Below are 114,092 nucleotides of genomic sequence, written 5' to 3'. Positions count from 1 at the left end.
GTCGGGCATGCGCGGCGAATCGCGGCTGCTGGAGCCGGGCGTGGCGCAGGCGCGGCGGCCGTCGCTGATCGGCTACCTCAACATCATCTACCCGAACAAGATCCAGATCATCGGCTCGGAGGAGCTCAACTACCTCGACGGGCTCGACTCGCGCCAGCGCTGGGAAGTGATGCACAAGATCGCCGCCTACCAGCCGGTGGCGCTGATCGTGACCAAGGATCAATCCGTTCCCGCCGACCTGCGCGAGGTCGCCGAGGAAACCGACATGCCGCTGTGGATCAGCCCCAAGCGCGGCCACGAGTTGCTGACCTACCTGCAATATCACCTGGCGCGCATGCTGGCGGCCAAGACCACGCTGCACGGCGTCTTTCTGGAAGTGTTCTCGATCGGCGTGCTGATCACCGGCGAGGCCGGCTCGGGCAAGAGCGAGCTGGCGCTGGAACTGATCAGCCGCGGCCATCGGCTGGTGGCCGACGACGCCACCGAGTTCACCCTGATCGCGCCGGACGTGATCGACGGCACCTGCCCCGAGCTGCTGCAGGACCTGCTCGAAGTGCGCGGCCTGGGCGTCCTCAACGTGCGCGAGATGTTCGGTCACATGTCGGTGAAGACTTCCAAGTACCTGCGCCTGGTGGTGCACCTGAAGCCGCTGCGCGACGGCGAGGAGGCCGATGCGCTCACCCGCCTCACCGGCGACATCGGCCATCGCCCGATCCTCGACGTGCAGGTGCCGATGATCACCATCCCGGTGGCGTCCGGCCGCAACATCGCGGTGCTGGTCGAAGCCGCGGTGCGCAGCCACGCGCTGAAGAGCAAGGGCATCGATCCGGCGCAGACCTTCATCGACCGCCAGGCGCACCAGCTGCGCCGACTGCCCCCGTGGTGAACGCATGAACGAGAACGAGCCGCCGCTGACCCCCTTCAACGCCCGCGAGGGAATCCACCTGATCGTGCTCACCGGCCTGTCCGGCGGCGGCAAGACGGTGGCGCTGCGCGCGCTGGAGGATCTGGAGTTCTACTGCGTCGACAACCTGCCCGGCAGCCTGCTGCCGCACCTGGTGCAGGCCGTGCTGCAGGATCGCAGCAGCCGGCGCCGGCGCATCGCGGTGGGCATGGACGTGCGCAATCGCGGCGAGGACTTCGCCCACCTGCCCCATGTGTTGTCCGAGCTGGCCGCCTCCGGGGTGGAGCCGCACCTGATCTTCCTCGACTGCCGCGACGAGGTGCTGATCAAGCGCTACTCGGAAACCCGCCGGCGCCACCCGCTGGCCTTGCGCGGCGTGTCGCTCGCCGATGCGATCGTCGAGGAGCGCCGCCTGCTGCGCCCGCTGATGGCGATCGCCGAGAAGGTGATCGATTCCAGCGACCTCAACGTGCACCAGCTGCGCCGGCTGGTCGCCACCGGCTACGCGCAGGCCACCGAGGGATTGACCCTGATGTTCCAGTCGTTCGCGTTCAAGCGCGGACTGCCACTGGATGCGGATTTCGTGTTCGATGCGCGCTGCCTGCCCAACCCGCACTGGCAACCGCATCTGCGGCCGTTGTCGGGCAAGGACGCGCCGGTGCGCGAATACCTCGACGCCGAGCCCATGGTGGGCGAGTACTTCGCCGACACCGCGAGCTGGCTCGACCGCTGGATTCCGCGCTTCGAACAGGACGACCGCAGCTACCTGACCGTCTCCATCGGCTGCACCGGCGGACGCCACCGCTCGGTCTATCTGGTGGAGAAGCTCGCCGCGCACTACCGCAGCCAGCGCGAAGGCGTGCTCACCTTCCACCGCGAGCTCGAATGATGATGCGCGCGAGCCACCCGGCGAGGCCAACCCCATGAGCGTCGGCGTGCTGCTGATGACCCACGAGGCGGTCGGCCACGCGCTGATCTCCGCCGCGCGCCACGTGATGCCGCAGCTGCCGCTGCGGGTGGCCGCGGTGGAAGTGCCGCCGGAGGCCGACCCGGAGGTCATGCGCTCGCTCACCGCCCACCACGCGCGCGAGCTGGACCAGGGCGGCGGCGTGCTGATCCTGGCCGACCTGTACGGCGCCACCCCGTGCAACATCGGCCTGTCGCTGGGCGCGCTCGGCGTGCACCTGCGCTGCGTGTCGGGGCTCAACCTGCCGATGCTGCTGCGCGTCCTCAACTACGCGGAGAAGCCGCTCGACGAACTGGCCGAAATCGCCGCCAGCGGCGGCCGCGGCGGCATCTTCATCGACCACGCCTGACACTGCCCATGCTCGAACAAGAAATCGTCGTCTCCAACAAGCTCGGCCTGCACGCCCGCGCCTCGGCCAAGCTGGTGCAACTGGTGCAGGGCTTCAAATCCACCGTCTGGCTGGTCAGCAAGGGCCGCGAGGTCAACGCGCAAAGCATCATGGGCGTAATGATGCTCGCCGCCGGCATCGGCACGCCGTTGAACGTGCGCGCCGACGGCCCCGACGAGGAAGCCGCCCTGGCCGCCGTCGTCGAACTGTTCGAACGCAAGTTCGACGAGGGAGCGTGAGATGCAGGGGATCGGCGCCCAAGGGGGCCAATCGTGAGACACGTCCTCCCCGGCACGCTGGCGGCGCGCGGCATGGCGCTCGGACGGGCGCGGCTGGTGCAGCCGAGCCGCTACGCCGTCGACACCCGGCCACTGGACGAGGGCGAGGTCGAGGAGCAATTGCAGCTGCTGCACCGGGCGCTGGAGACCGCGCGGCAGGAACTGCGCGAGTTGCGCGGCAAGCTGCACGGCGCGCTGGCACGCGAGGTCAACGAGTTCATCGACGCGCACAGCCTGCTGCTGGACGATGCCGAACTGCTGCGCGGGCTGGACGACCTGGTGCGGGTCGGCCGCTACCGACCCGGCGCGGCGCTGAAAAAACAACGTGACCGCCTCGCCGCCGTGTTCGAGGCGATGGACGACCCCTACCTGCGCAGCCGCAAGGAGGACGTCGAGCAGGTGATCAACCGGGTGATCTCCGCGCTGCAGCGCCAGACCAGCCCGGAGGAACGCAAGCTGGCCGCCCGCGTCGGCGAGATCCTGATCGCCGACTCGATCGCCCCGGCCGACATGGCGCAACTGGCCGGCGCCGGGCTGCTCGGCGTCGTCGCCAGCTCCGGCAGCGCCTACTCGCACAGCGCGATCCTGGCGCGCAGCCTCGGCCTGCCGATGCTGGTGGGCACGCGCGACGCGCTGGCCGACATCCACGACGACGACCTGATCCTGCTCGACGCCGAGCGCGGCGAAACGGTGGTGCATCCCACCGCGCAGGACCTGTCGCGCTACCGCGCCTGGCAGCGCCAAGCCGCCGACGAAGGGCGCCGCCTGGCCAAGCTGGCCAACGCGCCCACGCGCACCCGCGACGGCGTCGAGATCGCCCTGCTGGCCAATGCCGAAACCCCCGCCGACGTGGCGACGGCGCGCGCCCGCGGCGCAGACGGCGTGGGCCTCTACCGCACCGAGTTCCTGTTCCTGCGCAAACGCGCACTGCCCTCCGAGGACGAGCAGTTCATCGCCTACCGCGACCTGGTGATGGGCATGGGCGGCCTGCCGGTGACGATCCGCACGCTGGATCTCGGCGCCGACAAGGCCGACGCCGCCGGACTGACGCTGCGCGGCGAGGACAACCCCGCGCTCGGCGTGCGCGGCGTGCGCCTGTCGTTGCGCTACCCGGCCGTGTTCACCACCCAGATCCGCGCGATCCTGCGCGCCGCGTGCTACGGCCCGGTGCGCGTGCTGGTGCCGATGGTGACCCAGCCGGACGAGCTGATCGCCGTACGCACCCTGTTCAAGCTGGCGCGGCAGGAGCTCAAGCGCGAGAACATCGACCTGCCGGAGAAACTGCCGCTGGGCGCCATGATCGAAGTGCCCGCCGCGGCGATCAACGTGCGCGCGCTGCTGGAACACAGCGACTTCCTCGCCATCGGCACCAACGACCTGGCCCAATACGTGCTCGCCGCCGACCGCGGCAACGATGCGCTGGACAACATCTACACCCCGCTGCAACCGGCCCTGCTGCGCCTGCTCTCGCACGTGATCGGCGCCGGCCGCCGCGCGAAGAAGCCAGTGAGCCTGTGCGGCGAGATCGCCGGCGACATCAGCTTCACCGCACTGCTGCTGATGCTCGGCCTCAACGAGTTCAGCATGCACCCAAGCCAGATCCTGCAGGTCCGCGACCGCCTCGCCGCGCTCGACCGCGCCCACCTGCGCCGCCACGCCGCGGCGTTGCTGCGCGCACATACCCACGAGCAGGTGGCGGCGACGTTGAACACGATCCTCGGGAACGCCGCGCCCTGATGTCGGCGAATAATGGGAATGGACGTGGCTAATTGAATTCGTGCGTCGCATGGCACGGCGAGCTGCCTGCAGGGCTTAATTAGCCATGTCCCCTTTATTGGCGGACAGGGCTTTCGTATCAGTTCCACAGGGCGGCTGAGCGGCAGGAGCCATCGTCGGACCAAGGCTTCACGTCCCAGTCGCATGACAGAGTACAGCCGCCGTTGCGATCGAAACGGTGTCAGCCATTGATCAACGCCGCTTACCTCGCACGCCATACCGACCAACCATGTGTCAAAGGTAGCCAGTGCGCTGAGCAGCAGCAGAACCTCGATACGGGAACCTCTGCGGGTGAGACTGCCTTCGAAGGCCTGTCCGTAGCGATGCGATTTGAGGTCACGAAACGACAGCTCAATCTGCACGCGCCGCGTATACAGTGCGACCAACTGGCGTGCTGTGAGCTCGAGGCATGGAGAGGCGATCAGCAGCCAAGGTTCGCGCTCGCGCTCGGCGTGGTTGCGGCTGTCTGAGTTACGTGCCGTGACTTGGCATGCAGCAAGACGCGTGCAGGCAACGGGTTGCTGCGAGCTATTTTCATTTGTCCAAAGTCCCGTGGTGTTTGTTTGGCCAGTTCATACATGGCCTTGCATGACACCCACCGTCGACAGGCCGCAGGTACGTGGTGTTGCGCAGGCGACCCAACCACTGCCAACCCATCGCTTCGACCACGCGGAATCATGTGTAATGACCCAGTGATTTTCTGCTCAGGTGCTACCTTTTACGGAGAGCACGATGAGCCAAGTGATGGAAGAAGAGATCAAGCGTTGGACGGCGCGACGGAAGTCGGCGCTGGTGCTGGAAATCATCCAGGGCAAGACGACGGTGGCCGAAGCCAGCCGGCAGTTCGACCTGACGCCGTCGGAGATCGAGAGCTGGGTCGAGGACAGCAAGCGGGGGATGGAGAACGCCCTGCGGGCGAAGCCCGAGGACGTCCGGGAGCAATACGAGCGCCAGCTTAAGGACCTGCAGGAGGCGTACGGCGAGGCCATGCTGGAGTTGCGCGCCCGAAAAAAATTGCAGTCCCTGTTGGGCAAGGACGAGACCTGATGGTCTCGATCCAGCAGGGGCTGCGGGACGATGGCTTCGAGGTCTCGATGGTGAAGCTGTGCCGCTGGTTCGGCGTGGCACGGCGGACCGTGTACTACCAGCCGACCAAGGCGTCGCCGAAAGTCCGGTCGGAGCTGGCGGAGCCGATCAAGGCGCTGATCGAGGAGGAACCGTCGTTCGGCTACCGGACGGTGGCGGGTCTGTTGGGCATGAACAAGAACACCGTGCAGCGCATCTTCCAGCTGAAAGGCTGGCAGGTACGCAAGAGATCCGTCGGCTGCCGCCCCCGAATCCAGGCACTGCCTTCGGTGGCGCAGGTGCCGGACGAACGCTGGGCGACCGATCTGTGCCGGATCTGGGGCGGACGCGACGGCTGGCTGACCCTGGCGCTGGTGATCGACTGCTATACCCGGCAGCTGCTGGGCTGGCAGCTCTCGCGCAGCGGCAAGGCCAGCACCGCTGCCGCGGCACTGGAGCAGGCCTTGATCGCCCGGTTCGGGACTCTGGGCCAGGTGCAGACGCCGTTTCTGCTGCGCTCCGACAATGGCCTGGTGTTCACCAGCCGCGATTACACCCGGCTGGTGCGCAGCTACGGGCTGCGGCAGGAGTTCATCACGCCGCACTGCCCGCAGCAGAACGGGATGGTCGAGCGGGTCATCCGCACCTTGAAGGAGCAGTGTGCGCATCGCCATCGGTTCGAAAGCCAGCAGCACGCCAGCCGCGTGATCGGCGACTGGATCCAGTTCTACAACCATCGGCGTCCGCATCAGGCGCTGGGCATGAAGACACCCGCTGAGGCTTATGCTTTAGCGGCCTGACCTGAGCAGAAACCGCTAGGTCATTACACATGGCCCGCGGAAGCCGACGTCAGTCACCAGGATCGGCCTGGCGTCCTCAGGAAGTATATGGGCAAGTCGTCGCAGAAATTGCTTCTCGGCCTTCTGCGAAACCCGCTTACCGGCCGGAAACACCATATCCAGAATCGGCAGTGTGCGTCCTCCCACCGGGATGGCTGCACCCAACAGATGCCAGCTGCGATCAGTATTCAGATCTGACCAGTCGACCACGATCACCGGTTGCTTGCTGCGCACCAGCCAGCGCGTCATCGCGCTATAGATATGCTCGCGATCAGCATGGAGGTGAGTGTTTCCCAGCAATGGATCCAATGCCTTCAGCGGCGCGCGGATTGCGCTCCGCGCCTGGCCATGCACGCGCCAGGTCGTTCAGGGTCAGGCGTCGGCCGCGAATCATGGCCTCTACAGCGCGTAGCAACACACGACTGAGCAACGCATGCATCGAATCGAGTGCGCTGCTTAGGCTATTTTGCAATAGTCCGGTCGCGCGCATGGCGTGGTCTCCTCTGGCTTCGTAACCCGTAAGGAATGACCGCATCATACACGCACTGTTCCTTCAATCGGTGCGCAAGCTATTGATTGAACGAGAAGATTCGCGGGAAAACCTCAGTTCCTGGGGTCCGTTGCTATGATGCCTCAGACGGGGAATAGATCAGAGTATCCCTAAGGCCTGGGTTGGTTTTGGTTGTGAGGTTCCGCCCACTTACAGTTAAGCTGCAGGCCTATAGTTTAGCCATTTCACATGAAGCACAGTTCAGGCACAGGGAAAATCACACTTGAGGGCATTGGCATGGACAGTCGAAACTTGGTAGCCACAATGCTTTTCTGCTTTACCACCTTTTTCGTCAGTCAGAGTATCGCTACAACTTATATTCCATGTGACGGTTGCTCACTTTCACAAATGAGTAATGTGGCTGTTTCACATGGAGTTGGCAGGGTCTTGGTGGGGAATGTTCCCGGCAATACGATGCAGGCCTTTCGCGTTTATCTTGCTCCTCAACCCAAAGTGATGAGCAGGGTGTCAAACAACAAGAGTACACTCTTTGCGGATCTTAGTTCAACGAGCGCGCAGGAAGCGGCTGCATTTTCTTCCTACGTCGAGTTTCATAACGCAGCTCCTGTTGGATACAACAAGCACTACGAACTTAGAATTGTCAATCCAGGTGAGCCAGTCGGGGTACCTAATAGTCTCGCCGTAAAGCGATTGGGCGATTTAATTCACTCTGATACTCAATCGTATGGCCCGATGTCAGTACCGTCACCTGGCGGTGGCACAGTGGATTACCCGACACCCGGCACCAACGTGTACAACGTCATAAATAGCGGTCCACAACAGAACGCCTTTTTGCAATGGCTTACTCATTTAACAATTTATGGGATATCCAATCAGACGGGCAAATTAGTTCAAGCAGCAGGCATTCTACACATTACTGATTCCAGCTACGCACCACAATTATCTTTTACGGTTACCTTTACCGATGGAAGCCATATTGGTGTGTACGCGGATACCAAGCAGGCGCCGATACAACTTGTGGTCAACGAGGATTCGGGAGTTGACTCGCATGGTAATAACGTTCCCGCGACGGAGGAGGCTGTCACTGGATCGGGTACACAAATGTATGATTTTACTAAGTCTGGCAATGAAACTGATCACGCGAATATGTATCAACAAATCACCAGGTTCGGCGTCAACTTATCGCCTAACCTGTGGCAGTACGCTTGTGTTAGTAGCGGTGCCGGAGTGGGTAGAAGGACGGATTGCAAGTGGGTTCAGTGATCTAACGTTTTTTTTGCGACAACGCGTTTTCGTTTTGACACTTTAAATTGTCCATGACCGCCGGGCGGGGCCCGGTAGTCATTTTTTTAGTCGACGGTTGCATTTCTCGCAAGCTCGTTTTCGGCGAGCGCCGAACTAAGGAAACTCTGAACAAGTCCCTGCCGCTTGGTTACAATTAGCCGTCCACGAGGTAATAAGAATAAATGGGACGTGGCTAATTAAATTCGTGCGTCGTATAGCACGGCAAGCCACCCGTCGGGCTTAATTAGCCACCACCCCTTTACCCTTATTCCACCGGGGTAACGTGAGAACGCCAGGAAACCACAGGGACATCATAAGTTCTCATGAATTCTTGCCATTTGCTGCACCACTCATGCAGCGACCGCTTCTCATCCGCCAGTTGATAGCGCCAATAAATATTATCTCCAAGCGATGAATGCTTCCGGATAAATCCGTTGTCCCCATCAGACAACGCCAAAAGAAGACAAGCTTCCGACCCAAGTGCCACGCGCTCGCGCTCTTCGCGTTGGGTCGGTTGCCGACCGGTCAGTTGCAGGGCGGCATGGGTCGATTCGTGAACGCCCACCATGGCAGCCAACCACAGTGCTTCGTCCGGACGGCCGCGCTCACAACGACTCAGGAAGTTGAGGGCAAATCGGCTGCCGCGCCTAAAGGAAACCACATAGCGCTTGACAACTGCATCCCCGGGAACGAGCGTTATCAAGGTAGAACCGCGCGCCGGCCATCCTCCAATGCCCTTTACCACTCCGTTCAGCGCGCGGCGGAGCGATAGCGTGGCCGCCTTTGACGCAGTGCACGTTTCGGGGGCGCGGATAACTAGCTGCCAGCCACTCTGTGATTCGTATTCAAAGATCGGAGAGCTCTCGGGGAACCGCTTGAACTTCCGAGTACCGGACAGGTAGCTTCCGGAAACGGAGAGAGTGAGCCCGACGCCATGCTTGATCGTGGTGTTGAAGGCGCTATCAATTTCAACGTTTTTACGTGCAGCCTGGGTCACCATGCTGAACGACCAGGTCGGAGTGCGCACGGGGATTGAGCACCCAGAAAGGAGTAGAGCTTGCAATCCGAGAGCGGCCAATGTTCTATTCAAGCTTCCCACGCTGACTCCTGGACGAAAGGTGGCTGCCGGTGCCAGCCGGCAGCCGTTCCAACCTCGTGCCTGCAAAGCGAGCGTGTGTGGTAGCGCGTAATGCACTCTGCGGGAAAGGTAACAGTTTGCGATGCCTGTTGGATGCCTCGATATACCACCGCGGTTGTCATCAAGTCGAAACAAACGAAACAAGGGTCAGCGAAACAGGGGGCAGTACGCACTTTCCGGAGCGGGTGCAGACTTCCTTGACCTGCCGATCTTGGCGGGACCGGCGCGACGCGATAGTTGCGCTTCGACGGCCTCGCGGAAGCGCTCCGTCCCGTAGGCATGCTGGCGCTGGATATGCAGCCGGATGCTGTTCAACCCGTCCCGCGTGATGGCCTGTTCGACGTGCGTTCGATAAGCCGAGCAGCGCTCGGCCACGTTGGTGCCGGGGCTCACGTACCTTCCCACAGCGTGCCAGTACGGCGATAGCGATCATTGATGTAGCGCACATAACGCCGCCCCAACGATTGCATCATCCGCGCCACTTGCCCGCAGGCTGCGGGTGTCACAAGCAGGTGCACGTGGCCGGTCTTCAGCACGTAAGCTTGCACCGCACAGCCCTCGCGCAAGCAGTCTCGCGTAGCTCAGCCAAATGGCGAAGATGGTAGATATCGTGGAAGAAGCAGGGCTGTCGGTCATTGCCTCGTTGCACGATATGCTGGGGTACCCCGGCAAGATCGAGTCTCGTCAGACGTGGCATCTGTCGTCCTTGGCGGAAAGTCCGACCAAGCTTGCTGCCAGTACCGGTTGGCGTCTGTCGGACCAAGCCGCGCACCCTCGTCGGAAAGTGCACACTGACCTCTGCCTTCCCGTTTTCCAATTAGCCATGCTCCCTTTATTGGAGCTCATCGCTGCCGACAATCAATCTCTCAGCGCACGCCTGCTTCGCGATGGTAAGAATTCCGATTGACGATGGTCGAATGCGTGTGATGTGCTTCGCGGACCGCTCGACCACGAGACCGATGGCAACCCGGGAATAGCCGTTGCCGGTCTGGCCGTGTTTTCATGGCACAGGAAGCCCATTCATGACAAAGACCATCGACCCCGCCAAGCTCAAGGCTGCAGCCGAGCACTTGGAGCGGGTGCTGGAACGGTACCCGGACAGCACAGAGGTGAGAGGCCTCTTGCGGGCCTTATCGCCACTCATCGAGCAGGCCAAGGCAGGCATGGTGAGGGTGCCCTTCGAAGAAGCACTCATCCCTTGCGGCCGAAGTTTTGCCGAAGGCATGTACACCCAGTATGGAAGCCCCAGCGTTGACGACGCCTACTACGCGTTTGCAGCCGAACTACGGGGAGGGCGCAGCCCGGAGGAAGAACAACTGATTGCCGACACCCAAGCCATCATTGATGCGCGGAACGCTCATGAGTGATGGCTTGGTATCGACAGACTTGAGGGCACGCAACGCCGCCGACATCTCCGAAGCGAAGACGTTTGAGACGCACGGGGTATCCAGAAAGGCGGCAATGGAGTTTCTCCGCTCTCCGGAAGGCACCATATTCAGGCAAAGGCTGATCGAAGCGGACCCCGGTGCCACGGCGTCCACAATCGTTGATCGCGCGATTCAACAAATCGGCTCCGGCATCGAGGTCCCTCGCATGGAACTCAGCGCAGAGCCGCTGCTCAAGATTGTTCCCGTCGGCCAGCAAGTCCCATCCTTCTCGCCGTTCTTTGTCCGGCAGTCGGTGTTCGAAGATGCCTTGGCCTCGGGCAAAAGTCTTTCCAACTACTTCGGATTGCCGATCAAGAGCGAGGCTCCGCGGTACGACATCATGGTGATGCGACCGCTGGCACCCACGGAAATATTCATTCACCGGGTGGCTCCAACCTCCGAGCTGCGTGGTCTGGTGAACAAGGCCGGTGGCGGCGAGCAGGTGCTGGTTCCCAACCGCAAGCTGTACGAACCACCAACCTATCTCAAGAGCATCGACGACAGTCTCGCGCTCCGAGCCGAGCGCAGGGTGGGTCTGGCGGTGAAAGGGCTAGGCACAGGCGCTGCCACGATCCTCATGGCCCTCGACGCCTACACCACCGCCAAGCAATACCAGACGCTAAGCGCACAGAGCAACCCGTTCGGCGCCGACGCGTTGCTTCGCCGCTATGAAGGGCGCACGGCGGGTGGCGCGACCGGAGGGATCGGAGCGGGTGCCGCCTATGGATTTGTGGCGGGCGCGGAAACTGGCCCCGGCGCGCTCGTCACTGGCGTGGTCGGCAGCGTGGTGGGGGCATTTGAAGGCGACCGGCTTGCCGTGACGATCACCGAGCACAAGGTCAATCATCAGACCGGCGCCGACGGCGTCACCTACATGTACGAAGGCGGTGTCTGGAAGCACACGCACTATCAGCTCGATCCCGATGGCTCTGCGGTGCCGAACCCTTACGGCGCCCCATCGATGCAGGCGGCGGTGACGACGGCACCGGCCGAGCAGGTGGCGCAACTGGACTACCAGCGCATGACCGCGATCACCTCGCTGGCGCTGGCCAATCCGGCCACGCAGGACACGCGGCTGATCGAGCTGGATGGCATCCGCTGGCACGCCACGCGCACCGGTTGGGCGCAGACGGTGGAACTCCCCGGCCTGCCCAACAACAGCTTCGGCATTCCTGCTTTCACGACGGTGGACCGGCCTGCCGATGCGCAGACCGCCAAGGCGCTGGACCAGCTCGCCGCCAACCGGGAATTCAACAACACGCACTACGCCGAGGCCGTGGCCAACGCCTACGTGATGGATTACTACGGCAAGGGCTGGAGCGAGACCGGTCCTCTGCCCGAGGTTGTTACCCAGGCTCTCGGGCTGGCCAGCGAGCAGCACATCACCGACCCGCAGACCGGGCACGCCTGGAACGCCGACGGCCACGGGCATTTCAGCAGGGAGGAAACGCGGCTGATCGGCAGGGTGGTGATCCACGAGACGCACGGGGCGAGCGGCGAGGAGCTGTCGCGACTCAGCCAGCTGCAACAGTCGGCCGTTCGCGCGCATGCGGACTACGGCAGACAGTTGATCGCGCAGAAGTACGAAGAGTGGCGGGCGACGCAGCTGCATGCGCCGATCGAGCGCGGCGCCATCGGACCCGATCATCATCCAGCTCCGCCCGAATCCGTGCCAACGTCTCCCGACCTGACATCCGCATCCACACGCACGGCGCCGCCGATCACGCCGGCAAGTTCCGATCGCGCCATGTTCGATGCGCTGGTCGCGGCCGCGCGCACGATGGACATCGACGCCATGCGTTCGATCGGCCAGCAATACCTGCAGTCGGAACAAGGGCAGGCGTGGCTGGCGGCGGGGCAACAACTCAACCAGCAACTTGCGCAGCAGGCGGGACGGGAGGTGCAGGCGCAGCAGGCAGTGGCCATGCAGCGATGAGGAGGGAACCCATGCACCCGCACTTCCTCACGCTCCCTTTTTCCGTCCCCTTTTTTCGCGGGCCGTGCCCGCCCTACAGCTTCGCCAGGAACGCATCCAGCAGCGCGCCGCGGTATTTCTGCCGATGCAGCAGCAGGGAGAGTTTGCGGCGCAGGTCGAGGAAAGGCGTGCGCAGGGCCTTGAGGTGGCCGGCGGCGACGGCGTCGGTGATGGCCACGGCGGGGAGGCAGGCGATGCCGAGGCCGGCGACCACGACCTGCTTGATCGCCTCGATCTGGTCGAGTTCCAGCACCGTTTCGCCGGGAGGAAGTTGCGAGAGCACGCGTTCGCTGGTGGCGCGGGTGGCCGAGCCGGGTTCGCGCAGCACCCAGCGCGCGCCAGCGAAGTCGGCAGGTTTCAGGCTGCGCTTGCGTGCCAGCGGATGTTCCGGCGGCGCGCAGACCACCAGCAGGTCGTCGCACCACGACCGCACTTCTAGTTGCGGGTGGGTCACCGGGCCTTCGACGCAACCGATGTCCAGGCCGTGGTCGAGCATGGCGGCGGCAATCGTCTCGGTGTTGGCCACGCGCAGGCGGATCGCCACCTGCGGGTTAGCGCGCACGAAGGCGCCCAGCAATTCGCCGACGCGATAGTTGCCCACCGTGTTGCTGGCGCCGATGCGCAGCTCGCCAGCCAGCGCGGCGCCCTCGACGCGCGCGCGGCGGCCGAACTCGGCGTGGCGCTCGAGCAGCTCCTGCGCCAGCGGCAGCAATTCGCGCCCGCGCGCGTTGAGATGCAACCGGCCACGCTGGCGGTCGAACACCGGTGTATCGAGTTGGCGCTCCATTTCGGCCAGCGCCATGCTGGCGGCGGGCTGGGTCAGGTGCAGGCGTTCGGCCGCCGCGCGCACGCTGCCGAGCACTGCGACCTGCACGAACACATCCAGTTGGCGCGGGCTGATGTTGGTCATCAAGGCATCTTATACACGTAATCAGAAGTTCAAAGTTCTATTGATGGCTGGCCCACCCGACAATGGCGGCTTCCTGCGGAGTCCCCATGAACGCCTCCCCGATCGCTGCCGCCCCCAAACCCTCCCTGCGCAACCGCGCACCCGGCCTAGCGCTGGCCGTGGCGATCGGCGTGCTGGCGCTGCTGCTGGGGCGCTGGGTGCCGCTCATCGGCGGGCCGGTGTTCGGCATCGTGCTGGGCATCATCGTGCGCAACGTGTTCGCGCCGGATGCGCGCTTCACGCCGGGCATCCAGTTCGGCGGCAAGCAGGTGCTGCAGTGGTCGATCATCGCGCTGGGCTTCGGACTGAGCCTGACCCAGGTGGCGAAGACCGGGCTGGAGTCGCTGTGGGTGACCCTGATCACGATGAGCGTGGCGTTTCTCAGCGCGTGGCTGCTGGGGCGCTGGCTGGGCGTGCACGACAAGCTGAAGATCCTGATCGGCGTGGGCACGGCGATCTGCGGCGGCTCGGCGATCGCCGCAGTGACGCCGATCATCAAGCCGGACGACCATGACACCGCGTTCGCGATCTCCACCATCTTCCTGTTCAACGTCATCGCGGTGCTGCTGTTTCCGCTGCTCGGCCACCTGCTGAACCTGTCGGATCTCGGTTTCGGCCTGTGGGCCGGCACCGCGATCAACGACACCTCGTCGGTGGTGGCCGCCGGCTACAGCTACAGCCATGCCGCCGGCGACTACGCCACCATCGTCAAGCTGACCCGCGCCACGCTGATCATCCCGATCTGCCTGGTGCTGGCCTTCGTGGTGGCGGCCCGCGAGAAGCGCCAGCACGCGCAGGCCGGCGACGCAGGCGGCTTCAGCCTCGCGCGCATCTTCCCGTGGTTCATCCTGTGGTTCGTGGTGGCTTCGGGCGTCCGCACGCTGGGCCTGGTGCCGGTCGCGATCCAGCCGGCGCTGCACATGCTGGCCGAGTTCATGATCATCGTGGCGCTCACCGCGATCGGGCTCTCCGCCAACCTGCGCAAGATGGTTTCCAGCGGCGCGCGGCCGATCCTGCTGGGGCTGGGCGTGTGGATCGCGGTGGCGGTCAGCAGTCTGCTGGTGCAGTTGCTGATCGGGCGGCTCTAGCGGTTTTTCGGGATTCGCTGAAAAGCATCACCCGCGGGCGGGCTCCTACGGTCCCGCGGGCGGCCGGCGGCGTTGCAGGTCGAGGCCACCCTTTAGCTTGAGGAACCGGGCTCAGCGCTTGTCCAGCGAGTACTTGCCCGGCCCGGTGATGCTCAGCAGGATCAGGCCGCCGACGATGCTGATGTTCTTGTAGAAGCTGATCATGCTCAGGTAGTGGGCCATGCCTTCCATGTTCCAGTAGCGGTGGCCGATCAGCGCCGCGGCAAGGGTGTAGAGGGCGAGCGCGAGTGCCAGCGGCCGGGTGTAGAAGCCGAGCACGATCAGGATGCCCACGACGAACTCCATCAGCACCGCGATCAGGGTCAGCAGCCCCGGTAACGGCATGCCGGTGGAGGTCATGTAGGTGACGGTGGCGGTGAAGCCGGTGAGCTTGTCCAGCCCGAACTTCACGAACAGCACCATGAGCAGGATGCGGGCCAGCAGGATCAGCTCGTCTTTGCGATTCGCGAACAGGTCGTAGCGCATGGTTTCCTCCCTCGCCGTCGGCGTCATCAGCGCAGCGCACCTTCGCGCTGCGGACCAGGCTCGCCGCCGCACCGTGGCGCATGCGTGGACGCCATCCACGCGATGCCCGGCGAGGCCCCTCGCGGTCATCCTACGCCATTCGATCGAGGTGTACAGGGTGCCGGGACGACCATGCGTGGCGCCGTGGCGCCCGGTCTTCCGGGCCGCTTCCCCCGCACGCGGGGGAAGCGGTCGCGGGCTTCATGCGGGCAATCAATGGGCGGGGGTGTAGGTCAGCTCCGCGTCGCGCCGGTCGATGTGCGACGCGTTCATCTCGGTCACCTCACTGAGCGTCTTGCGGAGGTCCGTTGTCGCATCCTTGCCGTAGACGCCTTCGACCATCTTCCACAGGCTGGGGTTGGCGTCGGCGCCAAATTCGGCCCAGCTGGGCGCATAGCTCACCACCATGAAGTCGGGCGCATCTGCGCCGCCGTCGATGACCCGCACGAAACGGTAGGGGTAGGCCCATTTCGATTTCGCCGCCGCCGCGGCGATCTTCTTCGCCATGTCGACGAATGTCTTGTCGTGCATGTAGCCGTGCTTGAGCTTGAAGTAGGTGATCTCCATGAGGTCGCCCGACATCCCTTTCGGTGTCGTGTGGCTCATCTCGGCCTCCTCCTGGATGAACGCACTGGACTCGCTCTTGAGGTGCGGGTTCACCTGCTGCTGGAACGTCGCGTCGCAGGCTTTGCCCTGCGTGCGCATCGCGTCGAAATCCGCCCAGCTGACGGGGTCGGAGACGTACGAATAGGCGTAGACATCGCCGGTTTCATGGGTCAGTGCCGTCCAGGCGTATTTGAAGCCATGCTCGCTCAGGCACTTGTTGTAGCTCTTGATGCCGGCGAGATAAGCCTGCTGGCTAGCCGGTGCCACGGTGTCGGTGTAGATGCGCGAGACCTTCGCGGGCGCGTCGGCCGCGGCTGCGCCGCCCATTGCCAACAGCAAACCCGCAGACAACACACTCAGTGCAATGCCTTTCATGAGTCCTCCCCGCAGGGTCGAAGACCCTGCCCGCATGGTGTCGGGTCACCGCCGCCACGCATGTGGCAGCGGCCCAACCGCGCGAGTATGCGCGCGCCATCCGGCCGCCGGCGGGCCCTCGGCAGAAAATAAATTCCGGGAAACGGGGGTCTCGCCGGGCGCTGCTGGCGCGGAACATGCTACGCGACGATGACCGCGCGACCGCGGGTGCTCGCCGCGGGAGCCTCAGGCCCGCCCCTGCTCCGCCAGGGTCAACGCCACCTTGTCGCGCAGGTACACCGGCAAGGCCTGCTCCGGCGCCAGCAGGTGACCGGCGCGGAACTCGCGCAGCGCCAGTTCGGCAACATGCGCGGCCTGCGGATAGCGCAGGCCATCGGCCGAATGCAGCGCACCGCTGAGGCGCTGGCTGATCGTCGGCGCATACGTGGCCCAACCGCTGCCGACCACCTGCCAGGCGGCGGCCACGGGCAGCTCCAGGGTCTCGGCGGTGCAGATGCGCTCCTCGTCCAGCGCCAGCAGGCCGCCGTTGTCGTCGCGGCGATAGCTGGCGGCGTAGATCTCGCCCATGCGCGCGTCGATCACGGCGAGGATCGCGGTGCCCGCTTCTTCCGGTGCCTCCAGCGCCAGCGCGGCCAGCGAGGAAATGGTGACTACCGGCAAGTCCAGCGCCAACGCCATGCCCTGCGCCAGCGACACGCCCAGGCGCACGCCGGTGAACGCGCCGGGGCCGCGGCCCACCGCGATCGCGTCGAGCGCGTGGCGGCCGATGCCGGCTTCGGCCAGCAGCGCGTCGGCCATCGGCAGCACCAGCTCGGTGTGCCGGCGCGGCGCGATTTCGCTGCGGGCGATCAGTTCTTCGCCGTGGATCAGGGCGACGGAGCAGGCTTCGGTGGCGGTTTCGATCGCAAGCAGGTTCATGATCGCTCCATGATAGCGGCTGGCGACTCGCCCGACGCGGGGCCGCAGGCATACCAGTCGATGCGCCGGGTCAGGAACATCATCAGGCCGACCACCGCCAGCAACACCAGCGCGCCGACCAGCAGCGCGTATTGCTCGGCGGCGATCAACCCGTACAGCATCGCGTAGATCAGGCCGAGCACGCCGCCGAGCAATGCGCCGGCACGCCGCGCGCGCAGCACCGCCATCGCATAGCCGCCCACCAGCAGCACCACCGCGGCGGCGGCCAGCGCATAGGCCGGACCGAACCCGACCTGTTCGGACAACGCCAGCAGCACCACGTAGAACGTGGCCAGCGCCGCGCCGACCAGCAGGTATTGCACCGGATGCACGCGCAGCCGCTTGAGCACCTCGAACAGGAAGAACGCCACGAAGGTCATCGCGATGAACAGCAGCCCGTATTTCCCCGCGCGCACGTTGCGCTGGTACACGTCGACCGGCTGGTACAGCTGCACGCCGAAGCTCGACGACGCCAGCGCGGCGTCGATGTGCTCGCGATCGGTCCAGTGCTGGCCGTAGCTGCGGTTGAGATCGAGCAGATGCCAGCGTGCGCTGAATCCGGTGGCGTCGATCCTGTGTTCCAGCGGCAGCGCCGCGCCGATGAAGCTGGGATCGTTCCACGGCGCGTGCATCTTGACGTCGGTGCTGCGCGCCAGCGGCAGCCATTGCAACGCCTCGGTGCCGGCGAGCTTCAAGGTGATCTGCACGTCGACCGGCTGGGCGCCCAGCGCATCCAGGTCGATCGGCACCACCACGTTCGGCCACGGGCCGAGCCGCTCGGCGGAGGATTCGAAGCGTGCCGGCTGGCCGTTGATGCGCAGCTCGCTCACTTCCTGCAGGCCGCGCAGGTCGGCCAGCGCCAACCGCAGCTCGGCCTTGCCGGCCCGCCACGGCGCATCGCTGGCGCGGCGGAACTGGGCCAGATCCTGCGCGCGGAACTGCGCAGCCAGCTTCACCGTGGCCACGTACACCGGCGCGCTGTAGATGCCGTAGCTGCGTGTGTCCACGCTCATCGCCACGTCCATCGCCAGCGTGTCGGCCAGGATGCTTTCGCTGCCGGCCTGCCACTGCGGCGTGGTTGCACCCGCCGGCGTCACCTCGCGCAGCGTCGGCACCACCAGCAGCGGCCCGCCCAGCACCTGCTTGCCGCCCCAACCCTGCGCGATCTGCGTGATCGCCGTCGTGCGCAGCTGCTGGCGCTCACTGACCAGGCCACGCACTTGCAGCAGCGGTATCGTCATCAGCAACGCCAGCAACCCGACCCCCAGCACCTTGGCGGTCACTGTCTGTGTCCACTTGCCCATCGCATTCGCTCCCCGTTGGCGGAGCGTCGATCACACCAGTGCGGGCGGCCTTGCAGCGGGCGACGGCGGGCGGGATGCGGGCCGAGTCATGGCATCGCGGGGGAGCCGGCAGCCACGATGGCGGCGCGCAACTGCCGATAGCCCTCGACCAGCCGTGGACCGGGTCGGCCAAGGCAGGCCTCGCTGATCGCATGGATGCGGTCGTGCTGCACTGCCGGCACCTCGGCCCAGTCCGGGCGCCCGCGCACCTTGTCGGCGCGGTAGTTCTCCACCTTCACGCCGCACCAGCTCATCACCACGATGTCGGGGCGCGCGGCCGCCGCGTCGGCATAGTGCAGCGGCACGCTGCGGGCATCCACCTCGCCCCACGGGTTGATGCCGCCGGCAAGGTGGATGATGTCGTTCACCCACGACTGCCGGGCCACCGCGATCACCGGCTTGGGCCACCATTCCACCAGCACGCGCGGACGCGCGCCGGGCACCTCCGCCGCCGGCATCGCCGCACGCATCGACGCCACCAGCGAGGCGCCGCGTTCGACCACGCCCAACGCGGCGGCGATGCGCCGGATGTCGTCGTACACGTCATCCAGGGATTGCGGATCGCACACCAGAGTGGCCAGCCCCGCCGCATGCAGCTCGGCGACCACCTGCTCGTGCCCCGGCACGGTCAGCGAACTCAGCACCAGGTCCGGTTCCAGCGCCTGCACCGCCTCCACGTCCAGATCCAGATCGCGCCCGGTACTGGGCAACCGCGCCACCACGTCGGGCGGGTAATCGGAATCGGCATCCACGCCAACCAGCTGGTCGGCGCAGCCCAGCGCGCAGACGATCTCGGTGTTGGAGCAGGTGTGGGAGAAGATGCGCATCGGCATGCCGGCCTCGGGAACTGCCGCAGTGTGGCGCAATGCCTGCGTGCGAGCCAAGGCGTGCCTGCCGGCCTTGCTCGGGCCGGGCTGGCTTCCGGCAGGCCGAAGGCGAATGAATCCATCGACAGCACGCTGCAGGTCATGCCGCCATCGGCCGGAAGCGATCGCCCGAACGTGCGCTGCGGGCGAATCTTGCGCCGCTGTCCCCGCGTGGCGATTCGCAATTTCCTGCATGTTTTTCTTGCGCCGGTGGCCGCCGATCGGGTGCGCCCGTGATGGCCCGGTGATATTCCGCGGGCCGCTCAAGCGCCTGCGGCCTTGCACGCGAGAGACGTATCGCCGGCGTTTGATGGACGTCAATATCGCGGGCATCCGATCGGCAAAGACTGCCCCCGTATCCAGCCATCACACTGGAATCGTGGGGAGCATGTCATGAACGCTTGCCGGAACAGCCTCATTGCGAGCCGGTTCACTGCCTTCGCCCGACCACCGCGCTGGATCGCGCTGATCGCGCTCGCATGGCTGGGGATACCCACCCCGGCATCGGCGGTGCCCTCGTACGCGCGGCAGACGCAGCAACCGTGCGTAGCCTGCCATGTGGGCGGCTTCGGGCCGGAGCTGACCCAGTTCGGGCGCCAGTTCAAGCTGATGGGCTACACCATGAAGGTCGGCGAGCAGACCGACGTGCCGCTTTCGGCGATGCTGGTGGAGTCGTTCACGCACACGCAGAAAGCCCAGGCGGAAGCTCCAGCCAAGGGCTTCGGCACCAACGACAACACCGAGCTGCAGCAGGCGTCGGTGTTTCTGGCCGGGCGGTTGAGCGAGCACACCGGCGTCTTCGCGCAGGCGACCTACTCCGAGAACGGCGGCCTGCTCGGCTGGGACAACGTGGACTGGCGCTATGCGCGCATGTTCAGCCATGGCAAACACAGCGGCATCTGGGGCATCTCGGTCAACAACAACCCCACCGTCAGCGACGTGTTCAACACCGCGCCGGCGTGGATGTACCCGTACATGTCGGCGGATCTGGCGCCCGGCGCCCCGGCTCAGCCGATGTTGTTCGGCGGCCTGGGCGGTCAGGTGATCGGCGCCAGCGCCTACGTGCAACTGGACGGCGCGTGGTACCTGGAGGCTGGCGGCTACCGCTCGCTGTCGCCGGCGTTCCTGCGGCACGTCAATGCCGGCTACGACGGCCGCCTGAGCGGGGTCACGCCATACACGCGGGTGGCCTACACGTGGAACCTGCCCACTGGCAGCCTCTCCCTCGGCGGGTTCATGCTGGACATGCGCCGCGGACTGGCTGGCCCCAACGCAGTCGGCGACGCGGTCGCGCTGCCCGGGCCGACCGACCGGTTCCGCGACTTCGGCGTGGATTCCAGCTACATGTACGCCAATGGCGACCACGTCGTCACCGTCGACGGGCTGTACGTCCACGAGAGCCAGCGCCTGGATGCCACCTACGGCGATGGCGGATCGAACCATCTGCACGACACGCTGCAGTCGCTCAACCTCAAGGGCAGCTACTGGTACCGCCACACCTACGGCGTGACCCTGGCGTCGTTCGTCGACAACGGCAGCAGGGACGTCACGCTCTACGGCAACGACGGCTCGCCGAACACCCAGGGCGAAAGCGTCGAGTTCGACTACAGCCCGTTCGGCCAGTCCGGCTCGTGGCATCAACCCTGGGCCAACGTGCGGCTGGGTCTGGAATACACCTGGTTCAACCGTTTCAGCGGGCGCGTGCACGGCGTCGACGGCGCAGCGCGCAACGCCAGGGACAACGACACGCTCTACTGCTACGTCTGGCTGGCGATCTGAGCAGGTCGGCCCTGGCGAAAAACCCGGCCCCGGCTCACGGACTTGCCGGACAGGAGGCCGGCAAGCGCCAAGCGGGGCGGCCTTCTCTTCTGGCTGCGGTTCTCCTGGCCACGCAAGAGAAAAATGACTCGGTCGCCGAAGACGATCGACCGCTCTTCGCCTTGGGGTGTCACGAGCAAGAGCATCGCGCACAACGCACAAGGTGCGCTCCTGCAGGCACGCGGGAACGCCCATGTCGGAAACCGCGATGGTGAACGTGATGTCCGCGACGGTGACGGAAAACTGCCGGGCAATGCCCGCGCTGCTCCGGGCGCATCCGGAGCCGCTGGATGTTTCCATCCCCTTCGACAGGCTCACACGATCCCCGTGCGCATGTTGATGGGCCAGGTCACCGGCCGTCGCGTTTCCGGATCGCCCCAGCGCGCGGCCAGCTCCGTCGAGAAACGCTCGATCAGCTGACCATGGCCTTCCTTCACGGCATGTTTCACTGCCGACCAGGTCGCGATGTAGCCCATGAGCTCGCCGAGCGACCATGTTTTCCGTATCGCCATCGCGGGCGGCGGGAACTCCGCGAATGGAAAGTCGAGGTCCGCGTAGCCGCGGTCGACCAGCTGCCGTTCCGGCGGCCAGAAGCGGCCGATGCCCTCGCGGTAGAAGCGCAGGAAGCACGCATCCAGCTCCTCGTCCAGTTTCGGCACGCCGTAACTGACCAACGCCAGCAGGGCGCCGGGCCGGGCGATGCGCCGGACCTCGGCATGGAACGCGGCGAGGTCGAACCAATGGGCGGCTTGCGCGGCAGTCACCAGGCTCGCGCTGCGATCGGGCACGGGCAGGTGTTCGGCGGCGGCCTGGGCATACCGCACGCGTTCGCTGACTGGCGCGTGTGCGATCTGGTCGACGCTGGGATCGAGGCCGAGCACGGCGTCGAAGTGCGCACCGAGCTGCGCCGTCAACTGGCCGCTGCCACAGCCGACATCGACGGCAAGGCGGGTGTCGGGCGCGGCCTGCGCCAGGAAGGCGGCCAGCGCCGGAGGGTACTCCGGGCGGAATCTGGCGTAGTTCTGTCCGCCGGCCTGGAACCAGTTGGCGACGTGATCACCTCGTTCAACGGACATGCGTTTCTTCCGGGTTCGTGCATGGGCCTCGGCAGGCGCCTCGCAAATCCATGCTGCTCCAGCGCGTGCGCCACGTCTTCGCGCACGCGCAACCAAGGGTAGACGGTTTGTGTTTCCAGCGCGTGGATGACGTGCCTGAAGCCGAACCCGCGGGGCACAACCCCGTGCAGTCATCGCGCGTACCGCGCGGGTAACGCGCCACCCAGCGCATATCGAAACCGGGTCACCCCTGCCCCATGCGCCCGCGCCGTGCGGCGTCGCGGCGCAGGCGCGGCGCGCCCGCGCGGCATGCAAGGCCGTGGCACACGGCTTGCTCATCCATCGTCATGGCGGCATCGCGAATCCGATGCCGGCCATCGCCGTTCCGCGCGTCGCGATCGCACCGATGCCGCGGGACGGGCGCCACCACACACCTGTCTTCAGCCAAGGCTTCACGGAGATCACGATGGCCAGTCGCAATGAAAAGGAAAAACCGCTGGATCTGACAGTCACCTTTGTCGGACTCGATGATGGACAGCAGCCGCCGCGCTTTGCGGCGTACAAGGTGGACGTCAGCGGCCGCCCGATCAGGAAGCTGGGCAGTTACGACGGCAAGCTGTTGCGGCTGGACCCGGGCGAGGCCAGCGCGATCGCGTTCGGACCGGACGTCGAGGATTACAGGACGCTGCCGACGGACAGCCTGGCGCGCTACCGCGTGGCGCAGCAGGTCGACCTGTGGCGCAAGCAGGGACTGGTGCTGGGGCCGGATATCTGGAACCGCTTCCACTTCCGTTTCCAGTGCGTCAGCGGCACCGTGAGCAAATGCCGGCCGTGGTTCTGGGACCTGCTCGACGATATCCGTCTGCAGCCGATGTACGCGCTGGCCCAGGTCGCGCGCATCAAGCCGATCACCGCGGAGCTGCGCCCGCATCTGCGCTTCCCGCTGCGTTGCGAGACACTGTGCGACGGCGTCGTGGAGGTCTACGAACGCGAATGCTGTTGCCGCTGGTTCCGCATCCCGGACCTGCTGGACCGGTTGCGCGAGATTCTCGCGGTGCTGCCGATACCGCTGCCGGACCCGATCCCCGACCCGATCCCCGGGCCGGACCCGGCGCCCTTCGACCCGCGTTCGCTGCGTGCCGCGGCGCGCGACATCCAGCAGCGCAAGGCGGCGTTCGATCTTGCCGCCACGCCACCGGAAAACCTGCACCAGGATTTCCTGGCGCTGCGTGCGATGCCGGAAGATGCGGCGCGCGAGTACGTGCTGGCGCGCCCGTACCTGTACCCGATCTTCTGCCACTGTTCGGTGCGCAAGGTCGGCGAGACGATGATCCAGCCCGGTGGCCGTTTCGACCTGTGCTACCTGCGCCCGCCGTTCCACCTGGCGCACGAGCATTGCGTCACGACCTACGCCTACCGCGTGCGGCAGATGATCAACGGCGCCTGGCACGTCGTCTACGACGGGCTGGCCGCACACCAGTATTTCGCCGCCGGCAGCACGGCGGACATCCACAGCTACGATCCGCAGGCGCGCGTCTGCGCCGACGGCCCGGGCGAGCCGCCGCCGAACGGCAACCTGCCGTTCGTGATGCTGGAGCACGTCGGCAGCTATGGCAGCTTCCACTTCAACTTCCCGGTGCAGACCGGGGTGTCGCAAGTCGGCGCGCTGGATGCCGACGACGGCACCTTCACCACCTCGTACGCGCCGGACTGCCCGTGGGGCGGCGGGCTGGGCCTGCGCCTGTGGTTCTCGCCGGAGCTGGAGCCGCTCGTGAAGTACTACCGCCTGAAGGTGTTTGCGCTGAGCGATGCCGGCACGCCGGTCGGTGCGCCGATCGTGCTGAACGACTCGGTCACCTGGGACAAGCTGGTGGACATTCCCGGCGACGTGGTGCGCGCACCGGAACTGCTGGGCCCGGCCACCGTCGGCGCGGAAAGCGACCTGTTCAAGGTGCCGTACTGGAGCTCTCCCGACCACCGCTACCTGAGCGGGCAGTTCCACCAGGGCTGGAACACGGCGCAAAGCCAGTTCCCCGACGGCAAGTACATGCTGGTCATCGAAGTGTTCGATGCCGCCGGCAACCGGGTGAAGCCGAACGGCGCAAGCGGGCCGGGCACGGCGCAACCGTTCGAATTCCGCCGCTGGATGTCCGCGGTGGATACCGACCCGGTGCCGTTCGCCGACGCGGCGCACGTGTTCTGGGTGGACAACACGCCGGTGGGCGGCGATATCGTCGACCTGCGCAAGAACGGCGTCGCCAACACCAGCCAGTGCCAGTTCATGACGGGCCCGGCGGCGAGCACCTTCGCCATCGGCTTCCGCGCCTACCACCTGCACGGCGTCGAGCACGCCGGCAACGGCGACGGCAATTCGTTCATGTGGCACTACGGCATCGGCTGGCAGCGAGGCCTGAACGGCAACAGCGGTGCGCTCGGCCCGGCACCGTCGGGCGGCAACAACCATACCGACGTCGGCGAGACCGGCGGCGCGGTGTCCTCCGGCAGCGAGACGTTCCAGACCATGCTGACCGACACCACGCAGGTGCCCAGCGTCGTGCTGAGCAAGTGCACCTTCAGCGTGACCCTGCACGTGTACGCCAAGCACTTCACCGGCAGCGGCCGCATCCAGGGTTACGACTATGCGGAGACGGCCTCGTTCGCACTGGAGATCACCAGCTGACGGCAGGCCAAATGGAGGCAACGGCATGGATGCCGCCGTCGGGGCTGCGCGCCAGGCGCTTGCGCGATATCGGCAAGCGCCTGGCGCGCAGCCTTCTTTTCGCTCCACACGTCCGGCCCGCCATCCTTCGGGCCGGCTTTGCCATTTCGCGCCGCGGCCGCGACGCGACGACAACCTCTCCCGGCCATACCGGATAGAAGGCGACCCGGCTGCACCCTGCAGACGAAAACCCTTGCCTGCGGACCGCGAGCCTCGGCCTGGCAAGCACGGCCACGCTTTCGGCTATACCCTGCCCGGGCGTCGGGCGGCTTGAGCCGCCCGCGAGTTCCCAGGAGGCGCCGCGATGAGCCTGCAGCCGGAAACACCCCGCCACGCCGCGGCGAAGACGCCGTCCGCGCTGCGCCGGATTCCGGCCGGCATCTGGGCGCTGGGCATGGTCTCCATGCTGATGGACACCTCCTCGGAGATGATCCACGCGCTGCTGCCGGTGTACCTGGTCGGCGCGCTTGGTGCCTCGGCGCTCGCGGTCGGCGTGATCGAGGGCATCGCCGAATCCACCGCGGCGATCACCAAGGTGTTCTCCGGCGCGCTGTCGGACTGGCTCGGCCGGCGCAAGCTGCTGGTGGCGATCGGCTACGGGCTGGCCGCGTGCACCAAGCCGGTCTTTCCGCTGGCGAGCACGCTCGGCTGGGTGGTCGCGGCGCGCTTCGTGGATCGTGTCGGCAAGGGTATTCGTGGCGCGCCGCGCGATGCGCTGATCGCCGACCTGGCACCGGCCGAGTTGCGTGGCGCCTCGTTCGGTCTGCGCCAGTCGCTCGACACCACCGGCGCGTTCCTCGGCCCGGGGCTGGCGATCGCGTTGATGTGGCTGACCGCCGACAACATCCCGCTGGTGTTCTGGTTCGCGGTGGTGCCGGGCTTTGCCGCGTTCGCGCTGGTGGTGTTCGGCGTGCGCGATGCGCCGGGCGACCGGGAAAGCAGGCGGGCGCGTTCGCCGTTGTCGCGCACCGAGCTGGCACGTCTGCCGCCGCTGTACTGGGGCGTGGTGACGATCGCCGCGGTGTTCACCCTGGCCCGTTTCAGCGAGGCCTTCCTGGTGCTGCGCGCGCAGGAGCTGGGCCTGGGGCTGGTGCTGATCCCGCTGGTGCTGGTGGTGTTGAACGTGGTGTATGCGCTCTCGTCCTATCCGGTCGGCGTGCTGGCCGATCGTTTCGGCCACGGCACGCTGCTCGCGCTGGGCGTGCTGGTGCTGGTGTTGGCGGATCTCGCGCTGGCCTTCGTCGGCGGGTTGGCGGGGCTGGCGCTGGGCGTGGCGTTGTGGGGACTGCACATGGGCATGACCCAGGGCCTGCTGGCGGCGATGGTTGCCGACGCCGCGCCGGCCGATCTGCGCGGCACGGCGTACGGCATGTTCAACCTGGTCGGCGGGCTGGCCCTGCTGGCAGCCAGCGTGGTGGCCGGCGCGCTGTGGGACGCGTTCGGCTCGCGCGCCACCTTCCTCGCCGGTGCCGGTTTTGCCGTGGTGGCGTTGCTGGCGCTGGTGCCGGTGGCGCGGCAGGTGCACAGGCATCGCCCGGCATCGCACTGAGCGACGCGCCAGCAGCGGGGTCCCGGCTCATGGAAGCTGCACCCGGACGCTCAACGAGCGCCGCCGGACGGATGCTCCGCGGGACGGCCGCGCAGCGCATGTCGCGTGCGCACCGAACTCGCATCGGCGTACCATCGCCGGGCTGATTGGGGGGCCGGCCGCGCCACGCGGGGATGGCCGTTTCGTCACTTGACCCGGGGAAATTCCATGAGCGGAGAATGGCGCAGTGCTGCGGCACAAACCTTTGTGGGCGGTCGAATCACGCAGGTGGACAGCTACTGGCCGGCGAATACGTTGGCCGCCGACATCTTCCAGCTCATCGACGACTGGGATCTGTGGGGCGAAGCTTTCGGCGGCAAGGCAAAGAAGATCAAGGATCGCTGGCGCACGATGCTGGTGCTGCGCAACGGCGTGAAGTCCGCCGGTGGCCTGGTGCGCAAGGTCGGCGGCGTGCTTGGCGGCAAGAGCGAGGCCGGGTTGGGAACGGACCTGCTCCAGGAGCTCAAGGCCAACGTGGTGACCCCGTTGCAGAACCTGGCCAACCAGGCGCCGCTGACGATCAATTTCAGCGCAACCGGCTGGTTCGGCACGGGGCCCGGCTTCGACGAATACATCACCATGTGGGATCGGCATACCACCGATGCGGCGCTGACCGCCAACCAGGACCCGAAAAACCCGGCCCATGTGCGGGCCAAGGCCGACCGTCACGCGCTGTACGGCCAGTTCGCCGACGGCAAGACCCAGGTGGGCGCGGCCGGCCTGGTGCTGCCGCACGTGAAGAAGCAGGGCGGCACCACGGCGCCGGCCACCATGCATTACTCCCCCAACCATGTGCGTGCGCCCGGGGCGGCGGCGGACTCCCAGGTATTTGCGGCGCTGAACTACGGCCGCCGAGTGCATGGCTCCAATACCGAGTACGGCAAAAGCGTGTTCGAGCTGGACGACGGCTTCAAGAAGGACGCGATCTACTTTGCGATGGACACCTTCACACCGGTCTCCAACGGCAGCGGCTTCAAGGCGAAGGGCGATCGCGGCAAGCTTTACCAGGTGAGCTTCAACACGTTCGGCGGCGCCATCCTGCTGGCGACCCGATCGCAGTACCAGGCCAATCCCAGCGCGACCCACCTGGCCAACGCCAAAGCCCTGGTGGCCGACTTGCTGGCCTCCGCACACAACGGCAATCCGCGGCCCGACAGCGCGGAGAACCACCTGCTGATCGAGGCACACATCTTCCGGCGGGTACGCATGGTCCCGGCGCAAGTGCGAGCCGTGCACATATCGCGCGGGGAATGCGGCGCCAACCTCAACGCCGTCCAGACCAACGCCGCGCAGTTCAGCCGGCGCACCGGGGTTCAGGTGGATTACATCGACTGAGTTGCCGCAGGCGAGCGAGCGCTCCTGCCCTCGAATGCAAAAACATCCAGACGCGACGAGGGCGCCCGCCTCCCGGCGGACGCCCTCGCAGGTGCCTCGCGGAACTTACAGGGCCGCGTTCAGCGCACTCACGATGCCGCTGCCGAAGCCGCTGGCGTAGTCCCAGCCGACCGTCGCCGTCTCACCGCCATTGCTGCCGGAGGTGACGTCGTGATAGCTGGCGGTGGATACGCTGTACAGGTGCGGCCCGGCGAAGCCCAGCGTCGGATGCGCCGCGAGCATGCGGGCCCAGGTGGCCGCGAACAGCGGTGCCGCCAGGCTGGTGCCGCCGTACTGCGCATTGCTGCCATTGACGATGATGATCGCACCGGAGTTGGGATCGGCGTCGAAGGCCACATCCGCCACGTCGCGGGTAGTGCCGCCGCCCTGGGTCTGCCAGCTCGGTTTCGGTTCGACCGTACTCGGGCTGCCGCCCGCGCCGCTCCACAGTGTCTCGCTCACCCAGCTGTTCGACGCGCCGGTGCTCAGCGACGTACCGCTCACCGCCACCACGTACGGCGAACTGGCCGGGTAGCTCGGCGTGGTGCCGGTCGGCTTCTTGGTGCATTCGTTCGAGCCGGAGTCGCCGGTCGAGATGGAGAACGTCTGGCCCTGCGCCACGCCCAGCGCGAGGATCTGGTCATCCGCCGCCATCGAGCCGTCCTGGTAGGCGCTGGTTTCGCATTCGCCGAGCGAGACGTTGACGACCTGTGCCTGGTTGTCGCTCACCGCCTTGTTGAACGCGGCGGTGAGATCGCTGTTGGAGAGCGAGTTGGCCGCGTAGAAGATCAGCTTGCCGACCCCGCCGGACATCGCGACGATGTCCTGGCTGTCCAGATCCCACTCGGGCGTGCCGCTGGTGTCGGTACCCGGCGTGCTCACCGTCACCACCTGCGTGTTCACTGCCGGCAGGCCGTTGGTGCTGGTGAACTGGTTGAGATCCTTCAGCGGCTGGGTCATGTCGCCATCGCTGATGATGCCCACCGTGACCGTGGAAGCGGTCGGGGTGCCGCCCACGTTGTAGATGGTCGGAAACGCGGTCGGGTTGTGGCCGACCAGGGTCGCGCCGCCACCACCGCCCGGCCGGCCCTTCTCCACGCGTCCCTGCGTCGAAGCCTTGGCCAGCATGGTGTGCGGATGCGTCACCGTCTGCAGGCCGCTCACCGACAGCACGACGTCGGCCAGTGCCGCCGGCACCTTGGCGTCGTCGATGTTGGCGAAGGCGGCGCGACCGTGCTCGTCGGTGGCCTTGACGAAGCGCGTGCCGAACGCGGCCCCCGCATTGCCGGCGGTACCGTCCGCCGAAACCAGCAGGCGGTTGGCCGATATGCTGACGTGGCTGAAGCCGGCCTGGCTCAGGTAATCGGCCACGGCCTGCGCCTGCGCCTGGCTCGGCAGGAAGTTCGCGGCCACGTCGCTCGACTGCAGCTTGGCGCGGAACAGCGGGCTGGCCGGGTTGTGTGCGGCGGCGATGAAATCGTCGAGCGCACCCTTGTTCCGGATCTTCAGCGTCACCTGCACGTGCAGCGGCATGCTGGATGCCACCAGGCTGCTCATGTTCACCGACGCGGCCGGCACGTGCGCATGCGTGGCCGTCGTCTTCCACGTCGAGTCGACGCCGGCCGCCGCTGCGACCGTGGACGCCAGCGCCCAGATTGCCCCCATTGCCAGACACAGCGAAGTCTTCTTCATCTGCATGGTTGATCCCCGAGGTTGATGGTGCGAACAGAAAAATTCCGGTCATTGACGAATCGGAATCCCGTGACGCGGCCCTGGTCCCACCCAACGAATCCCTGGCCTCGCCAGTCCTCGACGCTAACACGCGGGGGCGGCGAATAATCCGTGCAGCCGTCAAAAAAACGCATGCAAGTGGTTGATTCGCAAAAGCTTGCGGAAACGCATGAAATCGCGACAGGCGGCGAGGCGGTCGAATCCGGCTTGCCGCACCTGGCCATCAGGCCCGCCGATGACGGTGAGTCCTTCGGTGCCCGCAAATGCCGTTGCAGGCACCGCCGCTACTTGAGGTAGCTGCGCAACACCGCCAGTACCGGGAGGAGTTCGTCCTGCCGTTTGCTGCTGCCGCGGCCGGCCACGTGCGAGCGCAGATGGCCCTCCATCACCTGCAGGATCAACCCGTTGACCGCGCCGCGCACGGCTGCCAGCTGCTGCAGCACGGCGCCACATTCCGTGTCGCCTTCGATGGCGCGTTCGAGCGAGGCCAGCTGGCCGTTGATGCGGCGCACGCGGGCGACCAGCTTCCGGCGGTTTTCCTGGATGTGCGACACGGCGACTGCCTCCCGTCATATACTGCAGGGGAGTATATGACCAGAGCACGCAGCATGCCCGCCCCCGACGTCTCCGCATTCACCCACAGCCACCAGTTCAACCACGTCGACGCCACGGCGGAGCGCAACACGCGGCGCGTGGTGTACATCACGGCGGCGATGATGGTGGTGGAGATCGCGGGCGGCTACTGGCTGAACTCGATGGCCCTGCTGGCCGACGGCTGGCACATGAGTTCGCATGCGCTGGCGATGGGACTTTCGGTGATGGCCTATGCGCTGGCCAGGCGCTACGCGAAGGACGGCCGCTTCGCCTTCGGCACCTGGAAGATCGAGATACTCGGCGGCTACAGCAGCGCCCTGCTGCTCGCCGTGGTTGCCGCGCTGATGATGGTGCAGTCGCTGGAGAGGCTGTTCGTGCCCGCCACGATCCACTACGACGACGCGATCCTGATCGCAGTGCTCGGCCTGGGCGTCAACCTTCTGTGCGCATGGCTGCTGAAGGGCGAGCACCCCCACGCGCACGGGCACGCGCATGGACACGATCACGGCCACGGGCACGACAACCATCATCATGACGTGAACCTGCGCGCGGCCTACCTGCATGTCATCGCGGACGCGGCAACTTCCGTGCTGGCCATCGTCGCGCTGGTCGGCGGCAAGCTATACGGTGCTGCCTGGCTCGATCCGGTGATGGGCATCGTCGGCTCGATCCTGGTCGCGCGCTGGGCGTTCGGCCTGCTGCGCGAGTCCGGCAAGATCCTGCTGGACGCCGAGATGGACCAGCCGGTGGCCGATGAAATCCGCGACGTGGTGCGCGATCAGTTCGCCACGGCGGCGGTCAGCGACCTGCACGTCTGGCGCGTCGGCCGCGACAGCTACGCCTGCATCCTCGGTCTGGTGGCCACCACGCCGATCAGCGCCGAGGAAGTCCGCCAACAACTGGCCATCCACGAGGAACTGGTGCACGTGACGGTCGAGATTGCGGCGGCCTGAGGCAACCACTCGGCATCCACGTTGCGGATGCGCGGCGCGGGCATCTATCCGCCCTGCGAGACACGCGCCACGCTTCCGAAGAGACGGACGAAAATGACGGCGGCGCAGGAAATACCCCTCGCCGCGCTGCCGCCATCCCGGCGGCCCCTGCCGGGTGCTCGCCAGGGCCGTTTCACGGCAACCCCGTCGCGGCTGTTCAGCCCTGGGCCTGGTCGAGCTGCTGCATCTTGAGCGCGCGCTGCACGCCGGCGTCGGCGCGCATGCGTCGCTCGAATGCCTGCAAGTTGGCGAGGCCGCCAAGGTCGACGTTTACCGCGTGGGTCCAGCGCAGGGTGACGAACAGGTAGGGGTCGGCAATGGAACGCTCGCCGGCCAGCCAGTCGCGTCCTTCCAGGTGCTTGTCCAGCCGCTCGAACCAGGTGCGCAGCTGCTGGCGCGCGGCGTCCTTGCTCTTCTCGATCATCGCCTCGTCGCCAAGGTAGCTGGTGGCGCCGAACAGCGGTTTGAACGCCGGGTGCACGTCGGAGTTGATCATTGCCAGCCAGCGGTTCACCTCGGCGCGGCCGCGCGGGGTGGGTTCGCCGCCCAGCTTCGCGGCGGGGAACTTGTCGGCAAGGTAGTTGAGGATGGCGGCGTTCTCGTTGAGCGCCCAGCCGTCTTCGACGAGGATCGGCACCTGGCCGTTCGGGTTCAATGCGCGGATCGCCGGACTCGCCAGATCATTCTTCTGCAGCAGTTGCAATTCGTAGGGCCGGCCGATCCATTCGAGCACGATGTTGGCGCCCAGCGCGCACGAGCCGGAAAAACTGTAAAGCTTCATGGATGTCTCCTTGGGTGAAGCGGACGTCGCGTGGCAGACGCGGCGAGATGGCGTGCAGCAGCACGTCCTGTCCAGATGCCGGCGGCAGCGGCGAACTTCAAGCCGCCGTCGGGGCCTGGGCCGGCGGTTGCCACAGTTCGATGCGGGTGCCTTCGGGATCGGTGATCCAGCCGAAGCGGCCGAACTCGCTTTCGTCGACGCGCTCGTCCACCTGGACGCCATCGGCGCGCAATTGCGCCAGCAGCGCGTCGAGGTCGTCGACGCGGAAGTTGATCATGTACGACTGCGGGCCCGCGCCGAAGTAGCTGGTGGCGGCCGCGAACGGCGACCACAGCGTGTAGCCGGGCCGCTGTTCGTCCTCGTCGAAGCGCACGCCGCCCCATGCCTCGGCATCCAGGCCGAGATGTTTCGCGTACCACGCCGCGAGCACGGCGGGATCGCGCGACTTGAAGAAGATGCCGCCCAGTCCGGTGACCTTGGCCATGTCGTTGTCCTGTCGCGTCGGATGTTCCGGCCCATCGTATCCCGGCGCGTCACGGGCAGGGCGGGCGCTGCCCGCCGCTCCCCGGCCATGCAGATAAGGGGGAGAGTATCAACAAGGACAGGACAAGGAGCTCTCATTGCCTTCGTCCCCTTGTTCCTGTTCCGGAGACCTCAAGCCGCCGCCGGCTCAGGCCTGCATCCTGATTGCCGGTTCGCGAAATGCGGGTCAACGAGCCGCGCCCTGTTCCCGTATCATCTGCGCCGCCCGCCTCGACCTCGGTACGAATGGAATCGGATGAAACGCAACAAGCTCGTCACGCTGGCAATCCTGCTCGCCGTTCCCCTCGCCGCGTGCATGCAACCGCAGGATGCCGGGGAAGCACCACCGGCAAACCCCGCCAACAGCCCTGACCTGTCGGAAGCCTGCAGTTCGGTCGATGCCGAAACCGGTGCGCTTGTTCCCTTTGCGCGCCTGATCCAGGTGCACGTGGAATTGCGCTACCGCGTCGACTACCTCAACGAATTCAACGACAACGACGGCACCGCAAGCAATCGAACCGAAATGCACGCGCTCGTCCAAGGCTCCGCAGACCTGCTCGCCTGTACATGGAAGGAGTTCGGCTACAACCAGTACATGTTCCATCCAGCGCGCGAAGACGAACTGCCTCCCTTTCCCGCCCCTGCGTCCGGCACGGTGAGCCTGAAGGGCCTGCGCACCGGGCGTGCCGTGGTACACGGCGAAACCATCACCACGAAGGAAACCGTGCAGGCCAGCGGCAAGCTGCGGGGGATCACGCTGTCCGTCCCCACCCGCGATGGAACCATGCCGGACGGCGACGGCACCTGCATTGAAGTGGGTTTTGATGCGCCGATGTCCGGCAACTGGACTCTCGATGTCGCAAGCACCGATGGCACTCGCAAGCATGAGGAGAGGTCGCCGGAGTCGCTGGAAGGCAGCGTCTATTCGGCCTTTGCCGTCAGAACCTACGACACCGGCGAATCCGAGTTCATCAATCATTCGCTGACGCTCTGCGATGGCCCGCGCAACCGACCCGACCAGATGACGCAGGGTCTGCCCGCCGGCGGCATGACGATCAGTCCGGACGAGTCCGTGTGGACCCGCAGCGGCGAGTGGGTCGGCCACAACACGGTACCGGCCGAGCATCGCTACATCGACTTTTCCCTCAAGGTCGTGCCTCGAACCCTGCCATATCCGAATCCGTAGCTGCCCGGGCAACACGACGGCTGTCAGGGCGTGCCGGCAGCCAGCGCGGGTCTTCGGCCGGGTCTGTGAAGCAAAGGCTGGCGGGCGGCGCCCGCCCTACGACGGCAGGTCGAAGAAGGCTTGCACGTCAGCCAGCTCGCGGGTGCGCGGCATCGGCGGGACGCTGGCGAGGAACAGCTTGCCGTAGCCCTTGCCGGTGAGGCGCGGGTCGCACAACACCAGCACGCCGCGATCGTGCACGCTGCGGATCAGCCGGCCGGCGCCCTGCTTCAGCGCGATCACGGCGCTGGGCACCTGCCAGCCCATGAACGGATTGATGCCGGATTGTTCGAGCGCGGCGAGGCGCGCCATCAGCACCGGATCGTCGGGCGCGGCAAACGGCAGCTTGTCGATCACCACCACGCTGAGCGCCTCGCCGACCACGTCGACGCCTTCCCAGAAACTGGCCGCACCGAGCAGCACGCCGTGGCCGCTGGCGCGGAACTCCTCCAGCAGCCGTGGCCGCGGCGCGCTGCCCTGCACGAACAGCGGCCATGGCACCTTGTCCTGCAGCAGCTCGGCGGCGCGGCGCAGTGCGCGGTGCGAGGTGAACAGCAGGAAGGCACGGCCGTTGGAGGCCTGCAGCACCGGCAGCACCGCCTCGATCACCTGCTCGGTGTAGTCGCGTGCGTTCGGGTCGGGCAGGCCAGCGGGCAGGTAGCACAGCGCCTGGTGCGCGTAATCGAACGGGCTGTCCAGGCTCAGTGTCTGCGGCTCGTCCAGGCCGAGCTGGCGCGCGAAGTGGTCGAAGTTGCCGGCCACCGACAGCGTGGCCGAGGTGTGGATCCACGCCGCCTGGGTGCGTTCGCGCAGGCCGCGCATCGGCGCGGCGAGATCCAGCGGCGTGGCGTACAGCGCGAAGCCGCGCGGGAAGGTTTCGTACCAGCGCACGTCCTGGTCGCCATGCGTCTCGATGATGCGCTCCAGCCGCCCGCCGAACAGCGCGGCGCGTTCGTGCAGGTTGGCGAAGCCACGCGAGCGCTCGGCCTGCGAGGCGAGCAGCTCGGCCAGCGTGGCCAGCAGTTCGCCCAGTTCGTGCAGTGCGACGCGCACCTCGGCGCGATCCTCCAGCAGCGCGAAGGCGCCGCGCGAGGGCAGCGGCTCCAGCGCCAGGCGCAGCTTGCGCAGCGCGTTCTGCAATGCCTCGACCGGTTCCAGCAGCAGGCCGATCGCGCCGGTGATGCCGCTGCATTCGGTCAGCGCGTCCTGCGCCATGTCGGTGAGCTGCCGCGCGCTGATGCTCTGCGAGAAGAACTGGCCGGCCAGCTCGGGAATCTGGTGCGCCTCGTCGAGGATGAAGGCCGTCGCGCCCGGCAGGATCTCGCCGAAACCTTCCTGCTTCAGCGCGAGGTCGGCGAACAGCAGGTGATGGTTGACCACCACCACGTCCGCCTCCATCGCCTCGCGGCGCGCCTTGAACACGTGGCAGTCCTCGTAGAACGGACACTCCACGCCGAGGCAGTTTTCCGCGGTGGAGGTGACCCGCGGCCACAGCGGCGACTCCTCCGGCACCTCGGCCAGCTCCATGCGGTCGCCGCGGCGGGTGCGCGCGGACCAGGCGCGGATCGTCGCCAGCTGCGCGGCCTGCGCCGGCGCCAGGCTGCCGCCATCGCGCACGGTCTGGTCGAGCCGGTACAGGCAGAGATAATTCGCGCGACCCTTCAGCAGCGCCGTCTTCAGGCGTGCGCCCAGCACCGAGCGCACCTTCGGCAGGTCACGGAAGTACAGCTGGTCCTGCAGCGACTTGGTGCCGGTGGAGATGATCACGCGCTCGCCCGACAGCAGTGCCGGCACCAGGTAGGCGTAGGTCTTGCCGGTGCCGGTGCCGGCCTCGGCAACCAGCGTGTCGCGCCCGGCGATGGCCTGCTGCACTGCCCGCGCCATCGCCTGCTGGGCCAGCCGCGGCGCGAAGTTCGGCAGCTCGCGGGCGAACGGGCCGTCGGCACCGAGCAAGGCGCCGACGTCGTCGTCGGACACGGTGTCGTCGGGAGCGATCATCCGCCGATTATGGCCGAGCGACTGCCGTCGACAAAGCGGCGCGGGAACCGCGACGGTGGCCGGCGCATCCACTGGCATGCCACCCGCCCGCCACTCCAAGGAGGCAGCCGTGAGACTGTTCGCACCCGAAACCGCACCCGTACTCGACCTGGTCGACATCCACGGCCAGGCCATCGCGACCAGCCAACCCGGTCGGCTTACCCTGCTCTCGTTTTTCCGTGATGCGGCCTGCCCGTTCTGCAATTTCCGCATCTACGAGCTGACCCAGCGGCACCAGGAATTGTCCGAGCGCGGGCTGGACGTGGTGGCGGTGTTCAGCGCCTCGCAAGCCGAGGTGCTGCGCTTCGCCGGCCACCGCCCGCGGCCGTTTCCGCTGGCGGCCGACCCCACCTCGCGTGCGCACGAGGTCTACGGCATCGAGCGTTCGCTATGGCGCAAGTTCAAGGCGATCGTGACGCGGGTGCCGACCCTGATCCGCGGCCTGCGCCTGGTCGGTTTCGCCGGCCTCAACACCGGCAACCTGATGCCGGCGGATTTCCTGATCGACGGCCGCGGCCGCATCGTGGAGGCCTACTACGGCCGCGACGCCGGCGACCGGATTCCGCTGCAGCGGGTCGAAAGCCTGCTGCGGCAGGATCGCAGCCGCCGCGCGGCGTAGCCCGGGGCCACTGGCGAGAAGCCGCGGCTGGATTCACCATGCGCCCACCATCGCCGGAGGAGTACGTCGTGACGACCGAACTTTGCATGCTGCTGTGGAGTGTGGTGCTGGGGCTGGTGCAGATCGCCCTGGCGGCGAGCTGTTCGATCGGCCAGCGCGGGCTCGGCTGGATCGCCAGCGCGCGCGACGAGGTGAAGCCGCCGTTGACCGGCGTCGGCGGACGGCTCGATCGTGCCCGCGCGAACTTCCTGGAAACCTTCCCGTTGTTCGCCGCCGCGGTGCTGGCCGCGCAGGTGATGCAGCAGCACGACCCGCTCACCGTGCTCGGTGCGCAACTTTATTTCTGGGCACGCGTGCTCTACGTGCCGGTGTATGCCGCCGGCATTCCCTACCTGCGCACGCTGGTCTGGGCGGTGAGCCTCGCCGGCATCGTGTTGTTGCTGGTGGCGCTGCTCTGAGCGGCCGGGGCCCCGCCGCTCAATACCGGGGCACACCCGCCTTGCGGCACTGCTGCACCCACTTGCGCGCGGTCGACGCGCCGACCGTGTCGTTCGCCTGCAAGCGGGTCTCGACGATGGTCTGCCAGTTGCGCGCGCACAGCGGACCAAGGCGCGGGCCCAGCGTCCACGACTTGTGCGCCAGCTTTTCGGCGCGCACGAAATTCTTCAGCCGAATCGCGATCTCGGCGCGCTCCTGCAGCAAGTCGGGCGCATCGGGGCTGATCTGCAGCGCCTTGTCCAGCGTGGCGGCGGCGGCAGTGTAGTTGCCGCTGCGTTCGTCCTGTTCCGCCTGGACCATCAGCGCATCCACGGCCGGGTCGCGCAGCGGCTTCACGTCGATGACCGAATCGTCGTGCGCGCCGGCGGCACGGATCGCCGCCACCGCGTCATGCTCCGGTGCGGCCGCCGGCGCTGGTGCCGGCGAGGAACGAAACAGGCTGCAGCCGGCCAGGGTGGCAAGCAGCGCCGACAGCAGCAGCGGCGCGAGGCGTCGGGAAGTCATGGGCATGGTCACGGCGTGGTGGTCGAGGGAGCGGGGGTGGCGGTGTCGCCGCCGAACAGGCTTTGCCAGAAGCAGCCCTCGGCATCGGCCGGCAGGCTGCCGGCGACCACCGGCACCTGCTGCGCGCCCTGGCATTGCGGCTCGGTGCGGCGGCCATCGGCGGGGTTGATCCAGGCCATTTCCAGGCCCGGTCCCGGCGCGGCGGACAATGGCGTGGTGGGCAGCTTGGCGAACAGGTCGCGCCAGGCGCGCAAGCCGCCGCTGGCGCCGAACAGCGTGGTCGGCTTGTTGTCGTCGCGGCCCATCCAGAACACCGCCAGGTGGTCGCCGGTGAAGCCGGCGAACCAGCTGTCGCGCATGTCGTTGCTGGTGCCGGTCTTGCCGGCGGCGTGCAGCGAAGCCAGCGCGGAGTTGCCGATCGCGCTGGCGGTGCCGTACTCGGCCACCTGCTGCATTGCCCAGGTGGTCAGCCGCACCGCCTCCTGGTATTCGCCGGGACCGGGCTGCACCTGGTAGCGCTTGATCGTGCGGCCGCTGCCGTCGAGCACGCCGCGCACCGCCAGCAGCGGCAAGGCGTGACCATCCGCCGCCAGATACTGATAGAGCTGCGCCACCTGCAGCGGAGACAGGTCCAGCGCGCCGATCAGCAGCGAGGGACTTGGATTGACGTCGGTGAGCCCGAACGATTCGAGGAACGCACGGATGCGCGGCAAGCCCACCGCCATGCCGAGGTGGATCGTGGCGAGGTTCCACGAATGCGCCAGCGCGTCGACCATGATCAGCGGGTCGTGGCTGCGGTGGTCGTCGTTCTGCGGCGTCCACATGCTGCCGTTGGGCTGGCGCATGCTGATCGGGCTGTCGTCCATCATGCTGGCCAGGTTCCAGCGCTCGGGTTGGGTCAGCGCGACCAGGTAGACGAACGGCTTGATCGTGGAGCCGATCTGCCGGCGGATGTCCAGCGCGCGGTTGAAACCCGGCTCGCCCGGATTGCGGTTGCCGACCACGGCAAGCACGCTGCCGGTGTGCGCATCGGTCACCACCGCCGCCGCCTGCACGCCGTCGCCGCGCTTGCCCAGGCCCTTGAGCGAACTGGTGATCGCCTGCTCGGTATACAGCTGCGCGGCCGGGTCCAGCGTGGTGAAGATCGACAGGTTGCCTTCGCGCAACGCCTTCTCGTCGAAGTCGGTGGTGATCTGCTTGCGCACCAGATCCATGAACGCGGGGAAGCGGTTGTGCGGCAGCTGGCCGTTCTTGATCACGTCCAGCGGCGCAGCCTGGCCCGCATTGAGCTGCGCGGCGCTGATCAGGCCGGTGTCGAAGAACTCCTGCAGCACCAGGTTGCGCCGCGCCAGGGCGCGCTTGGGTGCGCGGCGCGGGTCGTAGTAGCTCGGCCCCTTCACCAGGCCGACCAGCAAGGCGATCTCCTGCGGCCGCAGCTCCTGCAGCCGGCGCCCGAAATAAAACTCCGATGCGGCGCCGAAACCGTGCACCGCCTGCGCCCCCTGCTGGCCCAGGAACACGTCGTTGACGTAGGCCTCCAGGATGCGCCCCTTGCTGTAGTGCGCCTCCAGCAGCAGCGACATCAGCGCCTCGTTGATCTTGCGCGTCAAGGTCTGGTCGCGGCTCAGGAACAGGTTGCGCACCAGCTGCTGGGTCAGCGTGGAACCGCCCTGCACGGTGTGGCCGGCACGCAGGTTGGCCAGCGCCGCGCGCGCGATCGCGCCGAAGTCGATGCCGATGTTGTTCTTGAAATTGCGGTCCTCGACCGACTGCAGGCCCTTGACCAGCAGCGGCGGCACGTCGCGCAACTGCACGAAGCGTCGCTCCTCCTGGCTGGCGCCGTACAGCGTGGCGATGCGCGCCGGGTCGAGATGGGTCTGCTTGATCGGCTGCTTGTCCGCCGCGGTGTGCACCGAGGCCACCTCGCCGCCGCCCAGGGTCACCACGATGCGCTTGGGCAACTCGCCGCCGTCGGGGCCGGCGTAGCCACGCGAGGAGATCGTGTAGCGGCTGCCCTGCTTCATCCAGCTGCCGGGCACCTGGCCCTTGCCGTCGTGGCTGTAGCCGGCGAAGGTCAGTTCCAGTTCCAGCGCGGCGCTGGTCATCGGCTCGCCGGCCTGCAGCGGCAGCGGCCGCGCATACACCCGCGTGGGCACCGCGAACACCAGGTCGTTGAAACGATCCTGCACGCGCTTGTTGAGCACCAGCACGTACGGCAACACGAAACCGACCAGCAGGCCCAGGCCGATCCAGCACGGAATGCGCAGCCACGGCCAGCTGCGGCGGGCGAGGGAACGGGTACGGTCGAGGAAGCTCAAGGGCGGCGGAATCCGGCGATCAGGTTTCCCGATGATAGGGCGTGCATCCCGGCGCGCCCATGAACGCCGCGGCGGTTTTGCGGGCAATTCCCGGGCATGTGGATGGTAGGGCGGGCACTGCCCGCCGGTTTTGGGCATGCCTTGGCGTTCCGGGCGGCGGGCCATGCCCGCCCTACGCCGGTGGCTGCCACGTCCCCGCATCCGGCCGAAACGGCCGCGGGTGAATGCCCAGCAAGCGCTGCAACTCGCCGTTGTCGGCGACCAGATCGCGGTCCAGCCGGCTCAGCGGGCCACGCAGCGGCGGGCACGTGCGAGCAAGCAGCCGCAACAACCAGGCGGGCAGCGGCACTGTCACGGTGGCGCGCGGCAGGCTGTCGCGCACGCGCGCGAACATCTGCGGATACGGCAGCCGTTCGCCGCCGCCGATCGGCACGATGCGTCCCGCCGAGGCGGGACAATCCAGCGCGGCCAGCACTGCCTGCGCGACGTCGTCGGCATGCACCGGCTGGCGCAGGCCACGCGCGGCCGGGATCGGAAACAACCGCGTGCGCAGCGCACGGCGCGCGATCGGGGTGAGGCTGCGATCGAGCCCGGCGCCATACACCAGGGTTGGCCGCAGCACGGTCCACGCGCAGCCGTGGCGGGCGCAGGCGGTGGCCAGCGCAGCCTCGCCCTCGCGCAGCTGGCGCGCGATCGCGCGCTCGGCCGGCACCACCGAATCCCGCTTGCTTTCGGCGCTCATCGAACTGGTGGCCACCACCCTCGGCGCGCCGACCAGGCTGGCATGGGCCAGCCATTCGGCCAGCGCCAGCAAGGGACCGAAACTGATGATTGCCGACAGTTCGGGCAACGTCGGCATGTCGTGCGGCAGGGTACCGCGCAGCCACTGCACCCCGTCGCGCGCGGGCCGCGGATGCCGGCTCAGCGCCAGCACCGGCTCACCGGTGGCGCGCAGGTGCGGCAGGAGGAAGTGGCCGATCTGGCTGCTGCCGCCGACGACCAGCACCGTCATGTCGGCCTCACGGATTGCCTTGCAGTCGCGCGGCAAGCTCGGTCACGCGCGGATGGTTGGGCGCCAGCTTGCGCGCGCGCGCGAGCGACTGGCCGGCGCCGATGCGGTCGCCGCCATCGAGCTGCTGCTGGGCCCGATCGACCCAGGCGCTGGCCAGCTGGTTGCTCAGCCCCAGCTGTGCCGGATCGCCCGGCGCCAATTCGCCCAGGTTGGCCAGCATGTCGCCGGCCTGCTTCAGCTGGCCGGCCGCGAGGGCCTGCTTGAACAACTGTTCGACCCGGCCCGGCAAGGCCTGCAGGCCCTGCCGCGCAAGCACGTCGTTGCCGTCGATCGCCAGCGCGCTGCGGTACAGGTCGTACGCGCTGTCGCCGGGCGGCATCATGATGTTGCCGCTGGCGGTGGCCTGCTGCGCGCGCTGCACCAGTTGGGCCACGGCTGCGCTTTGCTGCGGCGACAACGCGGCGGCGACTACCGGGGCCTCGTCGGCCGCGTGCACCGTCTCGGCGGGTTCGTCCGCGGGTGGCTTGCTCGCCGGCGGCTTGCTCTGCAGCCGCGCGCGGGCGGCGGCCAGATCGGCCGACTTCGGCGCCAGCGCATTCGCCTGGCCGAGCAGTTTGGCCGCCTGCGCGCGATCGCCGTCATCCATCGCCGCATTCGCCTGCACGGTCAGCGCCTGCGCCACGTCGCCCAGCCCGGCCTTGGCCTCCTCGCTGTCCGGATCAAGCGCCAACGCAGCCCTGAAGTGCGCCAGCGCGGTGTCGTCGCCGGAGCCGGCGATGCGGCCGTCGCGCAAGGCCTCACGGCCCTGGGCAATGGCATCCTTTACCGCGCCATCCTGTTGCTGGCGCCGTTGCGCCTGCAGCGCGCGCAGCGCCGGCAGCGAGCCGTTGTTCGGCCGCAGCGCGGCGATCTGCAGCACCAGCGGATCGGCCTTGGCCAGGTCGCCCGCCTCCAGCGCGTCGTGTGCCTGCACCGCCAGCGCGTTGGCGACCTGGTCCAGCCCGTGCGCGGCCACTGCGTTGTCCGGGTCGGTGCGCAACACGCGCTGGTAGAGCGCGCCGGCGCCGTCGGCACCATCCAGCTTGCCCTGTGCCAATGCCTGCTTGGCCTGGTCGACCAGGTCGCCGGTGTGCATCTGGCCCGCCTGCGCCTGGCGGATGAGCATGTCGAGGCGATCCACGTCGCGCCCGCCCCCGAGCAGTTCGCGGGCGACCGTGGCGCGCTGGGTGGCCTCATCCAGCCGGCCTGCCTGCAGCGCTGCATCGGCTTGCGACAACTCGGCCTGGCCAACCTGGCGCAGGCCGTCGCGGGCGCGATCGTTGTCCGGCTCGCTGGCCGCCACCTGCTGGAACAGTTCGCGCGCGCTGGTGCCGTCCTCGCCATCCAGGTGGCCCGCGTCCAGCGCCTGCTGCGCCTGCGCCAGCACGCTGTTGAGGTCGGTGCGCGGCAGCATGCCGCGCAGCCGGTTCTGGCTGAGCCAGAGCGCCGCGCCGAGCGCGACGACCAGCAGGATCAAGATCGGCAGCAGCCAGCCGCGACGCCCGCGCGATGCCGCGGTGCGAATCCCGCGGGCACGACGCCTTTCCACGGTGACCCGCGGCAGGCCATCGGCAGCGGACGCGCGCGGCTTGCCCTCCACCTGATCGAGGTCGCCCAGGGTGGGCTCGCTGCGGTTCGGTGGCCGGGCATCATGCGGGTTGCGGCGGCTGCTCATGATTCATGGCACTGGCGATAAGCGGTCGCAGCTTAACATCGCGCGACCGGACGGCCCGGCCTGCGCGATACCGGCGTTCAGCGTCCAGCGCTGCTGGCGAGGGCGGCGCGGCGCCCGGCACCCCGGCGCCACGCTAGGCGCTGATGCGGCGCACTTCGGTGACGTTGGGCAGCGCCAGCAGCTTGCCCAGCAGGGTGGACAGCTGTTCGAAATCGCGCACGCGCAGGGTGTAGCGCATCTCCACTTCGCCGGTCTGCGGGCGCGAGCGGCTGGACGAGGCGATGATGTGGGTGCCGGCGTTGCTGATGAGGTTGGTGACGTCTTTCTGCAGCTCCTTGCGGTCGTAGCCGCGCAGTTCGATGTCCACCTCGTAAGCCTGGCTGGCGACGTGGCCCCAGCTCACCTCGATCACCCGGTCCGGGTCGCGCCGCGCGAGCCGCGCCAGGCTGCCGCAATCGGCACGATGCACTGAAACGCCGCGGCCCTTGGTGATGTAGCCGCGTACCGCGTCGCCCGGCAGCGGCTGGCAGCAGCGCGCCAGCGTGGTAAGCAGGTTGCCGACGCCTTCGATGCTCAGCGCGCCCTGGTCCAGCGTGGCCGGCCGCGCCGGCGGCGGTGCCGGCGCGGGCGGCGGCGGTTGCACGGACTCCTGCAGCACGCGGGCGATCTGGCCGGGCGTGACCTCACCCAGTGCCAGCGCGATCAGCAGCTCGTCCTGCGTCTGCAGGTGGAATTGGGCGGGCAGCTTGCCGATGTCGGCGGCGGGCAGCGCCAGGCGCTTCAGTTCGCGCTCGAGCATGGCGCGTCCGACGCCGAGGTTGGCGTCGTGCGCGATGCGGCGGAACCACGCGCGCACCTTGTCCTTCGCCCGCGCGGTGTTGAGGTAGCCATGGTGCGGCGAGAGCCAGTCGCGGCTGGGTTCGGCGACCTTGGTGGTGAGGATCTCCACGCGGTCGCCGCTCTGCGGCTGGAAGGTCAGCGGCACGATGCGGCCGTTGACCTTGGCGCCGCGGCAGCGGTGGCCGACCTCGGTGTGCACCAGGTAGGCGAAATCCAGCACGGTGGCGCCACGTGCCAGGTCGAACACCTCGCCCTTGGGAGTGAGCAGGTAGACGCGGTCTTCCAGCAGCTCGGTCTGCAGCTCGGCGGCGAGGTTGCTGTCGTCGCCGCTGCGCGGCTCCAGCAGCTTGCGCATCCAGGCGATCTTGGCCTCGAACTCGGCGTCGCTGCCGCCACCCTCCTTGTAGCGCCAGTGCGCGGCCACGCCCAGTTCGTTGGCGCGATGCATCTCGTGGGTGCGGATCTGCACCTCCAGCGTCTTGCCCTGCGGCCCGACCACCGCGGTGTGCAGCGACTGGTAACCGTTGGGCTTGGGTCGCGCGATGTAGTCGTCGAACTCGTTCCGCAGGTGCGGCCACAGCGCGTGCACCACGCCCAGCGCGGCGTAGCAGTCGGTGACGCTGTCGACCAGCACGCGCACCGCGCGGATGTCGTAGAGGTCGGAAAAATCCAGCGACTTGCGCTGCATCTTTTTCCAGATCGAGTAGATGTGCTTGGGCCGCCCCGCCAAGTCGGCCTGCAGGCCGGCGGCGTCCAGCGCCTGTTTCAGCTCGTCCAGCGACTGGCGGATGAATGCCTCGCGATCGACGCGGCGCTCGTCGAGCAGCTTGGCGATGCGGCGATAGGTGTCCGGCTGCAGGTGGCGGAACGCCAGGTCCTCCAGCTCCCATTTCAGTTGCCAGATGCCGAGCCGGTTGGCCAGCGGGGCATGGATGTCGCGGCTCAACCGCGCCAGCGCGGCAGCCTGCTCCGGCGGCAGCCATGCCGCGGCGCGCATCAGCGCAAGCTGGCGCGCCAGCAGCACGAACACCACGCGCAGGTCGCGCACGATCGCCAGCAACAGCCGGCGCAGGCCTTCGGTCGCCCCGCCGGGTGCGCGCTGCGCGTGCAAGGTCCACACCTGTTCGGCCGCCTGCTGGCCGGCGACCAGGCGCTGCACGTCCGCCGGCAGGCCCGGGCCGCGCGCAGCCCACAACGCCGGATCGACGCGCGCCAGCTCGAACCACAACGCCGCCGCCTGGGTCGACGCGTCACAACCGAGCATGCCGAGCAGGTCGAGGGTGTCGCCGCACTCGGCCTGGTCGACCGGATGCTCGCCGCAGGCCTCCAGCGCATCGGCCAGATCGGGTGACAGCGTGTCGGCGCGCTTGCGCCATGCGGCGAGGCTGCCTGAATGAGTGCGCGGGGCCATGATGGCGGCCATTGTAGTGGCATGGTCGCGGCGGGCGGCCTGCGGCGCTTGGCCTCGGGCCGCTTGGCGGGCAGAATCGGGATTCGCCATTCCGGCTTCGAGGAAATCCCCATGTCCTTCCGCGCACGCTGTCTCCCGCTGTTGCTGGCCCTCCCGTGCTGCGCCGTGTACGCGCAGCAGACGTCCGGCGACCTGCAGCAACGCATGAGTCCTTCCGAGTTCAAGGCCGCTGGCCTGGACAAACTCTCGCCGCAGGAACTGCAGAATCTCGACGCCTGGCTGCGCACGCACGCCAAGACCACCACCAAGATGGTCAGTGCCAGCGGCAAGCCGGTGTTCTACGCGAGCGATGCCAAGCGCGAGAAGATCGAGACCCGCATCAAGGGCCACTTCGACGGCTGGAGCGGCAACAACGAGTACACCCTGGACAACGGACAGGTCTGGCGGCAGATCGGCTCGGACAATGTGTCGTGCATGACTGCCGACAATCCCTCGACCAAGGTCAAACCCTCGATGATGGGCAACTGGCTGATGTACGTGTCCGGCTGCAACGGCAGCGTGCACGTGGAACGCGTGCGCTGATCCGGTCGGTCAGGCGAGCGCGGCCAGCGCCTTCGCCAGCCGCTTGGCCGACACCGGCTCGGCGGTCTTCAGCTCCTGCGCGAACAGCGACACGCGCCATTCCTCGATCAGCCAGCGCAACTCGGCCAGTTCGGCCGGGTCGCCGCCGGCGGCGCGGTGTTGCAGGTACGCGCGCCAGTACGGCAGCACCTGCAGCATGCGTTGCTGGTCCTTCGCCGGGTCCTGGCGCAAGCGTTCGCCACGCAGGCGCATCGCCTTGAGGTAGCGTGGATAATGCGCCAGCCGTGAAGGCGGCAGCTCGCGCAGGAAACCGGGCACGAGCAGCGCGTCGAATTGTTCACGCAGGTCGTCGTAGCTGGCGCGGGCGAAGCCGAGCAGCGGCGGCTCGAGCCAGGGCTTTGCCTCGGCCTGCGCCTCGATGATCGGCTCGGCCAGCTTGAGCCGCTCGACGCCGGCACCGAACAGTTCGCGCGAACACTGCGTGCGCAGCGCCTCGAACGCGCCGGCGGTACGCACGTCCAGTGCGTGGCGTTCCAGCAGATCGGTGAAGCCGCCTTCGAGCAGGTCTTCGCGCAGGCCGTCGACGCCGCCGAGCGGCGCGTATTTCAACGCCAGCGCGTTGCCGATCGGCAATCGCCGGCGCGCCTGCTTCGCCTCGCTGGCCAGTGCGTTGCGCAGCAGCCGCACCACGCCGGCGGCATGCGCCACGCGCGCTTCGTCGCTGCGCTCGAATACGCGCAGCGCCACCGTCTCGCCCAGGTCGACCAGGGCCGGAAACGCGGTGAGGCCGGCGTCCGAACGCACCTGCGCAGGGATCGCCTCGAAATCCCAGCTGGCCACGTCTTCGCGAGTCAGCTCGATATCGGTCTTGCGCGAGAACGCCTCACGCGCCTGGCCTTCCCACTGCCCACGCAGCGCAGCCAGGTCGCGGCCAGTGGCCAGCTTCTTGCCGCGTTCGTCATGCAGGCGGTAGCGCATCAGGAAATGCGGCGGCAATTCGATGCCGGCGAACTCGCCGGCGCCGATGTCGACGCCGGTGGCGCGTTTCAGGAAGGCGGCCAGCGCCTTGACCAGCGACTCGTCGCGGGGCGATTCCGCCTCGGTGAAGGCGCGCGCGAAATCCGGCGCCGGCACGAAGTTGCGGCGCAGCGCCTTGGGCAGGCCGCGGATCAGTTCGGCCACCTTGTCCGCCAGCAGGCCCGGCACCAGCCACTCGCAGCGCGCCGCGGGCAGCGCATTCAACATTGCCAGCGGCAGTTGCAGGGTCACGCCATCGGCCTCGTCACCCGGAACGAAGCGGTATTCCAGTTTGTATCTCTGCGGCACCTCGATGGCGGCGGGAAACGCCTTCGCATCCAGCGCGGCACCAGCGCCCATCACGTCATCCAGCGACCAGCGCAGCGCGGCCTGTTCGGCCGGTCGGGCCTTGCGATACCACGCGTCGAGCGCACGCGAGCTGGCGATCTCTTCGGGCAGCTTGCCCTCGAAGAACGCGACCAGTTCGTCCTCGTGACGGATCAATCCTTCGCGGCGCTGCCTTGCCTCGATGCCCAGCGCCTCTTCCAGCACGCGCTGGTTCGCGCGCACGAAATCCGCGGCCGCTCCTGCGCGTCCTGCGCCCGCGGCACTTGACCGTCCATGATCGGCGCCGTCGATGTCGCCGCGCACCAGCGCCTCGCGCAGGAAGATCGCGTGCGCCAGCGCGGGGTCCTGCTGCTGGAAGGTGACCGGCCGCTTCTCCACCAGCACCAGGCCGAACAGGCTGACCTGTTCGTACGCCACCACGCAGCCGCGCTTCCTCGACCAGTGCGCGTCGCGGCAACTGGTGCGCAGCAGGTGCGCCGCCTGCTGCTCGATCCACAACGGCTCCACCCGCGCATTCGCCATGCCCCACACGCGGCCGCCCACGTCGAGGATCTGCGCGGAGAAGATCCAGTTCGGTGGTGCCTTCGACAGGGCCGAGCCGGGAAACACCTGGAACTTGCGCTCGCGCGTGCTCTGGTAAATGCCCTTCTCGTCCTTGCGGCCGACCTGGGTGGGCAGGCCGGCCAACAGGCTGCGATGGACCGCCTCAAAGAGGCGATCCATCGCAGCTTGCTGATCAATAACTCGCTCTTCGCGTTCGCCGCCTCTCCCCTCCGGGGAGAGGATTGCGACCGCAGGAAGTCCCCTTTTCGGGAAGGTGAGGGGCGGGTGCTCGCGCGAAGCCTCCCTGCCTTTGCTTTTCTTTCCGAGCTTTGATGCACCAGCCTGTGAAGTCTTCCGCGACCCCGCTCCCTCACCCCAACCCTCTCCCCGCAGGGGAGAGGGAGCAAGGCGCCAGCCCAGCTCTTCAACGACCAGCAGCAACTGCCGATGCAGCTCGCGCCATTCGCGCATGCGCATGAAGCTGAGGAAGTGCCGCGAGCACCAGTCGCGCAGCTTCGACTGGGTCAGTTCCTCGTGGGCGTCGTGATAGGCCCGCCACAGGTTCAGCACGCCGATGAAGTCGGACTTCGGGTCGGCGAACACGGCGTGCGCGGCGTCGGCCTGCTGGCGTGCGTCGCCGGGACGCTCGCGCGGGTCCTGGATGCTGAGGAAGGCGACGATGACGAGCAGCTCGCGCAACGCATGCAGTTTCTCGCCCTCGACCAGCATGCGCGCCAGCTGCACGTCGATCGGCAGCCGCGCCAGCGTGCGGCCGATCGCGGTGAGCCTGCGCGCCTCGTCGATCGCGGAAATTTCGGTGAGCCGGCGGAAGCCGTCGGCGATCACGCGCGGGTCGGGCGCTTCCAGGAACGGGAACTCATCGACCTCGCCCAGCTGCAGCGCCAGCATGCGCAGGATCACGTTGGCCAGCGACGATCGCAGCAGCTCCGGATCGGTGAACGCGGCGCGGCCGGCGAAATCGGCTTCGTCGTAGAGGCGATAGCAGACGCCAGGTCCGACGCGGCCGCAGCGGCCCTTGCGCTGGTCGGCGGCGGCCTGCGAGATCGGTTCGACATGCAGCCGCTCGAGCTGGCTGCGCTGGCTGTAGCGCTTGACCCGCGCGGTGCCGGTGTCGATCACGTAGCGGATGCGCGGCACCGTGAGCGAGGTCTCGGCGACGTTGGTGGCCAGCACCACGCGGCGCTTCACGCCGGGCTTGAACACGCGGTCCTGGTCGCCGGCGGAAAGCCGCGCGTACAGCGGCATGATCTCGGTCTCGCGGTATTGCCGGCGCGACAGCAGCTGGTGCGCGTCGCGGATCTCGCGCTCGCCGGGCAGGAACACCAGCACGTCGCCGCGCGGATCGTCGCGGGTGATTTCGTCGAGCACGGCGGCGATGTGTTCGGCGCTGCCCTGCTGCATGCCCTTGCCTGCGGCTTCCACCGGCCGCCAGCGCAACTCCACCGGGTACGCCCGTCCTTCCACCTCGACCACCGGCGCGCCGTCGAAGTGTTCGGCAAAGCGCGCGGTGTCGATCGTCGCCGAGGTGACGATGATCTTCAGCTCCGGCCGCTTCAGCGTCAGACGCTTGAGGTAGCCGAGCAGGAAGTCGATGTTGAGGCTGCGCTCGTGCGCCTCGTCGATGATGATGGTGTCGTAGGCGCTCAGCCACGGATCGCCCTGGGTCTCGGCGAGCAGGATGCCGTCGGTCATGAACTTGATCAGGCTGCGCTCGGACACCTGGTCGTTGAAGCGCACCTGGAAACCCACGACCTCGCCCAGCGGCGTGCCCAGCTCCTCCGCCACGCGGCGCGCCACCGAGCGCGCGGCCAGCCGACGCGGCTGGGTGCAGCCGATCATGCCCGCTTCGCCGCGGCCGGCGGCCAGGCACAGCTTCGGCAGCTGGGTGGTCTTGCCCGAACCGGTCTCGCCGGCGATCACCACCACCTGGTGTTCGCGGATCAGCTTGACGATGTCCTCGCCGCGCGCGCTGATCGGCAGCGACTCGTCCAGCCGGATTTCGGGCTTGGCCGCGGCACGGTCGCGGCGTCTGGCCGCGGAGCGCTCGATATCGGCGGCCAGCGCCCCCATCTTCTTTTCGTCTGGTCGGCGCGACAGCGTGCGCCAACGTCCCAGCAGGCGACCGAAGTCGCGACTGCACACCGCATCCAGCTGCCGGCGCAAGGTGCGCAAGCCTGGATCGGCAGCGGGATCGGATGCGGGCGCGCAGTGGTCGTTCATCGAACTGCGCATGATAGCCGGTGGCACGCCTCGACCCGATAGTCGGCGACTATCGCCAGCATCCGAAGGATTCATTTCCCGCGCGAGCGCCGAGCCACTACCGTTGATTCATTGCATCCACCCCCAAAGGAGCACGCCATGGCCATTTCCATCGGTATCGCCAAGAAGGATCGCGAAGCGGTCGCCAAGCACCTGTCCAAGCTGCTGGCCGATACCTACTCGCTGTACCTGAAGACGCACAGCTTCCACTGGAACGTCACCGGCCCGCAGTTCAACAGCCTGCACCTGATGTTCGAGACCCAGTACAACGCGCTGTGGCTGGCCGCCGACGAGGTCGCCGAGCGCATCCGCACACTGGACGTGTTCGCGCCCGGTTCCTACAGCCAGTTCGCCAAGCTCAGCTCGATCAAGGACGAGCCCGGCGTGCCGGACTGGCAGGAAATGGTCGGCCAGCTGGTCGAAGGCCACGAGATCGTCGCCGCCACCGCCCGCGACGCCCTCAAGACCGCCAACGCCGCCGGCGACGACGGCACCGCCGACATGGTCACCGGCCGCCTCAAGGAACACGAGAAGACCGCCTGGATGCTGCGCTCGCTGCTGCGTTGACGCCCGCGCGGCATGAACGAAGAAGGCCCGTCGATGACGGGCCTTCTTCGTTGGTGACGACGCCGCAACTCCCACCCCGGATCCACACCTGCCCCCGGCTGCGCGGGGACGCTGCGGTCAGTCAACCCGGCAGGCCGCCGATGGTCGGCGTCACCTTGCGGGAACGGGCGTTCGTCATGGTCATGCTTCACCCGTGCGGCAGGAACGGATGCGGCTGGCACCAGAATGCGCGCCAGCCGCGACGGCCGATGGCCAGCAGGATCGCCAGCAGCGCGATCCACAGCGCGAGGAAGATCGGCGAGAGGGCGAGCCGCTGCGCCAGCAGGTTGTCGCCGAACCGGAACAGCGCCGCGCCGGTGGTGGTCAACATCAGCACGATGGCGGCAATGATGAGTAGGCTTTGCCAGCCACGATGCCACGCCGTGCCACCCAACGCGGCCACGGACAGCGCAAAGGTGGCCAGCATGCCACCGCCCTGGGCGAGCAGCAGCAAGGCGGCATTGCCGCCGGGGAGATGCGCCCACAGCGCCACGCCCAGCATGCCCGCGAGCAGCGCCGCCTGCGCCAGCAGCGTTGGCACCACGCTGGCCTTGAGCAGGGCACGCTTGGCGTGCGCGGCATCGCCGAGACCCGGCAGCAGTGCCAGTACCGCCAACTCGGCGTTGTCGCGGCTCCAGCGGGCGCGCAGGGCGTCGGCGCTCACCGGCCCCAGCACGGCACCGAACAGGCTGAGGGCAAAGGCGATGACCGGTGTGCTGGCGAACATGGAGAGCACGACGGTATACGCGATGGCGTGGGGCTGATCGTTCGACACGTGGCGCAGCGTCGCCAGCAGCGCGAAGGCGAACAGCACATTGAGCAACACCAGGCCGGCCTGGCGCAGACGACTGGCCACCGTCTGCGGCACGCCCCATCCTCCCAGCGCCACGCGCAGGCCACGCACCAGATAATCAGGCCCGACGCGGCGCAGATCGACGCCCGGCTGCATCCGGGAGCTGCGCCGACGCAGCAGTTCGGTTTCCAGCTTCGCGCCGTTGCGGCCCTGCGCGGAAAGCGCGCGCCAACGCAACGCCAGTGGTTTGAGCCAGCGCGAAGCTTCGTCGTCGCAGCGCGCGGCCCGACGCCAGCACAGCGCGATCGTGGTCCACAGCACCGCGGCCACCGGTGCGACCCAATGCAGAAAGCCCACGGGATCGCTGACCGGCATGGGCAGCCATGCACCCAGGTGGTCGTCGAGCAGGGGCGCCAGGCAGGCCCAGACGCCAAGCCAGGGCGGCAAGGTGGCATAGCCCATGCCGACGCTCGCACCCAGCGCAAGTTCGGCCAGCGCCACCACCCCGCTGCCACCCAGCATCGCCACCACGGCGGCGGGCAAGGCGATGGTGAGCGCGGCATACAACACGGTGCTGATGGCCGCTGCGCGTTCCAGCGCCGGCAGGCGCAGCCGGCGTGCCTCGTTCGCCAGCACCAGCGCGCGCGGCACCACGGCGGCCCAGAACAGGCAATCGATGACGGCCAGGCCATGCGCCAGACCGGGCCCGGCCCCGGCCGAGCGCCGAAGCAGGACGTAGCCAGCAATGGCCAGGCAGAGGATGACCAGCAAGGTCCTCGCGATGATGCGCCGCATGCGCTGCGACCATGCCATCCACGGCAGCATCAGCAATTGCAGGAACGACGTCACTCCGCGATCTCCACGAACAGATCCTCCAACCCCAGCGCATCGACGCGCGCGCCGGGCAGGTTCGCCGCTTCCGGCCAACGGTCCCGGGCATCGCGCGCCACCACCAGGCTGAAGCTGCCGTCGTCGTGGCGGCGCCGGCTGAGCGAGGGGATCGGTGCGGCGACGTTTGCCGCGGCCGGCAGCCACAGGCGGGCGTAGCGTTCCTTGGCCTCGTCCACGCCACAACGCAGCAGCAACCTGCCCTCGTGCAGGAACGCGATCTCGGAGGCCACGCGCTCCAGGTCGGACACGATGTGGGTGGAGAACAGCACCGTAGTGCCGTTCTCGCCGGCGCGCATCGCCACCTCGCGCAACAGTTCGCGGCGGGCCACCGGATCGAGCGCCGCGGCCGGCTCGTCCAGCACCAGCAACTCGGGCTGCGAGGCCAGCGCGCGGATCAGGTCGACGCGCTGGCGCTCGCCGGGCGACAGCTTGGCCAGCAGCTTGTTCGGCTGGATCTTCCAGCGCTCCAGTGTGGTGCGCACGAAGGCGGCGTCCCAGCACGGATAGAAGCGCCCCAGGTAGTCCAACATCTGCTGCGCGGTGAGCCAGGCCAGCGCCTCGGGTTGCTGCGGTACGTAGGCAAGCCGTGCCTTGGCGTGGTCGGACAGCTTCAACGCCGGCTCGCCGAACACGAATGCGACGCCGGAGAGCGGTTCGAGCAAACCGAGCATGGCGCGGATCAGGGTGGACTTGCCCGCGCCGTTGCGCCCGATCAGGCCCAGCACCGAGCCTGGTTCCAGCGCCAGGTCGACGCCGCACAACACGTTGCTGCCCTCGTAGCAGTGGGTCAGCCCGCGCGCCTCCAGCGGTGCGACATCGACGGGATCCGCTTCGTGAAGCATGGCGTTCATTCTCGACTCCTCATCAAGCGGCCGAGCCGGTTCAACACCGCCTCGGTCGGCAATTCAAGTTCACTCGCGTGCCGGGCCAGCGCCACCAGCTGCGGTTCCAGCAGCGCGAGGCGCTGGCTCTCCGACTGTCCCGCGCGACGCGTCGCCGCGACCACCATGCCCTTGCCGCGCAGCCGCTCCAGCAGGCCCTCGCTCTCGGCCAGGCCGTAGGCCCGCGACACTGTCATCGGATTGATCGCATGGAACCCCGCCACCTCGCGCACCGAAGGCAGCAGCTCGCCGGCCACCAGTTGCCCGCCGGCGATCAGACGGCGCAACTGCTCGACGATCTGCCGGTAGATCGGCTCGGGCGCGGCGGGTTGCACAGTCAGCAGCGAGGCATCCATGCGTATCATTACACCAATACACATGATCACCTGTCAACCGCGACATGACTCAAGACGTACAAACACTTCAGCAGGGTCGATGCAGAACCCCGCCTTCAGCAGAGAAGGGCGGTTTCAAGGTCCACGTGCAACATGATCAGTGAATCGTTCCTGCTTCTGCCTCAGCCAGTCTGAGGTGGTCGTTGTAAACCTCCAGCGGGGTGCGGAATTGATGGCGCTTTCGCGGCCGCGTGTTGAGGCTCAGGGCGATCTGGTCCAGCTCGGCCTGGCTGTAGACGGACAGGTCCGTGCCCTTGGGCAGGTACTGCCGCAACAGACCGTTGGTGTTTTCGTTGCTGCCGCGCTGCCACGGGCTGTGCGGGTCGGCGAAGTACACCTGCACGCCGGTGCGCAAGGTCAGTGCCGCGTGATAACTCATCTCCTTGCCCTGGTCGTACGTCAGCGTCTTGCGCAGCGCTTCGGGGATGCCCTTCAAGGCCTTGCCGAAGCTCTCCAGCGCGTCGGCCGCGCTGGCGCTGCTCATCTTGGCCAGCACCACGAAGCCGCTGGTGCGCTCGACCAGCGTGCCCACCGAGGAACGGTTGCCTGCGCCCTTGATGAGATCGCCCTCCCAGTGACCCGGGATCAGGCGATCGGCAACCTCTGGCGGGCGGACGTGGATGCTCTGCATGTCCGGGATCTGGCCGCGCCGGTCGGTGCCGCGCGTGCGTGGCTTGCGTGTGCTGCGGCCTTGCCGCAAGCATCCGATCAGTTCCTTGCGCAGTTCGCCGCGAGGCACCAGGTACACCGCGGTGTAGATCGTTTCGTGGGACACCCGGTAGCTCGCTGTATCAGGAAACCCTCGCGCCAGTATCCCGGCGATCTGCTCCGGCGACCAGCGCGCCCGCAGCAGCGCTTGTACCGTCTCCCACAGGGCGGGGTCACCCAGTTTCCGTGGTACCCGTGGCTTGGCCCGGCACTGCTCGCGGTGATGTTGTGCCGCCTGCGCCTGGTAGCTATCCGGGGAAGCGCTCGCTCGACGGCACTCGCGACTGATCGTGCTTGGTGCGCGCCCCAGCGATCTTCCCATGGCTCGCAAGCTGTCGCCCGACGCCAGGCGCTGCTGGATCTCCACTCGCTCGTTCAGGGTCAATTCGTTGTACGTTCTCATCGCAACAGCCTATGTCAGATGCGGCATGGTGTTGCACGTGGAGTTTGAGTCGGCCAAGCAAAGAACCAAACGACACCAAATATTCAGGTCACCGCGAAGATCACCAAAGCTACCACCAGGTTGTTTATAAGATGGCAACAGGTCGTGGCATAAAAAGCCGTTAACGTAGATTCCTTGGCCCATCTCAAGAATGTATACGAAAGAAATGATCCACCGATTACGCCAGCGACAATGGTGACTGTTAGACCGGAACTTATATGTAGTCCGACAAAAGCCGCAAGCATAGCCAAGAATAGAAAAAATTTATTGTGGACACGAAACAATCGAAGTAACTTAAATGGCACCAGCTGGGCTATCACGGTTTCCAATGGAGGAGCAAGAACAATCGCAATCGCGAGCACTGGAGATATTGATGAACTAATATCTTCTCGGGATGGCAGCCTAAGAACTTGCACAAGCACGACAGCTGCAATTAATTCGGCGACCAACATGCACATCGAGACGACGCATATATACATTGCTAAATCTCGACGAGTTGACCAAATTTTACATCTTACTAAGATGCGCATGCGCTACATGAAGCCCCATATACAAGTTAAAAAATGCAGAATCGCCAGCCTATTTCCGGGCTGGCGATTCGTTTCCCCTAGGATCAAGTTGCTACACTGCGGCCCCGCTGGTATACGCTGCAGAAATCGCAGCTGATCCCTCCGGACTGGCAGCGGCCATCTCTATTTCATGGGCTACGTAACCGACACCGTACCCAATCGCGTGACCTACCGCCAGAAAGAAACCAGCGCCATCTACAGCTTGAGCTTCAATTTGAGACAGCAACCTCATACCTTTCTCCTTTTGTATTGGATTGACTTTTCTGAAATTTCACTCGCTATCTCAGCGATTTTGTATCTTTTTCCCGTTATTTCCATGACCTCACTTGCTTTCTTTACCAGCTGCGTTCCACCCGTCTTCCAATCCGGTAACTAGTCCTTTGGAAAAATCCCACAGCTGCTCTCCTACGGCAAGCACAACCTTCACCGTTTCGACTACAACTCCTCCACCTGACACGGATGAAATTTCAGAAGCATCCAGAGCATTCATTTTATTTCTCCATTCTTATCGGAAATTCAACGCCGTCCCGATTTCGGCGAGGCCACGCCAGATCGCTCCAGCGTGGAATTCTTTTGTATCGCCCCGTCCCCCAACACCACAATGCGTCGCGCGCTGGCGACGGTTTCGGTGCGATGGGCGATCACGACACGCGTCATCTTGAGTCGGCTTACGACGACGTTGATCTGCCGCTCGCGTTCCACATCGAGGTGGCTGGTCGCCTCATCCAACACCAGCAGTTTCGGTCGCCGATACAGCGCCCTCGCCAATATCACTCGCTGCTTCTGCCCGCCCGACAAACTAGATCCCATATCCCCTACCAAGCTCTGATACGCCATCGGCATGGCCGCGATGTCGTCATGTATCGCCGCTAGCCGCGCAGCGGCCTCGATTCGCACGGCCGTGGCGTCCGGATCGAAGAAGCTGATGTTGTCCGAGATGGAGCCGGCGAACAGCTGGTCGTCCTGCATGACGGCGCCGATCCACTGGCGGTAGGTGTCCAGGCCCAGCTTGCGGATGTCGATGCCGCCGAAGCGAACTTCGCCTTCGGTAGGTTGCAGCAGGCCCAACACAATCTTGGCCAGGGTGCTTTTGCCGCAACCACTGGGGCCGACGATGGCCACCGATTCACCCGCGTCGATACGCAGGTTGCAGTCCTTGAGAATCCATGGCTCGCCTTCTGCGTAGCGGAAGCTGACATGGCGTAGTTCGATGCTGGCCTCTGGCATCGGGCCGCTCCACGCGGCATCGGCTGCCTTCTCCGGTGCCGTCAGCGCGATATCCGCCACGCGCTCGGCATGCAGCTTGAGCATGCTGAAGTCCACCCACTTGTCGATCAGTCCGGCCGCGCGGCTGGTGAACTGGTCGGCGTAGGCGATGAAGGCGATCAGCATGCCGGCGGAGAACTTGCCGTCGAGTGCCAGCACGGCGGCGATCCAGATCATTGCCACGCGTCCGATGCCGAACATCAGCTGGTTGCCGAGCGTGAAGGCGATGCCCAGGCGCTGGATGCCGATACTGCGGTTGGCGGTTTCCACCGTGGCGTTGGCGTAGCGACCCAGCCGCTCGTCCTGCTTGTTGGCCAGCTTGATCGGCATGGCGCCGCGGATGGATTCCAGCAGTTCGCTCTGCTGGCGAGCGCCGTAGACGATCTGCTCCTCGTTGGCCCGTCGCAGCGGATTGAAGAAGGCCCAGCGAAGCAGACCGTAGGCGGCGAACAGGCCGATGACCAGCGCGGTGAGCCCGAGGCTGTAGAACGCCATCACCACCAGGGTCACCAGCGACATCACGCCGTCCAGCAGGGAGCCGATGAACTGCGTGGTGAGCGTGCGTTGAATGGTCTGGATCGAACCGAAGCGCGACACCACATCACCCACGTGGCGTTTCTCAAACCAGTCCAGCGGCAAGTGCATCAAGTGCTTGAACAGGTTGCTGGCCCACTGCACGTTGAGCGTGGCACCCAACCAGGTGACCGCCCACGAACGCGCCGCCGTGATGATCGCCGAGAAGATCGCCACGCCGATGAAGCCCAGGCCGAGCAGGGTCAGCAGGTCGCGATCGGCGGAGACCAGCACCTGGTCGAGCACCCATTGCATGTAGAACGGGCCGACCAGCGCGAAGACCTCCAGCGCCAGCGCCAGCAGCAGGATCTGCCCCAGCGCGGGCAGCAGGCCGCGGACGGTGCCGGTCAACGCACGCAGGGACACCGCCTGGCGCTCGACGACCGGCGCAAAGTCGGCGGCCGGGCTCAGCTCCAACGCCACACCGGTGAAATGCTCGGATACCTCGCGCAGGCTCAGCTTGCGGATGCCACGTGCCGGGTCGTGGATCACCACGCTGCGCTTGCCCACGCGCTTGAGCACCACGAAGTGATTGAGGTCCCAGTGCAGCACGCACGGGGTCTTGAGTTGCGCCAGCTCTTCCAGCTCCAGTTTCAGCGGGCGGCAGGTGAGGCCGAGCTGGCCAGCCATCGCCATCACCCGCGCCAGGGTGGCGCCCTTGAGCGAAGTGGAGAAGCGCCGGCGCAGGCCGGCCAGGTCTACGTCGTGGCCGTGGAAGCGCGCGACCATCGCCAGGCAAGCCACGCCGCATTCGGCGGCCTCGGTCTGCAGCATCATCGGCAGCTCCCGGCGCCAGCCGAACTGCAGGGCGACACGATAGCCGCGCGAACGCTCCTTTGAGCGTGCCTGCTGGCCGCCATCAGCCACGCGCGGACCCTCCCGCCAGATGATGCGCCATGCCGTACAGCGGCTCGAACACCCACTCGATCAGGCGGCGGCGATCGATCAGGATGTCGGCCTCCAGCGCCATGCCGGGCCTGACTGGTTCGGGCTTGCCGTAGGCCAGCACGTGCTGGCTGTCCAGCGCCACCTGCACGCGATACATCGGCTGCGCGGTCTGCGGCCGCTCGCCGATGAGTGTCGCCACGTCGGCGGGGCTCAGCGCGCTGCGCGAGATGTCGGTGACGTGGCCGTACTGCTGGCCGAACTTCTGGTAGGCGAACGCCTGATAGCGCATCACCACGCGGCTGCCCGGCTCGATGAAGCCGATGGCGCGGCTGGGCACCAGCAACTGTGCCTGCATCAGCGAACCGGCCGGCAGGATCGACAACAGCGGCTGGCCGGCACTGACCATCTGCCCGGGCTTCAGCAGCACGGTGGAGACCACGCCAGCGCGCGGCGCATGCAAGACGATCGCGCGCTGCTGCTCGTTCTGCGCTATGGACTGGGTGAGCGCAGCCAACTGGCGCTCGGTGTCGTTGCGTTTGGTCGCCTCATCCAGCGGCAGCTGCGCCAGTTGCTGGTCGGCGCTGTCCAGTTGCTGGCGCGCCTCGAGTTGCTGGCGTCGCAACTGCTTGTACTGCGCCTGCGCATTGAGCACAGCAGTGGTCTGCTGCTGGATCTGCACCGCCGAGACGTAGCCCTTGACGCCGAGTGGCTTGATCCGCGCCAGCAACTGCTGGTTGCTGCTGACCTGCTGTTGCTGCAGCGCCAATTGCCCATCGATCTGCTTGAGCTGCGCTTGCAGAAGCACGACCTTGGCGCGCAGGGCATCCGCCTGCTGCGTGGCGAGTTGATTCTGGTTGGCGAGGTCGCTGCGCAGACGCGCGCGCTGGATGTCGAGTTGTTGCGCCACCAGGGTGTGGGTATCGCCGAGTGCCGTGCTGTCCTGCTTGCTGGACAGCTCAAGTAGCGCGTCGCCGGCCTCAACGTGTTGGCCGCCGCGAACAAGCAGGCGCGTCACCGTGCTCACGCCGGGTGCTGCGACCGTGAGCACGCCCCTGTTGGGCACCAGTTGGCCAGTGACGGTTTCGCGGCGGGTGTAATGACCGAGCAAGAGAAACAGCATGATCGCCGCGGCCAGGATCAGCGCCAGCGTGGTGAGCGCCCAACGAGACAGCGGCGTGGCGACGATGATCGAGCCCAGCCACTCACCGCGCTTCGCCTCGATGACTTCCTGTCGGAACAATCCCTGCGACAAACCCGATTCCCCGCTGGCTCGATGTGGCTCCCTGAAGCGTTCAGCGGGGCGCTTGTCGCACACCGCCTATTTCAGGATTCTCAGCTCGCCAGCATGTGTCCATAGGAAATTTTCTCAGTCGCGACGCATCGTAAAACCATGCGTGTGCAGGAAAAAAAGCCTGCTTTGCGCGCCATCCGTTGTGCCGACTGGAATGCGATGGATCGGCTGGGCGCCCAGGTGCAGCCGAACGCTCAGCGAATCAGCAGGAACTTTCGTTCAGCGTGCACGGGTTGCAAGGCGAATTTGCCAACATCGCCGCGGGAAATCTCCCTCGGCGAAGCCATTCCCGCGAGATGCTTTCAATCTACGGATTGACAACAGGGACATCTGCGGGACTGACGGCGCACCATCTCCCGACAATCGTGTCAGCGCATTTCGCCGCCCCGCCGGCGAAGCGGTGAGCACATGATCACCCAAGTCTCCTACTGCGGCCCGCCGCGGATCCACCGCCACGGCCATCGGCCCTGACCTGGCGCTGACCGGCGCCGGGCGACTCGATTGAGCCGGAGGCCCCGCATTGGTTAAGCTCCGCAGGCTCCACCGCCTGTTGCGCAGGCTCCGCCGGGGATTTTTTTGAGCGCCACCGCAGCCAACTCCAACAGCCGGTATCCGCTGTTCACCGCCATCGTGTTGGCCCTGCTGGCGGCGGCGCTGAACATCGCGCTGTGGTGGGGGGGCAACTACCCGCACGGGCCGGACGACTGGCACGGCAAGATCAGCGGCTTCGCGGTGTCGTTCTTCCAGCGCTACCAGAGCCCGTTCAAGCAGAGCTACCCCAGCGACGAGGAGCTCGGCGCCGACCTCAAGCTGCTGCACCGCTACACCGACCACATCCGCACCTACACCATGCAACAGAACCCGCAGGTGTACCGGCTGGCGCAGCAGCAGGGGCTGAAGGTGATGGCCGGCGCGGAGATCGACAAGCGGCTGGAGAACAACGAGCGCGAGATCGAGCTGCTGATCGCCAAGGCGCGCGCCTACCCGGACACGATCACCCGCGTGATCGTGGGCAACGAGGTGCTGTTCCGCAACGACCTCACGCCGGAACAGATGATGGCCTACCTGGACCGCGTGCGCGCGGCGGTGCGCCAGCCCGTGTCGATCGCCGAGCCGGACTACATCTGGCTGAAGTACCCCGAGCTGGCGCAGCACGTGGACTACATCACCATCCACCTGTTTCCGTTCTGGAACGGCGTGGTGCGCCACAACGCAGTGGACGCGGCCTATGGCGCGTACGAGTCGATCGTGCAGCGATTCCCCGGCAAGCCGGTGGTGGTGGGCGAGATCGGCTGGCCGTCGAACGGCGACCGCCACGAATACGCCGACCCGTCGACCTCCAACGAGGCGATCTTCGTCCGCGACTGGATGAACCGGGCCAAGGCCGCGCACATCGAGTACTACCTGCTCGAAGCGTTCGACCAGCCGTGGAAGGAGAACCTCGGCGAAGGCCGCACCGGCGCGTACTGGGGCATCTTCAACGCCGACCGCCAACTGAAGTTCCCGCTGACCGGACCGGTGGTGGAAGACACCGCCTGGCCGTGGAAGGCGCTGGCGGCGAGCCTGCTGGCATTGCTGCCGATGATCCTGTTTGCACGCCGCTTCAGCCGCTTCAAGCTGGTCGGGCGGTTCTTCTTCTGCGCGCTGATCCAGCTCGCCTGCGGGCTGATCGTGTGGGCCGCCACGCTGCCGTTCAATTTCTACCTGAGCTGGGTCGACTGGACCATGCTCACGCTGCTGTTCCCGGCGCAGATCGCGATCCTGGCGATTCTGCTGATCAACGGCTTCGAGTTCACCGAGGTGCTGTGGCGGCCGAAGTGGATGCGCCACGCCGGCATGCTGAAGCCGGATCATCCGGACCAGCAGCCGTTCGTGTCGATCCACCTGGCCTGCTACAACGAGCCGCCGGAGATGGTGATCGTCACGCTCGACTCGCTGGCCGCGCTGGACTACCAGAACTACGAAGTGCTGGTGATCGACAACAACACCAAGGACCCGGCGGTGTGGGAGCCGGTGCAGGCGTACTGCGAAAAGCTCGGCAAGCGCTTCCGCTTCTTCCACCTGGCGCCGTGGCCAGGCTACAAGGCCGGCGCACTGAACTTCGGCCTGAAGGAAACCGCGCCCGAGGCCGACGTGGTGGCGGTGATCGACGCCGACTACGAGGTGCGCGCCGACTGGCTGTCCACGCTCACCGGCTACTTCCACGACCCCAAGGTCGCCGTGGTGCAGTGCCCGCAGGCGCACCGCGAGTTCGAGCAGAATACGTTCCGCCGCATGACCGCGTGGGAGTACGACGGTTTCTTCCGCATCGGAATGCACCACCGCAACGAGCGCAACGCGATCATCCAGCACGGCACCATGACGATGGTTCGGCGCAGCGCGCTGGAAGGCACCGGCGGCTGGTCGGAGTGGACCATCTGCGAGGATGCGGAATTGGGCCTGCGCCTGATGCATGCCGGTTACGACCTGGTCTACGTCGACGAACTGATGGGCAAGGGCCTGACCCCGGCCGACTTCAAGGCGTACAAGAGCCAGCGCTACCGCTGGGCCTTCGGCGCGATGCAGATCCTCAAGGGCCGCTGGCACTGGATGACGCAGAAGGGCCCGCTCTCGGCCGGCCAGCGCTTCCATTTCCTCACCGGCTGGTTCAGCTGGTTCGCCGACGCGCTGCATCTGATCTTCACCCTGATGGCGCTGTTCTGGACCGCCGGCATGGTCGCCTTTCCGCAGTACTTCAGCCTGCCGATGCAGCTGTTCCTGATCCCGGTGATCGGCTTCTTCTTCGCCAAGGCGATCTTCGGCATCGTGCTGTATCGCGCCCGCGTGCCCTGCAGCTGGCGCGACACGCTGATGGCCTCGCTGGCCAGCATGGGCCTCTCCCACGCGATCGCCCGCGGCATCCTGCACGGACTGACCCGCGAGAAGACCTCGTTCGTGGTCACCGCCAAGAGCCGCCGCCTGGGCGGCAGCAACTTCGCCGCGTTCGCGCCGGTGCGCGAGGAGTTGCTGATGGCGCTGGCGCTGATGCTGTGCATCGCCGGCATGGCCGAGGCGTTCGGCACGCGTTATATCGAGGGCACGTTGTGGATGATCATCCTCGCCGCGCAGTCGATCCCCTACGTGTCGGCGGTGACCGGTGCGTGGATCGCGCATCGATCGGGCGACAAGGCCGGTTGAAATCCAGCGTGACCCGCAGGCCCGGGCACCGAAGCCACCTGCCGGCATTCATGCGAGCCCTACGCCCATTTGGGTAAGCTGCGGCGACCTGTCATCCCGTCCAAGGACGCCCTTCGCGCATGCGCCGATGCCGCCGACGCCTGAGCCTGCTGTTGTTGCCGTTGCTTGCGCTGGCTTCGCTGGCGCACGCGGGCGTCGCGCTGCACGTGGACGGCGTGGAAGATCCGCTGAAGGCGGCGGTGATCGACCGCCTGGAGCTGTCGCAGTACGCCAAACGCGAGGTCACCGCCGCGCAGGCCGCGCGCCTGTACCAGCGCGTGCCGGAGCAGGTGCGCGCGGCGCTGCAGCCCTACGGCTACTACGACGCCAGCGTCACCGGCGAGCTCAGGCGGGTCGGTGCGGACTGGCGGGTGGACGTGCATGTGACGCCCGGCGAGCCGGTCAAGGTGGCCAAGGTCGAACTGCAGCTCGATGATGCCGCGGGCAGGATCGCGCCGATCCGCCGCGCGCGCCGCGCGATCGAGCGGCTCGCCGGCAAGACGCTGAACCACGAAGCCTACGAGGAGGCGCGCGACGCCATGAGCGCGCAGCTGACCGCCAACGGCTACCTCGACGCCCGCCTGCTCACCCACCGGGTGGAAGTGAACCGCGGCGAGCGGCGCGCGGTGGTCAAGCTGGGGTGGGAAGTCGGCCCGCGCTATCGCTACGGCCAGGTGCACTTCGAGGGCTCGCAATTCAACGAGGGCTTCCTCGACCGCTACGTGCCGTTCCAGTCCGGCGACTATTTTTCACAGGACCAGTTGCTGACCCTGCAGCAGGCCTTGAACGGCGCGGACTATTTTGCCGTGGTCAACGTGCTGCCCGACGTCGACGAGGCGAAGCACGGCGTCGTCGACGTCACCGTGCAGTTGGCCCCGGCCAAGCGCACGATCTACACCGGCGGCCCGTTCATCGGCACCGATACCGGCTTCGGCGTGCGCGGCGGCATCGAGCGGCGCTGGGTCAACCGGCGCGGGCACAAGTGGAAGAACGAGCTGGTGGTGGCGCAGCGGCTGAAAACGCTCTCGACCATGTACACCATCCCGCTGCCCGGCCCGGACCAGCGCAGCTACAACGTCGGCGCGAATTTCCGCGACGCCGACACCGACACCTCGCAATCGCGGACGCTGGAGCTGGTTGGCAACGAAACGCGCCAGTGGCACGGCTGGACGCGCACGCTGGGCTTGCATGCGCTGGCCGGCACCTTCACCGTGGGCAAGCGCGGACGCGAACCGGACAACACGCCGGGCATCGAGCACGGCCGCAGCACCGAGGTGTTCGCCGAAGCCTCGCTGACCCGCAAGCAGGCCGACAACCCCGCCTTCGTGCACCGCGGCTGGTCGCTGACCCTGGCCGCGCGCAGCACCGCCGGCAGCCTGCTCTCCGACGCGAGCTTCAATCAGGTCAGCGCCGACGCCAAGTGGATCCGCGCGTTCGGAGCGAAGCAGCGCAACCGGCTGATCCTGCGCGGCAGCGCCGGCATCACCCGCACCGACGACTTCGCCGCGCTGCCGCCGCAACTGCGTTTCTTCGCCGGCGGCGACCGCTCCGTGCGCGGCTACGGCTACCAGTCGATCGGCCCGCGCAACAGCTACGACCGCGTCATCGGCGGACGCAACCTGCTGGTGGCCAGCACCGAGGTGGAGCACTACTTCACCCGCAACTGGGGCATGGCCGCCTTCGTCGACGCCGGCAACGCCTACACCGGCACCGATTTCCGCCCGAAGATCGGCGCCGGCCTGGGCCTGCGCTGGCGCTCGCCGGTGGGCATGGTCCGGCTCGACCTCGGCACGCCGATCCACGATTCGGACCATCACGGCATCGAGTTGCACGTGGTGATCGGGCCGGATCTGTGAGCAGCCGGGATTCGGGAAAGGCTGAACTATTGACTATTGAACATGACGCTCACCACAAACACCTCACCCACCACCGCTCTCCCTGAGCGCAGGTCTGAAAGGCCGAAGTCGAAGGGCGCCCCGCGGAAGACTGTCCTTCGACTTCCTCGCTCCCCAAAGCAGCGGCCATCCATGGCCGCTCCCCGCGTGCGCTTCGCTACGCTCAGGGCGAACGGCAGTGAACATTCCATCCGCGTAAACGGCAAGCGGAGCAGGCTGACGGCATGAAGTGGATCAAGCGCATTGCCGTCGCCGCTGTCGCGCTGCTGCTGGTGGCGACGCTGGCGTCGTGGTGGCTGCTCGGCACCGCTCCGGGCCTGCGGTTCGCCCTGGCGCGTGCGCAATCCCTGAGTGGCGGCACGTTGCAGGTGCAGCAGGCGCAGGGGCGGCTGGCCGGGCCGCTGCAACTTTCCGGCGTGCGCTACGACGACGGCCACGGCACCGTGGTGGATCTGGCCACGGTGCGGCTGAACTTGCGCTTCTGGTCGCTGCTGGGCAAGCGCGTGCACCTGACCGCGCTCGACGTGGAGCGCGTCACGGTGGCGTTGCCCGCCGCCAGCACCGATGAAAGCGCAAGCTCCGGCAGCCTGTCGCTGCATCTGCCGGTGGAGCTGATCCTGGATCGCGTGCACGTCGGCCCGATCAAGGTGACGCAGGCGGGCAAGGACGTGTTTGCCGCCGATCGGCTCGACCTGGCCGGGCGCTGGACCGACCGCGGCATCGCGCTGCGCCAGCTCGCGCTGCGCGCACCGGACGGCCATGCCGATCTCGCCGGCGAGCTGGTCTTCGGCAAGAGTTATCAAGGCAACGGCACGCTGGGCTTTGCGTGGAAAGCCGGCGACACCGATGTCGCCGGCACGCTCTCGATCCACAGCGACGGCAGGCGGGCCACGCTGGATGGCGCGCTCACCGCACCGGCGCCGATGAAGCTGCACGCCGAACTCGCCCAGGCCGGCGAATTCGGCTGGAGCGGCACGCTCGAGGCGCCGCGTTTCGACCCCGCGCCGCTGCTCGGCGAAGGCTCGCTGCAATCGCTGGCGTTCTCGCTCGCGGGGCACGGCGACCGCCACGGCGGCACGCTCGAAGGCCAGCTCGACCTGAACCAGTACCGCGTGCTGCTGCAGCCGCTGCGCGCGCGGTTCGACCCCGACTACCACACGCTCACGCTCGAACGACTCCGGCTCGGCTCGCCGCGCTTCAAGGGCAACGTGGAAGCGAGCGGCACCGTGCAGCTGGACGCCAAGCCGCTCGCCGCCAACCTGCAGATCGGCTGGACCGACCTGCACCTGCCGGCCGAGCTGGCTGGTCGGGAGTTGGCCAGCCACGGCCAGCTCAAGGCCACGGGCAGCGTCGACGCGTACCGCGTGCAAGGCAATCTCGCGCTGGGTCCGCCCGGCAAGCTGGCGCAGCTGGCGTTGGAACTGGACGGCACGCCGCAGCGCTTGCAGGTGCGCACGCTCGACCTGAAACAAGCCAAGGGCCGGCTCCAGGCGCACGGCGAGCTGACCTTGCAACCGGGGCTGGCGTGGCAGGCCGAGGTCCGCGCCGAGGCCTTCGATCCTGGCCAGTTGCTGGCGCACTGGGACGGCGCGCTCGATGCCGACATCGCCAGCCAGGGCCGGCGCACGGCCGACGGACTCGACGCCACGCTGGACATCCGCAAGCTCGCCGGCAACCTGCGCAAGCGCGCGGTCAGCGGCCACGGCAAGCTGCACCTGTCGCCGCAGCGGGTGCTGGACGGTCGGCTGGAACTGGCCTCCGGTCCCAGCTCGCTGCAACTGACCGCGCGGCCCGGCGCCAGCAACGACGCCGAACTGCAACTGGCGATCGCCTCGCTCGGCGACTGGCTGCCCGATGCCAGCGGCCGTCTGGACGGCCATTTGCGAATCCAGGGCAAGCTGCCGAAGCTCGGCATCAACGGCCAGCTGCACGGAGAGGCGTTGGCCTGGCAGCAGCAGCGCGCACGGCGCCTGCGCCTGATCGTGGGGCTGCCGGACATCAGCCGCGTGGCCGGCAAGCTGGACCTGCAACTGGATGACGTCACCGTGCAGGGGCTGACATTCCAGGATATCCACGCGCTGGCCGAAGGCAGCGATTCCAACCATCGGCTCGAAGTGCAGGCGCGCGGCAGCCAGCTGTCCGGCACGCTCGACCTGCACGGCGCGCTGGCCGGTTCGCGCTGGAGCGGCACGCTGTCGACGCTGAATCTGGAACCCCAGGGCCTGCCGCCGTGGCGTCTGCAGCATGCCACCCAGCTCGGCTACGACGATGGCGCGATGCAGCTTGCCGACCTGTGCATCACCGCGGGCGACCCACTGCTGTGCGCCAGCGCGCGCCGCGACAAGGCCGGCAACCTCGACGCCAGCTATCGGCTGCAGGCCCTGCCGCTGGCGCTGCTGCTGAACGCCACCGGCGAAGCCGACCTGCCGCTGCGCGCCGACGGCGACATCGAGGGCAGCGGCAAGATCCACCGCAGCGCGGCCGGTGCGCTGAGCGGCCAGGCGTCGATCGGCTCGGCACACGGTGCGATCAGCTATACCGACGACGCACGCGCGCCGCTGCTGCGCTACGACCGCCTGCAGCTCGACGCCAATCTCGCACCGCAGCGCCAGCAGATCGACCTGCATGCCGCGCTGAACGATGGCGGCCGCATCGACGGTCAGATCGGCATCGCCGGCGCGCAACAGGCGCTGAGCGGCCAGCTGGAATTGCACCTGGGCAACCTCGCCTTCGTCGAGTTGCTCAGCCACGAACTGGCCAACGTGAAGGGCCGCGCCGACGGCCGCTTCCAGTTTGCCGGCAGCCTGGCGCAACCGCTGTTGACGGGCCAGGCCGAGCTGGGCGATTTCACCGCGGAGATTCCCGCCGCCGGGCTGACCCTCGCGCAGGGACAACTCCACGTGACCACGCTCGACGGACAGCAGTTGCAGATCCGCGGCAGCGTGCAGTCGGGCAAGGGCAGTGTCGCGGTGGACGGCAGCGCCAGCCTCGACGGCGCCCTGCCCACGCGACTCACCATCAAGGGCAGCCAGTTCACCGCGGTGGACATCCCGGCGGCCAGCGTGGTGCTCTCGCCCGACCTGCTCGTGCAGCAAGGCGCCAACGGCATCGACATCACCGGCGCGGTGAGCCTCGACCGTGCACGGGTGAACGTGGACAAGCTGCCCGGCGCCGGCGCCAGCGCCGCCTCGCCCGACGTGGTGGTGGTGGACGCCCGGCAGGCGCAGGGCGCCGCCAGCGGCACGCCGTTGAACGCGATGGTCAAGGTCAACCTGGGCGAGCAGACCCACGTCACCGGCATGGGCCTGGACGGCCGCCTCAGCGGCGTGCTGACGGTGATCGAAAAGCCTGGCCGCGCCACCATCGGCCAGGGCCAGATCGCGGTGAACGGCACCTACCGCGCGTACGGACAGGACCTGCAGATCCAGCGCGGCCAGCTGCTGTTCGCCAGCACGCCGATCGACAACCCCGGCCTGAACATCCGTGCGGTGCGCAAGCTCAACCCCAACGCCACCATCGACGAGGGCCAGGAAGTGGGCCTGTACGTCTCCGGCACCGCGCAGCGGCCGATCCTCACCGTGTTCTCCAACCCGGTGATGGAGCAGTCCGACGCGCTGTCGTACCTGATCACCGGCAAGCCGCTGTCCGAGGTCAAGGGTGGCGAAGGCAGCATGGTCAGCGCCGCGGCGCAGGCGCTGGGTTCGGCCGCGGGCGACCTGCTCGCCAAGCGGATCGGCTCGCAGCTGGGGCTGGACGACATCGGCGTATCCAGCAACGAGGCGCTCGGCGGCAGTTCGGCGTTCACCGTCGGCAAGTATCTTTCGCCGCGGCTTTATCTCAGCTACGGCGTGGGCCTGTTCGAGCCGGGCGAGGTGATCACCCTGCGCTATCGGCTGAGCAAGCGCTGGAACCTGGAGGCGCAGCAGGCCACCGAGTTCAGCCGCGCCAGCCTCAACTACCGGCTCGAAAGATAGGGCCGCCGCGGCCGCCGACGGATTGCCGCGGCGGCAGACGGCCCTGGCCCGGCCCGCTAGAATGGCGGGTGCTGCGGCAATCACGTCCGCACCGTTTCGGAAAACCATGCGCCTCTACCTGCAATCCGTGCCCGGCAGTACCGACACGCCGCGCTATGTCCAGATCACGCTGGAGCAGGATCTGCTCGGCGGCTGGACGCTGTACCGCGAGTCGGGCACCCAGGGCGGGCGCGCCACCATGAAGCGCGAGCAGTTCCTGGAACGCGACGCGGCCATTGCCGCGTTCGAGAAGACCCGCGACGCGCAGCTCAAGCGCGGCTTCCGCCTGATGTTCGCCCAGGGCCAGGAAGGCCCGTACGGGCGCTGAAATCCCTCACCGTTGATTGCCATGCCCGATGCCCTGAACAACGACCGCTTCCTGCGCGCGCTGCGCCGCGAGCCCACCGACACCACGCCGATCTGGGTGATGCGCCAGGCCGGCCGCTACCTGCCCGAGTACCGCGCCACCCGCGAGCGCGCCGGCAGCTTCATGGGCCTGGCGCAGAACCCGGAATACGCCTGCGAAGTGACCCTGCAACCGCTGCGGCGTTTCGACCTCGACGCGGCGATCCTGTTTTCCGACATCCTCACCATTCCCGACGCGATGGGCCTCGGCCTCTCGTTTGCGCACGGCGAAGGCCCGCAGTTCGCGCGCCCCGTCCGCACCGCGGCGGACATCACCCGGCTCGCCGTGCCGGACATGGATGGCGAACTGCGCTACGTGATGGACGCGGTGCGGCTGATCCGCCGCGAACTGCACGGCCGCGTGCCGTTGATCGGTTTTTCCGGCAGCCCGTGGACGCTGGCCTGCTACATGGTCGAGGGCCACGGCTCGCGCGATTTCGCCACGCTCAAGACGCTGTGCTGGAACGAGCCGAAACTCGCCCACCAGCTGCTCGACACGCTGGCCCAGGCGGTGACCGCCTACCTGCTCGCCCAGGCCGCGGCCGGCGCGCAGGCGCTGATGATCTTCGACACCTGGGGCGGCCTGCTCGGCCCGGCGCCGTTCCGCGAGTTCTCGCTGCGCTACATGACGCGGATCGTGGCCGCGCTGAAAGAGCACGCCGCTTCGCGCGAACTGCCGGTGATCCTGTTCTCCAAGGGCGCCCATGGCCAGTTGGCGGCGCTGGCCGACAGCGGCTGCGCGGCGCTTGGCGTGGACTGGACGGTCGACCTGGCCGACGCGCGTGCCGCCGTGGCGGGCCGCGTGGCGCTGCAAGGCAACCTCGATCCGGCGATCCTGCGCGCCAGCCCGGCGGTGATCCGCCGCGAGGCCCGCGCGGTGATGGACAGCTACGGCAACCACCCCGGCCACGTGTTCAACCTCGGCCACGGCATCACCCCGGAGGTCGATCCCGAGCACGTCAAGGTGCTGGTGGACGAGGTGCACGCCTACGGGCGCACGCTGCGCGCCTGATCGAGGACCGGCCCGCGCGCGGCGCTCAAGATCGGCGACGCGACGCCGATACCCCAGTGGCATGGACCCCGGTGCGAGCAGCCAGGCCGCGGCCTGCGGCAGGCCGAATGCCTCGCGGCCCGGCATGAGATGCGCGGCAGTCGCACATCCGCCCGCATCCCGCGTACCGTGTGCGTCATCGACCCAACGAGCAGCTGCATGAAGGCCATCGAACAACTGCGAATCAACGGCGGCCTGCCCAGCCCGAAGGGTGTGGCGCTGGCGATCATGCAGATCAGTCGCCGCGACGACGCGACGCTGGAGGAAATCAGCCGCCTGGTGCAGAGCGACCCGGTCACCAGCGGGCGCCTGCTGCACATGGCCAACGCCGCCAGCATCGGCGGCCGCCCGCTGGCCAGCATCCCCGAGGCGATCATTCGCCTCGGCCTGGCCGCCGTGCGCCAGCTGGCGATGGGTTTCTCGCTGGTCGACCAGTACCGCAGCGGCGCCTGCAAGAGCTTCGACTACCCGCGCTTCTGGTCGCACTCGCTGCTGATGGCGGTGGCCATGCAGGAACTGGGCAAGCGGGTGCGGCTCGCGTCGCCGGATGAACTGTTCGCCTGTGGCCTGCTCGCCCGCATCGGGCAGCTGGCGCTGGCCACGCTGTACCCCGAGGAATACGCGCAGCTGCTGCAACGCGGCGGAGAGACCACGGTGGAGGCCGAGCGGCAACTGCTGCACGTCGACCACAACGAACTCACCGCGGTGATCCTCGAAGACTGCGGCATCCCGCGGGCACTGGCCGAGCCGGTGTTCTTCCACGAAAACGTCGAGTCGGCCAGCTTCGCCGAGGGCTCGCGTCCGTACCAGCTCACCCGGCTGTTCCACCTGGCCAGGCGGCTGGCCGACCTGAGCCTGGCGCCGGACGAGCAGCGTACCCAGCACATCGGCGAGCTCATGCTGCTGGGCGGCAAGATCGGCCTGGACGCCGGCGAACTCGGCATCCTGCTCGACCAAGTGCATGCGCAATGGCACGACTGGAGCGCGGTGCTGCAAGTTCCCGACGACAACGTGTCGGCCTTCACCGACCTGGTCGCCACCCCGGCCGCCGCCGCTGACAACGCGCCCGCCGTGGAGGTCTCGCGCGTGCTGTGGGTGGCCAGCGCGGCACCGGTGCGCGCGATGCTGGCGGATATCCTCGGCGGCATGCCCGATCAGGTGGTGCACTCGGCCGGAAGCGGCGAGGAAGGCCTCGCGCTGGCCGTGCAGCTGATGCCGCAGGTGGTGATCGCCGACTCGCGCATGCCCGGGCTGGACGGCTGGGCGCTGTGCCGCGCGCTGCGCGCCACGCCGTGGGGCCAGTCGATCTACCTGATCGTGCTGGCCAGCGTGACGTCCGAAACCGAGATCCGCCTGGCCACCGAGGCGCAGATCAACGATTGCGTGAGCCCGGCCCAGGCCGCCCGCATGTTGCCGTTGCGGATGGGCGCGGCGCGCCAGTACGTGAAGCTGCTCAACCAGTGGGAGCACGACCGCGCGCAGCTCAAGCGGTTCTCCGCCGAACTGGCGATGAGCAACCGCAAGCTGCAGCACTACGCCCTGATCGACCAGCTCACCGGCCTGCAGAACCGGCGCGCGGGGATGGAGTCGCTGGCCCAGGCGTGGAGCATGGCCGAACGCTCCGGCGATCCGGTGACGATGATGATGATCGACATCGACCGCTTCAAGGAGGTCAACGACACCCACGGCCACGCGGTAGGCGACCAGGTGCTGCTCGAAGTGGCCCGCACCATCCGCCGCTCCGCGCGCAAGGAGGACGCCGTGTGCCGCATGGGCGGCGAGGAGTTCCTGGTGATCTGCCGCAATGCCGACTTGTCCTCCTCATTGCACGCGGCCGAGCGCCTGCGCAAGGCGGTGGCCGGCCTGCGGGTGGCCGTCGAGGACCAGCAACTGGGCGTAACGATCAGTATCGGCCTGGCCGCGCGCGAGGACGGCATGGCCGACCCCGGCGCCCTGGTCAACGCCGCCGACAAGGCGCTTTACGCGGCCAAGAAGAAGGGTCGCAACCGCACCTGCCGCTACGAGGACGGCAAGCTTTACCTGGAAGGCTGAGCGCGACGCCTCAGGGCGTGCCGGCGAACGCGTGATCCAGCCAGTCGTGCATCAGCCGGTAGCTGCGCGCCGCGGCCGCGGCGTCGTAGCGGCAGCCGGGCGAGTTCTCGCCGACCTCGGTGAAGCAGTGCACCGCGTGGCCGAGCACCACGAACTGCCAATCGGCGGGGCTCATGCGCATCTCGTCCATGAACTTGCCTGCGTCCGGCATGGTGCCCTTGTCGTCGGCGCCGTTCATCGCCAGCACGCGCGCCTTGATGTGTTTGGCCAGCATCGGATCGTCGGTGGCCAGCCCGCCGTGGAACGACACCACCGCCGCCACGTCAGAGCCGCTGCGCGCCAAGTCGAGCACCGCCGAGCCGCCGAAACAGAAACCGATCGCCGCCAGCTTCGCGGGATCGAGCGGCGCGCTGGCGACCTGTGCCTTCAATTGCTCCAGCGCCACGCCGATCCGCTTGCGCATCAGCGCGCGATCGCCGTACAGCGGCTTCACCGCGGCCTGCGCCTGCGCATTCGTGGTCGGGCGCACGTCCGCACCGTACATGTCGGTGAGCAGGATCACGTAATCCTTGCCGGCGATCATCTCGGCCTTCTTCACGGCCGCGTCGTTCACGCCGTACCAGTTCGGCACCATCACCAGGCCGGGGCGTTTGACCAGCGTGGCGTCGTCGTAGACCAGCACGCTGTGGAAACGGGTGCCGTCCTGCGTCCATTCGACCGGGCGATGCACCATCTTCGCCTGGACGGCGAGGCTTGATCCGGCGAGCAACAGCAGACAGCAGAGTCGGGCGATGCGCATGGTCGATCCTCCGGTGGCGTTACGCTGCCCTCCCCTGCGCGTTCCCGAGGAACCTCCTTCGGTCGCAGGCGAGGGCAAAGATCTAAAGTCCTGCGGCGTGATCCGACAGGCGCCGCTTCAACGGCGCCAGCCGATCGAGCAAGCGCACGCCGACGGCGCGCGCGGCGACCAGCGGCGGCGACTGCCAGGCGTAGATGCGCGCGAGCGCGTCGAAGCCGAGCGCATCCAGCGTGTCGGCGCTGCGCCGGCGCCGCGCATAGCGACGCAGCACGTGTTCAGCGCCGATGTCGCGGCCTGCCGCACGCGCCTGGACCAGGGTGTCGCGCAGCTCGGCCACGTCGCGCAGGCCCAGGTTGACGCCCTGCCCGGCCAGCGGATGCACCGCATGCGCGGCGTCGCCCAGCAGCACGAAGCGCTCGGCCTGGTAACGCTCGGCCAGTTGCAGCTTCAACGGAAACGCGGCGCGCGCCGTGCTGCCGGTAATCCGGCCCAGGCGGAAATCGCTGGCGGCGCCGAGCTCGTCGCAGAAGCGCCGGTCGTCCAGCGCCAGCACGCGCTGCGCCTCGGCCTCGGACAGCGACCACACGATCGAGCTGCGCCCGTCGGCCAGCGGCAACAGGGCCAGCGGGCCGCCCGGCAGGAAGCGCTGCCACGCCGTATCTTCATGCGCGCGCTCGGTGTCTACATGCGCCACCACCGCACGCTGCGCGTAATCGCGCCCGCGCGTGCCGATGCCGGCGAGCTGGCGCAGCGGCGAGCCGGCGCCGTCGGCGGCCACCAGCACGGCAGCAGACAGCGTCGCGCCATCGGCCAGTTGCAACTGGATGCGATCGTCGCGCGCCTCGAAAGCCGTCACTTCGGCCGGACACAGCCGGCGGACACCAGCTGTTTCCAGCGCCTGCCACAGCGTCCATTGCACCAGGCTGTTCTCGACGATGCAGCCGAGCAGGTCGCGACCTTCCGCAGCGGCATCGAAGTCGATCGACGCGCCGCTGGCGTCGTCCCACACGTGCATGCGCCTGTAGGCCGAGGCACGCGCCTGGCGAATGGACGTCCAGACGTCCATGTCATCCAGCAGCGCGATCGACGAGGGCGCCAGCCCGACCACGCGCAGGTCCACCTCGGCATCTGCGCACCACGGCCGCGGCGCCCGTGCTTCCAGCAGGGCGATGCTGAAGCCCGCGCGGGCCAGCGCGAGTGCAGCCGCCGCGCCGACCATGCCGCCGCCGACCACGGCCACGTCGAGTGCCGCGGCGCGGCGGCGCGGGGCGACCTCGCCGATGGCGGCGTTCATGGCACCCGCTCCAGCACGGCGCGCGGCGGCGTACCGCGAAAGCCCATGCCGCGCCGCGCCAGCGCCCGCTGCAACGGCGGCAACCGGTCGCAGGCCAGCAAGGCCAGCGAGCGCAGCGGCGCCAGCAACGGTTGCCGCAGACAGGCCAGTTGCACGAGGCCGTGGCTCATCGCCATGGTGCCTTCGCGATCCGGCGCGCGGCGTGCTGCATGGCGGGCGAGCATGTCCGCGTCGCCGGGATCGGCCTGCGCGGCCACCAGCTCGGCCAGGGTCAGCGCATCGCGCAAGCCCAGGTTGAAGCCTTGCGCGCCGATCGGATGCACGGTTTGCGCGGCATTGCCGATCAGCACCGCGCGCGATGCGATCAATTGCGCCGCCGCGACGCGGTGGATCGCGTAGGGATGGCGCCTGCCCGGTCGGCTCAGTCGCCCCAGGCGCCAGCCGAAGCGTTGCTGCGCCAGCTCGATGAAGGCGGCGTCATCCAGTGCGGCCACCGCAGCCGCTTCGTCCGCGGCCACCGTCAACACCAGCCCGCAGCGGCGTTCGGCCAGCGGCAGCAAGGCGATCGGACCGGCATCGGAAAAACGCTCGAAGGCACGGCTGGCGTGATCGCGCTCGGGGGTGACGGTGCAGACGAACAGGGTCTGCCGGTAATCGTGGTGCTCGGCGTCGATGCCCAGTTGCGTGCGCACGAACGAGCCGGTGCCGTCGGCGCCGACCAGCAGCGGCGTGTCGATGTGGCGTGTGCCGTCGGCGGTGTTGACCTGCGCGCGCCAACCGCCAGCCAGCGGTTCGAGCGCGGACAGCGTGGCGGGGGCGAGCCGGGTCAGCCGGGTACAGGCGTCGAGCCGGCGCAGCAGGGCCGCGCCGAGTTCGCGCGCCGGCAGGGTCCAGCCCAGCGCGTCGACGCCTTGCTTGTCTGCGTCGATGCGCGCGCTGCCGAATTCACCGGCACGGCTGACCCGGATGTGCCGGATCGGCGTGGCGCGGGCGGCAGCGTGCTGCCATACGCCGATCGCGTCGAGCCCGTTGACGGTGGCCCTGGCCAGCGCGAGGTTGCGCTCGTCGTAGCTGGGCTGCGCATCGGCGCGCGGCGCGGCGGTCTCGACCAGGGTGGCGGCGACACCGGCCGCGTCCAGTGCGATCGCCAGGCTGGCACCGACCAGGCCGCCACCGACGATCAATACGCTGCCGCAAACAGGGGAGCCGGAGGGATTCATGCCACGGATGATACGCGTCGACGCCGCACCGACGCATCGGGCCGGCCGCATTGGGCTAAACTTGCACGCCTGTATCCCGCAGCGCCGCACGGAGTTCCCATGGCAACCTCAACGACCCGACGCCTGGTCATCTTCCTGGGCCTGGCCCTGGTGATGGGCGTCACCCGCTTCCACCCCTCGCTGCTGCATCATGCGTTGTGGGACGCTTCGTGGGGCGTGTTTTTCCTCGCCGGCTTCTGGTTGCGCGGCCAGGGCCGCTGGGCCTTCCCGCTGCTGATGGCGGAAGCCGTGCTGGTGGATTACCTCGTGATCAGCGGCCAGGGCATCGACTTCTGGAGCCATTACTGCGTGTCCCCGGCCTACTGGTTCCTGCTGCCGTCCTACGGCGCGCTGTGGCTGGGTGGCAGCTGGCTGGCGAAACACCAGCAGGGCCTGAACCTGCGTACGCTGGGCCTCGCGGCCGGCACGCTGCTGGTGGCCGAGGGCGTCTGCTACCTGATCTCCAACGGCAGCTTCTACTGGCTCAGCGCCAGCGTTCCCGCGCCGCGCAGCCTCGGTGCGTGGTTCGGCAACCTTGGCGACTGGTACCTGCCGTTCCTCACCGGCACCGCCGTCTACGCGGGGCTGGGTGCGCTGCTGCATGCGCTGGCAACCCAGCTGACGCACGCCGCGCCGCGCAGCAGCCACGCCAGGCACTGACGTGGGCAACCGCCTCTCGCGGATCTACACGCGCACCGGCGACGATGGGTCGACTGGCCTCGGCGACGGCTCGCGCGTCGGCAAGGATTCGCCGCGGGTCAACGCCTACGGCACGGTCGACGAGCTCAACAGCACGATCGGCATGCTGCTGGCCGCCGATGGCGTCACCGACGAGGTGCGCGAGGTACTGACCCAGGTGCAGCATGACCTGTTCGACCTCGGCGGCGAGCTGTGCATCCCCGGCATGGCGATGGTCAACGACAGCGACATCGAACGGCTCGAGCACATCCTCGACCGGCTCAACGAGCCGCTGCCGCCGCTGAAGGAGTTCATCCTGCCCGGTGGCGGCATGGCCGCGGCCTGCGGCCACCTGGCGCGCACCGTGTGCCGCCGCGCCGAGCGCGAGGTGATCGCGCTGGCGCGGGTGGAGGATATCCGCACCCAGCCGCAGCGCTACCTCAACCGGCTGTCGGACCTGCTGTTCGTGATCTCGCGGGTGCTGGCGCGCGCCAGCGGCCACGGCGAAGTGCTGTGGCAACACGAGCGCCGCCCCAAGCCCAAGCCCTCCGCCTGAGCTGCCGCATGCTGCGGCTGTACACCCATTCCGCCTGCCTGCGGCACGATCCGGGGCCGGGCCACGTGGAACGGCCGGCGCGACTGCATGCGGTATTGCAGGCGCTGGATCACGACCGCTACGCCGCGCTCGACCGTGTCGAGGCACCGCCGGCCACCCGCGAACAGCTGCTGCGCGTGCACGACGCGGGACACATCGGCGAAGTCCTGCTCGGCGCGCCGGCGGGCGAAATGCTGGCGCTGGACCAGGACACCGTGATGGGCCCCGGCTCGACCGAGGCGGCCCTGCACGCCGCGGGCGCCGTGGTGGCGGCGGTCGATGCGGTGCTCGGCGGCAGCGCGCAACGCGCTTTCTGCGCGGTGCGCCCGCCCGGCCACCACGCCACGCGCGAGCGGGCGATGGGCTTCTGCCTGTTCGACAACGTCGCGGTGGGCGCCGCCCACGCGCTGGCCGCGCACGGGCTCAAGCGGGTCGCCATCGCCGATTTCGACGTGCACCACGGCAACGGCACGCAGGACATCTTCGAACGCGAGCCGCGCGTGCTGTTCGCCTCCAGCCACCAGTCGCCGCTGTACCCGGACAGCGGCCACGAGGACGAGCGCGGCTGCGGCAACATCGTCAACGGCGTGTTGTCGCCCGGCGCCGGCTCGCATGAATTCCGCGAACTGTGGGATGCCGTGCTGCTGCCGCGCCTGCACGCGTTCCGGCCGCAATTGCTGCTGATCTCGGCCGGCTTCGACGCCCACGCCAACGACCCCCTGGCCGACATCCGGCTGAGCGAGGAAGACTACGCCTGGCTCACCGAGCGGCTGGTCGCGCTGGCCCGCCGCCATGCCGAGGGGCGCATCGTCTCCACCCTCGAAGGCGGCTACGACCTCGCCGCCCTGGCCGCCAGCGCCGCCGCCCACGTGCAGGCCCTGATGGAGTGAATCGGCGCCCGCAGCCAAGCCCGCGCTGAACGCGCGGACGCATCGGAGGGGGCGTTTCTGCTAACTTGACCAGCCTTCGAGGTCGGCAGGTTCCATCGTGACATCAACGTTTCCTCCACGTCGCCTGCTGGCAGTCGCCGCCGCGCTGGCGCTCTTCGGCGGCCAGCTTCCCGCCGCCTCCGCCGCCCCGGCGGCACGCAAGGCGCCGGACCCGGCCGACCAGAGTTGCCCGCTGGGCTCGTTCCACTGCGCACCGCGCCCACTCAACTACGCGATGTGCCGGCCCAACGCGCTGCTGGAGTTCTACGACCCGACGCTGAGCCGGGACAGCAGCCAGCGCGCGACCGCACCGGCGCACGTCACCGCGCAGCAGGTGGACAGCTCCGACCAGTCGGTCTACCACCTCTCCGGCGACGTGCTGCTGCAGCGCGCCGACCAGCAGCTGCAGGCCGATACGCTCGACTACAACGACTCGACCACCGACTACGATGCGCGCGGCAACGTGCGTTACCAGGAGGCCGGGCAACTGCTTGCCGCCTCGCACCTGCGCGGCAACACCAATGCCAGCCGCGGTGTGGCCGACGACGTGCGCTACCAGATGCTGGAATCGCGCGGCAATGGCGTGGCGCGCCAGGGACACATGCTGGATGCCGAGCGCACCCGCTATTCCATGGCCACGTATTCCACCTGCGATGTCGGCCACCACGTGTGGGAGTTCCGCGCCAAGTCGATCAGCATCGACAAGGCCAGCGGCGTGGGCGTGGCGCGCGATGCCACCATGCGCATCGGCAAGGTGCCGTTCCTGTACCTGCCGTACTTCACTTTCCCCACCGACGACCGGCGCAAGAGCGGCTTCCTCTACCCCACGCTGGGCAACACCAGCCGCGCGGGTTTCCAGCTCAGCACGCCCTACTACCTCAACCTGGCGCCGAACTACGACGCCACGCTGGACCCGCGCTACTACAGCCGCCGCGGCCCGCTGCTGGCGGGCGAGTTCCGCTACCTGGTGCCCGGCAGCAGCGGGCAGCTCAACGTGGAGTACGTGCCCGAGGACCGCGGCAAGAGCGACGGCCTGGCCGACACCACCGGCAAGTCGCGCCACCTGGTGTCCTTCTCCGACCGCACCGCCCTGTGGGACGGCTGGCGCTTCAACGGGACGTACAACCACGTATCCGACGCCAGCTACCTGTACGACTACGGCAATGCGATGTCGCACAGCCCGGTGTACAGCCTGCGCTCCGGTGCGGCGATCAGCGGCGGCGGCAAGTGGTGGGACGCCTCCTTCGGCGCCACCACCTACCAGAACACCAACCCGTTCGCGACCGACTCCGCGCTGCCTTACCGGCAGCTGCCGTATGCGCTGTTCAGCGCGGAAGTGCCGCTGTCGCGCTGGCTGCAGGCCGGCGTGGACACCAGCGCGGTGATGTTCCGCAAGCCCGGCTACGTCGAGGGACAGCGCGAGGACCTCTACCCCTACCTCGCGGCCGATTTCGGCAGTGCCGCGTGGTTCGTGCGGCCGCGCCTGGCCTGGCGCTACACCGCCTACCAGCTCAGCGACGGCTACCAGGACTACGGGCGATTCGGGCGGCTCAGCGGCACGGCAGTGTCGCCGTTCACCGAGCAGTCGCCGACCCGCTCGCTGCCGATCGTCAGCCTCGACTCGGGATTGATGTTCGACCGCAGCACCTCGCTGTTCGGCACGCACTACACGCAGACGCTGGAACCGCGCCTGTACTACCTCTACGTGCCGTACCGCGACCAGGACAACCTGCCGCTGTTCGACACCAACCTGATGTCGTTCGACTACTGGCAACTGTTCTCGACCAACCAGTTCTCCGGCGCCGACCGCCAGATGGACGCGAACAACGTCACCGCGGCGCTGACCACGCGCCTGCTGGACGACGATGGCGTCGAGCGGCTCTCGGCCAGCATCGGCCAGATCCGCTACCTCAGCCGGCAACGCGTGCTGGGCACCGACTGGACCGGCTCGGCCTACGTGGCCCAGCTCGACCTGCAATTGAACGACCGCTGGCGGGTGAACAGTTCCTGGCAGTGGAGCCCGAACAGCCGCGCCGTGGAGGCGGCCACGTTCGGTCTGCAGCGGCGCCTCGGCGATGCGGGCATCGTCAACCTCGCCTACCACTATCGGCGCGGCCGGCTGGAACAATACAGCGCCTCGGCGGTCTATCCGCTGTCGGACAGGTGGCGGTTGTTCGGCGCCTGGGCGTTTGCCCCGGCGATCGACACCACCTACAAGCTCCCCAGCGGCACCGTCGACGCGATGCTTGGCGTGGAGTACGACAGCTGTTGCGTCACCCTGCGGCTGGTCGACCGCAATTACGTCAACCAGTCCTACTACGGCACCACGTCGCCACCTTCCGGAAGCAACCTCAATCGGCGCGACAACGCGATCATGTTCGAAATCGTATTCAAGGGGCTGGGCTCGACCGGCGGCCAGATCGAACCGCTGCTGCGCCGTGATATTCTCGGCTATCAATAATCCACCGCCTCGGCGATCCAGGCTTTTTTCTCGATGAAGCAATTCCTTGCATCCCTCCTGCTCGCCCTGGCGATCGCCGTGCCTGCCCATGCGCAGTTGCTGCAGTCGGCCGCACCGGCGAACCAGTCGCTCGATCGCATCGTCGCGGTGGTCAACGACGACGTCATCCTGCAGAGCGAGCTGGACGACGCGGTGCGCACGATCCAGCAGCAGTACGCCGGCCGCGGGCAACTGCCGCCGATGGACGTGGTGACGCGGCAGGTGCTGAACCGGCTGATCCTGATGCGCCTGCAGGTGCAGCGCGCGCGGGAACAAGGCATCTCGGTGTCCAGCGCCGACGTCGACCGCGCGGTCCAGGGCGTGGCGCAGCAGAACCGGCTCACCCCCGAGCAGTTGCGCGCGGCGGTCGAGCAGCAGGGCGGCAGCTTCGCCGCATTCCGCAAGGAACTGAGCGACCAGATCACCGTGCAGCGGCTGCACCAGAACGTGGTGCAAAGCTCGGTCTCGGTGACCGACAGCGAGATCGACAACCTGCTCGACAGCCCCACCTACAAGGCCGGCGAAGTGCACCTGGCGCACATCCAGGTGAGCATCCCCGGTGGCGCGGACGCCGCGGCGATCCAGGCCAGCCAGGCCAAGGCCGAGCAGGCCGCCGCCGCCGTCCAGGGCGGCATGGATTTCGGCGCCGCCGCGATCCGCTACTCCGACGCTTCCGATGCACTGGAAGGCGGCGACCTCGGCTGGCGGCGCATGGACGAGATTCCGCCGGCGTTCGCCGACACGGTCGTCACGATGAAGCCGGGCCAGGTCAGCCAGATCCTGCGCGGCCCTACCGGCTTCCACATCCTCAAGCTCGTCGACCAGCGCAAGGGCGACCGCAAGATCGTCACCGAGTACCACGCGCGGCAGATCCTGATCAAGCCGAGCGAGCTGCTGAGCTCCGCCCAGGCACAGCAGAAGGCGCAGGACCTGTACCACCGCATCGTCGACAAGCACGAGGACTTCGCCGCGCTGGCGAAGGAGTTCTCCAAGGACGACACCACCGCCAACATCGGCGGCGACATGGGCTGGTTCCAGCCCTCGGCGTGGGGCGCGACGATCGCCGCCAAGCTGGCCTCGCTGAAGGACGGCCAGGTATCCGAGCCATTCCAGAGTGAAGCCGGCTGGCATCTGCTGGAGCGCCTGGGTACGCGCCAGAGCGACCAGACCGTGGAGATCGAGCGCAACCAGGCGCGCCAGGCCATCGGCAACCGCAAGGCCGAGCAGGTCTACGACGACTACCTGCGCGACCTGCGTTCCAACGCCTACATCGAAATCCTCGTGCCGTCCCTGCGCGAGCCCGAGCAGGCGCCCGCCGACGGCGCCGCACCCCAGGCCAGCTGAGCGCGATGGCGCTCACCCGGCTGGCCGTCACCGCGGGCGAGCCGGCCGGCGTCGGTGCGGAACTGCTGGTGCGGCTGGCCGGCACGTCGCTGGCGGCAAGCCTCGTCGCGATCACCGACCGCCACCTGCTCGAGCGCGCGGCGACACGCTGCGGCATGCACCTCGAATTGATCGACGACGACGGCGCACCGGCAGACTCCCGCGCCGCCGGCGCGCTGCGCGTGCGGCACGTGCCGCTGGCGACAAGGGAAGTGCCCGGCCACCCCGACCCGCGCAACGCGAGCCACGTGCTGGCCACCCTGGCCGAGGCCGCCGACGGCTGCATGGCCGGCCGTTATGCCGCGGTGGTCACCGCGCCACTGCAGAAGTCCTCGATCAACGATGCCGGCATCGCCTTCCGCGGACACACCGAATTCTTCGCCGAACGCGCGGGCGCCGAGGTGGTGATGATGCTGGCCAGCCCGCAGCTGCGCGTGGCGCTGGCCACCACCCACCTGCCGCTGTCGGCCGTACCGGCGGCGATCACGCCCGCATTGCTGACCCGCGTGCTGCGCATCGTGGACGCCGAACTGCGCGGCAAGTTCGGCATCGACCAGCCACGCATCGCCGTGCTCGGACTCAATCCGCATGCCGGCGAGGGCGGCCACCTGGGCCGGGAAGAAATCGATACGCTGATCCCCGTGCTGGACGTCTTGCGCGGCGAGGGCATGCAGCTGCTCGGCCCGCTGCCCGCCGACACCGCCTTCGTGCCGGCGCAACGCACGCATTACGACGCGGTGCTGGCGATGTACCACGACCAGGCCTTGCCGGTGCTGAAGAGCGAAGCGTTCGATCGCACCGTGAACGTCACCCTGGGCCTGCCCTTCATCCGCACGTCGGTGGACCACGGCACCGCGCTGGATCTGGCCGGCACCGGCCGCGCCGATCCGTCCAGCCTGATCGCCGCAGCCAACCTCGCCATGACGCTGGTGGCGCGAAGGCGAGGAGTGAGTGGAGAGGAGTGAGGAGCGAGAGAGCCGCTCGCGCACTCATCTCCCCGACCTTCCACACACTCACTCCTCACTCCTCATTTCTCACTGCTCGCTCTGCCCCATGACCGCACGCCCCAAGAAAAGCTTCGGCCAGCACTTCCTGCACGACCGCCAATGCATCGAGCGCATCGTCGCGGCGATCGCACCGCGCGACGACGATTTCCTGGTCGAGATCGGCCCGGGCGAAGGCGCCCTGACGCTGCCCCTGCTGGGCGCGGCAGGCAAGCTCACGGCGATCGAGCTGGACACGGACCTGATCCCCGCCCTGCGTGCGCGCGCCGCCACGGTCGGTGCGCTGCACGTCGTGCACGCCGACGTGCTGAAGGTCGACTTCACCGCGATGGCGCACAGTCACGGCGTGCCGCGGTTGCGGCTGGCCGGCAACCTGCCCTATTACATCTCCAGCCCGATCCTGTTCCACTGCGTCGAGCACGCGGCGGCGATCGAGGACATGCATTTCATGCTGCAGAAGGAAGTCGTCGACCGGATGGCTGCCGCACCGGGCAGCAAGGTATACGGCCGGTTGTCGGTAATGCTGCAGCTGGCGTGCCGGGTGGAACCGCTGTTCGACGTGCCGCCGGAGTCGTTCCGGCCGCCGCCGAAGATCGACTCTGCCGTAGTGCGACTGCAGCCGCTGCCGCCGGAAGAACGGCACGACGCCGACCCGGCGCAACTCTACGCCGTGGTGAAGGCGGCGTTCGCGCAACGGCGCAAGACGCTGTCCAACGCACTCAAGCAGGTGATGGACAGCGACGCGATCCGCCGCGCCGACGTGGACCCGCGCGCACGCGCCGAAACGCTGTCGCCGGCGGATTTCGTGCGTCTGGCCAAGGTCGTTCCGCCGGCGCAGTGAAGCCGTCGCGCACGCGCCGCCCCATTGGCGAGCGCAGGCCTTACAATCCGGGCATGACCGAACAATCCCCCTACACGATCGACGTGCAGGTGCAAACCCGTTTCGTTCCCGACCAGTCCAGGCCCGGGGACAACCGTTACGTTTTCGCCTACACCATCACCCTGCGCAACGCCGGCCAGCTGCCCGCGCGCCTGCTCGCACGGCGCTGGCAGATCACCGACGCGAACGGCAAGGTCGAGGAAGTGAGCGGCGACGGCGTGGTCGGCGAACAGCCGTGGATGCGCCCCGGCGAGGATTTCGAATACACCTCCGGCGCGGTGCTGGAGACGCCGGTGGGCATCATGGGCGGCAGCTACCAGATGCTCGCCGACGACGGCACCGAGTTCGAGGCGCCGATCCCGACCTTCACCCTGTCCATCCCGCGTACGCTGCACTGATGGCCCGGGACTGACATGGCTACGTACGCCATCGGCGACGTGCAGGGCTGCTATCCCGAATTGCAACGCCTGCTGGAGAAACTGCGCTTCGACCCCGCACGTGACCAGCTGTGGTTCTGCGGCGACCTGGTCAACCGCGGCGGGCAGTCGCTGGAAACACTGCGACTGATCCACGACCTGCGCGACTCGTGCATTGTCACGCTGGGCAACCACGACCTCAGCCTGCTGGCGATCGCGCAGCGCAAGCCGGAGGCGCAGGCGCGGGTGAACCCCGAACTGCGCGAGGTGCTGTTTGCCGACGATGCGCCGGTGCTGTTCGAATGGCTGCGCTCGCAGAAGCTGATGCACCACGACGAACAGCTCGACTGGGCGATGGTGCATGCCGGCCTCGCACCGGTGTGGACGCTGCGCCAGGCGTTGCGTGCCGCCCAGGAGGTCGAGCGCGAGCTGTCCAGTCCGCGCCACTCGCGCCTGCTGCGCAACCTGTTCGGCAATCGTCCCGCGCAGTGGTCGAGCCGGCTGCAGGGCCAGGACCGTTACCGCGCCACCATCAACACCATGACGCGCATGCGCTACTGCGACGTCAACGGGCGCATCGACTTCGACGCCAAGGGCATCCCCGGCACGCAGAAGCCCGGCCTGTACCCGTGGTTTGCCGTGCCCGGCATGCGTCGACGCGATGTGCGTATCGTCTGCGGCCACTGGTCGGCGCTGGGCCGATTCGACGGACTGGGCGTGCACGCGATCGACACCGGCTGCGTCTGGGGCGGCAAGCTCACCGCACTGCAACTGGACGGCGAGGGGACGCACTACATCACCGTCAACGCCGAGCCGCATCGCAAGCGGCCGCCAGGCGGCGAGGACTGAAAGGCGAGGACTGAAAGGCGAGGAGTGAGTGGAGAGGAGTGAGGAGTGAGAGCGGGCCGGACAGCTTTCTCTCACTCCTCACTCCTCTCCACTCACTCCTGCTTTTGTCTCAGCTCAGCTGTCCGTGACAATGCTTGTACTTCTTGCCGGAGCCGCAGGGGCATGGCTCGTTGCGGCCGACCTTGGGGCCGGCATGCTGCACCGGTTGCGCGGCCAGGTGGGCACCGTCTTCCGGGGCCGCGCCGGCATTGCCGAACGCATCGGGCGGCGCGCCGCCGCCGGTGGCGAGCATCTGCTTCTGCAGGCGCTCGGCCATGCGCTGCTGCTCGGCCTCCATCGCGGCGACTTCCTCCTCGCTGCGGATGCGGATGCGCGCAAGCATCTGCACCACCTCGGACTTGATCCGCGCCAGCATGTCGGAGAACAGCTTGAACGCCTCGCGCTTGAACGCCTGCTTCGGGTCCTGCTGCGCGTAGCCCACCAGCGAGATGCCCTGGCGCAGGTAATCCATGCTGGAAAGATGGTCCTTCCAGGCGTTGTCGACCACGGTCAGCATCACGTGCTTTTCGAGCTGGCGCATGGTCTCGGCCCCGATCTGCGCCTCCTTGCCGTGGAACAGCTCGGCGACCGCCTCGTCCACGTGCTTGCGGATCATCTCGGCGTCGATCTCGCTCTGCTGCTCGACCCAGTGCTTGAGGTCGAGCGACAGGTTGAACTGGCTCTCCAGCTCGCGATCCAGGCCGGCGATATCCCACTGCTCGTCGATGGTCTGCGGCGGCACGTAGGCCTGCACCAGGGTCTGCACCACATCCTCGCGGATGTCGGCGACGGTGGCCGCGACCTCCTCGCCCTCCAGCAATTCGTCACGCTGGGTGTAGATCACCTTGCGCTGGTCGTTGGCGACGTCGTCGAACTCCAGCAGGTGCTTGCGGATGTCGAAGTTGTGCTGCTCGACCTTGCGCTGGGCCTTCTCGATCTGCCGGCTGATCATGCGATCTTCCAGCGCGTCGTCGTCCTTCATGCCGAAGCGCTTCATCCAGCGCACCAGGCCTTCGCCGCCGAAGATGCGCAGCAGGTTGTCCTCCAGCGACAGGTAGAAGCGCGAGGAGCCCGGGTCGCCCTGGCGGCCGGAACGACCGCGCAGCTGGTTGTCGATGCGCCGCGATTCGTGCCGCTCGGTGCCGATGATGTGCAGGCCGCCGGCGGCCAGCACCTGCTCGTGCCGCTTCTTCCACTCGGCCTTGACGCGCGCGCGGTCCACCTCGCTGGCGCCTTCGGGCAGTTCGGCCAGCGCGGCCTCGAGACTGCCGCCGAGCACGATGTCGGTACCGCGGCCGGCCATGTTGGTGGCGATGGTGACCTGGCCGGGCGCGCCGGCCTGCGCCACGATGTGCGCCTCGCGCTCGTGATGCTTGGCGTTGAGCACCTCGTGCGCCACGCCCGCCTTCTTCAGCAACCCGGACAGCAGCTCGGACACCTCGATCGAGGTGGTGCCGACCAGCACCGGCTGGCCGCGCTTGTGGCAGTCCTTGATGTCCTCGATCACCGAGTTGTACTTCGGTGTCTGCGACAGGAAGATCATGTCCGGGTTGTCCTTGCGGATCATCGGCTTGTGGGTGGGGATCACCACCACCTCCAGGCCGTAGATGCTCTGGAACTCGAACGCCTCGGTATCGGCCGTGCCGGTCATGCCGGCCAGCTTCTTGTACATGCGGAACAGGTTCTGGAACGTCACCGTGGCCAGCGTCTGGTTCTCGCGCTGGATCGGCACGCCCTCCTTCGCCTCGACCGCCTGGTGCAGGCCGTCGGACCAGCGCCGGCCGGCCAGGGTACGGCCGGTGAACTCGTCGACGATGATCACTTCGCCATCGCGCACGATGTAGTCGACGTCGCGCTGGTAGATGCCGTTGGCGCGCAGGGCGGCATTGAGATGATGAACCACCGCGAGATTCTTGGAGTCGTACAGGCCGCTGTCCTGGTCGATCACGCCGGCCTCGCGCAGCAGCTCGTCCGCGTGCTGCATGCCGGCCTCGGACAGATGCACCTGCTTCTGCTTCTCGTCGACCCAGTAGTCGCCCTCGCTGTCTTCCTCGGCCTGGCGGATCATCCGCGGCACGATCTTGTTGACGGCGATGTACAACTGCGGGGAATCCTCCGCCGGGCCGGAGATGATCAGGGGCGTGCGCGCCTCGTCGATCAGGATCGAGTCGACCTCGTCGACGATGGCGTAATGCAGGCCGCGCTGGTAGCGCTGCTCCTTGCTGAGCGCCATGTTGTCGCGCAGGTAGTCGAAGCCGAACTCGTTGTTGGTGCCGTAAGTGATGTCGGCCGCATACGCCGCGTGCTTGTCGGCGTGGTCCATGCCCGGGTACACCACGTCGACGGTCAGGTCGAGGAAGTTGTACAGCTTGCTCATCTGCGCCGAGTCGCGCCGCGCCAGGTAGTCGTTGACGGTGACCACGTGCACGCCTTTGCCCGCGATCGCGTTGAGGTATACCGGCAGCGTCGCCACCAGGGTCTTGCCTTCGCCAGTGCGCATCTCGGCGATCTTGCCCTGGTGCAGCACCATGCCACCGATCAACTGCACGTCGTACGGACGCATGCCCAGGGTGCGGCGCGAGGCCTCGCGGGCCACCGCGAAGGCTTCCGGCAGCAGCTTGTCCAGTGATTCGCCGGCGGCGTAACGCTGCTTGAACTCGGCAGTCTTGCCGCGCAACGCGGCATCGTCCAGTTTCTCCATCTCCGGTTCCAGCGCATTGATGCGATGGACCGTACGTGAAAGCTGACGCAGCACACGCTCGTTGCGGCTGCCAAACAGACTCGTCAGGGCACGATTGAACATCGATTTTCCGGTTGGGGGAACAAGACGCCCGCTGCACGCGCGAGCCAATCGGGCATGTTACTACATGCCCGGTACGGCTCACCCGCTCTGGCGGGATGGAGGTGCCCGCGCCGCGCGGGAACGCCGGCGAACCGTCAGGAACTGGCGGCTGCCAGGACCGGATTCAAGGGATCAGGGCATCCCTAGCGGTGGCTGCGCACGAACGCCAGCGGGTTGACCACGCGATCGTGGTACCAGACCTCGAAATGCACGTGCGAGCCGGTGGAGCGGCCGGTGGAGCCGGCCTGCGCGATCACGTCGCCGACCTGCACATGCTGGCCGGGATGCACGTCCAGCTTGCTGTTGTGGGCGTAGCGGGTCATGTAGCCGTTGCCGTGGTCGATCTCGACCACGTTGCCGTAGCCGCGACGCACGCCGGCGAAGGTCACCATGCCTTCGGCCACGGCATGCACCGGCGTGCCGAACGGCGTGGCGATGTCGATGCCGGTGTGCCGCGCCGACTGGCCGTCGAACGGGTCCGGACGCACGCCGAAATAGGATGAGATGTAGCCGTGCACGGGCATGCCGGTGGGCTTCAGGTTCGACTCGATGCGGGCATCGAGCAACAGGCTCTGCAGCGCCGACAACTGCGCCTGCTGGACGTTGAACTGGCCGGTGAGGCGGTCGATGCCGGCCTCCAGCGAGGGCGGCATGGCGTAACCGGTGCTGCTGGTGTCCTCGACACCACCGACGGCGGGCGGCTGGTCGAAGTTGAACTCGCCGCTGTCGAGCTTGCCCACTTGCACCAGGCGCTCACCGAGCGCGTTCAGGCGGGTCGACTGCGCCTGCAGCTGGCCCAGCTTGAGCGCCAGGGCATCCAGGCTGCGCTGCGCATCCGCGCGCACGCCGCCGAGTTCGGCGTTCTGCCGGCGGATCTGCTGCTGCAGGTCGTGGATCTGGCTCAGCGCGCGGTCGCGCGGGCTGGCGATGGCGAGGGTCAGCGCGCCGCCCAGGACCAGGCAGCCCAACACGCCCAGCGACAACATCGAGAACAGCTTCCAGCGCACCCGCCGGCTGGCCAGATCCAGGGTTTTAGGCAGCTTGCGGGCACGTGAGACGAGTATGATCTGCATGTCTTTCCAAAATCGAATGTCGGCACCATGCACCGCGCGGAACCCGCCACTTCCCGTCGCCGCGACAACGGACCGAAATCCCTTGCCGATTGCGGCTCCTTCGCGTCGCTGGCCCGAAAGGCCGACGCGCTGGAAGCGCTGGACCGCGCACTGCGCCAGACGTTGCCATCGCCGCTGCGCGAACAGGTCAGATTCGCCAATCTGCGCAACAACCGCCTCGTCTTCCTGGCGTCTTCACCGGCCTGGGCGTCACGCCTGCGCTTGATGCAGGCACAGATCCTTGCCTCCGCAAGCGCCGTCGGCGCCTGCGCCAGTTCAGTCACCGTGAAAGTGGCTCCCCAACCACCGGCCGTTACCGTGCCGGAGCAGTCAAAACCGCTTTCGCCAGCCGCGGCCGCCCACCTCAGGGCTGCCGCTGCCTCGTCCACAGACCCCGAATGGCGGGATCTGTTCCTTCAGCTGGCGTCCTTCGCCGAAACCGCTGATTCCCCCGAGAACCCCTCGTACTGAAAGGCGTTCCTGCGAGACGCGCCGCGTCTTGCCCCCGCGGGCTGACCCGCGCGAGCAGCGTTTATACCACGTGAAGAGTTAATGAAAAGTCCAGCCCTCGCGGGGCTGTGACCCAACCCGCGCGGCGAGTGTGTCGCGGTCAACAAAAATGGCCGGATCTTGCGATCCGGCCATTCGGGTGGGCAGTGCCGGAACAGGCCGGCGTGGTTTCGGGTGTCAGATCGCCTGGGCCGGGTGGGCGTAGGAGATCGGCGACACCGCCGGATCCTCGTGGTAGCTGACCTCTTCCCACGCCGAGGCATCGGCGATCAGGGCGCGCAGCAGCTTGTTGTTCAACTCGTGGCCCGACTTGTGCGCGTGATAGGCGCCGATCAGGCTGTGGCCGAGCAGGTACAGGTCGCCGATGGCGTCCAGGATCTTGTGCTTGACGAACTCGTCCTCGTAACGCAGGCCGTCCTCGTTGAGCACGCGGTAGTCGTCGAGCACCACGGCGTTGTCCATCGAGCCGCCCAGCGCCAGGTTGTGCTCGCGCAGCATCTCGATGTCACGCATGAAACCGAAGGTGCGCGCGCGGCTGACTTCCTTGACGAAGGAGGTGGTGGAGAAGTCGATCTCGGCGCGCGAGGTGCGCTTGGAGATGATCGGGTGGTTGAAGTCGATCGAGAAGCCCACCTTGAAGCCTTCGAACGGCTCGAAGCTGGCCCACTTGTCGCCTTCCTGCACCTTGATCGGCTTCTTGATGCGGATGAAGCGCTTGGCCACCGGCTGCTCCTCGATGCCGGCGGACTGCAGCAGGAACACGAACGGTCCCGCACTGCCATCCATGATCGGCACTTCCGGCGCCGACAGGTCGACGTAGGCGTTGTCGATGCCGAGCCCGGCCATCGCCGACAACAGGTGTTCGACGGTGGCCACGCGCACTTCACCATTCATGAGCGTGGTGGAAAGGCGTGTGTCGCCGACGTTGTCCTGGCGTGCGCGGATGTCCACCGGCGGATCGAGATCCGTCCGACGGAAAACGATGCCCGTGTTCGGCGCGGCGGGACGCAAGGTCATGTAGACCTTGTCGCCCGTGTGCAAGCCGACACCGGTCGCCCGGATGATGTTTTTAAGCGTACGCTGCTTGATCATTATTGTTGGGACCCGTGGAGGCAGCAGCCAATCAGGAGCGGATGCTAACACAGTTTTAACCTGGGATAAAAGCAAACCGCACCGTACAGTCTGGTTAAGCCTTCATCTTTCTTTCATCCTTGGGAACTGGCGCACATTTGGCGCCCGCCAGCGCCGAAAGATAAGGAGCGAAGCCCGGGCCTGGGACGGGAATCCGGCCCGGGACATCGCTTCGGCACCGCGGCGACAAATCCGCGGCCCTGCCCCGCGCGCCCATCCCGGCGCACGGCATCGGGTGCCAACCAACCGCCGTCGCCGCAGCCATCGTCGCGCCATCGCGGACCTTGCAAACGGCCTGCCGCAAGGCAGCCATTCGTGAGGCAATGGAGTGACTGACCGACCCGGCGGGCGATCGTTCAACGCATCGACATGCTCCGCAATGCTCCTCAATCAGCCTGCCGGCGCAGGAATGCCGGAATGTCCAGGTAATCGAGGCCGGCATCGCCATGCTTGGCCGCTGCGCTGGACTCGGTCCGACCCTGCACCTCCGGCTGGGCATAGTCCACCACCTCGTTGCCGGTGCCGGTACGCAGCACCACCGGGCGCGGACGCATCTGCATCTGCTGGGTTTCGACCATGCGGATCGGCGGCTGGCTGCGCGAGGCATTGGCGCGGTTGAGGCCGGTGGCCACCACGGTCACGCGCACGTCGTCCTTCATGTCCGGGTCCAGCGAGGTGCCGATCACCACGGTGGCGTCTTCGCTGGCGAAGTCGTGGATGATGCGGCCGATCTCGTCGAACTCGCGCATGGTGAGGTTCGGACCGGCAGTGACGTTGACCAGGATGCCGCAGGCGCCGTTCAGGTTGACGTCCTCCAGCAGCGGGTTCTTGATCGCCGCCTCGGCCGCCGCCTGGGCGCGATCGTCACCGCGGGCGGTGCCCGAGCCCATCATGGCCAGGCCCATCTCCGACATCACGGTGCGCACGTCGGCGAAGTCGACGTTGATCAGGCCAGGGGCGGTGATCAGGTCGGCGATGCCCTGCACGGCGCCCTGCAGCACGTCGTTGGCGGCCTTGAACGCGTTGAGCAGGGTGACCTCGCGGCCGAGCACGCTGAGCAGCTTCTCGTTCGGCACGGTGATCAGCGAGTCGACGTGCTGCGACAGGTCCTCGATGCCCTTCAGGGCGACCTGCATGCGCCGGCGGCCCTCGAACGGGAACGGCTTGGTGACGACCGCGACCGTCAGGATGCCCTTCTCCTTGGCCAGCTGCGCCACCACCGGCGCCGCGCCGGTGCCGGTGCCGCCGCCCATGCCGGCGGTGATGAACACCATGTCGGCGCCTTCGAGCATCGCCTCGATCCGTTCGCGATCCTCCAGCGCGGCCTGCCGGCCGACCTCGGGATTCGCGCCGGCGCCGAGACCCTTGGTCACGTTGCCGCCGAGTTGCAGGTGGGTGCGCGAGCCGCAGTTGGTCATCGCCTGGGCATCGGTATTGGCGACGACGAACTCGACGCCTTCGATGTTGGCGTTGAGCATGTGCGCCACGGCATTGCCACCGCCGCCGCCCACGCCGATCACCTTGATGACTGCATTGGGTGCAAGTTTATCGATCAGTTCAAACATTTCCCGTCCTCCGTAGAGTTGTTGTCGTTTTAACCGCGGGGAGCGACTCCTGTCGGCCCGTGGTGGTGGGTGGATTTCCTTCCACCCGGGGCGGCAGCTCCTGCGCCGCCCGAAACCGCATTGCTAGAAATTCCGCGTGAGCCAGCCGCGCAGCTTGTCGACCATCCCGCCCATGCTGCTGCCCACCGGTCCGCCGACCCGCGCGCCGCCGGCGCGCGCGCCATGCAGCAGCAGACCTACGCCAGTGGCATGCAACGGACTGGAAACCACCTCGCCGAGACCCTCGACTTGCTGCGGCAGGCCGATGCGCACCATCTTGTGGAAGATCTCCTCGGCCAGCTCCAGCGCACCTTCCATCTTCGAGGCGCCGCCGGTAAGCACCACGCCGGCGGCGACCAGGCTCTCGTAGCCGGAGCGGCGCAACTGGTCCTGCACCATCTCGAAGATTTCCTCGTAGCGCGCCTGCACGCTCTGCGCCAGCGACTGCCGCGCCAGCCGGCGCGGCGGGCGGTCGCCGACGCTGGGCACCTGGATGGTTTCCTCCGCGTGCGCCAGCCCGGTCAGCGCGCAGGCGTACTTGATCTTGATCTCCTCCGCGTGCGCGGTGGGCGTGTGCACGCCGTAGGCGATGTCGCTGGTGACCTGGTCGCCGCCGACCGGCAGCGACGCGGTGTGGCGAATCGAGCCCTGGGTGTAGATCGCGATGTCGGTGGTGCCCGCGCCGATGTCGACCAGGCACACGCCGAGCTCGCGCTCGTCGTCGGTCAGCACCGCCTTGGCGCTGGCCAGCGCGGAAGGAACCAGCTCATCGACGGTGAGTCCGCAGCGCTGGATGCACTTGGAGATGTTCTGCACCGCGGCGGCAGCGCCTGTGACCAGGTGCACGTTGGCCTCCAGCCGCACGCCGCTCATGCCGACCGGGCGGCGGATGCCGTCCTGGCCGTCGATGCGGTATTCCTGCGACTCCTTGTAGAGCACCTTGCGGTCGGCCGGGATCGCCACCGCGCTGGCGGCCTCCAGCACCTGTTCCAGGTCAGCGGCGGTGACCTCGCGCTCGCGGATCGCCGCGTTGCCGTGCGAGTTGCGCGTTTCCAGGTGGCTGCCGGAGATCGAGGCGTAGACCGAGCGGATGTCGCAACCGGCCATCAGCTCGGCCTCCTCCACCGCGCGCTGGATCGAGTGCACGGTCGATTCGATGTCGACCACCGAGCCACGCTTCATGCCGCGCGAAACGTGGGTGCCGATGCCGATCACGGTGATCGGCTCGCCCGGTTCGTACTCGCCGACGATCGCCACCACCTTGGAGGTGCCGATGTCCAGGCCGACGACCAGCTGCTTTTCATTGCGCGTTTTCATGGCGAGACAGTCATGAGCGGGGTGAACCTCCAGCCGGGGCGCCGGCCGCGTCGGGCCAGCGCACGGCAAAGCCGTTGGTGTAGCGAAGATCGGCGTAAACGAAGCCGTCGGCATGGCCGGCGATCAGCTGCGGGTAGACGTCGAGGAAACGATGCAGCCGGCGGCCGGCCTGCTCGCGGTCGCCGATCACGATGCGCGCGCCGCTGCCGGTGGTGACACTCCAGCTGCCGCGTTCGGTCAGCGCCACGCCATTGATGCGCAGGTGGGTGCCGGCAAACGCCTTGCTGACATCGGCGTAGAAGCTCACCACCTCGGCCAGCCGCGCATCCGGACCACTCAGGCCGGGCAAGGCGGTCAGCTGATCTACGCCGGGGGCGTCGAACACGCGGCCCTGGCGGCTGATCAGCTGCCTGTCATTCCAGCGCGCGAACGGCTGGCGCTCGTAGATGCGCAGTTGCAAGGTATCGGGCCAGCGCTTGCGCGCCTCCACCGACTCCACCCACGGCAACGCGGCGACAGCCTTCTGCACCGCATCGAGATCCAGCGCGAAGAAACCCTTGCCCAGTCGCGGCAGCACCGCCGTGCGGATCTCGGCAGCAGTGACGTGCTTGAACTCCGCCTGCACGGTCAGCTGGGTCACCGGCCAGCGATCGGCGGCAAACCACCCGCGCAGCAGCCCGACGACCGGCAACGCGACGAGCGCGATGGCCAGGCACCAGGCAGCGAGGCGGATGGGGCCTTTCATGGGGCGCCCCCCTCGGAGCCGCGGGCATGGGCAGAACCGGCGTTTGCGGAATCCCGAATCCCCAAACCCGAATCCCGAGCGAAGCTCGTCTCCAGCACACGCCAGCACAGTTCCTGGTAGTCGATGCCGGCGGCGGCGGCAGCCTTGGGCACCAGCGAGTGCGAGGTCATGCCGGGGGCGGTGTTGACCTCCAGCAGCCAGGGACGGCCGTTGCGGTCGCGCATCACGTCGACGCGGCCCCAGCCGGCGCAACCCAGCGCGTCGAACGCAGCCAGCGACAGCACCGCCAGTTCGTCCGCCGCGGCACCTTCGGCACCGGGGCAGATGTACTGGGTGTCCTCGGCCACGTACTTGGCGTTGTAGTCGTAGAACGCTCCCTTGGGCACGATATGGATGCTCGGCAGCACCTGGCGGCCGAGAATGGCGACGGTGAGTTCGTCGCCCTCGATCAGGGTTTCCATCAGCAGATCGCCCGGATAGCGCTCGGCCAATTCGACCGCCGCGGCCAGGTCCTGCTCGGCGAACACCCGGGTCACGCCGACGCTGGAGCCTTCGCATGCGGGCTTGACGATCAGCGGATAGCCGATCCGCCGCGCCGCGGCGAGCACGTCCGCGCCACGCGGCAGCGCGGCGAAGGTCGGCGTGGACAGGCCCAGCGATTGCCACACGCGCTTGGAGCGGGTCTTGTCCATCGACAACGCCGAGCCGAGCACGCCCGAACCGGTGTACGGCACGTGCAGCGATTCCAGCGCACCTTGCAGCACGCCATCCTCGCCACCGCCGTGCTGGCCGTGCAGGATGTTGAACACACGCGCGAAGTGGCCCGCGCGCAGCGCGTCGAGCAGGGCCGGGATACCGTCGATCGCATGCGCGTCGACGCCGCGCGCGCGCAGTGCGACCAGCACGTTGCGGCCGGAATCCAGCGACACCTCGCGCTCGGCCGAGCTGCCGCCCATGACCACCGCCACACGGCCGAACTGCGCGGGATCGGTGATGCGGGAGGTGCCCGGATTCGTGATTGCGGCCATCATGCGGCCCCCTTCGTCTTGAGTTGGCCGGCGTTCGCCAGCTCGACCGCCGCCGCGCCGATGTCGCCGGCGCCGAGCAGCAGCAACAGGTCGCCGTCGTGCAGCAGGCTGGGCAGGCTGGTGCGGAACTCGCGCGGATGCTCGACCAGCACCGGGTCGACCTTGCCGCGCGCACGCACGGCACGCGCCAGCGCGCGGCCGTCGGCGCCGGCGATCGGCGCCTCGCCGGCCGGGTACACATCGGTCAGCACCAGCACGTCGGCGTCGGCCAGCACGTTGGCAAAATCGTCCAGCAGGTCGCGCGTGCGGCTGTAGCGGTGCGGCTGGAAGGCCACTACCAGGCGCCGCTCCGGCCAGCCGCCGCGCACCGCCGCGAACACCGCCGCAATCTCGCGCGGGTGGTGGCCGTAGTCGTCGACCAGCAGCACGCGGCCGCCATCGATGGCGAGCTCGCCGCGCCGATGGAAGCGCCGGCCCACGCCCTGGAAACCCTTCAGTGCGGCGGCGATCGCCGCCACCTCGACACCGAGCTGCCAGCCGATCGTGGCGGCGGCCAGCGCGTTGAGCACGTTGTGCCGCCCGGGCAGGTTCAGCGTGACCGGCACGGCCGCCGCGCCATCGGGCAACTGCAGTTCGAAATGCATCTCGAAACCCTGCTGGCGCAGGTTCAGCGCGCGCACGTCGGCGTCCGCGCTGTCGATGCCGTAACGGATCACCCGGCGATTGGTGGCCTTGGCCAGCGCGGCCACTTCCGGGTCGTCCACGCACAGCACCGCCAGGCCGTAGAACGGCAGCCGGTGCAGGAAATCGGCGAACGCCTTCTTCACCTCGGCGAAGTCGCCGTGATAGTTCTCCAGGTGGTCGGCGTCGATGTTGGTGATCGCGGCGATCACCGGCGACAGCAGCAGGAACGAGCCGTCCGACTCGTCCGCTTCGGCCACCAGGTACTGGCCGGTGCCGAGCCGCGCGTTGGCGCCGGCCGCATTGAGCTGGCCGCCGATCACGAAGGTCGGGTCGTAACCGGCCTCGGCCAGGACGCTGGCGGTGAGGCTGGTGGTGGTGGTCTTGCCGTGCGTGCCGGCGATCGCGATGCCGCGGCGAAAACGCATCAGCTCGCCCAGCATTTCCGCACGCGGGATCACCGGGATGCGCGCCGCGAGAGCAGCAGCCAGCTCCGGGTTGTCCGGCTTGATCGCGCTGGAGGTGACCACCACGTCGGCGCCGGCGACGTTCTCCGCGGCGTGGCCCACGTGCACGGTGAGGCCCAGCCGCTGCAGCCGCTGCACCGTGGGTGAGCCGGCACGGTCGGAACCGGACACCGCGTAGCCCAGGTTGTGCAGCACCTCGGCGATGCCGCTCATGCCCACGCCGCCGATGCCGATGAAATGCACCCGGCGAAACGTGCTCATCGGGTCCTGCTGGGCGGAGAGCCGGCTCATGCAGCCACCTCCGTGCAGGCGCGCGCGATCACCTGCGCCGCGTCGGGCTTGGCCAGCGTGCGTGCCGCTTCGGCCATGGCCAGCAGGGCGGTTCGATCGCCGAGCAGCGCAGCCAACCGCTGCGCCAGTTGTTGGTTGTCCAGTGCATTCTCCTGCATGATCTCGGCGGCGCCGACCGCCGCAAGCACCTCCGCGTTGCGCGTCTGGTGGTCGTCCACCGCGTACGGAAACGGCACCAGCAAGGCGCCGAGCCCGGCGGCGGAAAGTTCGGCCAGGGTCAGCGCGCCAGCACGGCAGACCGCCAGGTCCGCCCAGCCGTAGGCATCGGCCATGTCGTCGATGAAGGCCACCACGCGCGCTTCCACGCCGGCCTGCGCATACGCCGCGCGTGCCTCGTCGAGGCCACGACTGCCGCACTGGTGCAACACCTCGGGACGCTGCCCGGGTTCGAGTCGGGCCAGCGCCTGCGGCACCGCGAGATTCAGCGCACGCGCCCCAAGGCTGCCGCCCAGCACCAGCAGACGTGGCGCACCCGGGCGATCGGCCATGCGTTGCGCCGGCGGCGGCAGCGCGCCGATCACCGCACGTACCGGATTGCCGACCCACTGCGCCTGCGGCAGCACGCCGTCGAAGCCGGCCAGCACGCGGCGCGCCAATGCGGCCAGCTTGCGGTTGGTGAAACCGGCCACGCGATTCTGTTCATGCACCAGCAGCGGCCGCCGCAGCAGCCACGCGGCGAGACCGCCGGGGCCGGCCACGTAGCCACCCATCGACAGCACGCTGCGCGGACGCAGCCGCCGCAGCAACGCCAGCGAGGCAAGAAGCGCACGCAGCAGCATCAGCGGCGCCAGCAGGCGGGTCTTCCAGCCTTTTCCGCGCAAACCGCCCACCGCCACCGTGTGCAACTCGATCCCGTGCGCCGGCACCACCCGCGTCTCCATCCCGCCGACCGCCCCCAGCCACGCCACCGGCACACCTTGCCCGCGCAGGCATTCGGCCACCGCCAGTCCCGGGAAGATGTGTCCACCGGTGCCGCCGGCCATGATGAGCACCGGTCGCGGATCGGCAAAAGCAGGCCGCGCCCCGCGCCGGTCTTCGCCCATTCCCGATTCCCGCGTCGCGGCGTTCATGCGGCCTCCGCCTCGCGCGGCGTCACCGCGGCATTCGCGTCGGCCACGGTCACGGCTGCCGGCATGCGCGTGGCCATCTGGCGGGCGTCCAGCGCGCGATTGATCTCGAAGGTGGCGCGCAGCAGCACGCCGGCCATGGCACAGGTGAGCACCATCGAGGAGCCGCCGTAGCTGATCAGTGGCAGGGTCAGGCCCTTGGTCGGCAAGGCGCCGAGGTTCACGCCCACCGACACGATCGCCTGCATCGCCAGCATCAGCGACACGCCGAACGCCACGTAGCCGGCGAAGCGCTGGCCCACGTCGACACCCTTCAGGCCCACCTGCAGGCCGCGCCACACGGCCAGCGCGAACAGGCCGATCACCAGCACCACGCCGGCCAGCCCCAGCTCCTCGCCGATCACCGCGAAGATGAAATCGGTGTGCGCCTCGGGCAGGTAGGAGAGTTTCAGCACGCTGGACCCCAGGCCCACGCCGTCCCACTCGCCGCGGCCGATCGCCATCAGCGACTGGGTCAGCTGGAAGCCGTCGTTGAACGGGTCCTTCCATGGGTCGAGGAACGAGGTCAGCCGCTTCATGCGGTAGCTCTCGCCGGTCGCCGCGATGTACAGCAGCGGCATCAGCGGCAAGCCCATCAGGAACAGGAAGATCGGCCGCGCCCCGCCCAGCCAGACCATCGCGATGGTCACCGCGATCACCAGCGTGGCCGAGCCGAAATCCGGCTGCACCAGCAGCAGCAGCACGATGATGCCGGCCACGGCGATCGGCTTGATCAGGCCGAGGAAACGGTTCTCCACGCTGTCGCGGTGGCGTACCAGATAGCTGGCGATGTAGATCACCAGGATCAGCTTCACCGCCTCCACCGGCTGGAACGTGGTCACCAGCAGGTTGAGCCAGCGCCGCGCGCCGTTGATGCGCATGCCCAGGTGCGGCACGAACACCGCCAGCAGCAGCAGGAACGCCAGGGCCAGCAGCGGAAACGCGTACTTCTCCAGCAGCCGCAGCTCCGTGCGCATGGCCAACCCGGCCGCGACCATGCCGATCCCGAGGAACACCAGGTGCCGGCGCAGGAAATAGAACGCACCCAGCTCCTGGCTGTCCGCCACCGCGATCGAACTGGACGCCACCATCACCACCCCGATGCTGGCCAGCCCCACCAGCGCAACCAGCAGCCACGGGTCGAAATGCCCCCGCGGGCCATGGCGACGACGAGCCTGGGAGGCGGCGTCAAACATTTGCTTGCTCCGCTGCGAGGGAATAGGAAATAGGGAATAGGGAATGGGAAGAGCATGCGGGCGCACGGTCGCGACGCACTGCGCGCTCTTTCCCATTCCCTATTCCCGATTCCCTATTCCCGGCTCTCATCAGCGCACCTTCAACGTGGCAAGACCGACCAGCACGAGGACGACGGAGATGATCCAGAAGCGCACGATCACGCGCGGCTCGGGCCAGCCCTTCAGTTCGAAGTGGTGGTGCACCGGCGCCATGCGGAACACCCGCTTGCCGGTGAGCCTGAAGCTGGCCACCTGGATCATCACCGAGGCGGTTTCCATCACGAATACGCCGCCCATCACCAGCAGCACGATCTCCTGACGCACGATCACCGCGATGCAACCCAGTGCCGCACCGATCGCCAGCGCGCCCACGTCGCCCATGAACACCTGCGCCGGATAGGTGTTGAACCACAGGAAGCCCAGCCCCGCTCCGGCCAGCGCGCCGGTGACGATCGCCAGCTCGCCCGCGCCGGGAATCGCCGGCACGCCGAGGTACTCGGAGAACACCCGGTTGCCGGCCACGTAGGCGAACACGCCCAGCGCGCCAGAGACCAGCACCGTCGGCATGATCGCCAGCCCATCCAGCCCGTCGGTGAGGTTCACCGCGTTGGAGAAGCCCACGATCATGAAGTAGGTGATCACCACGAAGAACAGCCCCAGCGGCACCACCACGTGCTTGAACAGCGGCACGTACAGCGCGGTCTCCGCCACAGTGGCGCCATGCACGGCGTGCGGCGCGGTGTAGAACAGGAACAGCGCCGCGCCGAGCCCGAACACCGACTGCCAGAAATATTTCCAGCGGCTGGCCAGACCGCGGCTGTCCTTCAGCACCAGCTTGCGGTAGTCGTCGTAGAAACCGATCGCGCCGAAGCTCAGCAGCACGCCGAGCACCACCCATACGTAACGGTTGTGCACGTCGGCCCACAGCAGGGTGGCCACGGTGACCGAGAGCAGGATCATCACGCCGCCCATGGTCGGCGTGCCGGCCTTGACCAGGTGCGTCTGCGGACCGTCGCTGCGCACCACCTGGCCGGCCTTCAGCGCGGCCAGGCGGTTGATCAGCCACGGCCCGCACAGCAGCGACAGCGACAGCGCGGTGAGCGCAGCCATGATGGCGCGGAAGGTGATGTACTGGAACAGATGCAGGGCGGTGAAATGCCGCGCCATCCAGTCGGCCAGCTCAAGCAGCATCGTTCGCACCTCCGTGGGCGGGCGCGGCAATGAGCGCGGCCACCACCTGTTCCATGCCGGCCGAACGCGAACCCTTGACCAGGCAGGTGACGCCCGCATGCAGCTGCGCGCGCAGCGCGTCGATCAGGGCCGGCTTGTCGGAAAAATGCTCGCCGCCGGCGCCGAACGCCTCCACCGTGGCCGCGCCCAGCGGGCCGACCGCGAACAGGCGATCGACGCCGCGCTCGCGCGCCCGCTCGCCGATGCCCGCATGCAGCGCACGCGCGTCCGCGCCCAGCTCGGCCATGTCGCCCAGCACCAGCCAGCGCTCGCCGCCGGCCAGCAGCAGCGTGTCGATGGCAGCCGCCATGGAACCGGGGTTGGCGTTGTAGCTGTCGTCGATGACCGTCCAGCCGCCGACGGCAACCAGGCGGCGCAGGCGACCGGCCACGCCGGAAACCTGCTCCAGCCCGGCAACGATGGTTTCCAGCGGCACCTGCAACGCCAGCGCCACCGCAGTGGCGGCCAGTGCGTTGGCCACGTTGTGGCGACCGGGCAGCGGCAAGGTCACCTCGGCCTCGCCCGCCGGCGTGTGCAGCATGAAGCGCGAACCGTCGGCGCGCAGTTCGATCGCACCGGCGCGCACGTCGGCCGGTTGCTCCAGGCCGAAACGCAGCGTCTTGCGCGCACCGGCGAGCCCGCCGAAGAAGCTGGCAAAGCTGTCGTCCGCGTTGATGATGGCAATGCCGTCGGCCGGCAAGGCCTGGTACAGCGCGCCCTTGGTTTCGGCCACGCCCTCGATGCTGCCCATGCGTTCAAGATGGGCCGGCGCGATGAGCGTGACGAGGCCGATATCTGGCCGTGCGATGGCAGCGAGATAGGCGATGTCGCCGGGCTTGCCCGCGCCCATCTCGAACACCGCGTATTCGGTGTCGCGCGGCATTGCCAGCAGGCTCAGCGGCAGGCCCAGCTCGTTGTTGTAGTTGCCGCTGCTGACGTGCGTGCGGCCATGGCGCGACAGGATCGAGGCGACCAGGGTCTTCACTGTGGTCTTGCCGTTGGAACCGGTGATGCCGACCACGCGCACGTCGCGTTGCGCGCGCACCGCGCTGGCCAGGTCGCCCAGCGCCACCTCGACGTCGTCGACGCGCAGCTGCGGCAGCGCGCTGTCGACCGGATGCGTCACCAGCGCCGCCACCGCGCCGCGGGCCAGCGCTTCGTCCAGGTAGTCGTGGCCGTCCACGTGCTCGCCCTTGATCGCCGCGAACAGTTCGCCCGGGCGCAGCTTGCGCGTGTCGATCGCCACGCCGGTGATCTCGGCCTGCTCCAACGTCGCGTCGCCGTCGAGCAGGCGACCGTGCAGCCACATCGCGATGGCGCCCAGCCGCATCATGCGTGCGACTCCCGGCCCAGCCGGTCCAGCGCGGTGCGCGCCACTGCCAGATCGTCGAACGGATGCTTGCCGGTGGCGCCGTCCTGGTAGGTTTCGTGGCCCTTGCCGGCAATCAGCACCACGTCGCCGGCGCGGGCCAGCTCCAGCGCGTCGGCAATCGCCACCGCGCGATCGCGCTGGACCGCCATCGCCTTTGCGTCGGCCATGCCGGCCACGATTTGCGCCACGATCGCGTCGCCGTCCTCGCCACGCGGGTTGTCGTCGGTGACGATGGCGATGTCCGCCAGCCGCGCCGCGATCGCGCCCATCAGCGGGCGCTTGCCGGTGTCGCGTTCGCCGCCGCAACCGAACACGCAGATCAGCTTGCCCGCGCAATGCGCGCGCAGGGCGGTCAGCGCCTGCTCCAGCGCATCAGGCGTGTGCGCATAGTCGACTACCACCAGCGGCAGGCCGTGCCATCCGCCCAGCCGGTTCATCCGGCCGTTGACCGGCTGCAACTGCCCGGCCACCTGCACGATGCGTTCGAACGGTTCGCCCAGTGCGCCGAGGCAGGCGATCACGGCGAGCAGGTTGGCGACGTTGAAGCGGCCGAGCAGGTGGCTGTGCAGTGCGCGGCTGCCCCACGGCGTGCGCAATTGAAAGCTGAGCCCGCTGGCCGAAGTCACCACGTCTTCGGCGGCGACATCCGCCGCGCTCTCGCCGGCCGCGCTGAAGCGCAGCACGCGCAGGTTGTCGGGCAGCGTGCCGGCCAGTTCGCGGCCGAAGCCGTCGTCGCTGTTGAGTGCTGCCACGCGCAGGCCCGGCATCGCGAACAGCATGGCCTTGGCCGCGCCGTAGGCTTCCATCGAGCCGTGATAGTCGAGGTGGTCGCGGGTGAGATTGGTGAAGGCCGCCGCCTCGAATTCCACCCCGGCCACGCGCCCCTGCACCAGCGCGTGCGAGGACACTTCCATCGCCACGTGGCTGACGCCGGCATCGCGGAAGCGCGCCAGCAGCGCCTGCACGCTGATCGCGTCGGGCGTGGTGCGCTCGCCTTCGAGCAACTGGCCATGCACGCCGGCGCCCAGCGTGCCGATGGTCGCGGCGCGGTGGCCGAGCGCCGTCCAGGCCTGCGCCAGCAACTGCACGCACGAGGTCTTGCCGTTGGTGCCGGTGACGCCGACCACGCGCATCGACTCGCTGGGCCGGTCGTGGAAGCGCGCGGCGATCTCGCCCACCTGCGCATGCAGGTCGTCGATCCACAGCACCGGCACGTCGAGCGCCGCGACATCCTCGGCCGGGGCTTCGGCCAGCACCACGCGGGCACCACGCTGCACCGCGTTGGCGGCGAACGCGATGCCGTGCGCGCGGCCGCCGCGCAGCGCGAAGAACGCATCGCCGCGGCGCACCTGGCGCGAGTCCAGGGTCATGCCGGACACCACCATGCGCGCCGCCGCCGGGTTTGCCGCCAGCTGCGCATCGGCGATCCCCAGCAGCAGCTGATCGAGGTGGCCGGTGCTCATGGCGTGCCCTCGTCGATCGGCGCGTCGTCGATCGGCGCTTCGACCGGCGGCTTGCTGCCCGCGAGGCCGCCGGCGCCCTGCAGCGGGCCGCCGACGTACCAGCGGCCGATGTTGTCCGGCGGCACGTCGAGCAGGCGCAGCGCACCGCTCATCACGCGCGAGAACACCGGCGCGGAGACCATGCCGCCGTAGTAGCTGCCCTTGCTCGGGTTGTCGACCACCACCACGCCGACCAGGCGCGGGTTGGTGGCCGGCACGATGCCGGCGAATGCCGCGGTGTAGCTGTGCTTGTCGTAGCCGCCGGCGTTGGCCTTGTGCGCGGTGCCGGTCTTGCCGGCGACCGCGTAATTGGCGATGCGCGCCTGCGGCGCGGTGCTGCCGGGGCCGGTCACGGTCTCCATCATCCCGATCAGCTCGTGCGCCACCTCGGGCGAGATGATCTGGCGCGAGGGCGTCTCCGCGTCCTTGATGAAGCTCGGGCCATGCATCAGGCCGTTGTCGGCGATGGTGGCGTAGGCGTTGGCCAGCTGCAGCACGGTGACGTTGAGGCCGTAGCCGTAGCCGAGGATGGCCTTTTCCAGCGGCCGCCAGTCGGCGCCGATGCGCAGGTAGCCGGAGGCTTCGCCGGGGAAGCCGCTGTTGGTGCTGTTGCCGAAACCGAAGGCGCGGTAGGTGTCGTACATCAGCGTGGTGTCCAGATCCATCGCGATGTGCGCCGCGCCCACGTTGCTGGACTTGGTGATCACGCCGGTCGGCGTCAGCAGGCCGTAGTTGTGCGTGTCGTGGATGTCGTGGCCCTGGAAAAACCAGTGTCCGCCGGTGGTGTCGATGATCGGGCTGGTGGGGGTGAACTTGCCGCTGGACAGCGCCGCGGCCATCAGGATCGGCTTGATCGTCGAGCCCGGTTCGAGCACGTCGGTCATCGCGCGGTTGCGGCGCTGGCCGGCGCGGCTGGAGTCGAGCGCGTTGGGGTTGTAGGTGGGCAGGTTGACCATCGCCAACACCTCCCCGGTATGCACGTCGAGGATCACCATCGAGGCCGAATCGGCCTGGAACTTGTCCACGGTGCTCTTCAGTTCGCTGTAGGCCAGGAACTGGATGCGCCGGTCGATGCTGAGGGTGAGGTTGCGTCCCGGCTTGGGTGCGCGCACCTGCTCGACGTCTTCCACCACGTGGCCCATGCGGTCACGGATCACCCGCTTGGCGCCGGGCTTGCCCGAGAGCCAGTCGTCGTAGGCCAGCTCCAGCCCCTCTTGGCCGTGGTCGTCGATATTGGTGAAACCCAGCACGTGCGCGGTGACCCCGCCGGATGGGTAGAAGCGCTTGAACTCGCGCTGGCCGTTGATGCCGGGGATGCCCAGGTCCAGTACCGCCTGCGCGGCTTCGGGCGACATCTGGCGACGCAGATAGACGAACTCGCGGTCCGAGCGCTGGGCCAGGCGGCTCTTCAGCTCGTCCGCATTCACGCCCAGCGCGCGCGCCAGATCCGGGATGCGCTGGTCGTTGTCCAGCACCTCGGAGGGATTGGCCCAGATCGAGGTCACCGGCGTCGACACCGCCAGCGGCTCGCCATTGCGGTCGAAGATGGTGCCGCGCGAGACCGGGATCGGCATCTCGCGCAGGAAGCGCGCGTCGCCCTGGCGCTGGTAGAACTGCTTGCGTACCACCTGCAGGTCGAACGCTCGCGCGACCAGGCCGGTGGCGGTAAGCCCGAGCAGGCCGGCGACCAGATACATGCGCCGGCGCGCGCTGGGGCCGCTCGCCTGGCGGCGACCGCGTGCGGCTGGCTTGGCGTGTTTGCGCATGTCCATCAGCGCAGCAACCGGATGTCTTGCGGGCGCGGATCGACCATGCCCAGCTTCTGCCGTGCCTCGTCGTCGATGCGACGCGGCTCGGCGTAGGTGGCCTGCTCCAGTTCCAGGCGGCCGTATTCGATGTTGAGGTCGTCGCGCTGGTTCTGCAGCTGGGTCAGTTGCACGAACAGCACGCGGCTTTCGTGGCGCGTCCACACCACGCCCAGCGCGCTGGCCACCGCGGCCACCAGCAGGAGTGCGCAGATCACGGTGCTGATCAGCTTCACGCGGCGACCTCCCGCGGCAGCTTCTCGGCCACGCGCAGCACCGCCGAGCGTGACCGCGGATTGGCGGCCAGCTCGGCCTCGGACGGGAATTGCGCCTTGCCGATTGCCACCAACTGCGCCGGCGCCCCCTGCACTGGCGGTCCGCGACGACTGTTCTGCACGCGTCCGGAGTGGTCGCGGATGAACAGCTTCACCGCGCGATCCTCCAGCGAGTGGAAACTGATCACCGACAGCCGCCCGCCCGGCTTGAGCCGTTCCAGCGCGGCGTCCAGACCCTGCCGCAAGGCGTCCAGCTCGCCGTTCACGCGAATGCGCAGCGCCTGGAAGCTGCGCGTGGCCGGATGCTTGCCCGGCTCGCGCCGGCCCACCACGCGCTCGATCAGCGCGGCCAGCTGGCCGGTGCGGGTGAACGGGGTGGCGTCGCGATCGGCCACGATGGCGCGGGCGATGCGCCGGCTGTGGCGCTCCTCGCCGTAATTCCACAGCACGTCGGCGATCTCGCGCTCGCTGGCGTGAGCGAGGAAATCGGCGGCGCTCTCGCCCTGCGTGGTGTCCATGCGCATGTCCAGCGGCGCATCGGCCATGAAGCTGAAGCCGCGCGCGGCCTCGTCCAGTTGCGGCGACGAGACGCCCAGGTCGAGCAGCACGCCGTCGAGCCCGGCAGCGGTCTCGTCCCATTCGGCCAGGCTGGAGAAGTTGGCGTGGCGGATCGCCACCCGTGCGTCGGCGGCAAACTCGGCCCGCGCAGCGGCGATCGCGGCCGGATCGCGATCCATCAACAAGAGCCGGCCGGCCGGACCCAGGCGCGACAGCACCGCGCGCGCATGACCACCGCGCCCGAACGTGCCGTCCAGATAGCGCCCGTCTGCCTGCACGGACAATCCCTCCACCGCCTCGCCCAGCATCACCGGGACATGCTGCAATTGCACCGAGCGCACTCCCGTCCCATCCCGCATGATTCCGCCACGCCCGCGCCTGTGGATTACAGGCGCAGCTCTGCCATTTCGCTGGTGATCTCGTCTTCGCCGATGCTCTGGCGGATCTTGGCCAGGTGCGCCTGCTCGCTCCACAGTTCGAATTTGTTGCCCATGCCGAGCAGCACCGCCTTCTTCTCGATGCCTGTGGTGGCCCGCTGGCTGGCCGGCAGCAGGATGCGCGCGGCACTGTCGGGCTCGACCACGGCGGCGGCGCCGACCAGCTTCATCTGCATGTCGCGATGGGCCGCCTTGACCTTGGGCAGTTGGTTCACCTGATCGCGCACCTTCTCCCACTCGTCATGCGGAAACAGCCACAGGCAACCCGGTTCGAACGGGTTGTAGGTGACCACCAGACGATTGGCGCACTCGCCCGCCACCTGCTCCCGATACGCGGTCGGGATGGCCAGGCGGCCCTTGTCGTCGATGGTGATGGCGGTTTCGCCCTGGAACACGGTCAGCAGACTCCACTAAAACCCACGATTTCACACTGAAAGCCACGATAGTCTCGCCCGGTGAGACTGTCAAGCCGAAATTGCTTGTGAATCAAGGAGTAAAGGTGAAGTCTGAATGTATGTGCAGGATATTCTCAGGAACACCGACAAGGTATTTGAAAGCAGGGAATTTTTTTGCGGCAGCCATGGGTTCGCTTAGCCGCGGTGACCGGCTCTTGGCCCAGCGGGGCGGTGCGCGGGGATGAATCGCCGTTCATCGGCGCGCCAGCCGACGCCGCGACAGGACAGTCGCGGCGTCGGTGCACTGATGAAGAGGTGGAGTCGGCCTGTAAGCCGGGTTCTGTACGTCTTGCGACGCGACAGTCATTCCTCTCGGCCAGGCGTCGCCGCCTGGCTCCAGCAACCTACCCGGGAACAACGCGGGCCGCGTTATCGTTCCCCTATTTGGTCTTGCTCCGAGTGGGGTTTACCGTGCCGTACGGCGTTGGCCCCGTACGCGGTGCGCTCTTGCCGCACCCTTTCACCCTTGCCTGATCCTCTTGCGAGGCCATCGGCGGTCTGCTCTCTGTTGCACTGGCCGTCAGCTCACGCTGCCCAGGAGTTACCTGGCACTCTGCCCTGTGGAGCCCGGACTTTCCTCGATGCGCTTGCGCGCGACGCGACTGCCCGGCCGACTCCGTGGGGAAGTGTAGCGCGATAGCGTCAGTAACATCCCATCACTCGCCGGGAGAGGGTGCCCACAGGGTGGGGAAGGTTCGCCTTCGCGGCAATTAGATCGACAGCCTTTCGAGCTGTCAGGAACTTGATCGAGCTCCCCTCGCTGAGTGAGCAGAGGACAAACAGATAGCGCCAGATGGCCATGAACTCTCACAGGATCGGCGTTCGCCTACACGTAGTGCCGGCATTACCAGCTTCATTTTAAGTTTGTATATGCTTGGTCGATTCCGATACTTGACACCGCATTGGGTGGGGATAGCGTTTTTGAACAGGGGATAAATTAGGAGTATCAAAGATGAGGACTATCAAGATGAAATCCGGGCCTGTTCCGGGCAAAGCGAAAGCCATTGCGCTGACTCTGCTGATAACGTCCATCGGTTTGGGTAGTACGGCATTTGCGGCATCGTCCGCACACAGCAAGACTGGAATCCAAGGTACCGTCGTCGCGGCGACTACCCAAACCCAGTCATCGTCCGCAGGCTTCGAACTGGACTACTTCCACGCCGAAAGAGTATCCAAGACCTACGCCATTCGGCTCAAAAATGGATTAAGTGCTTCGTTTGACTTCCAGAATGGCACCGCCACACTAACGGATGTTACGGGGCACCAGACAACGCTCCCACTGGAGCAGGTTCTGCTGCAAGCCACTAATGGTAATAGCCAAGCGGCTGCCCAGATGTACGATCAATTGTATCAGTCCATCAGCGCCGCCAAGTCCGACGCGATCATGGCGCATGCAGGACCAGCGAGCGCTAGCGCCAACTTTCGTCAGCCGATTGGCGGAACAAGGAACGTCAGTCCGAATTTTTTCTTTCCGCCACCACGCGATACGGGCGGGCTTGGCGACGACGACGGTTCACTGTGGGCCACTCCAACCGGTGGCGACTGCTTCCCCATCCCTGGTTCATGCAACGAATGGTCGGGAGGCTTGTCAGACTGGGGTCCTGGCGGGATGTCAAATTGGGGCTCGTACAACCTCTGGTGGGGCAGTGCCTTCGGAGATCCTCCGCCGACTTCTCAACCGCCGCGCCCCGACGGGTGTGCTCCCAACGACATTGATTGCATCCTTTGGGAACACGACCGAAAAAACGCATGTGACGAGTTGGTATCGGACAACTTGTCTCAAGGCGGAATGGATGTAGCCACAGGGGCTATGTGCGCAGTCGCAGAGACCCCGCCCACAGCTCTGGGTTGTCTGGGCGCATTCATCACATGGGGAGTAGGCTTGCACACATTGCACAAACATACCGAGCAATGCCACACCCCTTATCCGGGTCCAGGCCACTGAATTCTCTACCACGAACAGCACGGTCGTAAATCTGCATGGCTTATCCGACAAAAAATCCGGTTTCCCCGCAACATGCCAGCAAGCCGACGACATGGCGACGATGGGTCTTCTGGCTTGGATTTTTGACTCTAGTTATCATTAACGGCGTAGCGGCGTTTCGTCATCGCCGTAGCGGCGAAGATTGGCTTTCAGCCTTCGGATTCGCGTTTGACCGGGACCTTCTCCAGATCTTGGGCGACGCCGCCGTCCCGCTCATCGGGGTTGTGTTCATCCGCGTGCAAGTGATGAGGCTGCCGCCAAGCCGAGAGAAAACCGTCCTGACTTGGCTGACCTGGTCGCTCTTCCTATTTTTGTTAGCGTGGTGGTCACTGCATATTGCACTTTTTGGATCACTGTAGAACGCATTTGAGAAGCGGCAGTTCCGTACTACGCAGAAACTGCCGTTCACACGAACGCGCCGCCGCCCCGGCCCGAGGGTCGAGACGACGGCGGGTGCGCGATGAGGTGGAGTCGGCCTGTAAGCCGGGTTCTGTACGCCTTGCGGCGCAACAGTCATTTCTCTCGGCCAGGCGTCGCCGCCTGGCTCCAGCAACCTACCCGGGAACAACGCGGGCCGCGTTATCGTTCCCCTATTTGGTCTTGCTCCGAGTGGGGTTTACCGTGCCGTACGGCGTTGGCCCCGTACGCGGTGCGCTCTTGCCGCACCCTTTCACCCTTGCCTGATCCTCTTGCGAGGCCATCGGCGGTCTGCTCTCTGTTGCACTGGCCGTCAGCTCACGCTGCCCAGGAGTTACCTGGCACTCTGCCCTGTGGAACCCGGACTTTCCTCGATGCGCTTGCGCGCGACGCGACTGCCCGGCCGACTCCACGGGGGAGTGTACCCTGATGGGGATGGCGGCAGGAACATCCGCTCTCCCGCTGGACAGTGCCCGCAAGACAGGTGAGAGTGCCCCTTGCCGCAAAGACCTCGACGGCCTTGTCGTGTTCTCGGTCGAGCCTCGCTCACCGAATGAATAGAGGAGAGGCAGACACCGCCAGATGGCTTTGCCCCAGGCAATGCCACACTCCGTACCCAGACCATTAGTCTTCCGGGCACTTCGATATATATGAAAAATACATTGCAAAAGCCGAACAATGTAACCAAGCCTGCGAAACCAGCGATTGGTCACCGCCCCGGATTCTGGTGGACAGTGGGGATTCTTCTATTCGTTATATCGATCTTTGTACCTGCGTACAAACTTCACCAAAGCGGCGAGGACTGGCTGTCGGCGTTCGGATTACCGCTCGATAGGGGTTTTTTCCGCCTTATCGGCGACGCTGCAATCCCGATATTCACGATCACGTTGATTTTGCAACAAGTGAGGAAGCTGACGCCGAGCCGGGAGAAAACCGCATTGAACTGGCTTGGTTGGTCGCTCTTCGCCTTTCTGCTCGTGTGGTGGTCCCTTCTGGGGAATATGGTTTTCGGACCATAGCAACGGGGAACGGGGGGAAGCCAAAGCTCGCGCGCCGCGCTTTTCCGATTCCCTATTCCCCATTGCCTATTGCCCGCTCGCCATACAAGAGCTTCCGCGGCGCCCCGCTGATCGCCGCCGCCAGCTTCGCGGCCTTCGCCGGCGGCAACTCCTCACGCAGGATTGCGAAGATGCGCTTGCCTTCGGCGAGTTTCGCGTCGGCTTCCTCACCGCGCCCCGCGACCACGATCACATGCTCGCCTCGCTGCTGATCGGGGTCGGCGGCGACACGTGCCGCCAGCTCCGCCAGCGGCTCGCCCAGCACGGTTTCGAACATCTTGGTCAGTTCGCGCGCGAGCACGGCTTCGCGCTCGGCGCCGAACACGTCGCGCATGTCGGCCAGGCTTTCGGCGACGCGGTGCGAGGACTCATAGAAGATGATCGTGCGCGGCTCGCCGGCCAGTTCCCGCAGCCGGCTGCGGCGCGCGGCGGCCTTGGCCGGCAGGAAGCCCTCGAACACGAAGCGGTCGCTGGGCAGCCCGGCGACGGACAGCGCGGCAATCGCCGCGCAGGCACCCGGTATCGGCGCACAGCGGATGCCTGCCGCGCGCGCCGCGCGCACCAGGCGGAAACCCGGATCGGAAATCAGCGGCGTGCCGGCGTCGGAAATCAGCGCCACTGATTCGCCGCCCTGCAGGCGCGCCACCAGCGCATCGACCACCTCGCGCTCGTTGTGGTCGTGCAGGGCGACCAGCGGCGTGGCGATGCCGTGATGGAGCAACAGCGGGCGACTGTGGCGAGTGTCTTCGGCGGCGATCAAGGCCACCGCGCGCAGCGTCTCGATGGCGCGGGCGGACAGGTCGTCGCGATGCCCGATCGGCGTCGCCACCACCCACAGGCAGCCGGGTTGAACACGGGACATCGGACACTCCATGGGCCGGCGGAACGATCGGCTATCATCGCGCATTGACGACCATGACGACCAAGGGATTTCCCATGCGCTTCATGCGCCTCGCGCGAGTCATCCTCACGACCCTGCTGTTCGCGCTCGCACTGAATGCGTGCGTGCCGACCGGCGCAGTGCGTTCGCCGGCCGAAATCGCCGCCGCGCAGCACGCCAGCGCGCTGGCGCAGCAGGGCCAGTTCGACCAGGCCGCCCAGGCCTGGCTGCAGCTTGCCGCGCAATCGTCCGCGCACGCAGACAGTTATCGCCTGCAGGCCGCCGAGGCATGGCGCCAGGAAGGCCGCATCGAACAGGCCGCGCCGGTGCTGGACAAGATCCGGCGCGAGCGGCTGAGCGGCGACGAACCGCTGCGCCTGGACCTGCTGCGGGCGGAGTTGGCGCTGGACCAGCACGACGCGCGCACCGCCCTGCGCCTGACCAGCCAGCCGAACGTGTCCGTGCCGCCTTCGCTGCAGCTGCGCCTGCTGGAACTGCGCGCCCGCGCCATGAAGGATTCCGGCGACCTGTGGGGCGCCGCGCGCACCCGCGTGCAGATGGATGCCGAACTGCAAGGCTTCGACCAGGCGCAGAACCGGCGCCAGGCGCTGGATCTGCTCGCCAGGCTCGGCATCGCGCCGCTGCAACACCGCGCCGCCGCGATGAAGCCCGGCGACCGCATGCTGCCGTGGATCAACGAGGCCCTGCGCCAGCTCGGTGTCAGCGTGGCGCAGCCGCAGCCGGAATTGCAGCAAGCGGTGGGCATGCTGCTGCCCGAAGCCGGCGCCAACGTGCGCGAAGGCTACAAGGTGCCGGCCCAGGTCGCCCTGCTGTTGCCGGCCGATGGCGACTACGCCGCCGCCAGCACACCGATCCGCCAGGGTTTCTTCGCCGCCTATTTCGATGCGGGCCGCAACCACGCGCCGCGGCCGACGGTACGCAGCTACAACAGCCACGGCACGGCCGACGGCGCGGTGCAGGCCTACCAGCAGGCGGTGCGCGACGGCGCCCGGCTGGTGGTCGGCCCGTTGACCCGCGGTGAAGTCGCGGCGGTGTTCGCGCTGCCGCAACTGCCGGTGCCGGTGCTGGCGCTGAACCACCCGGACGACCGCCAGCTGCCCGCCGGCAACGCCAGCGAGTTCGGCCTGCTGCCGGAAACCGAGGGCGCGCAGGCCGCCGACCACATGGCCGAGCGCGGCCTGCTGCACGCCTACGTGATGATCTCCGGCGACGACTTCGCGCAACGCGCGGCGAGCGCATTCAAGGCCGAGCTGATCTCCCGCGGCGGCGACGTGGTGGCCATGACGGTGCTGCCGAGCGGCGCCACCAGTTTCGCCGACGCGATCAAGAACCTGCAGTTGCCCACGGCCAGCGCGGCACCGGCGCCGGCCGCCGCGACAAGCACCGCCGACGCCGCGACGGCGACGCCCGCCGCCCCCGCCGATACCGGCATCTTCATCAGCATGCGCCCCAACCAGGCGCGGCTGCTGATGCCGCAACTGCGCATCGCCCAGGTCCAGCTGCCGGTGTTCGCCACCTCGCACGTGTACGCCGGCAGCGACGACGCGCCAGCCAATCGCGACCTGGACGGCGTCGAGTTCTGCGACGCGCCCTGGCTGTTCGACGCGCAGCCCGGCCTGCCCGACCGTGCGGCGATCGCGGCGAAGCTGCCCGCCGCCCGCGATGGCGCCGCGCGCCTGTTCGCGTTCGGCATGGACGCGTGGAGCCTGGTGCCCTACCTCGACTGGCTGAAGGCGCATCCGGGCAGCTACATGCCGGGCGCCACCGGGCAGCTGGCCGCCGATCCGTTCGGCCGCATCCGCCGCGTGCTGACCTGGGCGAAGTTCGAGAATGGCGTGGCGCGCCCGCTCAGCGGCAACCTGCAGATCGACTCGGTACCTTCGCCGCCGCCGGCGGCGCCGGCGCCGGCCAGTTCCAGCGCCGACGCCAACCCCGCCGGCTGATGCGCGCGGCCGGCGACGACTTCGAACAGCGCGCCTGCGTCGCGCTCGAACGCGCCGGCCTGAAGCTGCTGGCGCGCAACTACACCACCCGCCACGGCGAACTGGACCTGGTGATGCGCGATGGCGACACCGTGGTCTTCGTCGAGGTGCGCTACCGCAAGAGCGCCAGCCACGGCGACGCCGCCACCTCGGTCACCGCAAGCAAGCAGGCCAAGCTGATCCACGCCGCGCAGCACTGGCTGGCCGCCCACCCGCAGCATGCGCGACGCCCGTGCCGCTTCGATGTGGTCAGCTACGACGGCCCGGTCGGCGCACTGCAAAGGCAATGGTTGCGTGGTGCCTTCGAGGCGGGTTGAGTCCGGCGCGGTGCGATAATCGCGGCATGGCCCTGCCCGTCCCCCTGTTCGACACCCTGCGCGCGATCTTTCCCGGCGACGCGCTGGACAGCGGCGACGACGCCCTGCGCACCGCGGCGGGCGACTACTCGCGCCATGCGCACCGGCCGGACGTCGTGGTCTATCCCGCCACGCACGCGCAGGTGGAGTCACTGGTTCGCGCCTGTCGCGAGCATCGCGTGCCGCTCACCGCGCGCGGCGGCGGCACCAGTTCCACCGGCGCTTCGGTGCCGCTGGCCGGCGGCGTGGTGGCGAATTTCCAGCGCATGGATCGTATCGTGCGCATTGCGCCAGGCGATCGCCTCGCGGTGGTCGAACCGGGCGTCACCAACGAGGCCTTGCAGCAGGCGCTGGCCCCGCACGGGTTCTTCTGGGCGCCCGATCCGGGCTCGGCACCGTGGTGCACGATAGGCGGCAATCTCGCCTGCAACGCAGGCGGACCGCGCGCGCTGAAATACGGCGCCACCCGCGACAACGTGCTGGGCTTGCGCGCCGTGGCCGGCACCGGCGCAGGTTTCGCGGCCGGCACGCACACCACCAAGGATTCCACCGGCTACAACCTCACGCGCCTGATCATCGGCTCGGAAGGCACGCTGGCGCTCGTCACCGAGGCCACGCTCAAGCTCACGCCCCGGCCCTCCGCGGTGCGCTCGCTACGCGCCACCTATCGCGACACGGCCAGCGCGGCGCAGGCGGTCGCGCGCATCATGGCGCAGCCGGTGACGCCCGCGGCGCTGGAATTCATGGATGCGCTGGCGCTCAAGCTGGCGCGCGACCACGCGCCGGACGCGGACGTGCCGCAGGCGGGCGCGCTGCTGCTGATCGAGGTCGACGGCACGCCGGAAACCGTCAGCTTCGCGCAGGACGCCGTGGCGCGCGCCGCGCGCGGCGAAGGCCTGATCGCGCTGGACATCGCGGCGGACGCCAGCGAAAACGCCGCGCTGTGGGCCGCGCGCAAGGCGCTCTCGTTCGCCCAGCGCGCGGCGACCCAGCACAAGATCAACGAAGACGTGGCGGTGCCGGTGAGCCGTCTGCCCGAACTCGTCGCCGGCGCGCAGGCGCTGGCCGCCAAGCATGCGGTCCCGCTGGTGTGTTTCGGCCACGCCGGCAACGGCAACCTGCACGTGAACCTGCTGCCGCGCGACGTGGACGAGATCGAACGTGGCTACGCCGCACTGCCCGAACTGTTCGCGCTGGTGATCGCGCTGGGCGGCACGCTGTCGGGCGAGCACGGCATCGGCGTGGTGAAGCGCGACTACCTGCCGCTGGCGCTGGGCGAGTCGACCATCGCGTTGATGCGCTCGCTCAAGGCCGCGTTCGATCCGGATGGCATCCTCAACCCCGGCAAGGTGGTTTGAGGGCCGGTAATGGGGAACAGGAAACAGGGAATGGAGAAGACGAAGAAAAAGCCAGGCTTGATGCAGCAGCAGCACGCCATGGATACCCTGCTGGCGGAGATCCGCTGCGGCCACACCTGCGCGATGCAACAGCCGCCGGGGCGGCGGCCGGTGCTGCAGGCTTCCGTGCGGTCGCGCCTGCTGATTGTCAGCCAGGCGCCGGGGCGCAAGGTGGAGGAGAGCGGCATCCCCTTCGATGACGTCAGCGGCGAACGCCTGCGCGACTGGCTGCAGATCGACCGCGACACGTTC

95 protein-coding genes, 2 other RNA genes and 1 pseudogene (2 of these 98 cut by a window edge) are annotated in these 114,092 nt (G+C 67.6%); 45 read left to right on the top strand and 53 right to left on the bottom strand.

Annotation, left to right across the window (positions count from 1 at the left end; translation table 11 throughout):
* The 5 genes in view from hprK to ptsP are tightly spaced (at most 34 nt apart) and all read left to right on the top strand, a layout consistent with a single transcriptional unit that may run on beyond the window.
* Positions 1–886, top strand: the 3' portion of a protein-coding gene (gene hprK, locus ACVCMG_RS14195; protein WP_447099588.1) for an HPr(Ser) kinase/phosphatase. The gene continues 17 nt to the left of window position 1, outside the view; the window shows 886 of its 903 coding nt (coding positions 18–903); its start codon lies off the left edge, out of view; it ends in the stop codon at positions 884–886.
* A 4-nt stretch (positions 887–890) separates the two neighbouring features.
* Positions 891–1,793 carry an RNase adapter RapZ gene (gene rapZ / locus ACVCMG_RS14190; RefSeq protein ID WP_447098207.1) on the top strand — a complete coding sequence of 301 codons (903 nt, stop codon included), beginning with the start codon at positions 891–893 and terminating at the stop codon, positions 1,791–1,793.
* A gap of 34 nt (positions 1,794–1,827) precedes the next feature.
* Positions 1,828–2,220 carry a PTS sugar transporter subunit IIA gene (locus tag ACVCMG_RS14185; protein WP_395120033.1) on the top strand — a complete coding sequence of 131 codons (393 nt, stop codon included), beginning with the start codon at positions 1,828–1,830 and terminating at the stop codon, positions 2,218–2,220.
* An 8-nt stretch (positions 2,221–2,228) separates the two neighbouring features.
* Positions 2,229–2,498 (top strand): HPr family phosphocarrier protein, encoded by a 270-nt coding sequence (locus ACVCMG_RS14180; RefSeq protein ID WP_395120034.1) that lies wholly within the window; start codon positions 2,229–2,231, stop codon positions 2,496–2,498.
* 33 nt (positions 2,499–2,531) lie between these two features.
* A complete protein-coding gene (gene ptsP / locus ACVCMG_RS14175; RefSeq protein ID WP_395120035.1) occupies positions 2,532–4,274 on the top strand; it encodes a phosphoenolpyruvate--protein phosphotransferase in 1,743 nt (580 codons plus the stop codon).
* A gap of 344 nt (positions 4,275–4,618) precedes the next feature.
* On the opposite strand, the pseudogene ACVCMG_RS14170 reads toward ptsP, so the two are convergent.
* Positions 4,619–4,675: pseudogene (locus ACVCMG_RS14170) on the bottom strand (hypothetical protein); the annotation flags it as partial.
* 370 nt (positions 4,676–5,045) lie between these two features.
* Here ACVCMG_RS14170 and ACVCMG_RS14165 point away from each other — a divergent pair.
* Together ACVCMG_RS14165 and ACVCMG_RS14160 are read left to right on the top strand one after the other, a co-directional pair.
* Positions 5,046–5,360, top strand: coding sequence for a DUF1153 domain-containing protein (locus ACVCMG_RS14165; RefSeq protein ID WP_395117671.1), 315 nt, complete (start codon positions 5,046–5,048; stop codon positions 5,358–5,360).
* Complete coding sequence (locus tag ACVCMG_RS14160) at positions 5,360–6,178, top strand: IS3 family transposase (protein WP_447114409.1); 819 nt, start codon at positions 5,360–5,362, stop codon at positions 6,176–6,178. The genes ACVCMG_RS14165 and ACVCMG_RS14160 overlap by 1 nt, the downstream gene beginning before the upstream one ends.
* A gap of 15 nt (positions 6,179–6,193) precedes the next feature.
* On the opposite strand, the gene ACVCMG_RS14155 is transcribed toward ACVCMG_RS14160, so the two are convergent.
* On the bottom strand, positions 6,194–6,571 hold the full coding sequence (locus ACVCMG_RS14155; RefSeq protein WP_447114408.1) for a hypothetical protein: 378 nt from the start codon (positions 6,569–6,571) through the stop codon (positions 6,194–6,196).
* A 385-nt stretch (positions 6,572–6,956) separates the two neighbouring features.
* Between ACVCMG_RS14155 and ACVCMG_RS14150 the strand changes: the two genes are divergently transcribed.
* Complete coding sequence (locus ACVCMG_RS14150; protein ID WP_395120036.1) at positions 6,957–7,991, top strand: hypothetical protein; 1,035 nt, start codon at positions 6,957–6,959, stop codon at positions 7,989–7,991.
* Between the two features lie 286 nt (positions 7,992–8,277).
* Here the strand turns inward: ACVCMG_RS14150 and ACVCMG_RS14145 are convergent, their stop codons facing one another.
* The 3 genes from ACVCMG_RS14145 to ACVCMG_RS14135 all read right to left on the bottom strand — a co-directional run bounded on the left by ACVCMG_RS14145 (position 8,278) and on the right by ACVCMG_RS14135 (position 9,668).
* On the bottom strand, positions 8,278–9,039 hold the full coding sequence (locus ACVCMG_RS14145; RefSeq protein WP_395120037.1) for a hypothetical protein: 762 nt from the start codon (positions 9,037–9,039) through the stop codon (positions 8,278–8,280).
* A gap of 258 nt (positions 9,040–9,297) precedes the next feature.
* On the bottom strand, positions 9,298–9,543 hold the full coding sequence (locus ACVCMG_RS14140) for a hypothetical protein (RefSeq protein WP_447114407.1): 246 nt from the start codon (positions 9,541–9,543) through the stop codon (positions 9,298–9,300).
* Positions 9,540–9,668 carry a hypothetical protein gene (locus tag ACVCMG_RS14135; protein WP_395136029.1) on the bottom strand — a complete coding sequence of 43 codons (129 nt, stop codon included), beginning with the start codon at positions 9,666–9,668 and terminating at the stop codon, positions 9,540–9,542. The genes ACVCMG_RS14140 and ACVCMG_RS14135 overlap by 4 nt, the downstream gene beginning before the upstream one ends.
* A 71-nt stretch (positions 9,669–9,739) precedes the next feature.
* On the opposite strand from ACVCMG_RS14135, the gene ACVCMG_RS14130 reads away from it, so the two are divergent.
* From ACVCMG_RS14130 to ACVCMG_RS14120, 3 genes are all read left to right on the top strand, one after another.
* On the top strand, positions 9,740–10,057 hold the full coding sequence (locus ACVCMG_RS14130) for a hypothetical protein (RefSeq protein ID WP_447106631.1): 318 nt from the start codon (positions 9,740–9,742) through the stop codon (positions 10,055–10,057).
* 115 nt (positions 10,058–10,172) lie between these two features.
* A complete protein-coding gene (locus ACVCMG_RS14125) occupies positions 10,173–10,517 on the top strand; it encodes a hypothetical protein (RefSeq protein ID WP_395120040.1) in 345 nt (114 codons plus the stop codon).
* A complete protein-coding gene (locus tag ACVCMG_RS14120) occupies positions 10,510–12,513 on the top strand; it encodes a hypothetical protein (RefSeq protein WP_447114406.1) in 2,004 nt (667 codons plus the stop codon). The genes ACVCMG_RS14125 and ACVCMG_RS14120 overlap by 8 nt, the downstream gene beginning before the upstream one ends.
* A 73-nt stretch (positions 12,514–12,586) precedes the next feature.
* On the opposite strand, the gene ACVCMG_RS14115 is transcribed toward ACVCMG_RS14120, so the two are convergent.
* Entirely contained in the window at positions 12,587–13,462 is an 876-nt protein-coding gene (locus ACVCMG_RS14115) for a LysR family transcriptional regulator (protein WP_447106634.1), read from the bottom strand.
* Positions 13,463–13,548: 86 nt separating this feature from the next.
* On the opposite strand from ACVCMG_RS14115, the gene ACVCMG_RS14110 reads away from it, so the two are divergent.
* Entirely contained in the window at positions 13,549–14,589 is a 1,041-nt protein-coding gene (locus ACVCMG_RS14110) for a YeiH family protein (protein WP_447106635.1), read from the top strand.
* A gap of 111 nt (positions 14,590–14,700) precedes the next feature.
* On the opposite strand, the gene ACVCMG_RS14105 is transcribed toward ACVCMG_RS14110, so the two are convergent.
* The 5 genes from ACVCMG_RS14105 to ACVCMG_RS14085 all read right to left on the bottom strand — a co-directional run bounded on the left by ACVCMG_RS14105 (position 14,701) and on the right by ACVCMG_RS14085 (position 19,267).
* Positions 14,701–15,114, bottom strand: a complete 414-nt coding sequence (locus tag ACVCMG_RS14105) for a DoxX family protein (protein ID WP_395120044.1) — start codon at positions 15,112–15,114, stop codon at positions 14,701–14,703.
* Between the two features lie 252 nt (positions 15,115–15,366).
* Positions 15,367–16,134, bottom strand: coding sequence for a hypothetical protein (locus ACVCMG_RS14100; RefSeq protein WP_447114405.1), 768 nt, complete (start codon positions 16,132–16,134; stop codon positions 15,367–15,369).
* Positions 16,135–16,359: 225 nt separating this feature from the next.
* Positions 16,360–17,052, bottom strand: a complete 693-nt coding sequence (tsaB, locus tag ACVCMG_RS14095) for a tRNA (adenosine(37)-N6)-threonylcarbamoyltransferase complex dimerization subunit type 1 TsaB (protein WP_395120046.1) — start codon at positions 17,050–17,052, stop codon at positions 16,360–16,362.
* On the bottom strand, positions 17,049–18,395 hold the full coding sequence (gene creD, locus ACVCMG_RS14090; protein ID WP_395120047.1) for a cell envelope integrity protein CreD: 1,347 nt from the start codon (positions 18,393–18,395) through the stop codon (positions 17,049–17,051). Before creD ends, tsaB begins: the two co-directional genes overlap by 4 nt.
* 86 nt (positions 18,396–18,481) lie before the next feature.
* Positions 18,482–19,267: an ABC transporter substrate-binding protein gene (locus ACVCMG_RS14085; RefSeq protein ID WP_447114404.1), complete on the bottom strand. Its 786-nt coding sequence runs from the start codon at positions 19,265–19,267 to the stop codon at positions 18,482–18,484.
* Positions 19,268–19,693: 426 nt separating this feature from the next.
* Here ACVCMG_RS14085 and ACVCMG_RS14080 point away from each other — a divergent pair, with 426 nt between their 5' ends.
* Positions 19,694–21,079: a cytochrome C gene (locus ACVCMG_RS14080; protein ID WP_447106637.1), complete on the top strand. Its 1,386-nt coding sequence runs from the start codon at positions 19,694–19,696 to the stop codon at positions 21,077–21,079.
* Positions 21,080–21,432: 353 nt separating this feature from the next.
* Here the strand turns inward: ACVCMG_RS14080 and ACVCMG_RS14075 are convergent, their stop codons facing one another.
* On the bottom strand, positions 21,433–22,194 hold the full coding sequence (locus tag ACVCMG_RS14075) for a class I SAM-dependent methyltransferase (RefSeq protein WP_395120052.1): 762 nt from the start codon (positions 22,192–22,194) through the stop codon (positions 21,433–21,435).
* Positions 22,195–22,639: 445 nt separating this feature from the next.
* Here ACVCMG_RS14075 and ACVCMG_RS14070 point away from each other — a divergent pair, with 445 nt between their 5' ends.
* From ACVCMG_RS14070 to ACVCMG_RS14060, 3 genes are all read left to right on the top strand, one after another.
* On the top strand, positions 22,640–24,853 hold the full coding sequence (locus tag ACVCMG_RS14070) for a hypothetical protein (protein ID WP_447106638.1): 2,214 nt from the start codon (positions 22,640–22,642) through the stop codon (positions 24,851–24,853).
* A gap of 343 nt (positions 24,854–25,196) precedes the next feature.
* Entirely contained in the window at positions 25,197–26,441 is a 1,245-nt protein-coding gene (locus tag ACVCMG_RS14065) for an MFS transporter (RefSeq protein ID WP_447114403.1), read from the top strand.
* A gap of 207 nt (positions 26,442–26,648) precedes the next feature.
* Positions 26,649–27,815: a hypothetical protein gene (locus ACVCMG_RS14060; protein WP_395120055.1), complete on the top strand. Its 1,167-nt coding sequence runs from the start codon at positions 26,649–26,651 to the stop codon at positions 27,813–27,815.
* A gap of 105 nt (positions 27,816–27,920) precedes the next feature.
* Here ACVCMG_RS14060 and ACVCMG_RS14055 read toward each other — a convergent pair whose 3' ends face one another.
* Complete coding sequence (locus ACVCMG_RS14055) at positions 27,921–29,546, bottom strand: S53 family peptidase (RefSeq protein WP_447114402.1); 1,626 nt, start codon at positions 29,544–29,546, stop codon at positions 27,921–27,923.
* Positions 29,547–29,869: 323 nt separating this feature from the next.
* Complete coding sequence (locus ACVCMG_RS14050; RefSeq protein WP_395120057.1) at positions 29,870–30,139, bottom strand: metal/formaldehyde-sensitive transcriptional repressor; 270 nt, start codon at positions 30,137–30,139, stop codon at positions 29,870–29,872.
* Between the two features lie 54 nt (positions 30,140–30,193).
* Here ACVCMG_RS14050 and dmeF point away from each other — a divergent pair, with 54 nt between their 5' ends.
* Positions 30,194–31,132, top strand: coding sequence for a CDF family Co(II)/Ni(II) efflux transporter DmeF (gene dmeF, locus ACVCMG_RS14045; RefSeq protein WP_447115420.1), 939 nt, complete (start codon positions 30,194–30,196; stop codon positions 31,130–31,132).
* A 196-nt stretch (positions 31,133–31,328) separates the two neighbouring features.
* Here dmeF and ACVCMG_RS14040 read toward each other — a convergent pair whose 3' ends face one another.
* Positions 31,329–31,952, bottom strand: a complete 624-nt coding sequence (locus tag ACVCMG_RS14040; RefSeq protein WP_447106643.1) for a glutathione S-transferase family protein — start codon at positions 31,950–31,952, stop codon at positions 31,329–31,331.
* A 97-nt stretch (positions 31,953–32,049) separates the two neighbouring features.
* Positions 32,050–32,436, bottom strand: coding sequence for a VOC family protein (locus ACVCMG_RS14035; RefSeq protein WP_447114401.1), 387 nt, complete (start codon positions 32,434–32,436; stop codon positions 32,050–32,052).
* Positions 32,437–32,730: 294 nt separating this feature from the next.
* Between ACVCMG_RS14035 and ACVCMG_RS14030 the strand changes: the two genes are divergently transcribed.
* Positions 32,731–33,660, top strand: a complete 930-nt coding sequence (locus ACVCMG_RS14030) for a hypothetical protein (protein WP_447114400.1) — start codon at positions 32,731–32,733, stop codon at positions 33,658–33,660.
* Between the two features lie 96 nt (positions 33,661–33,756).
* Here ACVCMG_RS14030 and ACVCMG_RS14025 read toward each other — a convergent pair whose 3' ends face one another.
* Complete coding sequence (locus ACVCMG_RS14025) at positions 33,757–35,697, bottom strand: ATP-dependent DNA helicase (protein ID WP_447114399.1); 1,941 nt, start codon at positions 35,695–35,697, stop codon at positions 33,757–33,759.
* A gap of 109 nt (positions 35,698–35,806) precedes the next feature.
* Here ACVCMG_RS14025 and ACVCMG_RS14020 point away from each other — a divergent pair, with 109 nt between their 5' ends.
* The gene (locus ACVCMG_RS14020) at positions 35,807–36,355 is read left to right on the top strand and encodes a redoxin domain-containing protein (RefSeq protein WP_395120063.1); all 549 of its coding nucleotides are present in this window, start codon (positions 35,807–35,809) and stop codon (positions 36,353–36,355) included.
* A gap of 68 nt (positions 36,356–36,423) precedes the next feature.
* Positions 36,424–36,813 carry an MAPEG family protein gene (locus ACVCMG_RS14015; RefSeq protein WP_395120064.1) on the top strand — a complete coding sequence of 130 codons (390 nt, stop codon included), beginning with the start codon at positions 36,424–36,426 and terminating at the stop codon, positions 36,811–36,813.
* 19 nt (positions 36,814–36,832) lie between these two features.
* On the opposite strand, the gene ACVCMG_RS14010 is transcribed toward ACVCMG_RS14015, so the two are convergent.
* From ACVCMG_RS14010 to ACVCMG_RS13990, 5 genes are all read right to left on the bottom strand, one after another.
* Positions 36,833–37,363 (bottom strand): tetratricopeptide repeat protein, encoded by a 531-nt coding sequence (locus tag ACVCMG_RS14010; RefSeq protein WP_447114398.1) that lies wholly within the window; start codon positions 37,361–37,363, stop codon positions 36,833–36,835.
* Between the two features lie 2 nt (positions 37,364–37,365).
* Positions 37,366–39,675 (bottom strand): penicillin-binding protein 1B, encoded by a 2,310-nt coding sequence (mrcB, locus tag ACVCMG_RS14005; protein ID WP_447098183.1) that lies wholly within the window; start codon positions 39,673–39,675, stop codon positions 37,366–37,368.
* Positions 39,676–39,847: 172 nt separating this feature from the next.
* Positions 39,848–40,687: an SDR family oxidoreductase gene (locus ACVCMG_RS14000; RefSeq protein ID WP_447114397.1), complete on the bottom strand. Its 840-nt coding sequence runs from the start codon at positions 40,685–40,687 to the stop codon at positions 39,848–39,850.
* A gap of 7 nt (positions 40,688–40,694) precedes the next feature.
* On the bottom strand, positions 40,695–42,401 hold the full coding sequence (locus ACVCMG_RS13995) for a hypothetical protein (RefSeq protein ID WP_395120068.1): 1,707 nt from the start codon (positions 42,399–42,401) through the stop codon (positions 40,695–40,697).
* 133 nt (positions 42,402–42,534) lie between these two features.
* Positions 42,535–44,652, bottom strand: a complete 2,118-nt coding sequence (locus tag ACVCMG_RS13990) for a RelA/SpoT family protein (protein WP_447114396.1) — start codon at positions 44,650–44,652, stop codon at positions 42,535–42,537.
* Positions 44,653–44,763: 111 nt separating this feature from the next.
* On the opposite strand from ACVCMG_RS13990, the gene ACVCMG_RS13985 reads away from it, so the two are divergent.
* Positions 44,764–45,234 carry a hypothetical protein gene (locus tag ACVCMG_RS13985; RefSeq protein ID WP_395120070.1) on the top strand — a complete coding sequence of 157 codons (471 nt, stop codon included), beginning with the start codon at positions 44,764–44,766 and terminating at the stop codon, positions 45,232–45,234.
* Between the two features lie 9 nt (positions 45,235–45,243).
* Here the strand turns inward: ACVCMG_RS13985 and hrpA are convergent, their stop codons facing one another.
* A complete protein-coding gene (gene hrpA, locus ACVCMG_RS13980) occupies positions 45,244–49,383 on the bottom strand; it encodes an ATP-dependent RNA helicase HrpA (RefSeq protein WP_447114395.1) in 4,140 nt (1,379 codons plus the stop codon).
* A gap of 138 nt (positions 49,384–49,521) precedes the next feature.
* Here hrpA and ACVCMG_RS13975 point away from each other — a divergent pair, with 138 nt between their 5' ends.
* The gene (locus ACVCMG_RS13975) at positions 49,522–49,989 is read left to right on the top strand and encodes a Dps family protein (protein WP_395120072.1); all 468 of its coding nucleotides are present in this window, start codon (positions 49,522–49,524) and stop codon (positions 49,987–49,989) included.
* Positions 49,990–50,176: 187 nt separating this feature from the next.
* Here the strand turns inward: ACVCMG_RS13975 and ACVCMG_RS13970 are convergent, their stop codons facing one another.
* From ACVCMG_RS13970 to ACVCMG_RS13940, 7 genes are all read right to left on the bottom strand, one after another.
* Positions 50,177–51,670 carry a hypothetical protein gene (locus ACVCMG_RS13970; protein WP_447106652.1) on the bottom strand — a complete coding sequence of 498 codons (1,494 nt, stop codon included), beginning with the start codon at positions 51,668–51,670 and terminating at the stop codon, positions 50,177–50,179.
* Positions 51,667–52,563, bottom strand: coding sequence for an ABC transporter ATP-binding protein (locus ACVCMG_RS13965; protein ID WP_447106653.1), 897 nt, complete (start codon positions 52,561–52,563; stop codon positions 51,667–51,669). The genes ACVCMG_RS13970 and ACVCMG_RS13965 overlap by 4 nt, the downstream gene beginning before the upstream one ends.
* Positions 52,560–52,949, bottom strand: coding sequence for a GntR family transcriptional regulator (locus tag ACVCMG_RS13960; protein ID WP_447106654.1), 390 nt, complete (start codon positions 52,947–52,949; stop codon positions 52,560–52,562). The genes ACVCMG_RS13965 and ACVCMG_RS13960 overlap by 4 nt, the downstream gene beginning before the upstream one ends.
* A 136-nt stretch (positions 52,950–53,085) precedes the next feature.
* The gene (locus ACVCMG_RS13955; protein WP_447105661.1) at positions 53,086–54,099 is read right to left on the bottom strand and encodes an IS30 family transposase; all 1,014 of its coding nucleotides are present in this window, start codon (positions 54,097–54,099) and stop codon (positions 53,086–53,088) included.
* A 930-nt stretch (positions 54,100–55,029) separates the two neighbouring features.
* Positions 55,030–55,197: a hypothetical protein gene (locus tag ACVCMG_RS13950; protein WP_447106655.1), complete on the bottom strand. Its 168-nt coding sequence runs from the start codon at positions 55,195–55,197 to the stop codon at positions 55,030–55,032.
* Positions 55,198–55,223: 26 nt separating this feature from the next.
* Complete coding sequence (locus tag ACVCMG_RS13945; RefSeq protein WP_447106656.1) at positions 55,224–57,413, bottom strand: peptidase domain-containing ABC transporter; 2,190 nt, start codon at positions 57,411–57,413, stop codon at positions 55,224–55,226.
* Entirely contained in the window at positions 57,406–58,686 is a 1,281-nt protein-coding gene (locus tag ACVCMG_RS13940) for an HlyD family secretion protein (RefSeq protein ID WP_447106657.1), read from the bottom strand. Before ACVCMG_RS13940 ends, ACVCMG_RS13945 begins: the two co-directional genes overlap by 8 nt.
* Before the next feature lie 615 nt (positions 58,687–59,301).
* On the opposite strand from ACVCMG_RS13940, the gene ACVCMG_RS13935 reads away from it, so the two are divergent.
* The 6 genes from ACVCMG_RS13935 to ACVCMG_RS13910 all read left to right on the top strand — a co-directional run bounded on the left by ACVCMG_RS13935 (position 59,302) and on the right by ACVCMG_RS13910 (position 71,357).
* Complete coding sequence (locus ACVCMG_RS13935) at positions 59,302–61,902, top strand: glycosyltransferase family 2 protein (protein WP_447114394.1); 2,601 nt, start codon at positions 59,302–59,304, stop codon at positions 61,900–61,902.
* 119 nt (positions 61,903–62,021) lie between these two features.
* On the top strand, positions 62,022–63,797 hold the full coding sequence (locus ACVCMG_RS13930) for an autotransporter assembly complex protein TamA (protein ID WP_447114393.1): 1,776 nt from the start codon (positions 62,022–62,024) through the stop codon (positions 63,795–63,797).
* A gap of 263 nt (positions 63,798–64,060) precedes the next feature.
* Positions 64,061–67,810: a translocation/assembly module TamB domain-containing protein gene (locus ACVCMG_RS13925; protein WP_447114392.1), complete on the top strand. Its 3,750-nt coding sequence runs from the start codon at positions 64,061–64,063 to the stop codon at positions 67,808–67,810.
* Between the two features lie 106 nt (positions 67,811–67,916).
* Complete coding sequence (locus ACVCMG_RS13920; protein ID WP_395120076.1) at positions 67,917–68,177, top strand: WGR domain-containing protein; 261 nt, start codon at positions 67,917–67,919, stop codon at positions 68,175–68,177.
* 21 nt (positions 68,178–68,198) lie between these two features.
* Positions 68,199–69,266, top strand: a complete 1,068-nt coding sequence (hemE, locus tag ACVCMG_RS13915; protein ID WP_447114391.1) for a uroporphyrinogen decarboxylase — start codon at positions 68,199–68,201, stop codon at positions 69,264–69,266.
* A 198-nt stretch (positions 69,267–69,464) separates the two neighbouring features.
* The gene (locus tag ACVCMG_RS13910; protein ID WP_447114390.1) at positions 69,465–71,357 is read left to right on the top strand and encodes a GGDEF domain-containing response regulator; all 1,893 of its coding nucleotides are present in this window, start codon (positions 69,465–69,467) and stop codon (positions 71,355–71,357) included.
* Positions 71,358–71,367: 10 nt separating this feature from the next.
* On the opposite strand, the gene ACVCMG_RS13905 is transcribed toward ACVCMG_RS13910, so the two are convergent.
* From ACVCMG_RS13905 to ubiH, 3 genes are all read right to left on the bottom strand, one after another.
* A complete protein-coding gene (locus ACVCMG_RS13905) occupies positions 71,368–72,156 on the bottom strand; it encodes a dienelactone hydrolase family protein (protein WP_447114389.1) in 789 nt (262 codons plus the stop codon).
* Positions 72,157–72,238: 82 nt separating this feature from the next.
* Positions 72,239–73,450 (bottom strand): UbiH/UbiF/VisC/COQ6 family ubiquinone biosynthesis hydroxylase, encoded by a 1,212-nt coding sequence (locus tag ACVCMG_RS13900; protein WP_447114388.1) that lies wholly within the window; start codon positions 73,448–73,450, stop codon positions 72,239–72,241.
* Positions 73,447–74,670 (bottom strand): 2-octaprenyl-6-methoxyphenyl hydroxylase, encoded by a 1,224-nt coding sequence (gene ubiH / locus ACVCMG_RS13895; RefSeq protein ID WP_447114387.1) that lies wholly within the window; start codon positions 74,668–74,670, stop codon positions 73,447–73,449. Before ubiH ends, ACVCMG_RS13900 begins: the two co-directional genes overlap by 4 nt.
* A gap of 99 nt (positions 74,671–74,769) precedes the next feature.
* Between ubiH and ACVCMG_RS13890 the strand changes: the two genes are divergently transcribed.
* From ACVCMG_RS13890 to ACVCMG_RS13850, 9 genes are all read left to right on the top strand, one after another.
* Positions 74,770–75,369, top strand: coding sequence for a hypothetical protein (locus ACVCMG_RS13890; RefSeq protein ID WP_447114386.1), 600 nt, complete (start codon positions 74,770–74,772; stop codon positions 75,367–75,369).
* Between the two features lies 1 nt (position 75,370).
* Complete coding sequence (locus ACVCMG_RS13885; protein ID WP_395120083.1) at positions 75,371–75,943, top strand: cob(I)yrinic acid a,c-diamide adenosyltransferase; 573 nt, start codon at positions 75,371–75,373, stop codon at positions 75,941–75,943.
* A gap of 8 nt (positions 75,944–75,951) precedes the next feature.
* Entirely contained in the window at positions 75,952–76,872 is a 921-nt protein-coding gene (locus ACVCMG_RS13880; RefSeq protein ID WP_395120084.1) for a histone deacetylase family protein, read from the top strand.
* 97 nt (positions 76,873–76,969) lie between these two features.
* Complete coding sequence (locus ACVCMG_RS13875) at positions 76,970–79,372, top strand: LPS-assembly protein LptD (protein WP_447114385.1); 2,403 nt, start codon at positions 76,970–76,972, stop codon at positions 79,370–79,372.
* 33 nt (positions 79,373–79,405) lie between these two features.
* A complete protein-coding gene (locus ACVCMG_RS13870; protein ID WP_447114384.1) occupies positions 79,406–80,755 on the top strand; it encodes a peptidylprolyl isomerase in 1,350 nt (449 codons plus the stop codon).
* Positions 80,756–80,760: 5 nt separating this feature from the next.
* A complete protein-coding gene (pdxA, locus tag ACVCMG_RS13865; RefSeq protein WP_447099748.1) occupies positions 80,761–81,759 on the top strand; it encodes a 4-hydroxythreonine-4-phosphate dehydrogenase PdxA in 999 nt (332 codons plus the stop codon).
* An 88-nt stretch (positions 81,760–81,847) separates the two neighbouring features.
* Entirely contained in the window at positions 81,848–82,639 is a 792-nt protein-coding gene (gene rsmA, locus ACVCMG_RS13860; RefSeq protein ID WP_447114383.1) for a 16S rRNA (adenine(1518)-N(6)/adenine(1519)-N(6))-dimethyltransferase RsmA, read from the top strand.
* Positions 82,640–82,692: 53 nt separating this feature from the next.
* The gene (apaG, locus tag ACVCMG_RS13855) at positions 82,693–83,076 is read left to right on the top strand and encodes a Co2+/Mg2+ efflux protein ApaG (RefSeq protein ID WP_395120089.1); all 384 of its coding nucleotides are present in this window, start codon (positions 82,693–82,695) and stop codon (positions 83,074–83,076) included.
* A 15-nt stretch (positions 83,077–83,091) separates the two neighbouring features.
* Complete coding sequence (locus ACVCMG_RS13850; RefSeq protein WP_395120090.1) at positions 83,092–83,943, top strand: symmetrical bis(5'-nucleosyl)-tetraphosphatase; 852 nt, start codon at positions 83,092–83,094, stop codon at positions 83,941–83,943.
* Between the two features lie 109 nt (positions 83,944–84,052).
* On the opposite strand, the gene secA is transcribed toward ACVCMG_RS13850, so the two are convergent.
* Entirely contained in the window at positions 84,053–86,785 is a 2,733-nt protein-coding gene (secA, locus tag ACVCMG_RS13845; protein WP_395120091.1) for a preprotein translocase subunit SecA, read from the bottom strand.
* Between the two features lie 182 nt (positions 86,786–86,967).
* Positions 86,968–87,897: a peptidoglycan DD-metalloendopeptidase family protein gene (locus ACVCMG_RS13840; RefSeq protein ID WP_447114382.1), complete on the bottom strand. Its 930-nt coding sequence runs from the start codon at positions 87,895–87,897 to the stop codon at positions 86,968–86,970.
* A 27-nt stretch (positions 87,898–87,924) separates the two neighbouring features.
* Here ACVCMG_RS13840 and ACVCMG_RS13835 point away from each other — a divergent pair, with 27 nt between their 5' ends.
* Positions 87,925–88,407 (top strand): DUF721 domain-containing protein, encoded by a 483-nt coding sequence (locus ACVCMG_RS13835; protein ID WP_395120093.1) that lies wholly within the window; start codon positions 87,925–87,927, stop codon positions 88,405–88,407.
* A 216-nt stretch (positions 88,408–88,623) separates the two neighbouring features.
* On the opposite strand, the gene lpxC is transcribed toward ACVCMG_RS13835, so the two are convergent.
* From lpxC to rnpB (ACVCMG_RS13755), 16 genes are all read right to left on the bottom strand, one after another.
* Entirely contained in the window at positions 88,624–89,538 is a 915-nt protein-coding gene (gene lpxC, locus ACVCMG_RS13830; protein WP_395120094.1) for a UDP-3-O-acyl-N-acetylglucosamine deacetylase, read from the bottom strand.
* A 425-nt stretch (positions 89,539–89,963) separates the two neighbouring features.
* Complete coding sequence (gene ftsZ, locus ACVCMG_RS13825; protein ID WP_395120095.1) at positions 89,964–91,142, bottom strand: cell division protein FtsZ; 1,179 nt, start codon at positions 91,140–91,142, stop codon at positions 89,964–89,966.
* A gap of 123 nt (positions 91,143–91,265) precedes the next feature.
* Complete coding sequence (gene ftsA / locus ACVCMG_RS13820; RefSeq protein WP_447098155.1) at positions 91,266–92,498, bottom strand: cell division protein FtsA; 1,233 nt, start codon at positions 92,496–92,498, stop codon at positions 91,266–91,268.
* Between the two features lie 10 nt (positions 92,499–92,508).
* Entirely contained in the window at positions 92,509–93,243 is a 735-nt protein-coding gene (locus ACVCMG_RS13815) for a cell division protein FtsQ/DivIB (protein WP_395120097.1), read from the bottom strand.
* Positions 93,240–94,274 (bottom strand): D-alanine--D-alanine ligase, encoded by a 1,035-nt coding sequence (locus tag ACVCMG_RS13810; protein WP_447114381.1) that lies wholly within the window; start codon positions 94,272–94,274, stop codon positions 93,240–93,242. Before ACVCMG_RS13810 ends, ACVCMG_RS13815 begins: the two co-directional genes overlap by 4 nt.
* Positions 94,271–95,710, bottom strand: coding sequence for a UDP-N-acetylmuramate--L-alanine ligase (gene murC / locus ACVCMG_RS13805; RefSeq protein ID WP_447114380.1), 1,440 nt, complete (start codon positions 95,708–95,710; stop codon positions 94,271–94,273). The genes ACVCMG_RS13810 and murC overlap by 4 nt, the downstream gene beginning before the upstream one ends.
* A complete protein-coding gene (murG, locus tag ACVCMG_RS13800; RefSeq protein ID WP_395121242.1) occupies positions 95,707–96,813 on the bottom strand; it encodes an undecaprenyldiphospho-muramoylpentapeptide beta-N-acetylglucosaminyltransferase in 1,107 nt (368 codons plus the stop codon). The genes murC and murG overlap by 4 nt, the downstream gene beginning before the upstream one ends.
* Positions 96,814–96,836: 23 nt before the next feature.
* Positions 96,837–98,072, bottom strand: a complete 1,236-nt coding sequence (gene ftsW / locus ACVCMG_RS13795) for a putative lipid II flippase FtsW (RefSeq protein WP_447114379.1) — start codon at positions 98,070–98,072, stop codon at positions 96,837–96,839.
* A 129-nt stretch (positions 98,073–98,201) separates the two neighbouring features.
* Positions 98,202–99,302, bottom strand: a complete 1,101-nt coding sequence (gene mraY / locus ACVCMG_RS13790) for a phospho-N-acetylmuramoyl-pentapeptide-transferase (RefSeq protein WP_395120100.1) — start codon at positions 99,300–99,302, stop codon at positions 98,202–98,204.
* The gene (locus ACVCMG_RS13785; protein WP_447114378.1) at positions 99,292–100,674 is read right to left on the bottom strand and encodes a UDP-N-acetylmuramoyl-tripeptide--D-alanyl-D-alanine ligase; all 1,383 of its coding nucleotides are present in this window, start codon (positions 100,672–100,674) and stop codon (positions 99,292–99,294) included. The genes mraY and ACVCMG_RS13785 overlap by 11 nt, the downstream gene beginning before the upstream one ends.
* Complete coding sequence (locus ACVCMG_RS13780) at positions 100,671–102,176, bottom strand: UDP-N-acetylmuramoyl-L-alanyl-D-glutamate--2,6-diaminopimelate ligase (RefSeq protein WP_447098153.1); 1,506 nt, start codon at positions 102,174–102,176, stop codon at positions 100,671–100,673. Before ACVCMG_RS13780 ends, ACVCMG_RS13785 begins: the two co-directional genes overlap by 4 nt.
* On the bottom strand, positions 102,173–103,987 hold the full coding sequence (locus ACVCMG_RS13775) for a peptidoglycan D,D-transpeptidase FtsI family protein (RefSeq protein WP_395120103.1): 1,815 nt from the start codon (positions 103,985–103,987) through the stop codon (positions 102,173–102,175). The genes ACVCMG_RS13780 and ACVCMG_RS13775 overlap by 4 nt, the downstream gene beginning before the upstream one ends.
* Positions 103,987–104,247 (bottom strand): cell division protein FtsL, encoded by a 261-nt coding sequence (gene ftsL / locus ACVCMG_RS13770; RefSeq protein WP_395121244.1) that lies wholly within the window; start codon positions 104,245–104,247, stop codon positions 103,987–103,989. The genes ACVCMG_RS13775 and ftsL overlap by 1 nt, the downstream gene beginning before the upstream one ends.
* A gap of 5 nt (positions 104,248–104,252) precedes the next feature.
* Positions 104,253–105,212 (bottom strand): 16S rRNA (cytosine(1402)-N(4))-methyltransferase RsmH, encoded by a 960-nt coding sequence (gene rsmH / locus ACVCMG_RS13765; RefSeq protein ID WP_447114377.1) that lies wholly within the window; start codon positions 105,210–105,212, stop codon positions 104,253–104,255.
* Positions 105,213–105,238: 26 nt separating this feature from the next.
* A complete protein-coding gene (mraZ, locus tag ACVCMG_RS13760; RefSeq protein WP_395120105.1) occupies positions 105,239–105,685 on the bottom strand; it encodes a division/cell wall cluster transcriptional repressor MraZ in 447 nt (148 codons plus the stop codon).
* Between the two features lie 313 nt (positions 105,686–105,998).
* Positions 105,999–106,363: RNase P RNA component class A (rnpB, locus tag ACVCMG_RS13755), an RNA gene on the bottom strand.
* Positions 106,364–106,697: 334 nt separating this feature from the next.
* On the opposite strand from rnpB (ACVCMG_RS13755), the gene ACVCMG_RS13750 reads away from it, so the two are divergent.
* Complete coding sequence (locus ACVCMG_RS13750; protein WP_447114376.1) at positions 106,698–107,690, top strand: hypothetical protein; 993 nt, start codon at positions 106,698–106,700, stop codon at positions 107,688–107,690.
* A 35-nt stretch (positions 107,691–107,725) separates the two neighbouring features.
* The gene (locus tag ACVCMG_RS13745) at positions 107,726–108,088 is read left to right on the top strand and encodes a hypothetical protein (protein ID WP_447099740.1); all 363 of its coding nucleotides are present in this window, start codon (positions 107,726–107,728) and stop codon (positions 108,086–108,088) included.
* A 104-nt stretch (positions 108,089–108,192) separates the two neighbouring features.
* Here ACVCMG_RS13745 and rnpB (ACVCMG_RS13740) read toward each other — a convergent pair.
* Positions 108,193–108,557: RNase P RNA component class A (rnpB, locus tag ACVCMG_RS13740), an RNA gene on the bottom strand.
* A gap of 239 nt (positions 108,558–108,796) precedes the next feature.
* On the opposite strand from rnpB (ACVCMG_RS13740), the gene ACVCMG_RS13735 reads away from it, so the two are divergent.
* Entirely contained in the window at positions 108,797–109,165 is a 369-nt protein-coding gene (locus ACVCMG_RS13735) for a hypothetical protein (protein WP_447114375.1), read from the top strand.
* Between the two features lie 52 nt (positions 109,166–109,217).
* On the opposite strand, the gene rsmI is transcribed toward ACVCMG_RS13735, so the two are convergent.
* Positions 109,218–110,066, bottom strand: a complete 849-nt coding sequence (rsmI, locus tag ACVCMG_RS13730; RefSeq protein WP_447114374.1) for a 16S rRNA (cytidine(1402)-2'-O)-methyltransferase — start codon at positions 110,064–110,066, stop codon at positions 109,218–109,220.
* 74 nt (positions 110,067–110,140) lie between these two features.
* On the opposite strand from rsmI, the gene ACVCMG_RS13725 reads away from it, so the two are divergent.
* The 4 genes in view from ACVCMG_RS13725 to ACVCMG_RS13710 are tightly spaced (at most 30 nt apart) and all read left to right on the top strand, a layout consistent with a single transcriptional unit that may run on beyond the window.
* On the top strand, positions 110,141–112,048 hold the full coding sequence (locus ACVCMG_RS13725) for a penicillin-binding protein activator (RefSeq protein WP_447099737.1): 1,908 nt from the start codon (positions 110,141–110,143) through the stop codon (positions 112,046–112,048).
* The gene (locus ACVCMG_RS13720; RefSeq protein ID WP_447114373.1) at positions 112,048–112,404 is read left to right on the top strand and encodes a YraN family protein; all 357 of its coding nucleotides are present in this window, start codon (positions 112,048–112,050) and stop codon (positions 112,402–112,404) included. The genes ACVCMG_RS13725 and ACVCMG_RS13720 overlap by 1 nt, the downstream gene beginning before the upstream one ends.
* A gap of 26 nt (positions 112,405–112,430) precedes the next feature.
* Positions 112,431–113,801 (top strand): FAD-binding oxidoreductase, encoded by a 1,371-nt coding sequence (locus tag ACVCMG_RS13715; protein ID WP_447114372.1) that lies wholly within the window; start codon positions 112,431–112,433, stop codon positions 113,799–113,801.
* Between the two features lie 30 nt (positions 113,802–113,831).
* Positions 113,832–114,092 carry the beginning of a uracil-DNA glycosylase family protein gene (locus ACVCMG_RS13710; protein ID WP_447098146.1) on the top strand. It continues 381 nt past the right edge of the window, so 261 of the gene's 642 nt are visible here — the first part of the coding sequence; it begins with the start codon at positions 113,832–113,834; its stop codon lies off the right edge, out of view.

It is taken from the genome of Rhodanobacter sp. UC4451_H18 (assembly GCF_052978225.1).
This window is presented reverse-complemented; position numbering and strand designations above follow the sequence as displayed.

What these genes read in the sequence shown, in the direction of transcription:
- rapZ (WP_447098207.1), top strand. Translation starts at nt 891, where the DNA reads ATGAACGAGAACGAGCCGCCGCTGACCCCCTTCAACGCCCGCGAGGGA.
- ACVCMG_RS14185 (WP_395120033.1), top strand. Translation starts at nt 1,828, where the DNA reads ATGAGCGTCGGCGTGCTGCTGATGACCCACGAGGCGGTCGGCCACGCG.
- ACVCMG_RS14180 (WP_395120034.1), top strand. Translation starts at nt 2,229, where the DNA reads ATGCTCGAACAAGAAATCGTCGTCTCCAACAAGCTCGGCCTGCACGCC.
- ACVCMG_RS14165 (WP_395117671.1), top strand. Translation starts at nt 5,046, where the DNA reads ATGAGCCAAGTGATGGAAGAAGAGATCAAGCGTTGGACGGCGCGACGG.
- ACVCMG_RS14160 (WP_447114409.1), top strand. Translation starts at nt 5,360, where the DNA reads ATGGTCTCGATCCAGCAGGGGCTGCGGGACGATGGCTTCGAGGTCTCG.
- ACVCMG_RS14150 (WP_395120036.1), top strand. Translation starts at nt 6,957, where the DNA reads ATGAAGCACAGTTCAGGCACAGGGAAAATCACACTTGAGGGCATTGGC.
- ACVCMG_RS14130 (WP_447106631.1), top strand. Translation starts at nt 9,740, where the DNA reads ATGGCGAAGATGGTAGATATCGTGGAAGAAGCAGGGCTGTCGGTCATT.
- ACVCMG_RS14125 (WP_395120040.1), top strand. Translation starts at nt 10,173, where the DNA reads ATGACAAAGACCATCGACCCCGCCAAGCTCAAGGCTGCAGCCGAGCAC.
- ACVCMG_RS14120 (WP_447114406.1), top strand. Translation starts at nt 10,510, where the DNA reads ATGAGTGATGGCTTGGTATCGACAGACTTGAGGGCACGCAACGCCGCC.
- ACVCMG_RS14115 (WP_447106634.1), bottom strand. Translation starts at nt 13,462, where the DNA reads ATGACCAACATCAGCCCGCGCCAACTGGATGTGTTCGTGCAGGTCGCA.
- ACVCMG_RS14110 (WP_447106635.1), top strand. Translation starts at nt 13,549, where the DNA reads ATGAACGCCTCCCCGATCGCTGCCGCCCCCAAACCCTCCCTGCGCAAC.
- ACVCMG_RS14105 (WP_395120044.1), bottom strand. Translation starts at nt 15,114, where the DNA reads ATGCGCTACGACCTGTTCGCGAATCGCAAAGACGAGCTGATCCTGCTG.
- ACVCMG_RS14100 (WP_447114405.1), bottom strand. Translation starts at nt 16,134, where the DNA reads ATGAAAGGCATTGCACTGAGTGTGTTGTCTGCGGGTTTGCTGTTGGCA.
- tsaB (WP_395120046.1), bottom strand. Translation starts at nt 17,052, where the DNA reads ATGAACCTGCTTGCGATCGAAACCGCCACCGAAGCCTGCTCCGTCGCC.
- creD (WP_395120047.1), bottom strand. Translation starts at nt 18,395, where the DNA reads ATGGGCAAGTGGACACAGACAGTGACCGCCAAGGTGCTGGGGGTCGGG.
- ACVCMG_RS14085 (WP_447114404.1), bottom strand. Translation starts at nt 19,267, where the DNA reads ATGCCGATGCGCATCTTCTCCCACACCTGCTCCAACACCGAGATCGTC.
- ACVCMG_RS14080 (WP_447106637.1), top strand. Translation starts at nt 19,694, where the DNA reads ATGAACGCTTGCCGGAACAGCCTCATTGCGAGCCGGTTCACTGCCTTC.
- ACVCMG_RS14075 (WP_395120052.1), bottom strand. Translation starts at nt 22,194, where the DNA reads ATGTCCGTTGAACGAGGTGATCACGTCGCCAACTGGTTCCAGGCCGGC.
- ACVCMG_RS14070 (WP_447106638.1), top strand. Translation starts at nt 22,640, where the DNA reads ATGGCCAGTCGCAATGAAAAGGAAAAACCGCTGGATCTGACAGTCACC.
- ACVCMG_RS14065 (WP_447114403.1), top strand. Translation starts at nt 25,197, where the DNA reads ATGAGCCTGCAGCCGGAAACACCCCGCCACGCCGCGGCGAAGACGCCG.
- ACVCMG_RS14060 (WP_395120055.1), top strand. Translation starts at nt 26,649, where the DNA reads ATGAGCGGAGAATGGCGCAGTGCTGCGGCACAAACCTTTGTGGGCGGT.
- ACVCMG_RS14055 (WP_447114402.1), bottom strand. Translation starts at nt 29,546, where the DNA reads ATGAAGAAGACTTCGCTGTGTCTGGCAATGGGGGCAATCTGGGCGCTG.
- dmeF (WP_447115420.1), top strand. Translation starts at nt 30,194, where the DNA reads ATGCCCGCCCCCGACGTCTCCGCATTCACCCACAGCCACCAGTTCAAC.
- ACVCMG_RS14040 (WP_447106643.1), bottom strand. Translation starts at nt 31,952, where the DNA reads ATGAAGCTTTACAGTTTTTCCGGCTCGTGCGCGCTGGGCGCCAACATC.
- ACVCMG_RS14035 (WP_447114401.1), bottom strand. Translation starts at nt 32,436, where the DNA reads ATGGCCAAGGTCACCGGACTGGGCGGCATCTTCTTCAAGTCGCGCGAT.
- ACVCMG_RS14030 (WP_447114400.1), top strand. Translation starts at nt 32,731, where the DNA reads ATGAAACGCAACAAGCTCGTCACGCTGGCAATCCTGCTCGCCGTTCCC.
- ACVCMG_RS14025 (WP_447114399.1), bottom strand. Translation starts at nt 35,697, where the DNA reads ATGATCGCTCCCGACGACACCGTGTCCGACGACGACGTCGGCGCCTTG.
- ACVCMG_RS14010 (WP_447114398.1), bottom strand. Translation starts at nt 37,363, where the DNA reads ATGCCCATGACTTCCCGACGCCTCGCGCCGCTGCTGCTGTCGGCGCTG.
- ACVCMG_RS14000 (WP_447114397.1), bottom strand. Translation starts at nt 40,687, where the DNA reads ATGACGGTGCTGGTCGTCGGCGGCAGCAGCCAGATCGGCCACTTCCTC.
- ACVCMG_RS13995 (WP_395120068.1), bottom strand. Translation starts at nt 42,401, where the DNA reads ATGAGCAGCCGCCGCAACCCGCATGATGCCCGGCCACCGAACCGCAGC.
- ACVCMG_RS13990 (WP_447114396.1), bottom strand. Translation starts at nt 44,652, where the DNA reads ATGGCCCCGCGCACTCATTCAGGCAGCCTCGCCGCATGGCGCAAGCGC.
- ACVCMG_RS13985 (WP_395120070.1), top strand. Translation starts at nt 44,764, where the DNA reads ATGTCCTTCCGCGCACGCTGTCTCCCGCTGTTGCTGGCCCTCCCGTGC.
- hrpA (WP_447114395.1), bottom strand. Translation starts at nt 49,383, where the DNA reads ATGAACGACCACTGCGCGCCCGCATCCGATCCCGCTGCCGATCCAGGC.
- ACVCMG_RS13975 (WP_395120072.1), top strand. Translation starts at nt 49,522, where the DNA reads ATGGCCATTTCCATCGGTATCGCCAAGAAGGATCGCGAAGCGGTCGCC.
- ACVCMG_RS13965 (WP_447106653.1), bottom strand. Translation starts at nt 52,563, where the DNA reads ATGAACGCCATGCTTCACGAAGCGGATCCCGTCGATGTCGCACCGCTG.
- ACVCMG_RS13960 (WP_447106654.1), bottom strand. Translation starts at nt 52,949, where the DNA reads ATGGATGCCTCGCTGCTGACTGTGCAACCCGCCGCGCCCGAGCCGATC.
- ACVCMG_RS13955 (WP_447105661.1), bottom strand. Translation starts at nt 54,099, where the DNA reads ATGAGAACGTACAACGAATTGACCCTGAACGAGCGAGTGGAGATCCAG.
- ACVCMG_RS13950 (WP_447106655.1), bottom strand. Translation starts at nt 55,197, where the DNA reads ATGAATGCTCTGGATGCTTCTGAAATTTCATCCGTGTCAGGTGGAGGA.
- ACVCMG_RS13930 (WP_447114393.1), top strand. Translation starts at nt 62,022, where the DNA reads ATGCGCCGATGCCGCCGACGCCTGAGCCTGCTGTTGTTGCCGTTGCTT.
- ACVCMG_RS13925 (WP_447114392.1), top strand. Translation starts at nt 64,061, where the DNA reads ATGAAGTGGATCAAGCGCATTGCCGTCGCCGCTGTCGCGCTGCTGCTG.
- ACVCMG_RS13920 (WP_395120076.1), top strand. Translation starts at nt 67,917, where the DNA reads ATGCGCCTCTACCTGCAATCCGTGCCCGGCAGTACCGACACGCCGCGC.
- hemE (WP_447114391.1), top strand. Translation starts at nt 68,199, where the DNA reads ATGCCCGATGCCCTGAACAACGACCGCTTCCTGCGCGCGCTGCGCCGC.
- ACVCMG_RS13910 (WP_447114390.1), top strand. Translation starts at nt 69,465, where the DNA reads ATGAAGGCCATCGAACAACTGCGAATCAACGGCGGCCTGCCCAGCCCG.
- ACVCMG_RS13905 (WP_447114389.1), bottom strand. Translation starts at nt 72,156, where the DNA reads ATGCGCATCGCCCGACTCTGCTGTCTGCTGTTGCTCGCCGGATCAAGC.
- ACVCMG_RS13900 (WP_447114388.1), bottom strand. Translation starts at nt 73,450, where the DNA reads ATGAACGCCGCCATCGGCGAGGTCGCCCCGCGCCGCCGCGCCGCGGCA.
- ubiH (WP_447114387.1), bottom strand. Translation starts at nt 74,670, where the DNA reads ATGAATCCCTCCGGCTCCCCTGTTTGCGGCAGCGTATTGATCGTCGGT.
- ACVCMG_RS13890 (WP_447114386.1), top strand. Translation starts at nt 74,770, where the DNA reads ATGGCAACCTCAACGACCCGACGCCTGGTCATCTTCCTGGGCCTGGCC.
- ACVCMG_RS13880 (WP_395120084.1), top strand. Translation starts at nt 75,952, where the DNA reads ATGCTGCGGCTGTACACCCATTCCGCCTGCCTGCGGCACGATCCGGGG.
- ACVCMG_RS13870 (WP_447114384.1), top strand. Translation starts at nt 79,406, where the DNA reads ATGAAGCAATTCCTTGCATCCCTCCTGCTCGCCCTGGCGATCGCCGTG.
- pdxA (WP_447099748.1), top strand. Translation starts at nt 80,761, where the DNA reads ATGGCGCTCACCCGGCTGGCCGTCACCGCGGGCGAGCCGGCCGGCGTC.
- rsmA (WP_447114383.1), top strand. Translation starts at nt 81,848, where the DNA reads ATGACCGCACGCCCCAAGAAAAGCTTCGGCCAGCACTTCCTGCACGAC.
- apaG (WP_395120089.1), top strand. Translation starts at nt 82,693, where the DNA reads ATGACCGAACAATCCCCCTACACGATCGACGTGCAGGTGCAAACCCGT.
- ACVCMG_RS13850 (WP_395120090.1), top strand. Translation starts at nt 83,092, where the DNA reads ATGGCTACGTACGCCATCGGCGACGTGCAGGGCTGCTATCCCGAATTG.
- secA (WP_395120091.1), bottom strand. Translation starts at nt 86,785, where the DNA reads ATGTTCAATCGTGCCCTGACGAGTCTGTTTGGCAGCCGCAACGAGCGT.
- ACVCMG_RS13840 (WP_447114382.1), bottom strand. Translation starts at nt 87,897, where the DNA reads ATGCAGATCATACTCGTCTCACGTGCCCGCAAGCTGCCTAAAACCCTG.
- ACVCMG_RS13835 (WP_395120093.1), top strand. Translation starts at nt 87,925, where the DNA reads ATGCACCGCGCGGAACCCGCCACTTCCCGTCGCCGCGACAACGGACCG.
- lpxC (WP_395120094.1), bottom strand. Translation starts at nt 89,538, where the DNA reads ATGATCAAGCAGCGTACGCTTAAAAACATCATCCGGGCGACCGGTGTC.
- ftsZ (WP_395120095.1), bottom strand. Translation starts at nt 91,142, where the DNA reads ATGTTTGAACTGATCGATAAACTTGCACCCAATGCAGTCATCAAGGTG.
- ftsA (WP_447098155.1), bottom strand. Translation starts at nt 92,498, where the DNA reads ATGAAAACGCGCAATGAAAAGCAGCTGGTCGTCGGCCTGGACATCGGC.
- ACVCMG_RS13815 (WP_395120097.1), bottom strand. Translation starts at nt 93,243, where the DNA reads ATGAAAGGCCCCATCCGCCTCGCTGCCTGGTGCCTGGCCATCGCGCTC.
- ACVCMG_RS13810 (WP_447114381.1), bottom strand. Translation starts at nt 94,274, where the DNA reads ATGATGGCCGCAATCACGAATCCGGGCACCTCCCGCATCACCGATCCC.
- murC (WP_447114380.1), bottom strand. Translation starts at nt 95,710, where the DNA reads ATGAGCCGGCTCTCCGCCCAGCAGGACCCGATGAGCACGTTTCGCCGG.
- murG (WP_395121242.1), bottom strand. Translation starts at nt 96,813, where the DNA reads ATGGGCGAAGACCGGCGCGGGGCGCGGCCTGCTTTTGCCGATCCGCGA.
- ftsW (WP_447114379.1), bottom strand. Translation starts at nt 98,072, where the DNA reads ATGTTTGACGCCGCCTCCCAGGCTCGTCGTCGCCATGGCCCGCGGGGG.
- mraY (WP_395120100.1), bottom strand. Translation starts at nt 99,302, where the DNA reads ATGCTGCTTGAGCTGGCCGACTGGATGGCGCGGCATTTCACCGCCCTG.
- ACVCMG_RS13785 (WP_447114378.1), bottom strand. Translation starts at nt 100,674, where the DNA reads ATGATGCGGCTGGGCGCCATCGCGATGTGGCTGCACGGTCGCCTGCTC.
- ACVCMG_RS13780 (WP_447098153.1), bottom strand. Translation starts at nt 102,176, where the DNA reads ATGAGCACCGGCCACCTCGATCAGCTGCTGCTGGGGATCGCCGATGCG.
- ACVCMG_RS13775 (WP_395120103.1), bottom strand. Translation starts at nt 103,987, where the DNA reads ATGGACATGCGCAAACACGCCAAGCCAGCCGCACGCGGTCGCCGCCAG.
- rsmH (WP_447114377.1), bottom strand. Translation starts at nt 105,212, where the DNA reads ATGCGGGATGGGACGGGAGTGCGCTCGGTGCAATTGCAGCATGTCCCG.
- ACVCMG_RS13750 (WP_447114376.1), top strand. Translation starts at nt 106,698, where the DNA reads ATGAGGACTATCAAGATGAAATCCGGGCCTGTTCCGGGCAAAGCGAAA.
- ACVCMG_RS13745 (WP_447099740.1), top strand. Translation starts at nt 107,726, where the DNA reads ATGGCTTATCCGACAAAAAATCCGGTTTCCCCGCAACATGCCAGCAAG.
- ACVCMG_RS13735 (WP_447114375.1), top strand. Translation starts at nt 108,797, where the DNA reads ATGAAAAATACATTGCAAAAGCCGAACAATGTAACCAAGCCTGCGAAA.
- rsmI (WP_447114374.1), bottom strand. Translation starts at nt 110,066, where the DNA reads ATGTCCCGTGTTCAACCCGGCTGCCTGTGGGTGGTGGCGACGCCGATC.
- ACVCMG_RS13725 (WP_447099737.1), top strand. Translation starts at nt 110,141, where the DNA reads ATGCGCTTCATGCGCCTCGCGCGAGTCATCCTCACGACCCTGCTGTTC.
- ACVCMG_RS13720 (WP_447114373.1), top strand. Translation starts at nt 112,048, where the DNA reads ATGCGCGCGGCCGGCGACGACTTCGAACAGCGCGCCTGCGTCGCGCTC.
- ACVCMG_RS13715 (WP_447114372.1), top strand. Translation starts at nt 112,431, where the DNA reads ATGGCCCTGCCCGTCCCCCTGTTCGACACCCTGCGCGCGATCTTTCCC.